The sequence below is a fragment of the Sphingomonas sp. TF3 genome, assembly GCF_003985085.1.
Lineage (GTDB): Bacteria > Pseudomonadota > Alphaproteobacteria > Sphingomonadales > Sphingomonadaceae > Sphingomonas.
Genome location: NZ_RWKS01000001.1, coordinates 1 through 114,057 on the forward strand (window position 1 = coordinate 1; position 114,057 = coordinate 114,057).

Consider the following 114,057-nt stretch of genomic DNA (forward strand, 5'->3'; position numbering starts at 1 on the left):
GTTCGATCAAATAAACTCTTCTATAATCTCACACGCAAACACTCGATCTTGGGTTATTTCAGATACAAAAACTTCGAGAAGCAGGCTCATGTAACCTAACGTGATATCCATGGGGCCGGCAGCACCTAAAGGCTATCGCGATCGCGGCAAAGAACCCACACGAATTCCATGGCATCTTTTCTGAAACAGGTTAGCCGCGATAACGCAGGGCTTCGACAAGCAAGCTGAATGCGGTCGATGGTTGTCGACGGCTAGGATAATAGAGGTGATGCCCGGCAAAAGGGACACACCAATCTTCCAGAACCCTAATGAGCCGTCCATCCGCCAGATGCTCTGCGACCAGATCCTCCATGACGAACCCGAGTCCAAGACCTGCCGTTGCAGCCTGGACTATCATCCTCGTGTTGTTGCACGTGAACTGACCGTCGACCCGCACCTTGAGCTCACGCCCGTCCCGTTCGAGTTCCCAGCTGTACAGTCCGCCTGAGCTGAGCATGCGCAGATTGATGCACCTGTGAGCGGGAAGATCTTGAGGGGTCTGGGGTGCCGGGTTACGGGCAAGGTAGTCTGGTGATCCTACCACCGCCATCCGCAGATCGGGACCGATGCGGGTTGCGATCATGTCCTTGGCAATGGCTTCACCCAGCCTGACGCCTGCATCAAATCGGTCGGAGACAATATCGGCAAGCCCTGAATCGATACTGAGCTCGACGTGGATATCCGGATAGGCTGGCAAAAAGCGCTCGAGGGCCGGCCACAGAAGCGTCGTGGCGGCATGTTCGGACGTCGTGATCCGGATCACGCCTGCTGGCGTGTCTCGCAAGTCGCTCAGCGACGCAAGCTCGGCGCCGATATTGTCGAGCGCCGGGACGAGCGTCGCGAGCAACCGCTCGCCAGCAACCGTCGGCGCGACGCTCCTTGTGGTGCGGGTCAGCAACCGTACAACCAGACGCGTCTCCAACCGCCGCACAGTGTGGCTGAACGCCGACTGGGATGTCCCGAGCCTGGCCGCCGCGCGGGTAAAGCTCTTCTCTTCGGCGACAGCCATGAAGGCATTCAGGCCGAGCAAATCATCGCGATGCATTCATGAACCGTAGAGATAAGTTAATGCCGTATCCAGCGTCCAAGGCCGGGCCGCTGCTTTGTGCGGGCATCACCACCTATTCGCCGCTGCGGGCGGCTCAAGTCGGACCAGGCAGCCGCGTCGGCGTAGTGGGCCTGGGCGGCCTGGGTCATATGGCGGTCAAGTTCGCGGCGGCACTGGGCGCGGACGTCACTGTGCTGAGCCGCACGACCGGCAAGAAGGCCAACGCCATCGCTCTGGGCGCTCACCGCGTCCTGATCTCGTCCGACGAAACGGCGATGGAGCAGGCAGCGAACGGGTTCGACTTCATCATCGACACCATTCCCATCGCACATGATCTGAACCTCTACACCCGCTGTTCGACATCGACGGCACGATGGTGCTGGTCGGCCAGGTCGGCCCGGTGCCGGAACTGAATACGGCACCGCTGGTACGCGGCAATCGCCGCATCGCCGGCTCGCTGATCGGCGGGATCGCCGAGACGCAGGAGATGCTCGCCTTCTGCGCGAGCAAGGACGTCCTGCCCGAAGTGGAGATGATCCGCATGGACGAGATCAACGAAGCCTATGATCGCATGGAGCGCTCAGACGTGCACTACCGGTTCTTCATCGACATGGCATCGCTCGGCACATCCGTGGCCGGGTAACCGGCGTTGCACCGCGGGACGCCATCAGCCCGCTATACGAGCCTAGAGGATAAGTTCATGCGGATCGATGCATGAGACTGCCAAACGCACCGATCGTGGTAGAAATGGACGTGACCCTGCCGGCAAGGCCAAGGCGACTATGGCGGGACCGGACGACGCCATGATCCGCGCCATCGCCGAACAGGTTCGGGCAGTGGCCGAGCGGCTGGACCTGTCCGGCGTGGTGACGATCGTCGTCTTAGGGCTGACCGCGGCACGGCGCAATTCGGGCGCATCGCGCACCGCGGTCCGCATCATGTCGTTCGCCACCTGGGAAACCGTGACGCTGGTGCTGAACGTACTGGCGTTCACGATGATCGGGCTGCAACTGCGCCCCGTTCTCGAAGGGCTCGATGCCGCGGAACGCGCGACCTATCCGCTGTACGGCGTCGCCATCCTGGCGGTGGTGATCGCGGTGCGGCTGGTCTGGGTGCTGTGCTATGGCGTGGCGCGCCGGCTGGGGCCGCCTACCGGAGACCCGATCCTCAACACCTGGCGCGGCACGCTCAAGAGCGGGCTGCTGGTCGGCTGGTCGGGGATGCGCGGCATCGTGACGGTCGCCGCCGCGCTCGCGATCCCGCAGGGTTTTCCGTACCGCGATTTTATCCTGCTGGTGGCCTTCATCGTCGTGCTGGGCACGCTGGTGCTCCACGGCCTTACGCTCAAGCCGCTGCTGCGGGCGCTGCGCTTCCCGCCCGATACGGCGATCGCCGACGAGATCGCCATGGCGCGCCAGGCCGCGATGCGCGCGGGGCTGGCGGTGCTGGAGGGCGATGCCAGCCCGGCCGCCGAGCGGGTGCGCGCGGCCTATCACGGAGAACTGGTGCTCGCCGCGCGCGGCGACGATCCGCACCTTTCGCCGGACAATGTGCTGCGGCTGCGCACGCTGCCCGAATCGCGCCGCGCGATCGACGAACTGCGTTCCCGGGATACCATCGGCGATGAAGCCTATCGCACGGTCGAAGCCGAACTGGACTGGCAGGAACTCAACGCCCGCCCCGCCGCCGACGGCTGAGCGCACCGGCGGACGCGGGCGTTATCGGCGGGGCGGATCGCCGCGAAGATCGGCGGTCATCTCGATCATCGTCGGGCGCAGCCCGGCCGCCGCGAACAGGCGCTGCGCCGGCGTGTTGGCGGTGGCGGTCATCAGCAGCATCTGCGGGGCGCCGCGTGCGACGAAATAGGCGCGAACCGCGTCGAGCAGCATCCGCCCCACCCCTTGCCGCCGATGAGCGGGATCGACCATGAGATCGTACAGCACGCCTGCCGGGCCGCGCAGCGCCATGAAGTCGGTGCCCTCTATCGCGCCATAGGCATAGCCCAGGACCACCGCCCCGCGCACCGCCACCAGCACCAGTACGTCGGGCCACTTGCGCTGGGAATCGAGATACGCGCCATAGCCCCGCGCCGTGCTGTCCTGGGCCGCGATGAAGCGCGCGGGATCGAACCCGTGGTGCAGCGCGACCAGCATCGCGCCTAGCCGGCCGAGCGCCGGCGCATCGGTGGCGATGGCGGGACGGACGACGACATCGCCGATCGCCGCCTGCACCGATGCTGCGCCGCAATCGGCCAGAACCGCACGTCGGTCAGGATGCTGTGGCATGTCCGTTCTTCTTGTTGCTCAGCGATAGGACATGGCGAGCACGGCGGCGGGAAGCCGGTCGCCCACGATCGTGATCGACGCCGCGGTGGTTTCGATGTCGTGCATCTCCTCGGCCGTCAGCGCCACGTCCGCCGCGCCCAGATTTTCGGTCACGCGCGCCAGATGGCGGGTGCCGAAGATCGGCACGATGAACGGCTTGCGCGCCAGCAGCCATGCCAGCGCGACCTGTGCCGGGGTGGCACCCTTGGTGGCGGCGATGCGCTGGACCAGATCGACGATCGCCTGGTTGGCCGTGATCGCTTCTGGGGTGAAGCGCGGCGAAGCGGCGCGGAAGTCGCCCTTGGCGAAGCTCGTGGTCGCGTCGATCTTGCCGGTCAGGAAGCCGGCGCCGAGCGGGCTCCACGGCACGAAGCCGATGCCCAGTTCCTCGCACAGCGGCAGCACCTCCGGTTCGGGATCGCGCGTCCACAGCGAATATTCGCTCTGGATCGCCGTCACCGGCTGCACCGCATGGGCACGGCGGATGGTGGCGGCCCCGGCTTCGGACAGGCCGAAATGGCCAACCTTGCCCGCCGCGATCAGGTCCTTCACCACGCCGGCGACGTCCTCGATCGGCACGTCGGGATCGACGCGGTGCTGGTACAGCAGGTCGATCTTTTCCATGTTCAGGCGCTTGAGCATCCCGTCCACCGCGCGGCGGATATGGTCGGGGCGGCTGTTCACCCCGGGCTTGCGCTCACCGCTTTCGGGATCGATGTTGAAGCCGAACTTGCTGGCCACGATCACCTGGTCGCGGATCGGGGCCAGGGCCTCGCCGACCAGCACTTCGTTGGTGAACGGGCCATAGGCTTCGGCGGTATCGAACAGCGTCACGCCCTGTTCGTGTGCGCCGCGGATGACGCGGATCGATTCGGCGGTATCGGCGGCGGCACCATAGGTGCCGGCGAAGCTCATCGTGCCGAAACCCAGGGCGGAGACGCTCAGGCCGCCCAATGTACGGAATTGCATGGGAATGCTCCTGTGCTGTCAAAATCGCCTGGGCCGATCCGAACGATCGCGGCGGCCCGGCAAGCGTTCCGCTCAGGCGGGGACGGGAAGCTTGCCCGCGCGCATCGCCGCGATCACGCCGCCGTCGATCAGCAGATCGCTGCCGGTGACGAAGCCGGCATCGGGGCCGAGCAGATAGGATGCCGCGATCGCGATCTCCTCGGGCGGGGCCATCCGCTGGGACGGCGAGGCGGCGATCATCGCGCGGTAGCCGTCGCCGATCGGCGAGTTGAGTTCGTGCTGCGCCAGCGGCGTGACGATGATGCCGGGGCTGATCGCGTTGACGCGCGCACCCTTCGCGCCCCAGGTGATGGCGGAGGCCTGCACGCGCAGGAAATTGGCGCGCTTGGCGACCATATAGCCGACCAGCGAGTTGGGAATTTCCTTCAGGAACGGCAAGGCGAGCAGTTCGTCGGCCGGCAGATAGGCCAGGGCGTGTTCCTGTTCCTCGGGCAGCTGGCGCATCATGTGGCCGGCCATGCTGGAGATGATCAGCCCCGCCCCGCCCGGCGCGATCACGCGCTCGAATTCCTCGAACACCACCGCCGAGCCGTAGAGATCGACTTCCAGCACCTTTTCGGGCGGCGCCATGTTGGGCGACAGGCCGGCGGTGTTGACCACCTGCAGCACGGGCCCGAGCGACGCCGCCTTGTCGGCCAGCGCCCGTACCGAAGCACGCGAGGCGACATCTACGACCTGCGTCTCGACGACATAGCTGGCCGCCCGCATCGCATCGGCCGCGGCGCCCAGCGTCGCTTCGTTGAAATCGGCGAGCAGGACGGTCTTGCCGAAGCCCTGCCGGCGCGCGATCGCCAGGCCGATCCCGCCCGCACCGATAATCACCACCACATCGTTCGCCATCGCGCATCTCCTTGCAGCTGCGGTCGTCGCGACCGCCTGTTCATCCTGTGACAGCATTTAGCATTTGGCGGTTTGAGCAATTAGCCGCTAAGTTTTGCATTCGGTTATATCTGGGATTTATGAATGCAGCGGGAGGAACTGGGCGATCTGGCGGTGTTCCTGGCGGTTGCCGAGGCGCGCAGCTTCACGCGTGCGGCGGCCACGCTCGGCACCTCGCAATCGGCGATCAGCCAGATCGTGCGCAGGCTGGAGACCCGGATGGGCGTCAAGTTGCTGACCCGCAACACGCGCAATGTCGCCCCGACCGAGGCCGGCGAGCAGCTGGTCCAGACACTGCGTCCGGCGTTCGACGATATCGACGCGCGCCTCTCAGCGCTGAGCGCGCTGCGCGAACGCCCCTCGGGCACCGTGCGTATCACCTCCAGCCGCCATGCCGCCGAAACGATCCTGTGGCCCGCCGTGCGCCGGCTGCTGCTCGACTATCCCGACGTAAAGGTGGAGATTTCGGTCGACAGCCACCTGACCGACATCATCGGCGACCGTTTCGACGCGGGCGTGCGGCTGGGCGAACAGATCGCCAAGGACATGATCGCCGTGCGGATCGGCGGGGACCTGCGCATGGCGGTAGTCGCCGCGCCCGCCTATTTCGCGGCGCAGGGCATCCCCAAGACGCCGCAGGCGCTGACCCAGCATCGCTGCATCAACATCCGCCTGCCGACCCAGGGCGGATTATACGCCTGGGAGTTCGGACGGGACGGACGAGACCTGAACGTGCGGGTGGACGGGCCGCTGATCCTCAACGATGTCGCGATGATCCTGGACGCCGCCGTCGATGGCGTGGGCCTGGCCTGCGTGATGGAGGACCAGGCGGAGGCCTATATGAAAAGCGGGCGGCTGGTGCGGATCCTCGAAGACTGGTGTCCGCCCTTTTCGGGCTACCACCTCTATTATCCCGATCGGCGCCAGCTGCCGCCCGCCTTCGCGATCCTGATCGCTGCGTTGCGGCATCGGGGGTGAGGCGCCGGCCCTTCCAGGGGAAGAAGGGCCGGCGCCGCGCAATCAGGCAGCGCCCGAGAAGGCCGCTACCATCTGCGCATTGAAGCCATTGACGAGGCCGTGCTCGTTGGGGCCCGGATTGTCGCGCAGCACCTTCGCGTCGCCGACGACGATCTCCTCGGCATCGGTGGCGAGCTGCTCCATCGTGCCTGCGATGAAATCGGCAAGCGGCATGCCGCCGCTGGCTTCGACCAGATCGGTATCGACCCAAGGCGGCGCGATTTCCTGGACGCCGACCGAGGTGTCACGCAGCATGAAGCGCTGCGACAGGGCGTAGGAGTGGATCGCCGCCTTGGTCGCCGAATAGACGGCGCTGGGGGCGAGCGGCGTGAACGCGAGCGCGGAGCTGTTGTAGACGATCGTCGCGCGCGGCTGCGCCTTCAGATGCTCAATCAGCGCGGAGGTCACGCGGATGGGACCGAGAAGGTTCGTGGTCACCACCGACTCGGCTTCTGCGTCGTTCACGGGACCGGCGACATTGTCGAACGGCATGATCCCGGCATTGTTGATCAGCACGTTGAGCGCGGGGAAATCGCGGATCAGCTGCGCGGCGGCAGCGGCGATGCTGGCCGGATCGGCGATATCGACGACGATCGAGGCCATGCCCGGATTGGCTGCCGTCACGGCCTCCAGCGCGGCAGCGCGCCGGCCCGAGATGATCACGGTGTTGCCCAGCTTGTGGAACGCCTCGGCGAGACCGCGGCCGATGCCGGAGCCGCCACCGGTGATGAAAATCGTGTTTCCGGTCAATTGCATAGGTCTATCCTTGTGGCTTTCAGAAGGGCGGGAACGGTAGCTTTTGTCGGAAAGCGCCGCCTGGCGGCGTGTCCGCCGGGCGAAGGGCGATCATTATCGGACAACGGGCAAGTCCGTATCCTCCGCAGACCGGCGCGCGCCCTGCCCTATTCCGCCAGGAAGGCGGTGATGTACCGGGCGGACTGCACCGGATATTGGTGGTGCGGTCCGTGTCCCGCCTCGGGCAGGACCAGAAACTGTCCGCGCGGGAAGCGGCCGACCAGCGGGAGCCAGTTGCGGGTATCGTTGCTCGAATCATTGTCGCCGGCGATGATCAGCAATGGAATTTCGCTCTTCGTCAGCGCTTCCAGGCGGCCTTCGGCATCGGCCTGATATTCGACGAACACGTTGACGAAGGTTTCCGTCTGGCGATGCGTCGCCTCGATCATGACGTCGATTTCCGCGTCGGAAATCGTGCGATTGCTGAAAATGCGGGCGTGCGATGCAGCGGCCGCGGCGCGGCTGCGCGGCTTGTCCGGATCGAAGAACAGCACGATCTCGTCGTCCAGATCGCTCAGCGGCTTGAACGCGCGTTCGAGGAAAACCTGACGGATCGGATATGCCGGCTTCTCCGGCGGGCTGGTGCCCGTCAAGAACGCATGGGTGATGCGATCGGGATGTTCGACGAGCGCCGTCTGGGTCGCCGCCCCGCCCCACGACCAACCGCCCAGCGCGAACGTGCCGATGCCCAGCGCATCGGCAAGCCCGACGATCAGATCGGCCGCGGCGCGCATCGAAGACGGCAGTTCGCCCTCCGAATAGCCGGTTCCGGGATAATCGAACGTGATGACTCGGTGCGACTCGGCGAGCGTGTCGAGAAACAGCGGATCCCACAGGTCAAGGGTCGCACGCATCCGGTTAGCGAGGATCAGGGGCGTTCCCGATCCGATGCTGCGATACGCGATCCGCGTGCCGCCGACACCCACATAGGCAGTTGGGCTCTGTGCGGCTTTGTGAACGGTCATGGCCTGCTCCTTCTGGGGAATCTTTGAACCCCGCTTGGCTGTACCCATCCGATCTACTGCACTTCCAACTCCCCGAATATTGGCATATATGACATTATCAGGTTCAAAAGTGACATAGGTCTATGACGGATCACCATCCCGCAGCTGCGGTGAGCGAGGTAGCATTGCTGCTCTATCCTGGGGCGCAGGCAGCGGTAGTTCACGGCCTCGCTGACCTACTTTGGATTGCCGGCAGCTTCGCTGGCGCCCGGGGTACGGTGCCACTCAGGATTACCCACTGGGCGCTCGACTCCTTCGGCGCGCTGGCGCGCGTCGGCGATGCCCATGCCGCACCTTTCGCGATCGAAGGCCCTCTCCAGCCCGATATGTTGATCGTGCCGGGCGTGCTTGGCGCGCCGGTGGGGGCCGATGCGGCAAGCCCCTATCGCGACCCGCTGCGCAAATTGCATGCACAAGGCGTGGTGATCGCCTCGAGTTGCAACGGCGCCTTTCTTCTCGGTCATGCAGGGTTGCTCGACGGTCGTCGCGCGACGACCCACTGGCATTTCGCGACGGCCTTCGAACAGGCGTTTCCGCACGCAACACTGACTGCAGGTGAGATCATCGTCGACGAAGGGAGTGTCGTGACGGCAGGCGGGTTCATGGCTTGGACCGATCTGGGCCTGCGGTTGGTCGCGCGTCTGTACGGGCCCGAAATCACATCGGAAACCGCGCGCTTCCTGTTGCTCGATCCCGCAGGCCGAGAACAACGCCATTATGGTGCGTTCGTGCCGAACACCGCGCACGGCGACGCCTCGGTGTACCGAGTTCAGGAATGGCTGGCAGCGCGCGACGGCCGCAGCGTGTCGATCCCGCAAATGGCTGAAGTGGCGGGGCTGGAGGAACGCACCTTCCTGCGCCGGTTCAAGGCGGCGACGGGCTTCAAGCCCACCGAATATGCCCAGAACCTGCGCGTCGCGAAGGCACGCGACCTGCTGGAGCACAGCAACCACTCGATCGACCAGATCGCCTGGATGGTAGGCTATGAGGACTCTGCAGCGTTCCGGCGCATTTTCCAGCGCAGCCTGGGCCTGTCGGCGGCGGAATATCGCAAGCGTTTCGGGGTCGGCGGGCATCCGGCGCCCGCCGACCGGCCGCCGCTTCTCGCGGCGGGCTGACTCGGCTCAGCGGATCGCGGCGAAGTCGTCGCGGACGCGCTGCGGCTCTTCCGAGAACGGCATGTTGTCGATATCGCGCACCGCGTCCAACGCCCCCGGCCGGTCCGCGTCCAGCGCCGCGAACAGCGGATCGAGCGACTCCTGCGCCGGGCCATGCTCGGCCACCAGCTCGAACGTCTTGCCGATCGCCGCATCGCTGGTGAGGCTTGCCACCAGCACCTCGGCGATCTGCTGACGCGCGATCACGCCGTCACTGGCATCGCCGGCATGGCGGGTATCGCCCTGCAGCAGGGTCAGGCGATGCTGGTCGGCATCATTGTAATCGAACCAGCCGGGCCGCACGATCGTATAGGCGCGGCCGCTCGCGCGGACGAGCCGTTCGCCGCGGCGCTTCCAGTCATGCGCCTCGGTGCGGCGGTTATACTCGCCGATCCGGTCGGTCACGCCGATCGCGGTCATCAGGGCGATGCGCGCGGGCTGATCGCCCAGCGCCTGCAGAATAGCGCGCACGCCGCCATAATCGACGCTCTCCGCCCCTGCCTTGCCGGCACCGTCCGACCCGAGGGTCAGCACGACCGCGTCGACCGACGCCACCGCATCGGCCAGCGTCTCCGGCCGGGTCACGTCGCCGACGATCGCGGTTGCACCGGCCGGGAGGCGGCGGCCCTTGTCGGCGCTGCGCACCAGCGCGCGAACCGCGTGCCCGCGGCGGAGCGCTTCCGCAACGACCAGCCGCCCGATGCTGCCGGTGGCGCCGACGACGAGAACGGTCAGCTTGTCATCCTTCATGGTACGATCCTCTTGTATGTCGCAAAGTATCAGGCGTTCGCCCGCGCACGGTTGGCCGGGATCAGCCGCAAGCAGGCGAGGCTGCCGATGCCGCAGGCCAGGATCACCGCGCCCATCGGCCAGGGCGTGCCATCGGCGAACCCGCCGACCAGCGCCGAACCGGCGATGCCGCTGCCATATTGGATCGCCCCGACCAGCGCCGAGACCGCACCGGCACGCTCCGGCGCCAGCGCGAGCGCGCCCGCGATCGAATTGGCGACGATGAAGCCGGTCGACCCGGCAAAGACGAACAGGGGCACGACCAGCCCGAGTAGTCCGCCGAACCCGGTCCGTGCGTCGATCGCCACGGCCAGCGCCGCGATCGCCGCGAGGACCGTACCCAAGCGCAACAGGCGATCCGAGCCATGCCGTCGCACAGCGCCCGCGTTGAGCAGGTTCGCGCCCATAATGCCGACCACGCCAACGGCGAACAGCAGGCCATAGAGCCGCGCGGGGACCTGATAATAGGTGATGTAGGCGAACGGGGTGCCCGCGATATAGGCGAACATCCCGGCATAGAAAAACCCGCCGACCCCGGCATAGCCGAGCACCCGCGGGTCCCGCAGCAGCGTACCGTAGCGGGCGAAGGCCTGGACCATCGGCTCGCGGTTGCGGCGATCCGCGGGCAGCGTCTCGGGCAGCGTGAACAGCGCGCCCAGCGTCGCGATGCCGACCAGGACCAGCGTCCAGAAGATCGCGCGCCACCCCGCCATCGCCATGACCTGTCCGCCGACCAGCGGGCCGATCAGCGGCGCAATTCCCATGACCGTCATCAGCGTCGACATCATCTGCGCCGCGCGGTCGCCCTGGTAAAGGTCGCGCACCATCGCGCGGGCCAGCACCACGCTGGCGCAGGCACCCAGCGCCTGCACCATCCGCCAGCCGATCATCGCCGTCACCGAACCGGCCAGCGCACAGCCGGCCGATCCGATCACGAACAGCACCAGGCCGAGCGCGACCGGCAGCCGCCGCCCATAGCGATCACCCACCGGCCCCCAGACGAGCTGGCCCAGGCTGAAGCCGATCAGATAACCCGAAACGGTGAATTCGACCGCGCCGGTATCGGCCCCCAGCGATGCGCCCATGGCAGGCATTGCCGGCAGATACAGGTCGGTGGAGATCGATGCGAACCCCATCAGCGCACTGAGGATGCCGAGCACCCGCCAGCCATGATCGGCTGCAGGTGGCTCGGCGGATCGCGCCACCGCGCCTGCCGGTACCGGCCTGTCGAAACGCGGTGGCATAGCGATCAAAGTTCCTGCGCGGTCGGACGGAAGAGGATTTCGTTGATGTCGACCTCTTCGGGCTGGCTGATCGCGAACGCTACGACTCGGGCGAAGCTGTCCGCGGGGATCGCGGTGCTTTCGTAGAATTGCTGAATGCCGGTGGCGACATCCGCCTGGGTGACGCTCTGCGGCAGCTCGGACTGTACCGCGCCCGGCGACACGATCGTCGTGCGGATGTTGTACGGCTTCACTTCCTGGCGCAGGCCTTCGGAAAGCATCCGCACCGCCGCCTTGGTGGCGGCATAGACGGCGCTGCCCGGACGCACCTTGTACGCGGCGACGGACGAAACGTTGATGATGTGCCCGCTCTTCTGCGCCTTCATGTGCGGCAGCGCCGCGGCGATGCCATACAGCACCCCGCGCAGGTTCACGTCGATCATCCGGTTCCAGTCGTCGATCAGCCCGCGTTCCAGCGGCGAATGCGGCATCAGGCCGGCATTGTTGAGCAACACGTCGACGCGGCCATGCTGCGCGACCGCCGCATCGACCAGCGCCTTGACCTGCGCGGCATCGGTCACGTCCGTCTGCACCACCGCGCCGTCGCCAAGGCCCAGTTCGCGCGCCAACGCCTGCAGCCGGTCAAGCCGCCGCGCGCCGAGCACCAGTTTGGCGCCCTGCGCCGCCAGATGGCGCGCGGTCGCTTCGCCCAGGCCGCTGCTCGCGCCGGTGATGACGACGACCTTGCCTTCGATATTCTGTGTCATGATCGATCGCTTTCTTTTTGGGTGTTAAGGATGGAAGTGCGACCCGCGCGTTCGGGGAGGGGGAACAACGCGCGGGTCGCGGCCGGGCGCCTCAGCGGCCGACGGTAGCCAGCAATTGCGCGGGATAGCGCTCGCCTTCGATATCGATCGCCTGCAGCGCGGTGCCGATCCGGGTGAGATCGTCCGCCGTCAGATCGAGTTCGGCCGCGGCGATATTCTCTTCGAAACGGCTGAGCTTGGTCGTGCCGGGGATGGGCACGATATAGGGGCGCTGGGCCAGCAGCCAGGCGAGCGCGACCTGCGCGGGGGTCGCCTGCTTGTCCGCCGCGATCTGCTGCAGCAGGTCGATCAGCGCCTGGTTCTTCTCCATCGCCTCGGGCGTGAAGCGCGGCAGGATCTTGCGAAAATCGCCCTCGCCAAGCTTGGTGTCCTTGCTCATCGCACCAGTCAGGAAGCCCTTGCCGAGCGGGCTGTAGGCGACCAGGCCGACGCCGAGTTCGTCGCATGCCGCGAGGATGCCGTTGGTTTCCGGCCCGCGCGTCCACAGCGAATATTCGTTCTGCAGCGTCGCCACCGGCTGCACCGCATGCGCGCGGCGCAGCGTCTCGGCGCTCGGCTCGGACATGCCGAAATGCTTGACCTTGCCTGCGGCGATCAGGTCCTTGACGGCGCCTGCAACGTCCTCGATCGGCACGTTGGGGTCGACACGGTGCTGGTAGAACAGGTCGATCTGCTCGATCCCCAGCCGCTTGAGCGATGCGTCGGCAACCTTGCGGATCTGATCGGGCGTGCTGTTGGTGCCCGCCATCTTGCCATCGACGATGTTGAAGCCGAACTTGGTCGCGATCACGACCTGATCGCGGAACGGCACCAGCGCCTCGCCGACGATTTCCTCGTTGGTATAAGGGCCATAGACTTCGGCGGTATCGAAGAAGGTCTCGCCGCGCTCCACCGTATGGCGGATCAGCGTTATGGCGGCTTCCTTGCTGAGCGCTTCGCCATAGCTGAAGTTCAGCCCCATGCAGCCGAAGCCGATCGCCGAGACTTCGAGCCCGCTATTGCCGAGAATGCGCGTCTTCATCATTCGATCTCCAGAAGCGGCGGGCTGGTGCCCGTCCTAACATGGGCTAGAGATAGGCTTGCCGCGCGCCGGAGATTAGATGGCACGGCGCGCATGGCGTTATGTCTCCCATTCATCAGTGAGGCCGCCCCCGTCTCACGGGATGACATTTGACAGTTAGTGACTAAATATCGGCGCTGGGTCGTGCCCCATATCCCGAGGAAAGCCGTTGAGCCTGAGAGAAAAGAAGAAGGACCGCACCCGGCTGCAATTGCTAGAGGCCGCGCTCGCCCTGATCGCGCGGCAGGGGTTCGCGGAGACCACAATCAACCAGATTGCGGCGGCGGTGGACGTTTCACCGCGCACGCTGCTGCGCTACTTCCCGACCAAGGAAGACGTGATCGTCAGCTGGGTTGAGGAAGGCCAGGCTGTCTTCCGGGCGGCGCTGGTAGAACAGGCCGCAACCCAGACGATTCACCTCGCCCTGCTGGCCAGCGCCCGCGCGATGCTGGCGCACTACCAAGCGCGAGAAGACTTCTACCTGGCGATCGAGCGCGTGATCGCAACGTCGCCCGGGATAAGCGCCCGCAAGCAGGAAATGACCGCAAGCCTCTCCGCCGACGTTACCGAAATCCTGGCCGGGCTATCCTGTTCGGACCTGCGCACCCTACTCTATCCGGCGGTGATCTTCGCCATGGTCAAGGTCGCGTTCCAGAGCTGGGTCGCGACCGACGGCGACACGCCGCTGCTCGTGGCGTTCGACGAAGCGGCCCGGCTGATCGACTTCCATGAACGCAGTGCTACCGCGGCTGAACCTCAGTCCCCTTGTAGCGTAGGGCATCGACCAGCAGCGTGAAGGCCGCGGACGGCTGGCGGCGGCTGGGATAATAGAGGTGGTAGCCCGCGAAAGGCGGGCACCAATCCTCCAGTACGCGAACGAGCGTACCGTCGGCCAGCATCGGGCGGACATTGTCTTCCAGCGTGCAGGCCAGGCCCATGCCAGCCCTTGCGGCCTCGAGCATCACTTGGGAGTCATTGAAGGTCAGTTGCCCGTCGACCCGCACCTTCAACTCGCGTCCGTCCTTTTCGAGCTCCCAGGCATACAGCCCCCCCGACGACAGCATTCGCAGGTTGATGCATTGATGGGCCGACAGGTCCTGCGGCATGACGGGCTTGGGGTGCGTCTCGAAATAGGCGGGCGCGCCGACCACGGCCATGCGAAGTTCGGGGCTGATCCGTACCGCAATCATGTCCTTGGCGACCTGCTCGCCCAGGCGGATGCCTGCATCGAAGCGCTCCGCGACGATATCGGTCAGACCGCTGCTGATGTTCACCTCCACCTGGATGTCGGGATATTCCGGCAGCAAGCGTTCCAGCACCGGCCATAGCACGGCAACCGCGGCATGTCGGGACGTCGTGATCCTGATCAGGCCAGCCGGCTTCTCCCGCAATTCGCTGAGTGACGAAAGTTCTGACGCGATGTCCTCCAGCGCAGGACGAAGTGTCCCGAGAAGGCGCTCGCCTGCGGCGGTAGGCGCCACGCTGCGGGTTGTGCGCGTGAGCAGTCGCACGCCGAGGCGTGTCTCCAATCTCCGGATGGTATGACTGAGCGCCGATTGCGACGTGTTCAGTCGGGCTGCAGCGCGGGTGAAGCTCCGCTCCTCGGCAACCGCCATGAACGAGTTCAAATCGACGAGGTCCTCGCGGTGCATTCATGAACTCTAAGCATGAGTTCATGCGTTTTCCAGCGTCTAATCGATCAGCGCGCAATTTGCTAAATTTCCATCAGACAAGGAGAGCGTCGATGGATATCAAACGCGCGGGATCCGCCCCCTCGGCGAAGGGACCGGACGCCTATTTCACCGGGACGGTACGGATCGACTGCCCCTTTTGCGGCAGCGGTAATCTGAGCGGCGCGACGGTGACGTTCGAGCCCGGTGCCCGCACCGCATGGCACACCCATCCGCTCGGCCAGACGCTGCTCGTCACCACCGGCCTGGGCTGGATCGGCCGCTGGGACGGCCCGGTCCAGGAACTGCGCCCCGGCGACACCGTCTGGATCGAGCCGGGGGAAAAGCACTGGCACGGTGCCTCGCCCGATTGCGCGATGACGCATGTCGCCATTTGCGAGATGCAGGACGGCAAGGCGGTCGACTGGCTGGAGAAGGTCTCCGACGACCAGTATCGCGCGACGGTGGAGAGCAAGGCATGACCGAGGAAAAATCCGTTCCGCAGAAGCTATACGGCGATGTCGCGCCGGGCCTCGCCGATCTTTCCGATCGCGTGCTGTTCGGTGAAGTGTGGAAACGCCCGGGCCTTCCCCCGCGCGATCGCAGCCTGATCACGGTGGCGAGCCTGGTCGCGCTGTACCGGCACAACGAACTGTCCGGCCATGTCGCACTGGCGCTGGCCAACGGCGTGACGCGCGAGGAACTGTCCGAGCTGGTCACGCACCTCGCCTTTTATGCGGGCTGGCCCGTCGCCAACACCGCTGTGCCGATCCTGCGCAAGGCCTTTGCCGACGCGGATGCCGCCTGACACAAAACTTAGGGAAGTAGTTGAATGAAAACCATCGGATACGCTGCACATAGTGCGACGTCGGAGCTAGTCCCCTTCATTTTCGAGCGTCGCGAATTGCGCGGGAACGACGTGGCGATGGAAATCCTCTATTGCGGCGTCTGCCACTCGGATCTGCACACCGTGCGCAACGACTGGGGCGGCACGATCTATCCGGCCGTGCCGGGCCATGAGATTGTGGGGCGTGTCACGGCCGTGGGCCCGGACGTAACGCGCTACAAGGTCGGCGATCCGGTAGCGGTGGGCTGTCTGGTCGACAGCTGCGGCCATTGCGACCAATGCCGGCACGAAGAAGAGCAGTTCTGCCGCAACGGGCGCACTGATACCTATAACGCCCCCGATCGCGTCACCGGCGCCAACAACTATGGCGGCTACTCCAAGCATCTGGTCGTCCGCGAAGAATTCGCGCTGCGAATGCCAGAGGGGCTGGACCTTGCCAAGGCAGCGCCGCTGCTCTGCGCCGGAATCACGACCTATTCACCGCTGCGCACGTGGAATGTCGGCCCCGGCAGCCGGGTCGGCATCGTCGGACTGGGTGGGCTAGGCCATATGGGGGTCAAGCTGGCCGCAGCGCTGGGCGCCCATGTCACGGTGCTGAGCCGCGATGCGGATAAGGCACAGGACGCACATGCCCTCGGCGCCAACGCATTCCTGCTTTCGACCGATGAAGATGCGATGGCCAAGGCCGCAAACGGCTTCGACCTGATCATCGACACGGTGCCGGTCGCGCATGACCTCAACCCCTATATCCCGCTGCTGGATATCGACGGAACGTTGTGCCTCGTCGGCCAGCTCGGCCCGGTACCGGAACCCAATACCGCCCCACTGGTGCTGGAACGCCGCCGCATCGCCGGTTCGCTGATCGGCGGAATAGCAGAAACGCAGGAAATGCTCGATTTCTGCGGCCGAAATAACATCCTGCCCGACGTCGAGATGATCCGCATGGACGAAATCGACGCGGCGTTCGAGCGGATGGAGCGGTCCGACGTACGATATCGCTTCGTGATCGACATGGCATCTCTTCCCGCACCGGCGACCACCTGACCATTGGCAGGCGCCGCACAACAAGGAACGCCGAATATGCGCAAGTTCGCAACGCTGGCCGGATTTCTATCCCTCGCCCCGCCGCTACCGGCCGAGGCCCAACAGAATGTCGCGACCGGGCAGGAACGGCGGACCTCAGTGGCGCCGGAGGACATGCGGGTCGTGGCGCCTGCGCTCGCCGGCTATACCGACCAGATCCTGTTCGGAGACAATTGGGAGCGCCCGGAACTCGCCAAGCGCGACCGCAGCCTGATCACGGTGGCGGCGCTGATCGCCGGCGGCAAGACCGCCCAGATGCCGGGGCATCTTGGCCGGGCGCTCGACAATGGCGTGACGCCCGCGGAAATTTCCGGGCTGATCACGCATCTGGCGTTCTACACCGGCTGGCCCAATGCGGTGTCCGCGACCAGCGTCGCGCGCGACGTGTTCACCAAACGCGGCATCGACCTCGCCGCCCTGCAAACGGGTTCGGCAACCCAGCCGCCGGCCGGCGCGGCGCGGCGAACCGCCACCGACATGCTCGGCAAGGGCGTCGCTGCCTTCGCGCCGGCCCTGGCGGGGTACACCGATGCGACGATTTTCGGCAGCCTCTGGCAGCGCGGCGATCTTCGCCCGCGCGACCGGAGCCTGGTAACGATCGCCGCGCTGATCGCCACCGGCGATACCGAACAGCTTCGGCCCTATCTTGCCTTTGGGCTCGATTGCGGCCTGACCCGAACCGAGCTGGCGGAACTCGCCACGCATCTCGCCTTCTATGTCGGCTGGCCGAGAGCCACGACGGCGGCAGCCATCGCCCGCGACGTGGTCGCGGATCGTGAGAAAGGCACCGCGCCGGCAGGGCTCGACATCGTGCGCGCCAGCACCACGGCATCGCGTGCGGGGCCTGCCGAGAATTTCACCGGCCCGGTCCAGGTCTCCGGGCCCTTCCGCGGAACGGCGCCTTCGCTGGTGGGCGGCGCCACCGTCCGCTTCCAGCCCGGCGCCCGCACCGCCTGGCACAGCCACCCGCTGGGACAGACGCTGGTCGTCACGTCCGGGACAGGCTGGGTGCAGGTGAAGGGCGGCCCTATCCGGGAAATCCGCGCGGGCGACGTCGTGGTCATCGCGCCCGGGGTTCTGCACTGGCACGGAGCGACGGCGACCACGCCGATGACGCATGTCGCGATCGCCGAAGCCAGCGGTGGCACGTCGGTCCATTGGGACCGGCACGTCGCCGACGAAGACTATGCCAAGGGCCCGCCAGCGAAGGGTGCGGAATAAGGCGCCTTCAGCTGGCCATATTCAATTCATGAACTGAAAATATAGGCTTATGCCGTCTTCGAAGGGTAAACCTTCGGAACGATTATGCGTTTGATGCCTGCATAAACACCCCGTCGGCCAGCGCTGTCGAGCCTGGCATGAGTGCTGGCGCATACCCCGCCCTCCAGGGACTGCTGAAAGGGAAAAGACCATGAGCAAGCGCGTGCCCGACCTCGAACTGTCCAGGCGCGGCCTGCTCGTCGCGGGTGCGGCGGGCGCTGCGGCTGCCGCCGTGCCGACCGCCGAAGCGCAGCCGCGGCCCGCTGCCGCCGCACCGCCCAGCGCGAAGGTCGCGCTGTCGGTAAACGGCACGACCCACACGCTGGAACTCGACACGCGCACGACGCTGCTCGATGCGCTGCGCGAGCATCTGCGGCTGACCGGCACCAAAAAGGGGTGCGATCACGGCCAGTGCGGCGCCTGCACGGTCATCGTCGACGGCCAGCGCATCAACAGCTGCCTCACGCTGGCAGTGATGCACCAGGGCGAATCAATCACCACGATCGAGGGCCTGGGCACGCCGGACAAGCTGCACCCGATGCAGGCGGCCTTCGTCCGCCACGACGGCTATCAGTGCGGCTATTGCACGCCGGGGCAGATCTGCTCGGCGGTGTCGGTGCTTGCCGAAATCCGCGCCGGCATTCCCAGCCATGTGACCGGCGACCTCACCGCCGCCCCCCGGATCAGCAACGCGGAGATGCGCGAGCGAATGAGCGGCAATATCTGCCGCTGCGGCGCCTATTCCAACATCCTCGAAGCGATGGCGGACGTCGCGGAGAACCACGCATGAAGCCGTTCACCTATGTCCGCGCGACATCGCCGGCCGAAGCCGCGGCCGCCGCGCGCCGCCCCGGGGCCCGGTTCATCGCCGGCGGCACCAATCTGCTCGACCTGATGAAGCTCGAGATCGAAGCGCCGAGCCACCTGATCGATGTCAACGGCCTCGGCTTCGACAAGATCGAACGGACGGCGCAGGGCGGGCTGCGCATCGGCGCGCTGGTCCGCAACACCGCGCTCGCGGCCGATCCGGTGGTGCGGCGCGACTATGGCGTCCTGTCCCGCGCGATCGTCGCCGGGGCGAGCGGGCAGCTTCGCAACAAGGCGACGACCGGCGGCAACCTGCTCCAGCGGACGCGGTGCCCCTATTTTTACGACACCAACCAGGCGTGCAACAAGCGCAAGCCCGGTTCGGGCTGCGCCGCGCTGGGCGGGTTCAGCCGTCAGCTCGGTATCATCGGGACGAGCGCGGCCTGCATCGCGACCAATCCCGGCGACATGGCGGTCGCGCTCCGGGTGCTCGACGCGGTGGTCGAAACCGTGGCGGCCGATGGGCGGACGCGGGCGATCCCGATCGCCGATTTCCACCGGCTGCCCGGCACGACGCCGCATCTGGAAAACGCGCTGGTGCCAGGCGAATTGATCACGGCGGTGACGCTGCCCAGGCCGCTGGGCGGGACGCATCTCTATCACAAAGTGCGCGACCGCGCGTCCTATGCCTTTGCGCTGGTGTCGGTCGCGGCCGTCGTCCAGCGCGACGGCACCGGCCGTGTCGCGGTGGGTGGCGTCGCGCCGAAGCCCTGGCGCGTCGAGGCGGCAGAAGCCGCGTTGCCGCAGGGCGCCAGATCGGTAGCGTCGCGCCTGCTCGCCGGGGCGAAACCCACGGCGGACAACACGTTCAAGCTGGCGCTGGTCGAGCGCACGCTCGCCGGCGTTATCGCGGAGGCCAAGGCATGAAGTTCACCACCCCCGCCGGCACCAACCCGATCGACCAGCTCAAGGTCATCGGCAAGCCCACCGACCGGATCGACGGACCGCGCAAGACCACGGGCACCGCGCCCTATGCCTATGAGCGCCACGATGTCGCGCCGAACCAGGCCTATGGCTTCATCGTCGGATCGGCGATCGCCAAGGGGCGTATCCGATCGATGACGCTCACCGACGCGCACGCCGCGCCGGGCGTGCTGGCGATCGTGTCGACGCTCGATCACGCACCGCTTCCGCTGGGGCCGCAGAACACCGCCAATTTGTTCGGCGGCGCGGAAATCCAGCATTATCACCAGGCAATCGCGCTGGTGGTCGCCGAAACATTCGAGCAGGCGCGCGCCGCCGCCGCGATGATCCGGGTCGATTATGAACGCGCGGCAGGCAAGTTCGATCTCGAAGCGCTGGCGCCGACGGCGCCTCTGGAAGGCCCGGGCGACAGCGACGCGGCCAAGATCCGCCGGGTCGGCGATTTCGAGGGGGCGTTCGCAGCCGCCCCGGTGACGCTCGACCAGACCTATACGACGCCCGGCCACAGCCATGCGATGATGGAGCCGTTCGCCACGATCGCGGCCTGGGACGGGCCCAAGCTGACCGTGTGGACCTCAAACCAGATGATCGCCTGGGCGAAGCGCGATCTGGGCAAGGCGCTGGGGCTCGCGCCCGAGAATGTCCGCGTCGATTCGCCCTATATCGGCGGCGGGTTCGGGGCGAAGCTGTTCGTCCGCGCGGACGTGCCGCTGGCGGCGCTGGGCGCGAAGGCGGCCGGGCGTCCGGTCAAGCTGGCGATGACGCGTCCGCAGATCGCCAACAACGCCACCCACCGCCCGGCCACGATCCAGCGCATCCGGATCGCCACCGATGCGCAGGGCAAGATTAGCGCGATCGCGCATGAAAGCACGTCGGGCAACCTTGCCGATGGCAAGCCCGAGGTCGCTGTCCAGCAGACGCGGCTGCTCTATGCCGGCGCCCATCGCATGACCGCGATGCGGCTCGCGGTGATGGACCTGCCGGAAGGCAACGCCATGCGCGCGCCGGGCGAGGCGCCGGGGCTGATGGCGCTTGAAATGGCGATGGACGAAATGGCCGAGAAGCTCGGCATGGACCCCGTCGCGTTCCGGATCCTCAACGACACCCAGGTCGATCCCGAAAAGCCCGAACGCCCCTTTTCGAAGCGCCAGCTCGTCCGCTGCCTGCGCGAAGGCGCGGAGCGCTTCGGCTGGAAGGCGCGCCAGGCGAAGCCGGGGTCCGTGCGCGACGGGCGCTGGCTGATCGGCATGGGCGTCGCCGCGGCGTTCCGCAACAACCAGCTGACCAAGTCGGGCGCCCGCGTCCGCCTCGACAGCCAGGGGATGGTGACGGTCGAAACCGACATGACCGACATCGGCACCGGCAGCTACACCATCATCGCGCAGACCGCCGCCGAAATGATGGGCCTGCCGCTCGACCGGATCGTGGTGAAGCTCGGCGATTCCGATTTCCCGGTCTCGGCGGGTTCGGGCGGCCAGTGGGGCGCCAACAACTCCACCGCCGGGGTCTATGCCGCGTGCGTCAAGCTGCGCGAACAGGTCGCGCAGAAGCTCGGGTTCGCGGACGCCGATGTCGCGTTCGTCGATGGCGAGGTGCGCGCCGGCAATCGCCATGCCAAGCTGGCCGATGCGGCACGCGACGGCGCAATCACCGCCGAAGACTTCATCGAATATGGCGATCTGGGCAAAAAATATCAGCAATCGACCTTTGCCGCCCATTTCGTCGAGGTCGCGGTGGACTCGTTCACCGGCGCGACGCGCATCCGGCGGATGCTCGCGGTCTGCGCCGCGGGTCGCATCCTCAACCCCAAATCGGCCCGCAGCCAGGTGATCGGCGGCATGACGATGGGGGCCGGCGCGGCGCTGATGGAGGAACTGGCCGTCGACAAGCGCTTCGGCTTCTTCGTCAACCACGATCTGGCCGGCTATGAAGTGCCGGTCCATGCCGACATCCCGCACCAGGAGGTGGTGTTCCTCGACGAAGTCGACCCGATGTCGTCGCCGATGAAGGCAAAGGGCGTGGGCGAACTCGGGATCTGCGGCGTCGCCGCAGCGGTCGCCAACGCGGTGTACAATGCAACCGGGGTGCGCGTGCGCGACTACCCGATCACGCTCGACAAATATCTCGACAAGCTGCCGGAGATCGCGTGACCTGGGCCGGGCGGGGGAGCGGATCGCCCCCCTGCCCGGCCCCGTGCATCACTTCGGCGCGAGCTCGCCGTAGAACCAGGATGCCGTCACGCCGCCATCCATCAGGAAATCGCTGCCGGTGATGAACGCGCCGTCCTCGCCCATCAGCAGCGCGCCGACCGTGCCCACTTCGTCGGGCGTGCCGGCGCGGCCGGCGGGCGAGAGTTCCAGCATCCGCCGATAGCCCTCGGCGCGCGGGCCGGTGAGTTCGTCGTTCGCCAGCGGCGTCATGATGATGCCGGGGCTGATCGTATTGACCCGCGCACCGCGCTTCGCCCAGCGCACCGCCTCCGCCATCACGCGCAGCGCATTGCCGCGCTTCGAAATCTGGTAGGCGTTGAGCGGATCGGTCACCTGGTCCGGCTGGAGCATCGGCAGCGACAGCAGTTCCTCGACCGGCGTCGTCGCCAGCGCGGCATCCTGTTCCGGCGTCAGCGCGTGCAGGCGATGGCCGGACTGCGACGCGATGACGACGCACGATCCGCCCTTGGCGATGACGTTGCCGAATTCCTCCAGCACCAGCGCGGTGCCATACAGGTCGACGTGCAGGATCAGCGCCGGCGGGGCCTGCGACGGCGAGACGCCGGCCGCGTGGATGACCCCGGTCACGTCACCGATCGCGGTTGCCGTCTCGACCAGTGCATGCACCGATTCGCGCGACGAAACATCGACGGTGGCGGTGCTGACAGCGAACCCGGCGTCGCTCAATACCTTAGCGGCGGCGTCGGCGGCTTCCTGACGCAGGTCGGCGAGCAGCACATGCTTGCCCGCACTGACCCGGCGCGCAATGGCCTGCCCGATCGATCCGGCACCGATAACGACTGTGACTTTTGTCATGCTGTTCTTCCTCGCTACATCCTCAAACGGGTTGCAGACGCGCGCGCGGCCATTGCCTGCAGCGATCGGCGCTTCCCGTTCTCTTCGAACAAGGATAAGTTGCCTTGCGGCCGCCCGGTAGCGGGAGAAATCCGCATGCGGTTATGCGTGCGCTTCATCAATACCGCCAAACACGAGAGGGCGACAACATCGTCGATGCTGCCGGCCCCGCTCGTTACCCGCGCAGGTTCGTCCTGCGTCTTTTGCTCAGCCGTAATTGGCGAACTTGGTCACCAGGTAGGCGTCGATGCCCTCGGTGCCGTTCTCGCTGCCATAGCCGCTCTGCTTGACGCCGCCGAACGGTGCCTCCGGCATACCCATCGCGAAGGTGTTAATGCCTACCATCCCGGCCTCTATGCTGTCCGCCAGCTTCGCGGCCCGTGCGGTCGAGCGCGTGAAGGCATATCCGCCCAGCCCGAATTCGAGCCGGTTGGCGCGCGCGATCGCCTCGTCGATGTCGGAGAAGCGGGCCATCACCGCGACCGGGCCGAACGGCTCGTCGTTCATAATCAGCGCGTCCTCGGGCACGTCGGCGAGCACCGTGGGCTGCCACAGGAAGCCCCGGTTGCCGATGCGATGACCACCCGTGGTCAGCGCGGCACCGCGCGCGACGGCGTCGTTGACATGGCGCTCCATCGCTTCAAGCCGACGCGCATTGGCGAGCGGACCCATCTGCGTCGCGGCATCGAACCCGCTGCCGACGACGATCGTGCTCGCAGCCGCGGTGAACTGCTCGACGAACTGGTCGTAGATTGCGTCCTGCAGGTAGAAGCGAGTTGGCGCGATGCAGCTCTGCCCGGCATTGAAATACTTGTTCGGCACCGAACCCGCCAGCGTCGCGGCGATGTCGGCATCGTCGCACACGATCACCGGTGCATGGCCGCCCAGCTCCATCGTCACCGGGATCACGCGCTGCGCCGCCAGCACGGCAAGATGCTTGCCGACCGGCGTCGGGCCGGTGAACGACACCTTGCGGATGATCTTCGATCCGATCAGCGTGCGCGAGATCAGGTCCGGATCGCCGATCACGACGTTGAGCACGCCGGCCGGCAGCCCGGCATCGGCAAAGGCCTCGGCGATCAGCAGGCACGAACCCGGCGTCTCTTCCGACGGCTTGAGGATCATCGAACAGCCCGCCGCCAGCGCCGCGGCGATCTTGCGGCCGGTCAGCAGTGCGGGGACGTTCCAGGGCGAGAAGGCGGCGACCGGGCCGACCGGCTCGCGCGAAATGATGGCGCGGCCATGCGGGCTGCGCGATTCCACGGTGCGGCCATAGATCCGCTTCGCTTCCTCGGCGCACCAGGTCATCGAATCGAGCGTCAGACCGATTTCCATATGCGCTTCGAACTGCGGCTTGCCGACTTCGAGCGTCAGCGCGTCGGCGAGCGCCTGGCTGCGCTCACGCAACAGGGCGACGGCCTTGAGGATGATCGCCGAACGCTCCCAGGCGGGCACTGCGCGCCACAGCTTGAATGCGCGATCCGAGGAATCGAGCGCGGCTTCGAGATCGGCTACCGTCGCATGCGGCATCTCGCCGATCACGCTGCCGTCGAAGGGGTTGAGCACGGGGCTGGTATCGCGCCCCTCGCCCGCCAGCTTCTGGCCGTCGATCCACTGATACAAGGGGGTGTAGGCTCGAGGGGTATGCGCTTGCGCCGTCACGATTACGTCTCCTGAAAATGGCGTCGTCCCAATGCGGGCGCTGGGAACAGCGGCGCGCATTGGGGGAAAGGGGCATTGGGGGAAGGGGCATCGGGGGAAGGGGCATCGGGGGAAGGCCCGATCTCCTGAACGTCATTTGTGTCACTTAGTGACATTTGTCAATAGACGACATAAAAGATCGATCGCTAACGCGCCCGGGTAAAGAGCGGCAGCACCAACGACCCCACGATGACGGCCCCAATCAGCAGGATCATCATTGCGGCCAGATGGTCCTCGAGGCAGCTGGCCAGCCACCGCTCGCCGACTACGGCAGTGCCGATGGCGGCGAAGAGCGTCGCGGCGTATCCCCCGTTCTTCGCCACCTCATGCCAGCGGCAACGCCGCCGGCCTGGCAGATCGCGCGGAGCCTGCATGCATGCCTCCTTCAATGTCAGGTCGCGGAAAGAGGAGAGGCAGCAGCGACATTCCCGCCGCTGCCGCATGTCCAGATCGCTTGCACGATCGCGTCCCGGCCGGGGCCCTCAGAAAATGTGCCGAACCCCGACCGTGCCGGCGAGCGTGCGCAGCGTCGGCGCGAAGCGGGTCGCGACGCCGCTGCTGGTCCCGTCGAACGCGAGCTTGCTGGTCTGCGAATAGCGGCCGCCGACTTCCAGTGTCGTCTTGGCCGCGACGTTGATGCCGATGCCGACATCACCGTGCCACGTCATGCCCCAGTCCTTGCCCGAATATTGGCTGACCAGCCCGCCTGCCCCGGTCCGCGACAGATTGGCATCGACCCGCGAGGCGCCGATGCCGCCGCCGACATACGGCACGAACACCGAATGGAGCGGGATATCGACATAGCCGGAGACGCTGACATTGTAGGAGCGCGTGCGGCCGGACGCCGGCAGATCGCGGCTGCCGATCCCCTTCAGGTCGAGGTTGTTGCTGTTGTAGCCGATCGTCTGCTCGATGCGGAAAATTCCGAAATCATAGCCGCCGCCGATTTCGCCGGTCAGCCCGGTCTTGTATTTGGTCTTGTCGTCGAACTGCGACGGAAGCTGTTCGACATCGAATTTCTGGTCGGAGTTGATCGACGCGCCGGCGCGCGCGACCGCATAGATGCCGCGGGGTGCTTCAGTCTGAGCGTGCGCCGCCGATGCCAGCATCGCCGTCGCCAGAAGGGCCGCGAAGGTGGTCGGAAGAATATGGGTCATGGAAAAGCCTTTCGTGAAATCGCCACCTCGTTGCGGCGGCTCCGATCGGCTGATGGTGGACGGCGATGAACGCTCGTCGTAGGTTTCGTGGAGGTTCCGTGGAGTTGCCTCCTCCATCGTTCGTCCATGCAATTCGGCGAAGGCGAGGCCGAAGGGAGAGCGTGTGAGCGACCGAATATTGATCGTCGAGGACGAGCGCGAGATCGCCGAGCTGCTTGCCGCCTATGTCGAAAAGGCGGGTTTCGAGGTCGTCCGGGCCGGGACGGTGCAGGATGCGATCCGCGCACATGGCCAGTGCAATCCTGCGCTCGTGCTGCTCGACATTGGCTTGCCGGGCGGGGACGGGCTGGATGTCCTCACGGCAATTCGGCGACGCGTCGAAACCCCCGTCATCATGATCACCGCGCATGACGACGAGGTGACCACGCTATCGTCGCTCCGCATCGGTGCCGATGATTATATCGTCAAGCCGTTCAACCCGTCGGAAGTGGTCGAGCGCATCCGCGCTGTGTTGCGGCGCACGAACGGATCGAGCAGCCGACGGACGCTGTCGGTCGGCCCGTTGCTGATCGAACTCGATGCACGGCTGGTGCAATGCCAGAATGGGGACGCGCTGGTCAGGCTTTCGCTCACCCCCAGCGAATTCGGGATCCTCGCCCATATGGCGCGCCACCCGCGGCGCGCCTTCTCGCGCGCCGAACTGCTCGAAGCCGCGTCGCCCGACAGCGAAGCCTATGACCGGGTGGTCGACAGCCACTTGTCCAAGCTGCGCCAGAAGCTGACGGCGGCAGGCTGCGCCGACATGATCGAACCGGTTCGCGGATTGGGGTACCGACTATGGTCCCAATCCTGAACCGCATCGTCACCCGGATGGTCGTGCTGGCCGCCGCGACCACGCTGATCACGATGCTGGTCGGCCTGTTCGCCTATCTGGCGGCGGTGCATTATCGGCTGGACGTCGCAACCAGCCACATGCCGCCCAAGGCGCGTGCGGAACTGGAACAGCTCGTGCGCACCCATCAGGAGGGCAGCGACCGCTATTTCGAACTGTTCAACCGCTATGGCGGCAGCACGCCGGGGATTACCGATATGGGCTTTATCGGTGCCATCGCCTGCGTCTCGCTGCTGGTCGGCGGCGGCGTGGCGATGGTGTTCGCCCGGCGCATCAGCCGACCGATCACCGCCGTCGCCAAGGCCGCCGCGCAGGTTTCCGCCGGCAAGCGCTCGGTGCGGGTGGATCGCGGCGGCACCTCGGGCGAGACCGGCGAGCTGATCGAGAGCTTCAACCGTATGGCATCCGACATCCAGGCATATGAGCGCGAACGAACGGTGCTGACCGCCGGAATCGCGCACGAACTGCGCACGCCGCTCACGATCCTGAAAGGTCGGCTGCATGGCCTCACCGACGGCGTGATCGATCCCGCCACGGGGGAAGCAGACCGGCTGCTGCGACAGGTCGAGCATCTCTCGCGGCTGGTCGACGATCTGCGCACGCTCGCCCATGCCGATGCCGGCGAGCTGGACCTCGATCGGCGCACCATCGATCTCGACGCGCTGCTGAAGGTTGCCGTCGCCGATCTGCGGGGCATGGCGGTCGAGCGCGCGGTGACACTGGCGGAGCGCTATGCGCAGGTTCGCGTGCAAGGAGATCCAGTCCGACTGACGCAAATCGTCACTAACCTGCTGACCAACGCGATCAAGCATGCGCCGGACGGCAGCCTGGTCGAGGTGGCTCTCAGCCTCGCCAAGGGGTGGGCGATCGTACGGGTCGCCGACGAAGGCGAAGGTTTTCTGCCCGAGGATGCCGAACGCCTGTTCATGCCGTTCTGGCGCGCCGGCGCCGACAAGCTTGCCGGGCGACAAGGCAGCGGCATCGGCCTGACGCTCGCCGCGAAGATTGCCGAAGCGCATGGCGGCCGGATCGTCGCCGAAAATCGCACCGATCGATCGGGTGCGAGCTTTTCTCTTTGGTTGCCGACCTGAAACTCGCTCTTCCGCGAATGTCCAAACGGTGCCTGACGAAGCGATCGGGCAAGGCGCCTTCATGCCTCGTCCCATGAATCTCCATCCAGCCTCCATGCTCCGCTGCTTAGCAGGGTGCAGGCGGGATCGGCCCGCCACGCAACATGACGCCATTGCCTGCCAATGGTGATCTGGAGAATGGACTAATGTACACCCGTAGCACCCTTGGCGCAGTTGCGCTCGCCGCCCTGTTCGTCAGCACGGCAGCCATCGCCGCGACACCCGTCACCGGCACCTGGATGACCGAAGGCGGCAAAGCCCTGGTACGGATCGAGTCGTGCGGCGACGCCATTTGCGGGCGCATCGTCAAGGTGCTCCGCCGCGAACCCGGCAAGCCTACCACCGACATCGCCAACCCCGATCCGGCGAAGCGCAACAACCCCATCGAGGGGACCTTCATCCTCACCGGTTTCAAGGATGCGGGCGCGCTGTGGAAGGGCAAGATCTACAACCCCGAATCGGGCAAGACCTATAACGCCAAGCTGACGCGCAACGCCGATGGCACGCTGAAGGTCGAAGGCTGCGTCGCCTTTCTCTGCCGCGGCCCGATCTGGACCCCCGCGACCTGACCCCGCCCGATCGTCGATCTGCGCCGACCAGCTGGTCGGCGCGTCTTCGAGGAACGTCACAACAGCAGTGCCGCAGCACGGCGGCGCAAAGGAGAGATCATGCAAAACGTCAAAACCATCGCACGACTGGCCAGCGAGCCGGTGAAGAAGCGGATCGCCAGCCGGGTGCTGAACGATAAGGCCGAACTGCTTAGCGGCGCGCTTGCCGGCGAGATCCTCGAACTGCTCGAGGCCCGCGGCGTCCTCATCTTTCCCGAAATCGGCTTTACCGAAGCCGAACAGATTGCGTTCACCCAGACGCTGGGCACGCCCGCCCCCGAGGGCAGCGACGGACGGGTCACCGCAAAGGTATCGCTCGACGCACGCGAAAACCCGGAAGCGGCGGAGTTCCTGAAGGGATCGCTGTATTGGCACATCGACGGCACGAACAGCGATGTTCCGATCCACGCATCGCTGCTGACCTGCAAGGTGCCGGCGCCCCAGGGCGGCAACACCGGCTTCTGCAACACCTACGCGGCGTGGGATGATCTGCCGCAGGAAGAAAAAGCGGCGTATGACGGCAGGCGCGTCGTCCATGCGCCCTGGGCTTCGCTGGCCTATTATGATCCGGAGCCGCGCCTGCAGACGCTGCGGGCGATGCAGGCACTGGGCGAAAAGGAGCTTCCGCTCGTCTGGAAGCATGAATCAGGCCGCAAGTCGCTGATCCTGGGCTGCACCGCGCGCAATGTGGTGGGGCTTGAGCATAAGGAGAGCGCGGCGCTGCTCGCGGGCCTTCGCGAATGGGCCACGAGCCCGGCGTTCAGCTACAGCCATGCCTGGCGCGCGGGCGACCTGGTGATGTGGGACAATACCGGCACCATGCACCGCGCCGAGGCCTATGATCCGATGTGCGGGCGGCTGATGATGCGCACCAAGCTGGAGGGGCAAGAGGCGTTCGCCTGACGCCCCTTCCCCCACGTTGTCAGACCGGCAGGCCGTTCTGCTTGCGCAAGCTTTTGTCGAAGGCCGATTCGGGTACGAATCGACGCAGCAGACGCACCTGCCGTGCCATCTTGCCCGCCGCATAGCGGTGCTTGGGCCGGGGCGCGGTCGCGGCCAGCACGACGGCGTCGGCAACCACTTCCGGCGCATCGCCGGATTCGAGCGCCGCCAGCATCACGCCGCTCATGGCGACGCGCGCGTCGTCATACACGGGCAGCATCTGGTCCGGCTGGATCACATTGGTCTCGAAGGAGGTGCGGGTATAGGCCGGCTCGACGAGCACGACCCGAATGCCCTGGGTGCGGACTTCGTGATCGAGCGACTCCGAATAGCCCTCGATGGCGTGCTTGGTCGCCGCATAGAGCGCGCTGAACGGCGCCGGGATGAGGCCGAGGACCGAGCTCAGATTGACGATGCGGCCGCGCGCCTGCTGCCGCATGATCGGCAGCACCGCCCTGGTCAGGCGCATCACGCCGAACACGTTGATATCGAACAGGTGCTGCGCCTGTTCGACGGACGACTCCTCGGCGGCGGCCATCAGGCCGATCCCGGCATTGTTGACGAGCAGATCGATCCGGCCGGTCTCGGCAACCACCTGCGCGACCGCCGCGGCGACGGAGGTGTCGTCGCGCACGTCGCATACCAGCATCGTCACGCTTGCCGGGCCAAGGGCCCCTGCCTTACGGCTGGTGCCGAACACGCGATAGCCGGCATCGGCCAGCGCGCTCGCGGTGGCATAGCCGATGCTGCTCGACGCGCCGGTCACCAGCGCCACGGACCTTGCGGTGGTTGTCATATCCTTACTCCTAATTTGGGTTGGCCTGGGCGGAGCGGTCCGCCCTGCTATGGGTGAGTGCCGGCAGCGTCCTATTGGCGCGCGGCGAGCGCGGGCGGCGCCTGCCACCCGCCGCCAAGTGCGCGGAACGAGGCGACGGCGGCGCGCGCCGTTTCGGTCTGCGCGATCGTCCGGGCATCGCGGGTCGCCAGCAGGCGGTTATCCGCGTCCAGCACTTCGATCAGGCTCACCACCCCGCCCTTATAGGCGGCGAGCGATGCCGATTGCGCGCGCGTCAGCGCGGTTTCGCCGCGCGACAGCACCGTTTCCTGTGCTTCGCGGTTGAGCAGCGCCGAAAACGCGTTCTCGACATCCTCGGAAGCGCGCAGAACCGCCAGCCGATAGGCCGCCAGCGCCTCGGCGTTGCTTCCCTTGGCGGCGGCGATTTCTGCGTCGACACGGCCAAAGTCGAACAGCCGCCAGCGCAGGCCGAGCGCACCCTGCGCCTGGGTGGCGCCGCCGGTGAAGACATTGCCCGCCGTCATCGTCGCGGTCCCGATCAGCCCGCTGAGCGAGAATTTGGGATAATATTCCGATATAGCCACACCGATGCGCGCATTCGAAGCCGCGAGCCTGCGCTCCGCCGCGATCAGATCCGGGCGACGTCGCAACAGATCGGCCGGCGATCCCATCTGCGCGATCCCCGGCGCAACGGGAATCGTCGCGTCGGAGGATGCCAGGGCCGCGCGCGATGTTCCCGGTTGCGACGCCAGCAGCACGTCCAGCGCGTTCATCGCCGCGTCCAGCCCCGTCTGCAGCACCGGCACCGTCGCCTCGACCTGGGAGAGCGCGCCTTCGGCCTGGCGCAGCTGGAGTTCGGCGGCGATGCCCTTTTCATATTGCAGGCGGACCGTGGCGACGAGCCGCTGCTGCGTCACGACCTGCTGCCTGGCGACCGCGATCCGGGTCTGGAGCCCGCGAATGACGATATACGTGTCCGCCGTCTGCGCCGCGACCGCGAGACGGGCCGCCGCGACCCCGGCCTGCGACGCCTGATACTGGGCGCGCGCAGCCTCCTGGCCCTTGCGCAGGCCGCCGAACAGATCGAGTTCCCACGAAGCACCGAGACTGGCGTCATAGAGTTCGCCGTTGCGGTCAAAGCCGGGCGCGGAACTCGCCACCCGGCCGAGCGGCGTCTCGAGCGATTGCCGCGCCGCGGCCGCAGAACCCGATATCGTTCCCGAAGGCAGCAACGCCGCATCGGCGGAACGCAGCCCGGCCCGCGCCTGCGTCACGCGCGCAGCCGCCTGGGCAATATCGAGATTGGCAGTCAGCGCCTTGCCGATCAGATCGGTCAGGATCGGGTCGCCGAACCCGGTCCACCACGTCGTCAGATCGGCGGTGACCACGGCGGGGCGCGCACCAATGGCTGCGCCGTTGGTATAGCCCTCGGGCCACGCGAGGGAAGGGCGTTGGTAATTCGGACCCACTGCACACCCGGTCAGCGCGGTCGCCGCCAAAAGGGTGAAGGGCACTGAAAGAAGCGTGCGCATGATCATATCCACCAGAAAGAATGTGACTAATATACAGTTTGGTCACCAGTTGTCAATTCCCCCTCAAGTCCTTACACAAGTCCGATGAATGACGTTTCCACCACCACCGCGGGACAGCGGGGCCCAGCCGATACGCACAAACGCGGCGCGATCGTCTCTGCGGCAAAAGCCCATTTCAGCCACTACGGCTATGACAAGACCACCGTCTCCGACCTTGCCAAGGCGATCGGATTCTCCAAGGCGTACATCTACAAATTCTTTGAATCCAAGCAGGCGATCGGTGAAGCAATATGCACAGAATGCCTGACGCATATCCTGTATGGCATCCACGAATCGCTCAAGGATGCTACGACAGCAACCGATAAATTGCGGATCTTATTCAAGAAGATCGTCGAGGAGAGCCTACTTCTATTCTTTGACGATAGAAAGTTATACGATATTGCAGCTGCATCTGCGCGCGAACGGTGGAAATCCTCACAGATATACGCAAGCCGGGTAACGGAGATTTTGCACGGGATCATCCTGGAAGGGCGCGATTCCGGCGAGTTCGAGCGCAAGACACCGCTCGATGAGGTCGGTCGCAGTATTCTTCAGGTGATGCAGCCGTTCATGAATCCGATGATGCTGGAGCATAATCTAGATGCGTTACCGGAAGCCCCCCGGGAGGTCGCGAACCTGGTCCTGCGAAGCCTGGCACCGTAGCGCCGTTGTGACTAGTTGACAGATTAGTCACTCGATGCGACTGAGCGACATCCTCTGCGGAGACCGCTCATGATTCGCGTTACCCTTTCAAGATCCCTGGCCCTTGCCGGCACCATGGCCCTCGCCTTGTCGGCGTGCGGCAAGCCCGAGGGCGATCCGCGCACCGGGCCGCAGCTCGTTCGCGTCGCCACCGCGGCGGCGGCGGACGAAGCCCGCCGGTCGTTCACCGGAATCGTCTCCGCCCGTGTGCAGAGCGACCTGGGCTTCCGGGTGCCCGGCAAGATCGTCGAGCGCCTGGTGGACACGGGACAGGCGGTGCATCGCGGCCAGCCGCTGATGCGCATCGACCGGACCGACCTGTCGCTGGCGACGGTCGCGCAAGCCGGTGCCGTCGCCGCCGCCCGGGCCCGGGCGCTGCAGACCGCAGCGGATGAAAAGCGGTTTCGTGATCTCGTGTCGGCAGGTGCCGTGTCGGCATCGGCATATGACCAGGCAAAGGCGGCCGCCGATGCCGCGCAGGCGCAACTGCGCGCCGCGCAGGCACAGGCCGGCGTCACACAGAACGAGGCCGATTATGCGATCCTGCGGGCCGATGCCGATGGGATCGTCGTGGAAACGCTCGGCGAGCCCGGCCAGGTCGTCGCGGCCGGACAGACGGTGGTGCGCCTCGCCCGATCCGGCGCGCGCGAAGCGGTCGTCCATCTTCCCGAAACGATCCGGCCGGCGATCGGCTCGATCGCCCGCGCCACGCCCTATAATGCCATCCAGGCCAGCAACGCGCAGTTGCGCCAGCTGTCTAACGCGGCCGATCCACTGACCCGGACCTACGAAGCGCGCTACGTCCTGTCGGGCGCGGCGGGCAGCGCGCCGCTCGGCTCGACCGTCACGGTCGACCTGGCGGAGCGCACGGCGGCAAAGGCCATGCAGGTTCCGCTGAGCGCGCTGTACGACAGCGGCCATGGCCCCGGCGTGTGGATCATCGTCGCCGGCAAGCAGCCGAGCGTACACTGGCGCGCGGTGCAGGTCGGCAGCATCGGTGAAGAAAGCGCCACCATCACCGGCGGCCTGAACCCCGGCGACCAGTTCGTCGCGCTCGGCGCGCATCTGCTGCACGAAGGCGCGGCCGTCCGGCTTGCCGCGGACGGTGCGAAATGAGCGGCTTCAACCTTTCCGCGCTGGCGGTCCGGGAACGCGCGGTAACGCTGTTCCTCATCCTCGCCGTCTCGCTCGCCGGCCTGTATGCCTTCATCAACCTTGGCCGCGCGGAAGACCCGAGCTTCACGGTGAAGACGATGACCGTCATCACCGCATGGCCCGGCGCTACCGCCCAGGAAATGCAGGACGAGGTGGCCGAGCCGCTGGAAAAGCGGCTGCAGGAACTGAAATGGTATGATCGCGCCGAGACGTTCACCCGCCCCGGCCTCGCCTTCACCACCGTCACGCTGAAGGACGCCACGCCGCCCGCAGCCGTTCCCGAGGAATTCTATCAGGCGCGCAAGAAGCTGGGCGACGAGGCCGCGCGGCTGCCGCGCGGGGTCCAGGGGCCGTTCGTCAACGACGAATATGGCGACGTGACCTTCGCGCTCTATGCGTTGAAGGCCAAGGGCGAGCCCCAGCGTCTGCTGGTACGCGAGGCGGAGAAGATCCGTCAGCGGCTGCTGCACGTGCCCGGCGTGAAGAAGGTCAACATCATCGGCGAACGGCCCGAGCGGATCTTCCTCGAGCTGTCCTATGAACGCCTCGCCACGCTGGGCGTCGCCCCGCGCGACATCTTCGCTGCGTTGACCAATCAGAACCTCCTGACCCCCGCCGGTTCGATCGATACCAAGGGTCCGCAGGTCGTCGTCCGCCTCGACGGCGCGCTCGACGATCTGGACAAGATCCGCAACACCCCCATCGTTGCGGGCGGTCGCACGCTCAAGCTGAGCGACATCGCCACCATCAAGCACGGGTATGAAGATCCCGCCACCTTCCTGATCCGCAACGGCGGCGAGCCGTCGCTGATCCTGGGCGTGGTGATGAAGGATCGCTACAACGGGCTGCAACTGGGTCGCGACCTCGAAAAGGAAGCCGCCGCGGTCACCGCCGCCATGCCGCTGGGCCTGTCGTTCGACAAGGTCACCGACCAGGCGGTCAATATCGACGAAGCCTATAACGAGTTCATGCTCAAATTCTTCGTCGCGCTGGTGGTCGTCATCGCGGTGAGCCTGATCAGCATGGGCTGGCGCGTGGGCATCGTGGTGGCGATGGCGGTTCCGCTGACGCTGGCGGGCGTGTTCGTCATCATGCTGGCCACGGGGCGCGATTTCGACCGGATCACGCTGGGCGCGCTGATCCTGTCGCTGGGCCTGCTGGTCGACGATGCCATCATCATCATCGAAACCATGGTGGTGAAGATGGAGGAAGGGCGCGACCGCATCTTCGCCTCCAGCTTTGCCTGGGGCCACACCGCCGCGCCGATGCTGGCGGGCACGCTGGTCACCACCATCGGCCTGATGCCGGTCGGCTTTGCCCAGTCGAGCGCCGGCGAGTATGCCGGCAACATCTTCTGGGTGGTGGCCTTCTCGCTGCTCACCTCGTGGGTGGTGGCGGTGGTGTTCACGCCGTATCTGGGCGTGAAGATGCTGCCCAACTTCAAGCCGATCGAGGGCGGGCATGACGCGATCTATGGCACCCCGCGCTATCGCAAGCTGCGCCGCTTCGTCGCCTGGTCGGTAACGCACCGCAACAAGGTCGCGCTGTCCGTGGTGGGCGCGCTGGTGGTGGCCGTGCTGATGATGGGCCTGGTCAAGCAGCAGTTCTTCCCCATTTCCGACCGGCCCGAAGTGCTCGTCGAGGTGCAGATGCCCGAGGGCACCAGCATCAACGCCACCAGCGCGGCGGCGGCCAAGGTGGAAGCCTGGCTGAAGAAGCAGCCCGAGGCCAAGATCGTGACGGCGTATATCGGCCAGGGTGCCCCGCGCTTCTTCCTGGCGATCTCGCCCGAACTGCCCGATCCCTCCTTCGCCAAGATCGTCGTGCTCACGGCCAATCCGGAAGCACGCGACGCCCTGAAGCTCCGCGTGCGTCAGGCCGCGGCCCAGGGCCTGGCGCCCGAGGCCCGTGTCCGCGCGACGCAGATCGTGTTCGGGCCCTATTCCCCCTTCCCGGTCGCCTTCCGCGTGAGCGGACCCGACGAAACCAGGACCCGCGCCATCGCCGAACAGGTGCGCGCCGTGATGATGCGCAACCCCGGCATGCGCCAGGTCAACACCGATTGGGGCGAGCGCATGCCCACCACGCACATCGTGCTCGATCAGGATCGCCTCAATGCGATCGGCCTGAGTTCGGCGGACGCCGCCCAGCAGTTACAATTCCTGCTGACCGGCACGCCCATCACCCAGGTCCGCGAGGATATCCGCGCGGTCGACGTGGTGGCGCGCAGCGCCGGCAACGATCGGCTCGATCCGGCCAAGCTGCACGGCTTCACCCTGGTGGGCAGCGCCGGACAGCATGTACCGCTCGACCAGATCGGCAAGATCGAGGTGCGCATGGAAGATCCCATCCTGCGCCGCCGCGATCGCAACGTGACGATCACCGTGCGCGGCGACATCGACGAATCGCTCCAGCCGCCCGACGTCTCCAACCAGATCATCAAGGAGATCGCCCCGATCGTCTCGGCGCTGCCCGCCGGCTATCATATCGACACCGCCGGGTCGCTGGAGGAAGCGGGCAAGGCTAATGTCGCGCTCGCCGCCGTCTTCCCGATCATGTTCGTGCTCATCATGATCGTCATCATGTTCCAGGTGCGCTCGTTTGCCGCCATGGCCATGGTGCTGCTCACCGCGCCGCTGGCGCTGGTGGGGGTGGTGCCGACGCTGCTGATCTTCCACCAGCCGTTCGGGTTCAACGCCATCCTGGGGCTGATCGGCCTTGCCGGCATCATCATGCGCAACACGCTGATCCTGGTCGGGCAGATCCACACCAACCAGGAGGAAGGCCTCGATCCCTATCACGCCGTGGTGGAAGCCACCGTGCAGCGCGCCCGGCCGGTGATCCTCACCGCCATGGCCGCGGTGCTGGCCTTCGTGCCGCTGACCCACTCGGTGTTCTGGGGATCGATGGCCTATACGCTGATCGGCGGCACGATCGGCGGCACCGCGCTGACGCTAGTGTTCCTGCCCGCGCTCTATGCGATCTGGTTCCGGATCAAACCCACCCATGACGGGGATCCGGGAGCGCCGCCGGCGCATCGTCTGCCCACTCCCGCCCACGCCTGAGCCGAAGAGAAGGAACGACCATGTCCGACAGCAACGACCCCGTCGTCATCTGCAGCGCGGTGCGAACCCCGCTCGGCCGGTTTCAGGGGGCATTGGCAACCCTGCCCTCGCCCCGGCTGGGCGGGATCGCGATCGAGGCCGCGGTCGCCCGTGCGGGGCTTGCCCCCGATCGGGTCGACGAAGTGCTGATGGGCTGCGTGCTGCCCGCCGGCCTCGGCCAGGCGCCCGCGCGCCAGGCGCTGCGTTCAGCCGGCCTGCCGGATGCGACCGGCGCCACCACCGTCAACAAGGTCTGCGGATCGGGCATGAAGGCGACGATGCTCGGCCATGACCTGCTCCGCGCGGGATCGGCGGACATCGTCGTCACCGGCGGCATGGAGTCGATGTCCGGCGCGCCCTATCTGCTGGCGAAGGCGCGCGCGGGCTATCGCGTCGGGCACGACCGCATCTTCGATCACATGATGCTCGATGGGCTGGAGGATGCCTATGAACAGGGCCGCGCGATGGGCGATTTCGGCGAAGCCGCGGTCAGCGCCTATGGCTTCACCCGCGCGGACCAGGACCGCTATGCGATCCGCACGCTGGAACGCGCCCGCGCGGCGGTGTCGGAGGGGCGCTTCGCCGCCGAAATCGTGCCGGTGACGATCGAGGCCAAGGACGGCGCCGTCCTGGTCGAAAACGACGAACATCCGCTCAAGGTTTCGCCGGAGAAGATCCCCCAGCTCCGCCCGGCGTTCCGCGCGGACGGCACCATCACGGCGGCAAGCGCCTCGGCCAATGCGGACGGCGCGGCGGCGCTCGTGCTGACCCGCCGCTCGGTCGCCGAACGCGAAGGCCTGCCGATCCTCGCGACCATCGTCGGCCACGCCACCCATAGCCAGGATCCGGCCTGGTACACCACGGCACCGGTCCCGGCGATCCGCAAGCTGCTCTCCAAGATCGGCTGGAGCGTAGACGATGTCGACGTGTTCGAGGTGAACGAGGCCTTTGCGGTGGTCGCGATGGTCGCCGCCGCCGATCTGGGCATCCCCGACGAGAAACTGAACGTCAACGGCGGCGCCTGCGCGCTGGGCCACCCCATCGGCGCGACCGGTGCGCGCCTGATCGTCACCCTGCTTCACGCGCTGGCGGCGCGAGGCGAGACGCGGGGTATCGCAGCCCTGTGCATCGGCGGTGGCGAAGCGACGGCGATCGCGATCGAACGCGACGCTGACAACCGGTAACGAACCCGGAGAGGAAGAAGCCGCCCGTCGGGGTGCCGGATCGGCCCGCTTACAGGCAAGGGCCGTCCTTCTTCTCCGGCGGATCGAGAAGCCAGCGAACCGCCTCCAGCGCGCCCAGCCGAGGGACCTATCGGATGGTCATGGCGAGGCCGGCCCGTTTGATCGGCAGATCGATCGCCCGGTCGACATCGCTACAGGCCGGGCTCCACTCGCCGTCGCCGGTGGCGGGCGCGGGATCGGATGCGCGCTCGGTGATCGACAAGCTGAGGGTCCTACGTTTGGCAGGCGGCAGCTCCGCCCCGCAGGCGAGAGAGCTGGGCCCAGCCAGAAAGGAAGCTACTCTGCCGCGTTGGTGCCCCATTTGAACAAAGGAAAATTTCCGCACACCGTTCGTTACGAGTCCGGCATGCCGAACAAGCCGGAATTGGCGCACGACGGTGCGATGATCGATCGGATCACCGCACCACGGGGCCAGATGCCTAGAACGGCGCGTCGATGTCGACGACGTTGATCAGCTTGTGGTTGACGAACTCCTTGATACCCAGCCCGAGCAGTTCGCGACCATAGCCGGAGCGACGGACACCGCCGAAGGGCAGGTCTGCCTTGACCATCGTCGGGTGGTTGACGAACACCATGCCCGTCGAGATCTTCCCGGCCACTTCGGCACCGTGCTTGGTATCCGACGTGAACACCGAGCCGCCGAGGCCGAACGGCGAGTCGTTGGCGATGCGCACCGCATCCGCTTCGTCCTTTGCGCGGAACAGCATCGAGACGGGGCCGAAAAACTCCCAATAGCGCGCAGGATTGTCCTCGCCGATATCGGTCAGGATCGTCGGACGCACAAACGCGCCCTGGTTGGGCGCCTCGGGCCCGACTTCCGTGGCGGTCGCGCCGTGCTCGACGGCCTTGGCGATCATCGCCCTGAGATCGTCGGCCGCCTTTTGCGACGAGAGCGGCGCCAGCGTCGTTTCCGGATCGAACGGGTCGCCCATGCGCAGCGCGGCGACGCCCTGCGTGTACTGCGCGACGAACTGATCGTAGATTTCGTCGGCGACGATCATCCGCTTGGACGAGACGCAGACCTGCCCACCATTCCAGTGGCGCCCAAAGACCGCCCATTTGACCGTCTTGGCGAGATCGGCATCCTTCAGGACGACGAACGCATCGGCACCGCCCAGTTCCATGGTGGACTTCTTCAGCGCCTGGCCCGCAGCCGCTGCCACCGAAGCGCCTGCGGCTTCCGATCCCGTCAGCGCCACGCCATGCACGCGCGGATCGCCAAGGATCAGTTCAATCTGATTATGCCCGGCGAACAGATTGATGAACGCGCCTTCGGGCAGGCCCGCCTCGATCATCAGCGTTTCGAAGGCCAGCGCGCTCTGCGGAACGTTGGAGGCGTGCTTGAGCAGCATCGTGTTCCCCGCCGAAAGCTGCGGCGCGATGATCCGGGCGATCTGGTAGTAGGGGAAATTCCACGGTTCGATCGCCAGCAGCACGCCCAGCGGATCACACACCAGCGTCGCCACCCCCTCGGCCGGGTCGGCGACCGGCAGCGTCTCGGGCTGGAGCAGGCGCTCGGCATTGTCTGCGTAATAGTCGAAGATCGCCGCCGAGAGCTCGACCTCGGCCCTGGCTTCCGCGATCAACTTGCCCATCTCCAGCGTCAGCAGCGGGGCATAGGTTTCGATATCGCGCCGCAGGATTTCGGCTGCCGACCGCATCACCGTGGCACGCTCGGCGAACGAGGTTTCGCGCCATGCGGTGAAGGCCGTGTCGGCACGCCCGATCGCCGCGACGATCTCCTCGTCGGTTGCGTTGGGAAAGGTCTTCAGTGTCTCACCGGTATAGGGATTGGTGGTCGCGAATGGCATGGGGTTTGTACTTTCGGGTTTCATCGCCGGTCGCCTGACGGCTGGCCGCACTTTAGAGTGGAAACGATAGCATTCGATCAGGAACATCCCGGTGTATCAGGGTGTTCCGAAAGGAATTCACCGGCCCTGGGCACCGGCATGTCCAGATCGACGAACCGCACATCCTGCTTCCCGTAGAGGCGTACTGCTTGCATCGGTCCGCTTATCGATCTTAAGCCGCAGATCTGCGGGCGATCCGATCCGAAGGGATGTCCTCGGTCGGATCGCCCAGCCTTCTGGCGCGCTTATCGGGCGACCCGGCGAAGCACGAAGAAATAGGTGCCGGGGTCACCGCGGCGGTCCATGGCGCCGAGCAGCGTGTCGTCATCGACCTTCCGGAAATAGTCGATGATCGGCGCCTGATCATAGATCATGCCCACCGTAACCTTGCCGCGATATTCGGCCTTGCGCAGCCGGGCGGTCGGCGCGCTGGTCTCGATCTCCTCGCGCACCGAGGCGATATCGGTCACGCCGCGCGCGGAGGCAGCGAATTTCTTCAGCGGATCGGCGGCGAAAAAGCTCTCGCGATCGGCTGTGTAGAACAGCAGGGGATCGACAGTATCGGCATCCTTGAACCGCTTGCCGAACCAGCCGCTGGCGGCGAGGGAGCCGTCGACCGGGTGGCCGCTCGGGAATTCGGACCCCTGCCATGTCCCGATCAGGTCCTCGACCTCGGTGGGTTCGAGGCTGTCGAAGATCGCATAGGCCTCGTCGGCGGTGACTTTGCCGGCCTTGATGGCGTCATCGAATGTCATCTTACTTGTCCTTGTTTACGGAATCGAGAATGAGAACTGGCTTGACCGTGGTGCCCGCCTTCATGTCGGCTACGGCATCATTGATCCGGTCAAACGGATAGCTTCGGATCAGCGTCTCGAACGGGAACAGCCCTTGCCGGTTGAGGTCGACGAGATGCGGGATCAGCTTTTGCGGATCGCTGTCGCCCTCGATGATGCCCTTGACGGTCCGGCCGTGCAGCAACTGATCCATCGTGATCGGCGCGATCACGCTGGTGTCGGGATTGAGGCCGAGCAGGCCGCAGACCCCGGTCGGGCGCAGGCTGACAACCGCCTGTGCGAGCAGCCTTGGATGGCCGACGCATTCAAGCGTGAAGTCGACGCCGCCCGGCGCGATCGTCTGGATTTCCGCGACGGCATCGACGTCGTCTCCCTTGATGGCGTGCGTCGCGCCCAGGGTGCGCGCGCGTTCCAGGCGCTCGGGCACGATGTCGACGATGATGATCGGGTTCGCCCCTACGGCCTTGGCCGCCATCACCGCGGCGAGCCCCACCGCCCCGGCGCCGAAGATCGCGATGCCTTGCCCAGCGCCCACCTCCAGCGCGTTGATGACCGCACCGGCCCCCGTCAGGAAGCCGCAGCCGAGCGGACCCAGCAGTTCGGTCGGCAGATCGCTTTCCACCCGGACTGCGTTGTTCTCGTGCGCGATCGCATAGGTCGCGAACGAGGATTGCGAGAAGAAGCTGCTCGCGATCGGCGTTCCGTCGAGCCGGATCGGCCGGCTGCCGTCCGCCCGCGTACCCGCATAATTCTGGACGCGACCGTTCTCGCAATAGGCCTCGTGCCCTGCGTCGCAGTTGCGGCAATGGTGGCAGGCGAAGAAGCTCAGCACCACGGTGTCGCCGGGCTTCAGGCTGGTAACGGCGGATCCGACCCGCTCTACCGTACCCGCACCTTCATGTCCCAGGACGCCAGGGTTGAACTCTGCGGCTTTTTTCTTGGTCAGATCGGTGTGGCAGATGCCCACGCCCGCGATCCTGACGAGCACTTCATGGTCGCGCGGCTCGTCCAGATCGGCCGTGCGCAACACGAAAGGCCCGTCCGGGCCGTCTGCAATGGCGGCGGTGATCGTAACCATGTCCATCCTTCAATTCTGCGGCATCGCCGCGCCAGGCAACAATGTATGTACGCACATACATATAGAAAGTTCCGTCAAATATTGACAGCCGCCGCCGCTCCCGTGATGCGGTAGGGCGCTATCGGAATGACAGGATACCGACCGTGACCCGCCAGACCGCCCCCGCCGCTCCCCGCAAACGCGATCGCGACACGAGCACCCGCGCCTTGCTGAATGCGGGGATCGAGGCATTCGCCGACTATGGCTATGATGCTGCCACGACGCGGGACATCGCCGCGCGGGCGGGCTTGAACGAACAGCTCATCACCCGCTATTTCGGCGGCAAGGCGGGACTGCTGGTCGCAATCTACGAGGATTTTCTTGTCCGCCAGCACGACGTGCAAGTCTATGCCGCAGCAGCACCTGCGAGCGGCGTCCAGGCCGAGATCGAGGCGTTCCTCCTCGCCAAACACGCGCATTTCCGCGAGACGCACAAGCTTGTGCTGGTGCTGGTGCCGCGCCTGCTGATCGACGCCGAGACGCGCGAGCAGATCGACATGGCCCTGCTGGAACGGGCCACGACGATCCTGACTGAACGCCTGATTGCGCTTCAGCGGCAGGGATTGATCCGCGCCGATGTTGATGTCGTCGCCATGGGCGATTCGATCGCGTTCCAGTCGTTCGGCGCCTCGTTCATCGCGCCTGCCGTCCGTGGCACGCCGGAAAGCTATATTATTGCGCAGCTCAAGGGGTTCGCGCGGGTTGTCGCCCGGGGCGTCGCGCCCGATCAGCCTGCTTGCCACAACCCCTCCTGATGATGAAAGCGACGCGCGCTTCGTCGCGCCACCCCATTTTGCGAACGTGATCAGCGTTTGCCTGCCCGGTCCGGCGCGATCATCGCGGCACCGCCATCCTGGGTGAAATCGAGCATCGCATCATGCGTACCGGTGCGGGCGCCCCATACCGGCAGACCCGCGCCATTGGGATTGCCGGTCTTCACGAAATTGACGAGATAGCCGCTCGCGATCCGGCTCGCTTGCCAATCCGCCGCGGTGGCCGCGCTCTTGTACCGGATATCCACCGTGCGGAAGAAGAACGCGAGTTCGCCGGCGTGTGGCGCGCCCTTCGGGTTCGACGCGCGCGCGGAATCCGCGACGTAAGAATAGCGGTAATGCCAGGTTGGCGTGCCCGTCTGCGCGACCAGGCGCGAGGTTTCGCGTGCGCCATCGGCCATATGCAGCAGCGGCCCATCAAGATCCGCGCTGGTGGCACCGATCATCACGGGTATGCGGGGAAATGCCCCGGCACGCAGCGCGACAAGCGGATCCATTGCCAGATCACCATCGATCACCGGGTTGCTCAGCGTCTCCAGGGGAATCGCCCCGGCAACGGCAAGTGTCACCAGATCAACCCCCTGGGCGACCACGTGCGCGGGAAGCGCGCGCAGCTTGTCCAGCGCCTGCGCGTCGGTGGCGGCGATCCCCTGGGCGCGGGCGAACGCGACGCCGGCGGCTTCCGCAACCTCTGGTGTGGCACGGCGCATCATGCCCGTATCCGCCGATTGAACGACGGCCTTGCCGAACAGTCCGCGCGCAGCGGGAGACGTAAGCAGGGTCAGGACCGACATGCCGCCCGCGCTCTCCCCCGCGATCGTGACGTCGCCGGGATCGCCGCCGAACGCCGCGACATTGCGTTGGACCCAGCGCAGCGCGGCGATCTGGTCCATGAAGCCGAAATTGGGGTAGCCGGACCGTGGGCCGCCTTCGGTCTGGCCCAGTTGCGGGTGGCCGAACGTGCCGAAACGACCAAGCCGATAGTTGAAACTGACGACGACGATGCCGTCCTTCGCCAGCCTGTCGCCGCTGTAGAGCAACGCCGATGCGCCGCCATTGACGAAGCCGCCGCCATAGATCCACACCATGACCGGCAACCGCCGTGCCGCGCCTGCGGGTCGCCAGACATTGACGTACAGGCAATCTTCGGCGGGCTCCGTGCCCAAGGGCGCGATATCGAGGTCCAGCGGCATCTGCATGCAGTCATGACCGAAATCGCTGGCGGATCGCACGCCCGACCATGGTGCCAGCGGCTGCGGTGCGCGCCACCGGTTGGCGCCAACCGGCGGCGCGGCGAACGGTATGCCCTTGAAGGCCACGACATCTCCGGTCGCGACGCCGCGGACACGACCACCATCGACCGCCACTTCGACGCCCGCAGCGCTCGCGTCAGATGGTTGGGCAATGGCGCTGGGCACAGCGATGCCACCACTGGAGAGCGCAGCCGTCAGCAGCAGGGTACGAAAAGTGGGCATGGGCAACACCTTCGAGGAATGGTCATAAAGGGGGCCAGCCCCTGGAAGTTGACGATCGCGTTGCCGTCCGCAGGGGCTACCAGGCGCAACGCTGCCATCTTTTTGACCAGGGGCTGAAACGTCGAATCACGGTCGGGCATGGGTGGATGCCAGCCAGTTGGAACCCTCAGGCCGGCGCTTTCGATGCTCCGATGTTGATGACGAAACGATAGCGCACGTCCTTGGCGACGACGCGATCATAGGCGCGATTGATATCCTTGGGATCGATCAGTTCGATATCGGCCGTGATGCCCCGCGCGGCGCAAAAGTCGAGCACCTCCTGCGTTTCGGCAATGCCGCCGATCTGCGACCCCGCCAGGCTCTTGCGCCCCATGATCATGCTCGTGCCGTTCGCACCCTTGAGATCCGCCAGCGCGCCCACGCTGACAAGCGTGCCGTCGAGCTTCAGCGCGTCCAGAAACGGCTTCACATCGAAGGCTTCGGGCACGGTCGCGATGATGAAGTCGAACTGGTTTTCCACCGCCTTCATCGCGGCGGCATCCGTCGAAAGGACCGCGGCCTTTGCCCCCAGCCGCTTGGCATCGGCCAGCTTGCCGGGGGACGTCGTGAAGATGGTGACATCGGCGCCGCGCGCAACCGCCAGCTTGACCGCCATGTGGCCAAGACCGCCAAGCCCGACAACGCCGACACGCTGCCCACGCTCGACCTTCCAGTGCTGGATCGGCGAAAAGGTGGTGATCCCCGCGCACAGCAAAGGCGTGGTAGCGGCCAGATCGGCACCGGGCGAAATCCGGATCACGAAATGCTCGGCGACGACCACGGCTTCGGAATAGCCGCCGAAGGTCTGGCCTCCCGATATCTTGTCCGGCGAATTATACGTCAGGGTCAGGCCGTTGAGGCAATTCTGTTCGCGATCGGCGACGCAATTCTCACAGGTGCCGCACGAGGCGACCATGCAGCCGACGCCGCCGATATCGCCGACCTTGAATTTCGTCACCTCGTGACCAACGGCCGCCACCCGGCCGATGATCTCATGACCCGGCACCATCGGATAGGTTTCCTTGCGCCATTCCTGACGGACATGATGGATATCGGAGTGACAGATGCCGGCATACAGGATGTCGAGCAGCACGTCCTTCGGCCCTACCGCGCGTCGCTCAATCTGCATCGGCGCCAGACCACTGGTCGGTGAAACGGCCCCATAGGCACGCACCTTGAACGGAGCTTGCCCTCGCGATTCGGTGCCCGTCGCTGCGCCCGCCGCAGAGCCGACGACGAAAGGCACTGCCGCCAATCCCGTTGCGGCTGCAAGCACCGACCGCCGATCCGACAAAAAGCCCACCGGCGATGATTTCGAGTGTTCAGGGTTGTCGCACATAAGTCGCTCCGAGACGCGGCAATCGCGCCCGGCAAACTTCTACGCCCCGCATTTTATCTATACTATGCGACAATAGCGGCATGTCGTTATGATTCCGCTTCATGAATGATGCAGCTCAGGAGCATCTATGCCCCGCATGTCCAATCTCGCGGCTCTTACGGCTAGGCGTGCATGGAGCGTCCACCCATCACGTCAAGATGACCGGCGCGGTCACGGTCGCGCCGAAGCTCGACTGCGCGTGAAGGTGAGAAACGCTAATTCGCAATGTGCGGTGATGCGTTGCTTGAACCCGATGAGGCCAGCCTAAGGATTAATGCCAAGCACCTTTTGGCGGGCGTCTATTTCCAATCCAGTCTGGCTCCCTCGGGCCGCGGACGAAATGGATCGAAAACATCAAGGGTAGTTAAAACCCGACTCGAACCTCCGCGTCCCCGCACGTCCAACCTCTTCAACAGGACGTGGATCTCTTCCTTCATCAGTCCGGCACCGAATGTTGACGAGTGTGGGGCCAAGTGTGGGGCCGAAATCGAAGAAATTTATTTTCCTAATATTATCAAATAGCTATGTGACATTTACGAATCCCTCCCGCTCCGCCATTTGCCTGTTCCCAGCGGTCCGCATCGGACCACCGAAATCGACTTTTCTCTCCTGAAATCCAATACTGAGCAGACCGGTCCGACCTCGGCCGTTCGTAGCCGTTCGCGCCCATCCGGCGAATCGGAGGGGCAAAAACGAGGTACGCGCGGTCGAAAAACGAGGTATTTTTGGAGACCGAACCATGCGTACCGATGCGAAGGTGCGCAACGCCAAGCCACGCCCCAAAACTATAAACTCGCAGACACCAATCGCCTCTGCCTGATGGTCACCCCCAGCGGCGGAAAGCTGTGGCGCTGGAACTACGAATATGATGGCAAGAACAAGACGATGGCCTTTGGTGCCTATCCCCGCGTCTCGCTGGCGGATGCTCGCGAAAAGCGCGATGAAGCCTGGTCCATGCTGTGCGAAGGACAGGATCCCAATGTCGCGAAGCGCCTGAAGATCGAGGCGAACCTCGAAGCCGGGCGACAGACGTTCGAGCGTGTGGCTCGCGAATGGCACGAGAACGCCAAGGCCCAGTGGGCCACCGTACGCGCCACGATGGCGGGACGGCAGCAATGGCTCGTCGAGCAGCAATTGGCGGACGTCGATGGCGATCGCGTGCGCCTGCGTGCCAACGCGATCATGATGCTTCAACGACGGGAGCTCCTGCGCACCGGCCGCGCGCCGGCGACATCATCGAAGGGCGATTGGCGCGCTAGGTGGATCTCGCCAGCGGACGGTTCGCTCTCCTTGAGAAAGATCGGGAATTCACGCTCTTTCGGTGGCGACCAGTACTCGAGAACCAGCTTGGCAAGACCGTGCACGGGATTGCGCGCGGCGACGGTGTCACCTGGCAATTCGGGTGCAGCCGTGGGCCGGAAATTTCATGAGCCTTGCTACCTCAGCACGACGTCGCGCGCTCGGGAGCGGGCCCCATCCTTGCGGTCGCGCAAGGCCCGTTACATCGTGCTCACGGTCGAGTAATGTCCGCAGCAGCAGGCAGCGTCGGCTCATCAATCGGCGGCCTGGTCCTCCTCCAGGGGATCGGCAATCCTGAGCATGATCTCGGCGGCAGCGCGCAGGCTTGCGCGCTCCGTCTCGTTTAGCCGCTCGGCCATCACGCTACCCAGCCATTCGCGGCGCTGGGTCATCGCCGAACGCAGCGCGTTGCGTCCCCGGGAGGTCAGCGTGATGACATGGCGTCTCCGGTCCTCGGGATCGATCCCCCGCTCGATCAGCATCCCGGCCTCCATTCGCACAAGCAGGCGACTGAGCGATTGCGGTTGCAGCCCCTCAGCTCGGGCGAGCGCCACTGCACTCAGCGGGCCCTTGCGATAAAGCGTCGCAATCAGCGCGAGCGCACCGCCCGTCAGTTCGCCTGCCCGCGCTGACCGGCGCATGGCCCTCGCAAGGCGCAGCACCGCCCGCACGATCTGCGCCTCGTCACTTTCCCGATCGTTCGCGCTCGACATAATAATACGCATAGCGTATTAATAGTTGGTCCACAACAAGGAGCGTGTGCGTGCCGGTTGCTCGTCCGCGTCGGCTGGCCAAGCGGCCTGGTTACCCCCGCGACGATGGAAGCCGATCGATTACGGACGCACCGGAAATCGACTGACGGGTTGGGACGCTCGCGTGCTGGGCAGCGCCGCCCGCACTCTTCCGGGCATGGGCATGGACGGTGCAGCAGGAACCAGATCGTGAAATCCCTTCACCTCCCCTCCCGGCTTTGGCGCGATGTCGTGGCGATCGATCCGGGGGAACCCGTGAGCCTACGCATGCTCGCGATCGCGGCGCTCGGCATGGGCGTCCCCGTCGTTGCCGGCCTTATGCTTGGACAGGCGGAGGCAGGCTTCACGATCGGTCTCGGTGCCATCCTGCTTGCTGGCGCACCGACCGGGGCCAGCGGCAGCGCGGCAACGCAGCCCCCTCCCCTCAGCCAGTCAATTGCGCCTGCGCTGATCGCCGTTGCTGTGGCGACCGGGGTCTCCGCACTGCCGCAACCCGACCTGGCGTTGATCTCACTCACCGCGGTGGCGGCCCTTCTGTCGGGCTACAGTCGACCAATCGCAGGGGGTGCCATCCGTTTCATCATCTATTTCGTGCTCAGCGTCGGCTTTCTCGACGGTGCCCCAGCGCATCGTGGCGCTGCAGCGCTGATATTTGGATTGGGTGCGTTGTGGAACATCGCCCTGCGCGGCATCTTGGCCGGCGGCCGCAGGAGCCAAAAAGGCGTTGCACACAAGACGCGGCAAACGCCCACCCACGCGCAACGTCGCGCCTATTTTCGCCGCACGCTATACAAGCTCGAGGGATGGCAATTCCCGCTTCGGCTTGCCCTCGGTCTCGGCATCGCCAGCGTTCTGCGCCATCTCTGGCCGACGCATCATTTCTACTGGATCCTGCTCACGGTCGCGCTGCTGACGCAGCGCCCTATCGAACATGTACCGGTGAAGACCGTGCAGCGATTGGCGGGCACCCTCGGCGGCGTTGCCCTGACGGGTGCGATCCTGTGCTACGTGTCGTCGCCAGTGGCCCTCGGCATCGTCGCGTGCCTGCTTGCCACGGTCGTGCCCTTGGCACGCGCGCGAAATTATCTCCTCTACGCAGTCGTCAGCACCCCGCTGATCCTGCTGGTGCTCGACATCGGCAAGCCGATCGCGTCTGCACTGCTAACCGACCGACTGATCGCAACCCTGGCAGGAGGTCTAACGGTGATGACACTCAACGTGCTCTTCGATCGTTTGCTTGCCGCCAGGGCCGGGGACGGGTCAGACCGCCAGCTTGGCCATCAAGTTACGGTGCAATCCAAAGATCGATAGGAATTTGTTTCACTGAATCCTCTATTCGTCTCAAGGACTTCTGGGCAATGCTTTGAGACCCATCCCCGGTCACTCGCGACCCGTTTTCGGCTCCTCAACATCGGACGTGGGTTCGTGTTCAGATGACGCGTCGGATTGGCCGAAGTAAGCCCCGCTGCGCCGAAAGCGGACTCCGGCGCGACCGAGCGGAGATCATGTAGTGAGTTCATAATCCCGCCGACGGGCCTGATCACAGATTCGGGCTGCCAGCTACGGTGCGTCCGGTGCCCCGCCGACTACCGCAGCTAAGATTGCTGCTGACTATACTCACCGTAATGGTTCGCCAGATAGCCGACGAACAGCCGCGTGCGCGCAGGCATATTCGCACCGCCCACGAAAACCGCGTGAAGGACCTCCCGATCGCCGGGATTGAACGGTTCAAGCAACGGCATCGGTCGCCGTTCCGCCCTGTACGATGCTCGAGGTGCGGGTCGAAAGCGATGGTGCATTTCGGCACGGGTTTGCGGCGACCGACAACACCTTTGTCTACGTCATCGAAGGCGCGGTCGAGATCGGGCCCGCCGGTAATCTTTTGAGCGCTGGCCCGCTTGGCTGGTTAACGCGATCGGAGGAGCCCGGAACGTCAGACCTTACCATAAGGGCGCGGGGCACTCCCGGCCGATTTCTGCTTTTCGCCGGCCAGCCTTTGCGTGAGCCGATCGCCTTTGGCGGCCTTTTCGTCATGAACACGCAGACGGAAATCCAGCAAGCCCTCGCCGATTACCGGGCCGGCCGCTTCTAAACGTTCAAATCGATTTGGCGGATGCGTGGCGGCTGTGGTGACCGCCTTTTGAACGCGCTCGGCGGCAAGGTGGTCCTGGGCCTCGCCGACCCCGCCGCCCCCAAAGGAGTGCCGGCGCTCCCGGGCTGTCCTATGTCGCGGTATATGGCGCTTTTCAGCGGCCTATGGACGCCGGAACTGTTGGGTTGTTCCGGAGCCGGTTCGTGATGGCCTCTGCCCTCGATCCTTTTGAGTGTCGAAAGCAGGTCGTGGGTCGACTGTCAGCGCCCTCTGGGGCCTCCAATCCTTCCAAAATCACGAGGCCCTCACATCGGCCCCCGAATCGGTCGGATTAGGGCGAACGGATACGGAACGCCGCAAACCGACTCTGATTGATTTACCAGGATTTTCAGGATTTTGCGAGGGTTTAGAGCCGTCTCGGGCCTATAATGGTGCCCCATGCCCCACCCAAACGGGCACTCAGATCATTGGGAAATTTCAATCCAGCTGGAACGCTAACGATGGAGCGGACGAAGGGATTCGTTCGTTGCCGTCATTTTTGAGAGCGAAGGTGTAATGATCCTTCAGCCACAGCGTCGAGCGCAGGTGCCTTTTGCTGCTCGGGAGTGGCGCGGCAGGCCTGGCCCCGCAAATCACCACGGCGGAGCAACTCGAGCATGCGCGTATCATCGGTTACATCCCGGATATCCTGTACGCTCCCGAACTGTCGCATCTCGACGAGTTGCCGATCCGGGCGAAGCCGCAACTCCGATCGTCGAGCATCAACGCCCAGCACCGCATGATCGCGTCAGGCGCCGGTGCCGGCATCCTTCCGTGCTTCATCGGCGATATCGACCCGCAATTACCGCGCGTGCTGTGCGACCTGAGCATTACGCGAAGCTTCTGGCTGACGACCCATCGCGAAACCCATCCATTCCCTCAGGTGCGCCTCTTCATCAACTGGCTGGTCGATTTGACGTCGCGCCACCGCACATTGCTGATGGCCGATCTCGCCGCCTTGTCGGCGCACGGATCGCATTCCGGGCGTCGCGATCGGCATGCGGCAATCGACTAGCGTCCTGCCTGAATTACCGATAAAGCGACACGCAGTGATAATGTTTAATCGGTGAAGCGGACTCTTGCTCGTGCACGGTCCAACTCTCGGCTTCATGACGGAGGCTAAAGTGACGAGTAAGCAGGATATCCCGGTCGCCGGGCCGCCACGGATGCTGCACCACACGGCCTATGTCACGCACGACGTAACCGCCACCGTGGACTTCTATACGCGGGTGTTGCGCATGAAGTTGGTCAGCTCGGTGATCGACGATGCGGTTCCATCGACGGGCGACCCCTTCCCCTATATCCATCTGTTCTTCGAAATGGCCGACGGGTCGACGATCGCGTTTTTCGAATCGCTCGACCTGCCGCCCGCTCCGGCTCCGTCCCATCCCGCTTATGATATCTTCAATCATCTCGCGCTGGATGCCGGATCGGTGGCGGCCGTCGACGGCTGGGCCGAGCATCTGAGCTCACAGGGCATCGACTATATCGGCCCGGTGAAGCACGGGATCATCTATAGCATCTACTTCCGCGATCCCAACGGCTTCCGCCTGGAGCTGACCGCGGATGTGATCCCCGAATGGAAGCTGCACGGGGCGCAGGCGGCCGAGGATGTCGCCAAATGGCAGGAACTGAAACAGCGAAGCGCGCACGAGGGCAGCAGCGACAGTGCAATTGCGTGGATCAAGGAACGGCGCCTGTCGCGGCCCGGGGCGCACGACTGAGCCGCCGCCGGGCAGAGCCCTTCTCCGGACGGGCTTGGCTTTAGCCGGAGCCTTGCCCTAGCATCGGGTCTTCACAACGAGGTCAGCGCGTTTGCCCCCAGTTCCAGGACCCTTTCCCGGCGTTCCCGAGCCGGAGCTGCAATCCGCCGCATCGGGGGACGGGAAGCTCGGCATCCAGTCTCTCGAGATCGGCATGCGGCTAATGGCGGCCTTGATGGACCGCGCCTTCGACAGTCCGCCGCCGATGCTGAAGACGCTTGCCGCCAGCGCCGGGATGCCGCCCGCAAAGGCCCACCGCTACATGGTCAGCCTGATCCGATCGCAACTCGTCGAGCGCGATGAAGCGAGCGGCCGGTATAAATTGGGTCCGATGGCGCGGCTGATGGGGTTGCGCGCGATCCAGTCGATCGATGTCGTCCGCCTGGCGGGCTCGCGCCTGCCGCTGATTTGCGCCGATCTCGGATTTTCGGTGGCGGTGGCGATCTGGGCGCAGGACGGGCCGACGATCATCGCCGTCGAAGAGGCGCGCCGGCCGATCACGATCGGCACGCGCATCGGCGAAGTCATGCCGATCCTTAGCTCCGCCACCGGGCTTGTCTTCGGCGCCTGGTTGCCCAGGGCGCTCACGCGCAAGCTGATCGATCGCGATGCCGGCGCGGTGGCCGGCAAGGAAGCGGGCCACGCATCCTTCGAACGCGAAATCGACCAGCGCTTCGGCGATGTCGTCAGGGCCGGACTTGGCACGACCGAGGGCGGCCTCAATCCCACCGTCAATGCGCTTTCCGCGCCGATCTTCGACCATCGCGGCGTGCTGGTGGCGGCGCTTTCCACGCTCGGCCCCGCGGGCGAACTTGATGTCTCTCCCGACGGCGCCGTCGCGGTATCGCTGCGAAAATTCGCCGCGGAACTCTCCGCCGAGCTGGGCTTCACCGCGAAAATGAACAGCGCACCGCGCGGCGATTGAATTACGGATATTGCTATTCGAATGCGCTATTCGTAATTGAAGGCTTCAATACCAATTGAAGTCGAGGACCCGATGCCAACGTTCCGCGCGGTGATGATCGAAGAAGTGGATGGCAAGCAGGCGGCGCGGGAACGCGACCTGACGCTGGCCGATCTTCACGACCACGACGTTCTGGTCGAAGTCGGTTTTTCGAGCCTGAACTACAAGGACGGGCTGGCGGTACTCGGCAAGAAGATCGCCCGGCGCCTGCCGATGATCGCCGGGATCGACATCGCCGGCACCGTCGTCGAATCGCGATCGCCGCAATGGTCCGCGGGCGATAAGGTGGTCGTGAACGGCTGGGGCATGTCGGAAACCGAGCAGGGCGGATATACCCGCTACCAGCGCGTCAAGCCGGAATGGCTGGTCCGGCTGCCCGAAGCGCTTTCGCTGGAACAGGCCGCAGCGATCGGCACAGCCGGCTACACCGCTGCATTGTGCGTCGATGCGCTGGAGGATTGGGGCGTCGAAAAGGGCGGACGCGAAGTCCTGGTCACCGGCGCGGCGGGCGGCGTCGGATCGGTGGCGATCGCGCTGCTGGCCAAGGCCGGTTACCGCGTGACGGCGTCGACCGGGCGCGCCGAGACGCATGCCTATCTCTCCTCGCTGGGCGCCACCGCGTTCGTGACGCGCGCGGAATTGCAGGAGAAGGGGCCGCCGCTGGCGAAGGAACGCTGGGCGGGCGCAGTGGATTCGGTCGGCAGCACCACCCTCGCGACGGTCCTGTCGCAGACCGCTTATGGCGGCGCGGTCGCCGCGTGCGGGCTTGCCGGCGGCGTCGATCTTCCCGCCACCGTGCTTCCGCATATCCTGCGCGGTATAGCGTTGCTCGGCGTCGATTCGGTAATGGCCCCGCTCGCCAGGCGGAATCGCGCATGGCAGCGGCTGGCGCGCGATCTCGACCCCGCGCTTCTTGCCAGCATCACCACCGTCGAACCGATGAGCAGGCTCCCCGAACTCGCGCCGCAGATCCTGGCCGGCCAGACGCGGGGACGGATCGTGATCGACGTGACGCGCTGACATGGTGTCGCTGGTTGCCGCCGACCGGTCCGGAATTTCGGCGGGACGGCGATTCCGCGCGTTGCTGGAGCGGCCCGGCATCCTGCGCATGCCCGGCGTCTATAACGGGCTGTCGGCACTCCAGGGGAAGCGTGCCGGTTTCGAGGCTGCGTATCTGTCGGGCGCCGCGGTGTCGGCGGCAATGGGGCTCCCGGATCTCGGCATCACCACCATCGACGATCTGTGCTTCCACATCCGCCAGTGCTTCCACGCCGCCGATCTGCCGATGCTGGTCGATGGTGACACCGGCTTTGGCGGGGCGCTGAACGCCATGCACATGGTCCGCCGGTTCGAGGAGGCGGGCGCCGGGGCGGTGCAGATCGAGGATCAGGTGCTGCCCAAGAAGTGCGGGCATCTGAGCGACAAGAGGCTGGTCGACGCGCACGAGATGGCGGCGAAGATCGCCGCCGCCGCCCGCGCCCGCCGCGACATGGTGATCGTCGCGCGCACCGACGCGGTCGAAGAGGAGGGCGTTGATGCGGCGGTGGATCGCGCCAATCTCTATCTCGCGGCGGGGGCCGATGCGATCTTCCCCGAGGCGCTGCATGACGCCGGGATGTTCGCCGCCTTTGCGGCACGGGTGCAGGCACCGTTGCTGGCCAACATGACCGAGTTCGGCAAGACACCGTACTTCACTGCCGACGAGTTTGCCGAAATGGGCTTCCGGATGGTGATCTGGCCGGTCAGCGCGCTGCGCGTCGCCGCGCGCGCGCAGGAGGCGCTTTATGCGGCGCTGGCGCGGGACGGCAGCGCCGCGGCACAGCTGGATGCGATGCAGACGCGCGCCGAACTCTACGAAACGCTGGGCTATGGCCAATATGAGGAACTGGACGCGTCGATCGAGCGCTCGACGCTGCCTTCCTGATTAATACTCACGCGTCCGATGCCGGCAGCCACGGCGTGGAATATTGCCCGGCGCGGGCGGCCTTCAGTCCCGCCACCCCCTCCGCGCGGAGGATATCCTCGAAATATCTCCCATCCGGCGCCTTGGCGACCGAGCTCATCGTCTTTGTGATCGCATCTTGCGCGCGCCCGGCGACCCTGCCCGCCGCGCGGCCGCTGCTTTCGAGCACCGCTTCGATGCAGGCCTTGTTGAGGTGAAGCGCCTCGCGCGGCATCCGCGCCAGGCGTTCGGCAAGATCGACCGTGCGCGCCAGCAGCAACGCCTCGGTTTCGACCGCAAGCACCAGGCCGATGCGTTCGGCGCGCCAGGCATCGATCATCTCGCCGGTGAAGATAAGATATTTCGTCCACGCCGCGCCGATCACAGGAACGAGATCGGACGCGCCGGGATGGCCGATTCGCCCCTCGATCAATCCGAACCGCGCGGTATCGGCGGCGATGACGAAATCGCACTGCGCGACGAAGCCCATCGCAGTGCCCAGGCACAGGCCGTGGACTGCGGCGATCACCGGCTTGCGCACGCGCCGCACCACTTCGTTGAAGCGGACCACATTCTCGTTGAAGATCTGATTGTCGCGCGCGGTGTCGGGCATGCTCTTGCCACCGATCCGGCTGAGATCGCCGCCCGCGCAGAACGCGCTGCCGGCCGCGCGGATCAGCACGCAGCCGATCGCTTCGTCTTCGCTGGCAATAGTCAGCGCGCGCGCAATTTCGTCGCGGCTCGATCCCGGTCCCATGCCCAGCGCGTTCAATTTTTCCGGCCGATTCAGGATGATGTGGGCGACCTGGTTTTCCACCTCGTAGAGAATGTGCTCGTAACGCTCCGACATCAGTCGCTCCTTCGGCCGAGCCACGAGCTTGACACTCATGCCCTCGTCGCGCAATCTCCCATAGTTGCATTTGATTCAACAATACATAATCTAGGGAGAGAGCGTGCTCGAAGAATTGCTTCAGGCGATCCCGATCGAGGCCGGCACGACGCAATCGGGTCTCGAACTGCACTCGGGGATCGCGCGCCTCTATCCACGCGTGTACGGCAACCTCGTCCGCATCGCCGGATCGCGGGCGACGACGGGGATCATCATGGTCCATCCGATGTCGAACTTTCACGGGCACCATTTGCTGCAGCCGATTGCGACGTCGGGCATTCCGATCATCGGCCTGAACACGCGCTATGCGGGCAACGATGCCGTGGTCATCCTCGAGAATTGCCTGCTCGACATCGATGCTGCGATCCGCTGGGTGCGAGAGCGTCACGGCTGGCAGAAAGTGATCTTGTGCGGCTTTTCGGGCGGCGGGCCGCTGGTCTCGCTCTACCAGCGCCAGGCCGAGAACCCGACGATCACCGCCACTCCCGCAGGCGATCCGCCGGACTTTACCAAGACGCCGCTGGCCCCCGCCGACGCATTGCTGCTGATCGCGGCCAGCCCCTCGCGCAGCCAGCTCTATCAGGAATTCATCGATCCGTCGGTGATCGACGAGCAGGATCCGGATCGGCGAGACCCGGAATTCGATCTGTACGCCGCGTGCCGCGAACCGCCTTACGACCGCGCCTGGCTCGCCGAATACCGGCTGCGGCAAAAGGCCCGCCTCCAGCGCATCGAAGACTTCGTCGTCGCCGAACTGAAGCGCCTCACCGCAATGGGGATTCGCGACCGCGCCTTCATCACGCACCGCACGGTTGCCGACCCGCGCTTCCTCGATTTGACCATCGATCCGGACGATCGCGCCGTCGGCACGATCTGGGGCGATCCCCGGGCGGCGAACGAAGCCCCCGGCCCGATGGGGCGTTTTTCGACGCTGCGCAGCTGGCTCAGCACGTGGAGCCCGACCTATTCGAATGGCGACAGCCTGAAGAACCTGCCGCACGTATCGGTGCCGATCGGGATGATGCCGATGACGGCGGACCAGGGCACGATGATGGTGCACGGCCGTGCGATCCGCGATGCGGCTCCGGCGCATCTCGTCGATTTCTTCCCGCTCAAGGGCATGACGCATTATTTCCATGGCCAGCCCGAGGCTTTTGCGATGGCCGTCGAAGCGATCCAGTCGTGGATGGAGCGCTGGGGTCTCGAGCCCCGCGCACCGGAAGGCGGCCAGCCGTGAACGTGCCGAACCCGGTCCAGTCGCTCCACCATTTCGCCTATCGGTGCCGCAATGCCGAGGAGACGCGGCACTTCTACGAAGACATTCTCGGCATGCCGCTGGTCCACACCGTCTATCACGATCATGTCCCCTCGACGGGCGAGTATCACCCCTATTTCCACATCTTCTTCCAGATGCGCGATGGTGGCTGCCTGGCCTTTTTCGACCTGCTCGACGACACCGGATACGTGCCGGACCCGGAGACGCCGCTTTGGGTCAATCACCTGGCGATGAAGGTCTCTTCCCGCGAAGAGCTCTCGGCGGCGAAAGCGCGGCTGGAGGTGCACGAAATCGAAGTGCTCGGCATCGTCGATCACAAGATCTTCGATTCGATCTATTTCTTCGATCCGAACGGTATCCGCCTCGAATTGACCTATGACACGGCGAGCGCCGAGACGATCGCGCGGCTTGCCGCCGATGCCCATGCCGGGCTGGCGCAGCGCGATGCGAAGTTCGCCGAGCGTCAGGCGAAGCTCGCAGGCGAGGCGCGGCCTTGAGACGGGAATGACCGCGGGCATACTCTCGATACCCGCCGTGTTCATGCGCGGCGGCACCAGCAAGGGGCTGTTCTTCCACGCCCGCGATCTGCCGGAGAACCGGGAAGCGCGGGATGCCATCTTCCTGCGCGCGCTCGGCAGCCCGGACAGCTACGGCCGCCAGCTCGATGGCATGGGCGGCGGCCTGTCATCGCTTTCCAAAGCGGTGATCATCGGCCCGCCGACCCGCGAGGACGCCGATCTCGATTATATATTCGCGCAGGTCGCGGTCGATCGCCCGATGGTCGATTATGGCGGCACCTGCGGCAACCTCGCCTCCGCGGTCGCGCAATTCGCAGTGGACGAGGGGCTGATCGCCGCCGCCGGCGAAATGGCGGTCGTCCGCATCCACGCCGTCAACACCGGCAAGATCATCCGCGCCCACGTGCCCGTCCGCGGCGGCAGGGCACAGGTCGACGGCGCACTGGTGATACCGGGGATCAGCTTCGGCGGCGCGCCGATCCGGCTCGAATTCATCGATCCCGACGGAAGCCGCACCGGACGATTGCTGCCCGGAGGCGGGCCGGCGGAGTTCATCGACATCCCGGGCATCGGCGCGATCCGGGCCTCGCTCGTCGATGCCGCCAATCCCTGCGTCTTCGTTCGCGCCGCGGATCTGGGGCTGACCGGGGCGGAGCTGCCGGAAGAGCTGGACGCCGATCTCGCCGGCCGGGCCCTCCTCGAAGCGATCCGTGCGGCGGCAGGCGTTCGCATAGGCTTCGGCGTGACGCCGGAGGCGGTCAGCGAAGCGTCGCAATCGAGTCCCAAGATCGCGCTGGTCGCGCCTCCCCGTTCCATGCGCACGCTCGACGGCGCATCGCTGGATGCCGGGTCGCATGATCTTTGCGTGCGGATGATCTCGATGGGGCAGGCGCATCGCGCGGTCCCCCTCACCGGGGCATTGTGCGTCGCGGTCGCGGCCCGCATCCCCGGCACGGTCGTGTACGACATGCTCGCGGACAGTGCCCGCGGCCAGGGCGACCTTCGTCTCGGCACGGCTTCCGGCGTCGTGTCGGTGGCCGCCGAAATCGTTGCCGACGCCGGCGGTTTTCGGACGAACAGCGCAGTCGCCTATCGGACCGCACGCCGCCTGATGGAGGGCAATGTGCTGGTGCCAACCACAGCTTGAGGAGACAAGGATGACTTCGCCGCCGCCACTCGATGGCCTTCGCATCATCGACATGAGCTCGGTCGTGATGGGGCCGTTCGCCACCCAGATCCTCGGCGACCTCGGCGCCGACGTCATCAAAGTCGAGCCGCATCAGGGAGACACGACCCGGCATGTCACGCCGATGCGCGGCGAAAATATGGGCTGGGTGTTCCTCCATGCCAATCGCAACAAGCGCAGCATCGTGCTCGACTTGAAGGATCCGGCGGGCAAGGAAGCGCTGCTCAAGCTCGCCGAGGGGGTCGACGCGATCGTCACCAACGTGCGCACGCGCGCGCTCGACCGGCTCGGGCTCGGCTGGGAGACGCTGCAGGCACGCAACCCGCGGCTGATCCTGGTCAATCTGGTCGGTTACGGCGCCGGCGGCCCCTATGACGGGCGCCCGACCTATGAGGATCTGATCCAGGGCGTCACCGCGCTGCCGTCGATGCTGGTCCAGGCGGGCTCGGAAGAGCCGCATTATGTGCCGATGGCGATGAACGATCGCGCCGTCGGCGTATCGAGCGCGGTCGCCCTGCTAGCCGCGGTGATCCATCGCGAAAAGTCGGGCCGCGGACAGCAGATCGAAGTGCCGATGTTCGAGACGATGGCGCAATGGGTGCTGGGCGATCATATGGGCGGCAAGACGTTCGAGCCGCCGCTGGGACCCGCGGGCTACAAGCGCACGCTCACCAAGGAGCGCCGTCCCTACAAGACCAGAGACGGCCGCATCTGTTCGATCATCTATACCGACAAGCACTGGCGCACCTTCATGGAGCTGATTGGCCAGAGCGAGGTGTTTCGCACCGATCCGCGCTTCGCCAATATCGGCACCAGGACGGATCATGCGCATGACCTTTATGCTTATGTCTCGCAGGCGATGCAGGAGCGGACCAGCGCGGAATGGCTGGAGGTGCTGCTGGCGGCGGACATTCCGGTGACGCCGCTGCACGATCTCGACTCGCTGATCGAGGACGAGCATTTGATGGCGGTCGGCTATCTACCGGTCGTCGATCACCCGACCGAGGGCAAGGTGCGCCAAGTGCGGATACCGTCCACCTGGAGCGATTCCCAGCCGACGATCCGCCGCCAGCCGCCCGGCCTCGGCGAGCATAGCGTCGAGGTGCTGCGCGAAGCCGGGCTGAGCGAGCAGCAGATCGCGACATTGATCGAGCGCGGCGTGACGGTGCAGCCCGGCTACGCGCCCGACGAGGAGGCCGTGTGACCACGGCCCCGGCCCGTTTCGCGTGACCGAACGTCGTCACGTCGCATTGCCGATCCGGATCGGCGCGACGTTCGAGACCCAATCCGGGCTCCAGCTCAACGCCCCCCGCATCTACGGCATGCTCGCGGCGCCGGCCGGCGCGCGCGTCGCCGCCATCCTGATCCATCCCTCCAGCAGCATGATGAGCCACTATCTCATCGAGCCGCTCAGCGCCCGCGGACTGGCCGTGTTCGCGCTCAACACGCGCTATGCGGGCGGCGACCAGGTTTTGATCATGGAGAATGCGATCCAGGATCTCGGGGCCGGCGTTCGCTACCTTCGCGAACAGGGGTTCGAACGTGTCGTGCTGCTCGGCAATTCCGGCGGCGCGTCACTGACCGCTTTCTACCAGGCACAGGCCGAGCGGATCACCATCACCCATACGCCCGCCGGCGATCCGGTGGATCTGGTCGCGGAGGAGATGCCGCCCGCCGACGCGCTGGTCCTGCTGGCCGGGCATCCCGGCCGTTCGACGCTGATGACGACCTATATCGACGCCGCGGTGATCGACGAGGCAAATCCCGATGCAGGCGATCCCTCGCTGGACATTTACGCGCCGGGAAATCCGGCGCCGTTCTCCCGCGATTTCGTCGCGCGCGTCCGCGCCGCGCAGCGCGCCCGCAGCGAACGCATCACCGCCTGGGCCGCCGAGCGCCTGCGGACATTGCGCGCGCGGCCGGAGGGCGCCCGCGACGAAGCCTTTGTCGTGCACCGCACCTATGCCGATCCGCGCTTCGTCGATCTCGGACTCGATCCGAACGACCGTGCGCCCGGCGGCAATCGCGGCGACACGCCGCAACAGGCCAATCTCTCGGCGAACAATCTGGCGCGCTTCACCACCCTCACTTCGTGGCTCAGCCAATGGTCGCAGCTGTCGAGCGCGGACGGGCCCGACAATCTGGCGAGGACCAGCATTCCCGTCCTGCAACTCGAATATAGCGCCGACGCCGGCATCTTTCCCAGCGACGTGGCGCGCTGGAGCGCGGCGGGCGGCGCGCGAATTGAGAACCATCGCATCGTCGGCGCTTCGCACTATCTACACCGCCTTCCCCGGCAATTGGCGGAAGTGGCCAATCTCGTTGCGGAGTGGAGCAAGCCCGGCTGATGGCCGCGTCGCGCGGGTGGCTCGATCATCGGCAATTCCTATCGCCGAGAGCGCCGCAACCGACTTGCCCCTGCGCGCCATCGGGTTGCAGCATGCGTTCATAACATAAGGATGAGTGGATGACGGCGGCAGCAACCGAAGCGGGAGTGGAAAGCGCTCCCCCTGCAAAAGTCTCGGCGTTCCGCAGCGCCGCGTTGATCGCCGTTCTACTAACTTTTTGCATTTTCGCCGTGGTCGATCGCACCGTGATCGCGATGCTGGTCGATCCGATCAAGGATTCGCTCGGGCTCAGCGACACCCAGATCGGGTTGCTGATGGGGCTCGCTTACGCGCTGGCTTACGGTCTTGGCGGACTGCCGATGGGCTATCTCGTCGATCGCTATCCGCGAAAGTGGATCCTGTTCCTCGCAGTCATCCTGTGGGGCATGGCGGAAGCCGCATGCGGCTTCGCCACTGGCTTCGTCTGGCTGTTTCTGGCGCGCGCCGCGGTCGGCCTGTTCGAATCGCCGCTGCATCCCAGCGCCCATTCGATCATCGCCGACACGGTGCCGCGGCGGCGGCTGGCGACGGTGCTGTCGATCTATTCGATGGGAAACCTCATCGGCACCGGGCTCGCGCTGATGATCGGCGGCTGGATCGTCAATTCGCTGCTCCACCTCGATCACATTCGCGTGCCCCTGATCGGCGACATGGCGCCGTGGCAATTCGCTTTCCTGATCACCGGCGTGCCCGGGCTGTTTCTGGCATTGCTGATCCTCCCGTTCGCGGAGCCGTCGCGGCACATGTCGCACGGCCACGGCAAGGTCAGCTGGGCGGAGCTTTTCGGCTTCATTCGATCGCATTGGCAAGTCGTGCTCACGCTCAGCGTCGTGTTCGGCGGCATGAACATCGTCGTCGGCGGCATCATCAAATGGGCGCCCGCTTACATGTCGCGCCATTTCAAGATGAACCCGGCCGAATATGGCGTGGCGCTGGGCCTGTCGCAAAGCCTTCCCGCCATCGCCGGGCTCCTCGCCGCGGGCTGGATCATCGACCGCTGGTACGCCAGGGGCCGCAGGGATGCGCACCTCACTTATTATCTGTGGGTATTGATCGTCACGTCGCCCATCGTGTTCTTCGGATTGATGTCGAACAACATCGCGTTGTTTCTGGCGGCGATCGCGCTCGCCAAGGGCCTGACGGTCAATTTCCTCGGCATCGCCGCCGCCCAGGTGCAGATGATCTCACCGCCGCAGATGCGCGGGCGGCTGTCGGGCCTGTTCTTCCTGATGGTCGTGGCATTGCTGGGCACGACGTTCGGCGCATTGTTGCCGGCGGTCATCTCGGAGCAAATCTTGCACGATACCACGCGCATCGGTCACGGCATTGCGTTCACCCTGGCGATCTTCGCGCCGCTCGCGATCATCGCGATTCTGTGGGGCCGCAAATATGTCCGCGCCGCAGTCGAAGAGGCCGAACTGGCCACCGTCGCTTGATCGGCGGCGGCACTCTCACTCGGGGGCGATGGTAACCCTGATCCCGTCCAGTTCAGGCGTGAATGCCACCTGGCACGACAATCGCGAGGTCTCCTCGCGTTCGGCCGCGCCGTCGAGAAGGTCGATCTCGGCATCGGAGATGGCCGGAAGCCGCGGCATCCAGACGGGGTCGACGAGAACGTGGCAGGTGGCGCACGAACAGCAGCCGCCGCAAGTCGCCTCCAGCTCGTCGAAGCCGTTATCCCGGATGATTTCCATAAGCGAATAGCCCGAGGCGGCATCGGCCACCACTTTATGCTCGGATCCGTCTCGCGTAACGACCGTCAACTTCGCCATCAAACCTGCTTTCATGAATCGCCCGTCAAGGCATGCACGGAGGCTGGGTCCCATCCGCCGATTTCAAGTGCGATCGGATGGTTCGTAGGCAAATGGCAGAGAAAGTCTGTCCCCGTGGGGTGGTACGCGGTCGCGCCCGGCAGCGAACCCATCCTGCGGTCATAGACAAAACAGTTGACGGTTAGCGCGAGTGCCGTGTTGCCCGTTAGAGCGTACGAGCGGAATTTAGGCATTGCGCCCTGCATGCGCGTCCAACGGACGTCGGATTGACAAGGGCGCCAAAACAAAGCGCCCAGCGCATAAAAATTGGGGAGGATTCAAATGTCGAATCGTATTTTCACCAGCAGGATCGCACTCGCGGCGGCGCTGATCGCGCCGGGCGCCGCATGGGCTCAGGATGCCGCGCAGCCGGCGCCTCCCGCGCAGGCCCAAACCCAGGAGGACGACCAGACCGGCGTCGCGGATATCATCGTCACCGCGCAGCGCCGCGAAGAGCGCCTGCAGGACGTGCCGATCGCCGTCACCGCGGTCACCGGCGACAGCCTGGCCCGCTCGGGCGTGACCGACACCCGCCAATTGACTCAGTCGATGCCGTCGGTGGTGTTCAGCCGCGTCAATTCCAGCTTCCAGCCCTATATCCGCGGCGTCGGCACCCGAAACGCCAATATCGGCGATGAATCGAACGTGTCGCTCTATATCGACGGCGTCTATCAGCCGGTAATGTCGTCGCTCGGCTTCGACATCGTCAATGTCGAGCGTATCGAAGTGCTGCGCGGGCCGCAGGGCACGCTTTTCGGACGCAACTCGACCGGCGGTCTGATCAACATCATCACGCCCGATCCCACCGAACAGCTTTCGGGCCGCGTTGTCGGGCGCGTCGGCAGTTATGGCGAAAAGTCGCTGCAAGGCTATATCTCGACCGGCATCGTGCCCGGCGTCAGCATCGACCTGACCGGCAGCATCGCCGCCGATACCGGCTATATCAAGGATCTGGTCAACGGCGGCTATCGCGGCGATCGTTCCTCGGAAGTGGTCCGCGCCAAGATATTGATCGAACCGGCCACCAATTTCCGCGCGGTGCTGACCGGCAATTATACGCGCTACGCCGATTCCTCGTCGGTCAGCGAGCAACCCTTTCGCGGCAATTCGACCGGCGTTCGCGCACCCGCGCCGATCGTCCCGACTGGCCCCTGGGAGACGGCGATCGATACGCCGACGAATTCGAAGTCGAAGACCTATTCGGCATCGCTGCAGACGCGGCTGACCCTCGGCGGGGTCAATATCGAGACCATGTCCGCCTATATCGACAGCAAGGCGGTATCGATCACCGACAGCGACGCCACGACTAAGCCGATCGGTTCGGTGATCGCGCCGCAAAGCTCTTATTATATCGAGAACGAGATTCGCGCGCTTTCCACCGGCGAGGGCCCGTTCTCCTGGATCGTCGGCGCATTCCAGCTCTCGGGCAAGGGCTCGTTCGACGGGCTGGAGAGCTATGCCAACGGCGCGCTCTCGAGCCGCACGTTCACGCGGCAGGAAGTCGTCTCGTATGCGGCCTTCAGCGAAGGCACGCTGCGGTTCGGCCCGGTCTCGCTGATCGCCGGCGCCCGGTACAGCACCGAAAAGCGCAATTACGAAGCGCACACCGCGACGGTCACCTCGGTGCCCTTCCGCGAATCGAGCAACAACAAGGTGACGTACCGCTTCTCGGCCCAATACAAGTTCAGCCCGAGCGCGAACATCTACGCAAGCTACAGCCGCGGCTTCAAGAGCGGCGTCTATAACGGCTTCGCGACCACCGTTGCCGCCGCGTCGCCCACCCGTCCCGAGACGATCGACTCCTACGAAGTCGGCTTCAAGACGGATCCGCTCAACTGGCTGCGGATCAACGGCTCGCTGTTCCACTATGACTATACCGACATTCAGCAGTCGGCACGCGACCCGCTGACGACGCTGGTGCTGCTGTTCAACGCCGCGTCCGCCAAGGTCGACGGTGCCGAGCTCGAAGCCACCGTCCGCGTCAGCCGCGACTTCAACCTTCGCGGCTATGCCACTTATCTCCGCGCCAAATATGACAGCTTCCCGACTGCCCAGATCTTCCGTCCGCTCGGCAATGGCGGCAACAGCTCGATCGCGCCCTTTGATGCCTCGGGCAAGGACATGATCCGCGCACCGCGTGCGACCGTGGGCGTCAATTTCGACTGGTCGCACGATACCGACATCGGCACGTTCGGCCTGGCGGGAAACCTCTTCCACTCGGCCAAATATTATTGGGATTTCGAAAACCGGCTCACCCAGCCCGCTTACACCATGATCAACGGCGACATCTCGTTCTCGCCCGCCGGCATGGACAATTTGCGCCTCAGCATATTCGTGCGCAATCTCGCCAACGAAGTGGTGTATTCGCAAATGACGTCCACCGCGACGGCCGACAAGGCCGGGTTCGAACGCCCCCGGACCTTCGGTGCCTCGGCTTCCTTCAAGTTCTGAACCGGCAGTAAGATTAGGAATGACGACGATGCTCGCCGACCAACTCGTAGAAGGCAGGTCGGACGAGCTCGTCGTCACCGATCTTGAAGGCACCAGGCTGGTCGTCTTCAATCGTCCGGCGGCGCGCAACGCGCTGTCGAACGCAATGAAACAGGACCTTGTGGCGACACTGAGCGAGGCCGAGAAGGACGATAACGTCCGTGTCGTCATCGTCACCGGAGCCGGGGCATGTTTCTCGGCGGGCGCCGATATCAAGGAACTGCGCGCCGGCGCCCAGCCCATCCGGCCGCATCCCGGCGAAGCGCTGCGCGCCTTCGGCAAGCCGGTGATCGCCGCGGTGGATGGCCCATGCGCCACCGGCGCGCTGGAAGTGGCCCTGTCCTGCAGCTTCATCCTCGCTTCGTCGAACGCGCGCTTCGCCGATACCCATGCCAAGGTCGGACTGATCGCGGGCTGGGGGATGAGTGCGCTCCTCCCCCGCGCGATAGGACGACGCCGCGCCAACCAGATCATGTCGACCGGCGAGTTCATCGACGCCGGCCGCGCTTATGATTGGGGCCTCGTCAACGAAGTGGTCGAGGGCGACGTCACCGAACGCGCCGTGGAAGTCGCACGGCTGATCGGGAGCAATCCGCGCGGCTCGGTGGAAGCGCAGATCCGCGCGATGCGCGACGGCGACGGCGCCTCGCTTTCCGAGGCGCTGGAGATCGAGGAGGGCATGAAGCAATCCTGGCGCGCGCAGCGGACCGGCATCTTAGCGAACGTCCCCGACCCGGCCCCGAATCCATGACCTCGCCAAGCGCCGCGACGGCCGCGCGGCATCATCAAGGCAATAGTCCGATGCAAGACGACGCTCCGCCCCTCCTCGATGCGGAGCTGCCGACCTTCGCCGACCTGCTTCTCGCCGCCGAGCGGGCGTTTCCGGGCCAGGAAGCTTTTGTCGAGGGCTCGAACCGGATCACTTATGGCGAATGGGTCGATCAGTCGCTGCGCGTGGCCAGCGCCTTTGCCGAGCGCGGCGTCGAGCCCGGCGCCATCGTCCTGATCGCGCTCGAGAATGGCGTCGATTACGCGGTCTGCTTCGCCGCGGCGCAGCTGCTCGGCGGAATCGCCAGCGGCGTCAATCTGCGCCTCGGGCGGCGCGAGTTCGACGGGATCATCGAACGCTCCGGCGCCGCGCTCATCATCGTCGAGGATGATGCTCCGGAGCCCAAGGCCGGCCCCCGGGTCGTGCGCCGCTCCGAGCTGGCCAAGCTTCGCCAGGCACCGACGCGCGCTGCCCCGCACGCCGGCCGTCCAGACGATGCCGCGGTCATCATCTGGACGAGCGGCACCACCGGAATGCCCAAGGGGGCCTGCTTCACCCACGATAATCTTCGCAATGCGGTGCGCACCGCCGGGCCGGTGGCGGCGCCGCTGGCCCGCAAGCTCAGCTCGGTCCCCTTCGCCCATGCCGGCTTCATGTCCAAGGGGTGGGAGCAGGTCGCCTTCGGCATGACGCTGGTCGTCGCGCCGACGCCGTGGAGTGCCGACGCGATGCTGCGGATCCTCGTCGACGAGCGCATCAACATCGCCGGCGCGGTGCCGACGCAATGGACCAAATTGCTCGCGCATCCGGGGCTTGGCTCCGCCGACCTGTCGCACATCACGGTCGGCATCACTGCGACGGCGCCGGCACCGCCCGAGCTTGTCGAACAGGTCTCGCGCGCGATCGGTGCGCCGTTGATCGTTCGCTATTCGATGACCGAATGCCCATCGATGACCGGCACGCGGATCGGCGACAGCGCCGATGTCCAGTACCGGACGGTCGGCAGACCGCAGGTAGGTGTCGAGCTGAAGTTCCTGGACGATGATCGCAGCGAAGTGCCGGCCGGAGCTGTCGGGCGCATCGCGGTGCGATCCAAAGCCCTCACCGTCGGCTATTGGAACGACCCCGAAAAGACCGCCGAGGCGCTGATCGGCGATGGCTGGATGCTCACCGGGGATTTCGGCAGGCTCGACGACAGCGGCAACGTCATTCTCGCCGGGCGCGCCAACGAGATGTACATCCGCGGCGGCTACAACATCTATCCGATCGAAGTGGAACGCATCATCGGCGAGATGCCCGATGTGGCCAGCGTCGCGGTGGTCGGCACGCCGGCCCCGACGATCGGCGAGATCGGAGTGGCCTTCGTGGTGCCGATGGACCCTGCCAATCCGCCTTCGCTCGAGGCGGTGCGGAGCAAGGTCCGGTCCGAGCTGGCCGATTACAAGGCGCCCGACCAGATCGTGCTGATCGACGCCCTCCCGGTCACCCCCATGATGAAGGTCGACAAGCAGGCGCTCAAGGTCCGCGCCGCGGCGCTTGAGACCACGCGTGGTTGAGCCCGCGTCGCACCGCATTCTGGATGCCGGCCCCGAACGCGTTTCGATCGAGGCGTGGTGGATGCTGGCGGTGCTGCTGCTGCTCTACACGCTCTCCTTCGTCGATCGCATCGTCATCTCGATGCTGGTCGATCCGATCAAGGCGACGCTCGGACTGTCCGACGTGCAGATGGGGCTGATCATCGGCCCGGCCTTCGGCGTCGCTTATTGTATCTTCGGCTATGTTTTCGGCCTCGCCGCCGATCGCACGTCCCGGCGAAAGGTGATCTTCGGCGGGGTGACCCTGTGGTCGCTGTCCGCCGGTCTTAGCGGGCTCGCCGGCAGCTTCGCCGGGCTGCTGCTGTTCCGGGTCGGCGTCGGCGCTGGGGAGGCGGCACTGACGCCGGCCGCCTATTCGATGCTGACCGATCGCTTTCCGCGGCGCCGGCTGACCACGGCGATGGCGATCTATCAGATGGGCGCCAAGCTCGGCGCCGCGCTCGCATTCGCCATCGGCGGCGTGAGCATCGCCTTCGCCGCCACGATCCAGCACAGCCATTGGCCCATCGTCGGGAATATGGAGCCATGGCAGATCGCGCTGGCACTGACCGGGCTGCCCGGCGTGCTTCTCGCGCTGCTCATCTTCACTTTCCGCGAGCCACTGCGCGGTGCATCGACAAACGCGGCGGCCGATCGTCCGCCGCTGATCCCGTTCCTGCGCAGCGAGGCGCGCGCATTGGTGCCGATGGCGATCGGCTTCGCATCGATCTCGATCACCATGTACAGCCTGACGTCCTGGGCGCCGACCTATATGAGCCGCCAGTTCGGCTGGCATCCCGCGCAATACGGGCCCGCGCTCAGCGTCATCAGCCTGGTCGGAGCGGGCTCGATGATCGTCAAGGGCATGTTCGTCGACTGGCTGTACGGCCGCGGCATGCGCGACGCGCATCTGCGCTTCTTCACCTGGCTGCTCGCCGCCACGATCCCGGTCGGAGCCGTGGCATTCTTCCTGACCGACCCATGGTGGTTCCTCATCGCTTACGGGGTCATGCAAGTGGTGGCGCTGCAGTTCGTCGTGTTCATGGGCGCCACGCTGCAGTTGTTCGTCCCGCCGACGCTGCGCGGGCAGGTGACCGGGCTGTTCCTCGGCGTGTTCACCTTTCTCGGGCTGGGCGCGGGCCCGACCTTCACTGCGTTCCTCACCGATTATGTTTTCCAGGACGAAGCCAAGCTGGGCATGTCGCTGGCAACCACGACTTGCCTGACGATCCCGCTCGCCTGGATCAGCCTGCGATACGCTTTGACTCCGGTCCGCGCTGTCCTGGCGCGGCAAAACGGCCCTGAAAACCTGCGCGCGGAGCCTGAAAACAATGTTGGCCGCGTTGCCCAGCCGTAAGATGACCGCCTCAGTCGAGCCGTCGAGGCCTTCGCCGGCGGTCGCCTGGCTGACGATCGCGGTCCTGTTCGTCTATTCGGTGTTCGCAATGGTCGATCGGCAGATCATGACGATGCTGGTCGATCCGATCCGCCGCGACTTGGGCATCAGCGACGTGCAGGCGAGCCTGTTGCTCGGCTTTTCCTTCGCGATCTTCTACACCACGATCGGCCTCGCAATGGGGTGGATCGCCGACCGCACCTCGCGCCGGGCGCTGATCGCGGTCAGTGTCGCGCTGTGGGGTATCGCTTCCGCGGCATGCGGGCTTGCCTCCAACTTCTCCGAACTGTTCGTCGCGCGGATGCTGGTGGGCGTGGGCGAAGCCGCGCTCGGGCCGGCGGCCTATTCGATGATCTCGGACTCGTTTCCGCGCCATCGCCTGTCGCTGGCCATGTCGGTGTTCATCATGGGCGGGCTGGTCGGCGGGGCGATCGCCATCCTTGCCGGCGGCTTCGTCGTCGCGTGGAGCACCACCCACGCCAGCGTCGCGGTGCCGATCATCGGCGAACTGCACAGCTGGCGGCTGGTCTTCTTCGTCACCGGCCTGCCCGGCCCGTTCCTCGCGCTGCTCGCTTTCCTGTTCCCCGAGCCGGCCCGCCTCGGCCGCACCTCGGCTCCCGAGGCCGGCAGCACGGCGCATCTCGTCCGGTTCCTGAAAACCAATGCCGCATTGCTGGCGCTGCTGTGCATCGCCTTCGGTGCGCTGAGCATGATCGTCAATTCGACATTCGCCTGGTCGCCGACGCTGCTCGGGCGCACGTTGCACGTCGCGCCCGTGCACATCGGTATGACGATCGCCGCGCTGCTGATCTTCGCGGGGCTGCCCGGGCAGATCGCCACGGGATGGTGGGTGGACCGTCAGTCGGCGCGGGGCGATACCACCATCAATCTGCGGATCTTCCTGTTCACTCTGCCCTTCGCGGTTCCGGCGGCGATCATCGGCTTGCTGTGGGGCAATGCCGCGGCGTTCGCCGTGGGCATGATCCCGCATTACTTCTTCGCGATGACCTTCCTCGGCGTGGCCGCCGCCGCGCTTCAGCTGATCACGCCGAACGAACTGCGCGGCCGCGTTTCAGCGCTATTCACGATGGTCATCACTTTGATCGGGTTCGGCGTCGGGCCAACGCTCGTGGCGGTATTGTCCACCGCGATCGATGCTTCGGGAATGGCGATCGGCAAGGCACTGGCGATCGTGCTTGGCGGCGCCGCCGCGACCGCTATTGTCGCGCTGGCGGCCGCACTCCCGCGCTTTCGCGATGCGCTGCAGGTCGATCGCCTGTCGAGACAGCAATGAGCGCCGCCGCGCCTTTAGGCTGGCCGATCAGAGAGTAGGTTGATGCGTCAATAGGTTCCGGTCGGGAGCGGCACGCTGTGTCCCCGCCCGAATTCGGCGGCCAATGCGTCGGTCGCCCGCGCCAGCAAGCCCATGTCGGTGCCGACCGCCACGAACAGGCAGCCCAGCTCGAGATAGCGACGCGCGGCGGCGACATCGGCGCTCAATATGCCGGGCGCCTTGCCGGCGGCGCGGATGGCCCCGATTGCCCGCTCGATCTGCTCGACGACATCAGGGCACGAAGGCTGGCCGCGATAGCCAAGCGACGCGGACAGATCGGCCGGGCCAATGAAAATTCCATCCACCCCGTCGACGGCGCTGATTTCCTCGACTGCGGCGATGCCCGCACGGGTTTCCACCTGGACAAGGAGACAAACTTCATTATCCGCGCGCGCCAGATAATCGCGGTCGCGCCCCCAGCGCGACGCCCGGCTCATCGCGACGCCCCGAACTCCCGCGGGTGGATAACGGCACGCCGCGACCAGCTCGGCCGCCTGCGCCGCGCTGTTCACCATCGGGATCAGCAGAGTGCGGAAGCCGAGATCGAGATATTGCTTGATCAGCCAGGGCTCGCCCACCGGCGGGCGGGCGACAGCTTCCGCCGAGGTCTCCCCGATCGCCTGGAGCTGCGACAACAGCATCGGGACGTCCGTCGGACTATGCTCCCCGTCGAACATCAGCCAGTCGAAACCCGCCCCGGCGCAGATTTCCGCCGTATAGGCGCTCGCCAGGCCTTGCCACAGTCCTATCTGCGCCCGCTTGTCGAGGAGCGCCTGTTTGAAACGGTTCTTCATGCGAAAGAGATTCGGCGCAAAGCCCGAGCCTCGCCAGCAGAGTTTGCGTTATCGCGCGATAGCGAAAACCCATCGCCGTCATGCGTCAATGCCTTGGGCCGGCGACATACCTGCCCGGCAGACGAAAAACCCATTGATAAATCCAATGCCTTGCAAAGCATCTGCGAGCTAACACTCGGGTGTCGATACGCTTAGGCCAGCGGAAATTATCGATACAAAGACTGCAAGAGAGGGCCGGGAATGTTCCTACGCGACTTCGTGCGACGCTGCGCCGAAAAATTTCCCGATGAAATCGCCTATATCGACGCGGATCGACGCAGCAGCTGGGCGGAGATGCACGAGCGCTCGAGCCGACTGGCGCGCGTGTTTCAGGATCTTGGCATCGCCAAGGGGACGCGGACGGCGATCCTGTCGCACAACCGGATCGAGATCGCCGAGCATTGGTTCGCGTGCATGAAGACCGGCGCGGTTCGGGCGGGCCTGAACTGGCGCTATTCGACGCGCGAGATGATGCACGTCATCCGCGACTGCGATGCCCGCGCGATTTTCGTCGAGGCCAAATGCGCCGCCAGCCTTGCCGAACATTACGAGGAGCTTGCCGCCGAGGGGCGGATCATCATCGGGTTCGGCGGGGCGCATGATCTGCCGCTCGACTATGACAGGCTGGTCGCAAGCACGGACGCCAATCCGGACCTGCCGCCGCTCGAAGAAGAGGCGCTGGGCGCGATCGGCTACACTTCGGGGACCACCGGAAATCCGAAGGGCGTGCTGCTGAGCAACCGCAATTTGCTGACGTCGCTCGTCTTCAACAACATGGTCAACGGCTATACCAGGCAGGACGTGCGCGTTTACGTGACGAACCCGGCCGGCATCAACATCAACACGATGTGCATGAACATCATCACCGGAATGACGACGGTGCTGGAGAATTTCCAGGCCGAGCGTTTCCTAGATCTGATCGAGGAGCACCGCGTCACCACCGTCACCGTAGTCCCGACGATGCTGCGCCGCATCGTCGATGACGTGAAGACCGGCCATTGGGACACGTCGTCGCTGCGCCAGATCTGCTATGGCACGATGCCGGCGACGCCCGCGCTGATCCGCGACGCCTATGCGACGCTCGGCTGCGAGTTTCTCAACCGTTACGGCGTGTCGGAATCGACGGGCGCAGTCGCCCTGCTCGACAATCCCGGGCACCAGCAGGCGCTGGCGGGGGACGTCGCGCTGCTGCGCTCGGTCGGCAAGGCCATGCCGCACGCCGACATCCAGATCCGCGACGAGGAGGGCAATGAAGTCCCGCGCGGCGAGCTGGGCCTGGTGTGGATCGGCGGCGACACCGTCATGCAGGGCTATCTGAACCTGCCCGAACTCAATGCGAACACCGTCTTCGGTAAATGGCTGAAGACCGGCGACTTCGGCCGGATGGACGAGCGCGGCTATATCTTTCTCGGCGATCGCCAGCACAACATGATCGTGAGCGGCGGCTTCAACGTCTATCCGACGGCGATCGAGAACGCGCTGGCCGAGTATAAGGGCGTTGCCGAAGTCGCGGTGTTCGGCATGCCGCATCCGCAATGGGGCGAGGCGGTGGTGGCGGCCGTGACCGTTCGCGGCGACGCCAGCGTCACGCCGGAAGCGCTCGATCGGCATTGCCGCGAGAACGTCTCCAAGTTCGAAGTGCCGAAGCACATTGCGATCCTGCCCGCGCTCCCGCGTGGGAATACCGACAAGGTCGATAAGCGCGCGATTCAGGCAATGTTCACGCAGCCGGGCAAGCTGCCCTGGGCGATCGAGAAGGAGACGGCGTGATGGCCACCGCACCCGACATTCGGCCGACGGTCGACTATCGCCATCTGGTTCAGGACGGCCGGCTCCATGGCTCGCTCTACACCAGCCCGCAGATCTTTGCCGAGGAGATGGAGCAGATCTTCCATCGCGGCTGGAGCTTCGTCGCGCACGACAGCGAAATCCCCAACTCGGGCGACTTCGTCGTCCGGCGCGTCGGCACCCAGTCGCTGATCGCGTTGCGCGGCAAGGACGGCGAGGTCCGCGTCTTCTACAATCGCTGCCCGCATCGCGGCGCGACGCTGTGCCAGACCGCTTCCGGGCATCGCTCGCGGATCACCTGCCCCTACCACGCCTGGACCTTCGCGCTGGATGGCCGGCTGATCGGGCTTCCCGACGAAGGCGCCTATCCGCCCGATTTCTCCAAGGCGGATGCCGGCCTGACGCCCGTCGCCCGGATGGACAGCTATGGCGGTTTCATCTTCGTCAATTTGATCCCGAACCAATTGACGCTGCGCGAGCATCTCGGCCACGCCACGGAACTGATCGACGCCCTGCTCGGGCTTTCGCCCACCGGCCGCATCCAGCTCACCGCCGGGTGGATGAAGCACAAGATGCGCTCCAACTGGAAGATGATCGTCGAAAATCAGGTCGACGGCTATCATGCGCCGATGGTGCACGGTTCGCTGATCACCGCCAACCGCACCTTTGCGACCGTGCGCGACCGCAAGCCGACCTCGCCGACGCGGGTGCGCGATTTCGGCATGGGGCATTCCGATATCGACCATGCCAGCGACTATCGCGCCGCGGGGGACCGGCTGTTCCGCTGGACCGGCGGCATCGATCCCGAGCGGTTGCCGGTCTATGTCAAGGCAATGGACGACGCTTACGGCCCCGAGGACGCCCGCCGCCGGCTGATCGAGGGACCGCCGCACTCGATGCTGTTTCCCAACCTGTCGCTCGCCGAAATGAACATCATGGTGATCGAGCCGGTGAGCCCGCAACATTCGATCCAGTACACCATCCCGGTCTTCCTCGAAGGTGCCGACGATCTCAATGCGCGGACGCTGCGCCGCTGCGAAGGCGCGATGGGGCCCGCCGGGATGCTGATCGCCGACGATGCCGAAATCGGCGAGCTGACCCAGATGGGCGTCGCCAATCTGGAGCCCGAATGGATCATCCTGTCGCGCGGGCTGGGCAAGGAGGAAGTGCTCGCCAATGGCGTCAAGCTTGCCGGGCTGATGGACGAGACCAGCCAGCGCGGTTTCTGGAGCCATTATCGTGAAGTGATGGCCGCATCGCAGGAGGCAAGCCAGTGACGACCGCGACTCTCGAGCGGACGGCGCTAAGCGCCGCCGCCGTCGAACAGTTCCTCTATCTCGAGGCGCGGCTTCAGGACGAGCACCGCTATGACGAGTGGGAAGCCCTTTGGGCCGACGAAGATACGCTCTATTGGGTGCCGAGGCGCCAGGGCGCCGACCCGGCTCGCGAGGTTTCCTATGTCTATGACAATCGCGCCCGGCTCTCGAGCCGTATCCGGCAGCTCAATACCGGGGTCCGCCATTCGCAGGCGCCCCAATCCGGTCTGCGCCGCCTGATCTCCAATATCGAGATCGGCGAAAATGACGGCGAAGTCGAAGTGCAGTCCAACTTCATCCTGATCGAATCGCGGCGCGCCAATCTGACCACATGGGCCGGGCGCACGACGCACGTGCTGGTGCCGGCCGGCGACAGCTTCCGGATCAGGCGCAAGACGGTGGTCCTCGTCAATTGCGATGAGGCGATCGACAATCTGGCGTTCCTGGTCTGACCGGGCGCGGCGGACTCGACGCATCGATCATCGGTCTGGGCCGTGCCGGCCTGAACCGGGAGGACGGGCGAAGTGCGGCGGAGATGGCGCGCGAGGCCGTGATCGCCGCGGTGGCGGATGCCGGGCTGGCCACGGCTGCCATCGACGGCCTCGTCATATCCCGCACCAGCGGCGCGAGCGACGCTGTGCTGGGGCTGGACCTGCAACGCGCGCTCGGCCTGCGCGACCTCAAGCTCAACCGCATCGCGCTCTGCGAGGGCGCCAGCGCGCTTGCCGCGATCCAGACGGCGGCGCTGGCTTTATCCGCCGGCCTCGCGGACGTGGTCGCATGCGTGTTTGCCGACGCTCCCGTCACACCCGGCAAGCGGATGGGCGAGGCCTTTGGCCGGCTCAAGACCGGCGCCGGCATGGAAGGGCTGCGCTACAGCGCCGGGCTGTTCGGCGGCGCATCGGTCTATGCGCTCAGCGCCCAACGCTATCTGGCGCGACATGGCCTGAGTGAAGAGGTTCTCGCCGATGTCGCGATCACGACGCGGGCCTGGGCCGCGCTCAATCCCGACGCATCGTTTCGCAAGCCGCTGACCCGCGAAGCCTATTTCGCCGCGCGCTATATCGCCGAACCTCTGCGCCTGTTCGATTGCGCTGCCCCGGTCAACGGCGCGGTCGCGGTGATTGTCAGCCGGCGCGATCGCGCCGCCGACGGCGCACAGCCGGCGGTGCACATCCTTGCCAGCGCCGAAGGACATCCCGGCACACCGGACCGGCGCGGATTCGACCGTTCGCTCGACCATGGCGGCACCATCGCCGCGCGCGCGCTGTTCGCGGCGACTGGCCTGTCCCCTGCCGAAATCGACATCTGCCAATTCTATGATGCGTTCAGCATCGCGCCGCTGCTGGCGCTCGAAGCCTATGGCTTTTACGGCCCCGGCGAGGCGCGCCGGGCGTATGCGAACGGGGCCGCGGGCCCCGGCGGCAGCAGGATGCCGATCAACACCGGCGGGGGCCACCTGTCCGGCTATTATCTCCAGGGCATGACCCCGGTCGTCGAGGCGGTGCTGCAGGCGCGCGGCGCCGCGGGCGAGCGCCAATGCGCGCGGGCCGGAACGATACTGGTCACCAATGACGGTGGCCGGTTCGATTACCATGCCGGCATGATTCTCGGTGCTGCGGAGCATGGCCGATGACCCTCCCGATCCCCGCACCCGATGCTGCCTCCGCGCACTTCTTCGCAGCGCTCGACGAGGGGAGGCTGGAAGTGCTTCGCTGCGACAAATGCGCGACGGTCCATCTCGCGGTCCTGACCTGCGACGTTTGCGGTGGCGGCGCTTTCACTGCCGAGCAAGCCAGCGGCGGAGGTACGGTATACAGCTTCACCCGGCTCCACATCGCGCATCATCCGGCATTTGTTGACCGGCTGCCGGTCTGCGGCGGCATCGTCGAACTCGACGAAGGGCCGCGCCTGTTCGCGCCGCTGCTCGGCGACGAGCGCGCCGCGATTGGCACCAGGGTGCGATTCGAATTGCTGCCGGTCGGGGATCGCGCGGTCGCCGCGTTTCGCCTGATCGCGCCCGGAGAATGATCGATCGCATCGACCATCTCGTTCTGACCGTGGCATCGATCGACACGACATGCGCATTCTACTGCCGCGTCCTGGGCTTCGAGCGGCACGCAGCCGAGGGCAAGCCGACCGCGCTGGCGTTCGGCCATCAGAAAATCAACGTGCATCAGGCCGACCGGACCTTCGATCCGAAAGCGCGCCATCCAACGCCCGGCGCCGCGGATTTTTGCCTGATCACCTCCATGCCGATCGACGCCTTCGCGCTGCATCTGGAGCATTGCGGCGTCGAAATCGAAAAGGGGCCGATTGCGCGCGGCGGCGCCATCGGCGCGATGATGTCGATCTATTTCCGCGACCCCGACGGCAATCTGGTCGAGGTCGGCCAGTATCTCTAGCCGCTCGCGCCGGGCGCCGGCGCCAGGCCGCGATGCGCGCTGAATTCCGGAGATAGCGGCGGCACCGCGATGCCGAGCCGTTCGGCGACGATCTGGGTCGCGGTGTTGGCGTGCGCCATCTGCGTATCCGCCGGAAGCCGGCCGGCCTCGATTCCGATATCGGTCGCCCGGATCAACGTGGTGGCAATGAAGAACGCGCCAAGGAGAATGAAATAGTCGAGGTCGTGCACCTCCGCCCGCGCGGCATCGCAATAATGGCGGATCACTTCGGCCTCGCTCGGCCACCCCGGCAATCGTTCCATGCCGATACTCTCGGCATGGAAGCGGTCCATCATGATCCAATAGCCGATATCGAGGCTGCGCGGCCCGACAAGCGCCCCCTCCCAGTCCAGCACCGCCGCGATCGACCGGTCCGGCCTGAACAGGATGTTGCCCGGCCGCGCGTCTCCCCAGAGCAGCACATCGTCTTCGTCGTGGAGGCCCGGGCGATGCCGCAGCAGATAGTCGAGCGCCTGATCGGTGATCGGAAAGGCCCGGCCGGCGGCCGCCCAGCGATACCAGACGGCAAGCTGCCGCAGATGCCGGTCGATGCCGCGGCCATCCTCTTCCCCTGCAACAAGGAAAGGATGAGAATGCCGCCAGTCGATGGCATGGATACCGGCGACGGCATCGAGACCGTTGAATGCAAGCATGGTCCGTTGCTCCGAATCGAGCTCGGTCAGCAGGCCCTGGACGTGCATCGACGGACGGCCAAGCGGCGCGCGGCCTTCGATATGGCGCATGACGAGGAACGGGGCGCCGAGCACTTCGCCGGTTCCCTCGACACCCATCATCGCAGCGACCGGCACCGCGCTGTGCCGCGCGACTCCATCGATCATGCGATATTCCCGGACGATATCGGGGGTCAGGAACAGCTGGTTCCCGCGCTGTTCAAAGCGGACGACGAATCGTTCTTCGAGGAGATCGGGCGCGCGGCGGCAGTGGAAGCTCAGGAGCTCGCTCGACTGGCCGCCCGCCAATGGCTGCAACGAGGCGATCTCGCAGCGTTCGCCGAACGCAGGCTGGGTGCGCAGCCAGTCAGTCAGCCGCTGCTCGCGGTCAAGCGTCATGGGCGACCTGGATGAGAATTTTCGCATGCGGGCTGCCGTTTTGCGCCGCCCATGCCGCCTCGATATCGTCCAGCGCATAGGTCACGGTATCGATCGACCATTTGCCCGCCTCGGCATAGCCGAGCAGGCGCATGAATGCGGCCTGGCGCTCCGCGGCGGAGCGGATGAGTTCGCCGGTATCGACGCCATGATGATGCCGCCGCCGCAATTCGGTCAGCGTCAGGGTCATCGTCCGTCCGGCGCGGGTGCCGATGCTCATCAGCCGCCCGCCCTCGGCAACCGATCGCATCGCGGCTTCGGCCGGCGCCCCGAACAGGGGATCGAGCACGACATCATAGCCGCGATCGCCCTTTTCGGCCGCCAGCGCCGCATCGTCGTCGCCCTGCCCGAGCTGGACGAAGGCATCGACGATCCCGCGCTCCTTCAGACGCTGCAGCGCCTCCAGCGAGCGTGCCGCGCCAATGATCGCGCCTGCTCCCAGCTGACGTGCCACGAGCGCGCCGATCTGCCCGACCGGGCCCGTCACTCCGAGGATCAGCACGCGATCGCCCGATTGGATCCGCGCCTCTTCAAGCGGAATGATCGCCCCGATTCCGGCAAGGGCGAGCGCGATCACCTGGCGCGCGTCGGCATCCTCGGGGATCGGCCAGACCTCGGCCTCGGGAACCATTGTTATCTCCGACATCGCACCCTGTTGCGGGAGCGAATGGCCGAAATAGACGCGCGTGCCGTCGGCGAGCCGGCCAATGCCCTCACCGCCGACGATGTAGGGAAATACCGGGCTCTTATAGGTCCCGCGCACGCGCAGGACGTCCGTGGGCTGGAGCCCGGCCCATTCGACGCGGATGCGCAGCGCGCCCGGCGTTTCCGATGGTTCGGGAACGTCGCTCAGATAGGGGATCGTATTCAGGGCATCGACGACAGCGGCGCGCATTTCATTCTCCGTCTTGCAGCGGCCGCAGGACCGCTATTCGCCCCGGTAAGCGGCGTGTGCCACGTCGGACAGCATATCGAGATGGCGCGGCGTCCAGCCCAGCTCGGCGCGCGCACGGGGCGAGCTCGTGCGGCTGCACGTGCTCATGATGATGAGCGCGAGGAACTTGCCCCAGATTTTGGCGGCCTCGTCGAAACCGATGCTGCGTGTCGCGCAACCGAGCTGCGCGGCAACACGCTCGGCCAGCGTCCGATGCGCCACCTCCCCGGCGACACAGTGATAGAGCGCGGCCGGCGTGCCCCGCTCAATGGCCAGCGCATAGACTTCCGCCAGATCATCGACATGGACGTTCGAATAGAGGTTCAGTCCGCGCCCCAGATAGCAGACCTCGCCGGTTCGCGCGGCCGAAGCGTAGAAGGCCTCGATAAGCCCGCAACCGCCATGCCCCCAGATCATCGGCGGCCGCACCACCATTGCGCGCACGCCGCGATCCCCTGCGCTTCGCACCAGTGTTTCGGTCTCGACACGCCGGACGAGCCACTTGGACGGGACGAAATCGTCGGCTTCGGCGAAGCTGTCTTCGGACCAGTCGCCATCGGTCTTCTGGCTGAGCACGCCGGAGCCCGAGGTGAAGATCAGTGTCTTGCCGCCCCCCGCCAGCCGCTCGACCAATGCGGCGAGCGTATCGTGCTCGGGCTCGAGAAGCAGCTGCGCCGCATAAACCACCGCGTCGGCGTCCGCGATTGCCCGATCGAGCGTGTCGAGTTCGGTCAGATCGCCGATCACCGGAAGCGCGCCCAGCCCGGCCACGCGTTCGGCCGCGCCGGCCGAGCGCGCCGTTCCCGACACCGCGTGCCCCGCGCGCACCAGCCTTTGCGCGATATGCGATCCGATATAGCCGGTCGCGCCGATCACAAGGACCTTCATGGGCCAACCCTGTCGGTCCGCGCGGCAACTTCAAAGACCCTGCGAAGGGACTGTTGCGCCGGCCACAGCCGGGCGAGATACGGGGTGTTCAGCTAAGCCAAAAGGAAGGCAGGTGATGTCCGATCGCGTTGACGCCGATACCTTGCCGCGCCATCCGACCCTGCCAAGCCCAGCCTATTCGAGATACGCCATCGGCCTGTTGATGGTCGTGTACATGCTGAGCTTCCTCGACCGCCAGGTGCTTTCGATCCTCGCCGAGCCGATCAAGCGCGACCTCGGGCTGGCGGACTGGCAGGTCGGCGCCTTCAGCGGCCTGGCGTTCGCATTATTCTATACGCTGGTGGGCATCCCGGTAGCGCGGCTGTCCGAGCGCGGGCATCGGCCTTACATCATCGCGGCGGCAATCAGCGTCTGGAGCCTGTTCACGATCCTGTGCGGCTTCGCGCGGAGCTTCTCGCACCTCGCGCTGGCGCGAGTCGGCGTCGGCACCGGCGAGGCGGGATGCACGCCTCCGGCACTGTCGCTGATCGCGGACTATGTGGCACGCGAGCGGCGATCGTCGGCGGTTGCGATCTATATGGCCGGCGCGCCCGCCGGCGCACTGCTCGGCATGGTTATCGGCGGCCTCGTCGCGAGCCACTGGGGATGGCGGACCGCATTCTTCGTCGCCGGCGCGCCGGGCATCCTGGTTGCGATCCTCGTCGCGCTCACCTTGTTCGAGCCGCGCCTCACCGCGCCGGCGCGGCCTGCCCCGGCTGCGGGGGAAAGCAAGGAAACGTTCACATCGACGTTGAAGGTCCTGCTGGCCAAGCGCACCTATCGCTTCATCGTCGCCGCGGTGACGATGAAGGCATTCCTCCAATACAGCGTGCACGCCTTTCTCGGATCCTTCTTCTTCCGGAATCACGCGGCCGAGCTCGCCTCGATGGCAAGCGGTTTCGGGCTCAAGCCGGTCGGCTTTCTGGGGATCATGCTGGGGCTCGTCCTCGGCCTGTCCGGCGTGGTCGGATCGGTCCTTGGCGGCAGATTCGCCGATCATTTCGCCCGCCGCGACATTCGCGCCCATATGACGATCCCGGCCATCGCGGTGCTCATCGGCACGCCCTTCTACGTCGCCGCCTTCCGGGTCGATTCGCTGGCGCTGGCGTTCGCCTTGCTGCTCGTGCCGGGCACGCTCAACGCGATGTATTACGGCCCGGCTTATGCGATCGTCCAAGGGCTGGTTCAGCCGTCGATGCGCGCCACCGCCACTGCCGTTTTGCTATTCGTGATCAGCCTGGTGGGTCTGGGGTTCGGCCCGCTCGCAGTCGGCGTGCTGAGCGACGTGCTGGCGGCGCGGGGTCTCGGCGAAGCCGGCGGCATCCGCTGGGCGCTTACGCTCTCGGTTCTGGTCGCGATACCTGCGGCGCTCTGTTTCCTGGCGGCTCGCAAGAGTTTGAAAGCCGATCTCGTGAGCTGACACCACCGACCATGCCACCAAGAGCCGTCATTCAACAAAGCTCGGCCTTAAGACGACCTGCATTCGGCAGGAGAGGATAGCGATGAATTTCAAGCAAGCCCTGGCCGCTCTCGACAGTGCACCGCATTGGCGGAAACGCGCGCCCTATCTGGAGGCCTGGCGCCAGGCCGGCCTTCACAGCGCGAAGCTTACCGGCGAGCGGATCGCCGAGCGTGTGGCGGAAAATCCCGACATCCCCATCGTCTTCGGATCGCGCGAGCGCCCGTCGCAGGCAACCGCCGCGGAGCTGCTTCGCGAGAGCTACGAAGTCGCCGCCGCATTCCACCGTCTCGGGCTGCGCGAAGGCGACGTGCTGGTGTCGCAGATGCCGAATTGGCGCGAAGGCACGCTGACCCTGCTCGCCTCGCTTCACCTCGGGCTGATCTTCGTGCCGATGGTCCACATCTACGGATCGGCCGAAATGACCTTCATCATCAATACCGTCGGCGCCAAGGCCGTGGTGGTTCCCGATCGCTGGAAGAAGATCGATTACGGCGCCCGCATCGCCGGGTTCGGCGACGTGCCGACGCTGGAGCTGGTGATCGTCGTCGGCGACGAGCCGATGCCGGGCGTGGTCACCAGATGGCGCGATCTCGAGCGCGATGCCATTCAGCTTCCCGCGCTGACGGCGACGTCCGACGACCCGTGGCTGATCATGTTCACGTCGGGCACGACCTCGGCGCCCAAGGGCGTGGTCCACACCCACAACAGCTTCGGCGCCGAGGTGCCGCTGTTTCCGACCGTCCCGTCGCCGGCGGGGCGCGCCAAATTGCTGCCGCTGCCGGCCGGGCATAGCGCCGGAGTGATCGCGGCGCTGCGCCCGTTCCTCGCCAGCGACGCGTGCCTGATGATGGACGCGTGGGACGAGGAGCTGGCCGTCGAGCTGATCAAACGCCATCGCCCGGATCGGGCCGGCGGCGTGCCGTTCATGATTTCGTTTCTGCTGGACCGGGCGGCCGAACTCTTCCCCAATGGCCTCGTCCAGCTGTCCGTCGGCGCGGCCAGCGTGCCCTCGACGCTCATGCAGCGCTGCGAGGAGCATGGCTGGCCCGGCACGCGCACTTATGGCTCGACCGAGCACCCGACGATTTCCGGCGCGATTCCTTCCGATCCGTTCCAGAAACGCGCCACCACCGATGGCCGCCTGCTGGCGGGGGTGGAGGTCCGGCTCGTCGACGACGACGGCGCGACGGTGGGCGAGGATGTGCCCGGCGAGATCGTCAGCATGGGCCCCGAGCTGTTCAAGGGCTACCTCGACCCTGCGCACAACGCGGGCGGCTTTGCCGAGGATGGCTGGTTCCACACGGGGGACATCGGCCAGCTCGATGCCGACGGCTATCTGCGGATCGTCGATCGCAAGAAGGACATCATCATCCGCGGCGGCGAGAATATCTCGTCGAAGGAAGTCGAGGACGTCCTGACGCTTCACCCGGCTGTCGCCGAGGTCGCGGTGGTCGCATGGCCCGACGAGCGGCTTGGCGAGAAGGTCGGCGTCTTCGTCCGGCTCAAACCCGCCGCCGCACTTTCCATCGACGACATCGCGGCGCACTTCGCGGCTGCCGACATCGCCCGCCAGAAGACGCCCGAGCGCCTTGTCATCGTCGATGATTTCCCGCGCACGCCGGCCGGAAAAATCTTGAAGACGGAGCTGCGCGAGCGTGTCCGATCGCTCGCCCAGGAAGGGACCCCCGCATGAATCTCGAACTGTCCGAAGATCAGGAGATGCTGAAGGACGCGCTCACCCGCGCGTTCGCGAAAGCCTCTCCCCCGGCACGAATTCGCGAAGCCGAGGGTTCCGGCCACGACGCGGTCACCTGGCAGGCGTTTGTCGAAATGGGCCTGCCATTGCTGCGGGTTGCGGAAGCGCATGGCGGCGCCGGCGCCAGCCTGATGGACGCCGTGGTCGTCGCCGAGGTGTTCGGTGAGTTCGCGCCGGTGATCCCGGCGCTCGACGTCATTGTCGCCGCGCGCCTGCTGGCGCGTCTCGGCGGCAATGTGGCCGGCATCGCCGAAGGCAAGATCGCCGCACTCGCCCTGCGCCCCGGAGACGGTGCCGCGCAGCTGATCGCCGCGGCAGGCGTTTGCGACAGCGTCCTGTTCGTGAGCGGCGCGGAAGTGCGGGTCGCCGCCGGGCCCTTCGGGGAGCCGGAAGCCAATATCGGCTCGAGCGCGGCACGCCGGATAGTGCTGGGTCCCGATATCGGCACGGCGCTGGCATCGGGGCCGGACGCGGTTGCCGCGTATGAGGCGGCGATCGACGAATGGAAGCTGCTTAATGCCGCCGCCACGGCGTCCGCCGCGCGCAAGGCGATCCTGCTCGCGGCCGACTATGCCAAGGAGCGCCATGCCTTTGGCCGGCCGATCGGCGGCTATCAGGGCCTCGCGCACCCGCTGGCCGAAGCGCATTGCGAAGTCGAGGGCGCGGCGCTCCTCGTATGGCGGACCGTCGAGGCGCTGAGCAACGGCACCGCCGAAGCCGGCGCGATGGTGCGGATGAGCGCGTGGTGGGCGGCCGAAGCCTGCCGTCCCGCCGTGATCAAGGCGATGCGCGTGTTCGGCGGCTATGGCATGACCATGGAATATGACGCGCAGATCTATTTTCGGCGCGTCACGCAATGGTCGTTGCTCGCGGGCAATCCCGACGACGACCTGCCGGTGATCGCCGATCGCTTGTGGTCCGGAGCGGCGGCCGCGCTGCCGGACGCCGGCGCCACGGCGATCAGCTTCGAATATCCGGAAAGCGCGCTGCAGATCGCGGCCACGGTACGCGCGATATTCGCCGACCATGCCACGTTCGAGCGGCGCGAGCAGCAATTCGTCTCCGACGATTTCTTCGATCCCGAACTGTACCGCAAGCTCGCGGCGATCAATTTGCTCTATCCGGACTGGCCGGTCGAACATGGCGGGAGCGCCTGCGATCGCTTCTCGGTTTCGGCGATCAAGAAGGTGTTCACCGAATTCGACTGGGGCCATGTCGTCATTTCGGTATCGGACATGCTGGGCAAGATGGTGCTCCATTTCGGCTCGGAGGAAGCGAAGGCGGAAATCCTGCCCAGGCTGGCCGCCGCCGAAGCCTATGCCGCATTGGGCTATTCGGAGCCGTCCTGCGGCTCGGACATCTTCGCCGCCCGCACCAAGGCGGTCCGCGATGGCGACGATTGGGTGATCGACGGACAAAAGATGTTCACGTCGCAGGGGCATCTCGCGCAATATGCGCTGATGCTGACGCGAACCGGCGAGGACAAGCATGGCGGCGTGACGCTGTTCGCGCTGCCGCTCGATGCCGCGGGCTATCGCTGCGACGAGATCAAGACGATCGGCAACGAGCGGACCAACACCACATTCTACGAAGGCGTGCGCGTTTCCGATGTGTACCGGCTGGGCGAAGTCAATGGCGGGGTGAAGGTGCTGGCCGCGGCGCTGACGATGGAGCAGGGTTCGGGCGACCATTATGTCGGGGCGATCAAGAACATGCTGGAGGGCGCCGTGGAATGGGCGCGCGGCGCGCAGCGCGGCGGCGGGCCCGCGATCGAGAATCCGGGCATCCGCGCCGGGCTGGCGCGCTCGGCGGTGCGCCTCGAAGTGGTCGACGTGCTGAGCCGCCGGACCGCCTGGGGGGCCGGCGTAGACAAGCCCCGCAAGCATTACGGCCCGACCGCAAAGCTGTTCGGCAGCGAAAGCTGGGTGAAGTGCGGATCGGAACTCATGGCCCTCGCCGCGCCCGATACGCTGCTGCAAGGCTTTACGGCGACGGGACGGATCGAGCAGGACTATCGGCGCTCGGTGCCGAGCACGATCTACGCCGGCACCAGCGAGGTGCAGCGCAGCATCGTGGCGGAGGCGGGCCTTGGCCTGCCGCGAACAAGGACCTGACGATGGCCGACACGCACACCATTTTGGAGCGCCAGGGAGCGATCCTGACCTTCGCCTTCGATCGGCCGGACAAGTACAACGCCTTCACCCGGCCGATGCTGGCGGCGTTGCGGGATGCGTTCGAGACGTTCGCCAACGATGCCGATCTGCGCGTGCTGCTGATCCGCGCCACCGGCCGCTATTTCTCCTCGGGCATGGACGTGACCGCGCTTGGCGCCGGGCCGGCGGACGAAGGGCCTTCGGGGTTTCGCCGGCGCTATCGCGAAAGCGCCTGGCATCAGCTCTATGACGAGTTCGAAGCGATCGAGAAGCCGATCGTCGTGGCCCATCAGGGCCCGTGCCTCGGCGCCGCGCTGGAGATGTCGCTGTCGTGCGACTTTCGCCTCGCGAGCGACGCCGCGCATTATGCGCTTCCCGAACTCAACATGGGCATGATCCCCGGATCCGGCGGCACCAGCCGGCTGGTGCGGATGATCGGTGGGCATTGGGCGCGTTATATGATCATGGCCAATCGCCCGATCGGCGCCGATCAGGCGCTGACGGTGGGCCTGGTCCACGAGATTTATCCCGCGGCCGAGTTCGACCGCCGCGTCGACGAGTTCTGCCTCTCGCTGGCCGGGCAGCCCCCCGAAGCGCTGGCGGCCGCCAAGCTGGCGATCGAGCTCGCCGCCGACCTCGACCGCACCCAGGCGCGCAACGTCGAACGACTGGCGAACAGCAGCCTGTTCGGGCGCGAGGAGCAGGCGCGCGTCTTCGCAGCGCTCCGCGCACGCTTTTCCAAATCCAGCTGAAATACTTCGAACAGGCGCCGGCAAAATACCTCACGATCTCGGTCGTCTTACGACGATTTATCCGTCTATATGTAAAATAGTCCGTGCCCGTGTATTTGCAGCTAATAGCGCTGCACGATGTTGACGAAGCCGAACCGATGCATGATTTTCGATTTTGTCGCCTATGACAATTATAGATATTCTATATCAACTTGGGAAGCGCGGCATGAATCGCGAATTCATTCGTAAGGCCGTTGAAGAGGCCGACCTCAACGCATTGCGCCTGGCGCTCCTGCAAGCCACTGGCGATCCGGAGTTCGCGTCGATCCCGGTCACGCGGATCGACGTGCGCGCCGGCGCGGGCACGACCTACGTCGTCGCCGAGGATCATCGCCAGCGACTGATCGAGCGGGCGGTCGAGTTCCTCAGCGACGATCTCGGCAAGCATGCGATCGGCGTGCCCAGCGACGAACATCTCCGCGCGATGATGGAGCTCGTCGCCGGCGGCAAACCGATCGGCGACAGGGATTTCGATATCCGCAAGCCGGTCCCGGCGTTCGATGCCTATCCGCGCTGCGCCAATTGGCGCGACGGGCCGGTGAAGCTTCCGGAGGGCTTCCAAGTGGTCATCGTCGGCGCGGGGTTTAGCGGCCTGGGCATGGCGGTCCAGCTCGAGCGCCTCGGCATTCCCTACACGATCTACGAACGCCGTTCGGAGATCGGCGGCACGTGGAGCATCAACACCTATCCCGATGCCCGCGTCGATACGCCCAGCGCGATGTACGAGTTCAGCTTCGAGAAGCTGTACCCCTGGACCGAGCATTTCGCCCGTCAGGCCGAGGTTCGCGCCTATCTCGAGCATATCGCCCGCAAGTTCGCCATCTTCGACAAGATCCGCTTCAATCAGGAGATCAAGGGCGGGCGCTTCGACGAAACCGACTCGCTGTGGCGGCTCGACATCGTCGATGAGGCCGGCGCGCAGAAATCGGTGGCCGCCAATCACGTCGTCAGCGCATCGGGCCTGTTCTCGACGCCCCGAGCGCTGGCAGTCGAAGGCGTGGACCGGTTCGAGGGCGAGATCGTCCACAGCACCGAATGGGACGAGCGGCACAGCGCCGCGGGCAAGACGGTGGCGGTGATCGGCAACGGCTCGACCGGCGTGCAGCTTCTCGACCGGATCTCGGACGATGCGAAGCGGACCTATGTGTTCCAGCGCACGCCGCAGTGGATTACCCCGCGCGAACGCTATGGCGAAGCGATGAGCGCCGGTGACAGCTGGCTGCGCCGGAACATGCCCTATTACTGGAACTGGACGCGCTACACCGGCACGCTGCCGGTCCTCAATCTATACCAGTTCCTCGTGCCCGACCCCGAATGGCAGGCGGCGGGCGGCCTGATCAACCAGCCGAACGACGCGCTGCGCGAGGCGATGACTCAATATATCGTCCAGCAGGTCGATGGCCGGCCGGACCTGGTCGAGAAGCTCGTCCCGCGCCACGCGCCTTTCTCGCGGCGCTTGATCGTCGACAATGGCTGGTACCGCTCGCTGCTCAAGGAGGATGTCGAGCTGGTCACGGCGCCGATCAGCCGCCTGACTCGCACGGGCATCGTCACTACCGACGGCGAAGCCCGCGATGTCGATATGATCGTTACTGCGATCGGCTTCAGCGTCGAGAAATATGTGTGGCCATCGGATTATGTCGGCAGAGGCGGGGTGCATCTTCAGGAGCGGTGGAGCCGGGACGGCGCCCGCGCCTATCTGGGCATGATGATCGACGGTTTCCCCAATTTCTTCGTGCTCTATGGCCCCAATTCGCAAAGCGTCAGCGGCGGCGGCGGCACGATCCCGACCCAGATCGAAATGTGGACCAAATATGTCGCGCAGGTGATCGTCGACACGATCGAGCACGGCCAAGCCGCAGTGGAAGTGACCCACGCCGCCTTCGAATCCTATAACGAACGCATGGACGAGGCCGCCACCGGGCTGATCTGGCTGACCGACACGGCATCCACCGACCGGAATTATTACGTCAAGGACGGGCGCCTGCAGGTCAATATTCCATGGCATTATCAAGTCTGGCACGAGATGCTGGCCAGGCCCGATCTTTCCGATATGGCATTGACCGGCGGGGAGCCTCAGGGGATCGCGGAATTCGCCTCGCCCGTCAGGCTATCGGCATAGCGGCGCAGTTGTGCGCCGAGCTCCGCGGTTCGCGGCTCCATATGTTCGGGTTGGCCGGCCAGGCCGAGCACCAGCTGGATGCCGGCGGCCGGACGCGGCAGCGCCAGCGCGATCGAGAACAGCCTGTCGCCAAGCCCGCAGGCGAAACCCCTAGCCCGTGTCGCATGGACGGACGCGCGAAGCTCTTCACGGAATGCGTCGTCGATGTGCCGGGCCTCGGGCGTGCGGTCGATCCATCGCTCGATCTCGCGGTCATCGTGCGCGGCGAGAAAGGCCGCGCCCAGCGTCGAGCTCGTGATCGATACGCGGCTGCCCTTGCGCACCAGCCCGCTCAGCCCCGGCGGCGTGGCCACGTCCACCAATTGCAGCCACCCGCCCTGCGGCGCGGCGAGCGTGACGATCTGGCCGGTTCGCACCGCGACCGACGCGACCAGCTTGCTCAGCGCGTCCCCGCCGAAATAATTCTCGGCCAGCCAGTTGGCGAAGCCCATCAGCCGGGGCGAGGGGCGATAGACCTTTCCCTCGGCATCAATGAGAAGATAGGCGGCATCGACCATCGACTTGAGCAGCTGATCGGCGCTGGACGGATGCAGATCGAGCGCGTGCGCGATATCGGTCGCGCGCAGCGGGCGGCGCACCGCCGCGAAATGCTCGAGCACATCGAGCGCGCGCACCGCCGATTTCGAGATGTTCCGGCGCTCGCCGGGGTGCCGGATATCGCTGCTGGTGTGCCGGACGCTGCTGTCATGGGGATCGTGATCCATCGCGCCCTCTCCTACCTGCGAAACGCGCGCTTGTCCCCTGTGACGGGTGTTGAGCGCGGGCGATCGGGGCGCCTATTCCAGCCTTCGGAATCTCTAATGCCGCAGAGGCGGGGATGTCGCGACCAATGAACGATCCGGGACCCCACACGCCGACCGCACCCTCCTTCGAGCTGTCTCCGCCGAGACCCGGATCGCCCGCGCCCGACGCCCTGCGCGAACGGCGCACCATGTCCCTGCCCGGCGGATACCCGGTCGATGCGCGCATCGTCACGCGCGAGATCCAGCTCGGGCCCTTGTCGGGAATCTCCTGTACGCCGCCCGATGCGCACGGGGTGCTTTTCCACATGCATGGCGGCGGCTTCCGGCTGGGCTCTCCGGCCCGGAGCCAGCCCTTTGCCGCGACGCTGGCCGCGCGGCTGGGCTGCACCGTCATCCTGCCGGCTTATCCGCTCGCCCCCGAAAACCCGTTCCCGGCGGCGCTGGCCGGGTTGCGCAAAGCGCTGGCGTCGGTGCAGGCGGACGGCCCGCTGGTGATCGGAGGCGATTCAGCGGGCGGCAATCTCGCCGTCGGCCTGTGCCTGCTCGGTGCGGCGGCCGATGCGTTGTTCCTGATCTCGCCCTGGCTAGACCTTCGCGTGGTTTCCGATGGCTATGATCGCAGCGCTGCGACCGACCGGCTGTTTTCCCGCGCCATGGCGATAGAGGCGCGCGACATGTACCTTCAGGGGCATCCGGCCGACGATCTCCTCGCCTCCCCGCTCCTCGCCCCGCTCGATGCCTTGCCGGACAGTTTCGTGCTGGCCGGGGGCGTCGAGGTGCTGCTCGACGATAGCCTGGCCTTCGCGGCGCGGCTCGCCGCTGCCGGCGTCGACGTCGAGTGCCGCATCGTTCCCGACATGCAGCATGTCGCGCCGACCTTTGGCCCCGACTGGCCCGGCGCGGCGGCGGGGCTCGAGGCGGGCATCCAGTTTCTGAAGCGCCAGTTCGCGCGGCGATAAACCCCGCCGCCGTCATCAAGGCGGCGGCAAGAAGGATGAAGAGAATGACTGGAACCACCGACATGTTTGGCCTGTCCGGCAAGACGGCGATCATCTGGGGCGGAGGCCAGGGCATGGGCGAGAGCTCCGCAATCTATCTCGGCCGTGCCGGCTGCCGCCTGGCGATCGTCGATGTGAACGAGTCCCGCGCCGGGGAAGCCGCCGCGCGGCTGGCCGCGCAGGGCCTCGACGCGATCGGGCTGGTCGCCGACATCACCAACGAAAGCGACGTCGAGCGCGCCACCGACCAAGCCGAAGCGGCGCTGGGGCCCATCGATATCATGGTGACGATCGTCGGCGCATCGAGCTGGAAGCCCTTGCTCGATGTCACCGACGCCGATTGGTCGCGCGAACTCGATCTCAACCTCAAATCGGTGCTGTACAGCGCGCGGGCGGCGGCGCGGCGGATGTTGGCGTCGGGGCGCAAGGGCACGATCATCGCCGTCAACTCGGTCAGCGGCCTGACCTCGGCGCCCTTCCATGCCCCTTATGGTGCGGCAAAGGCCGGCCTGATGAACCTCGTCCGGTCGATGGCGGTGGAATGGGGTCCGGACATCCGGGTGAATGCCGTCGCGCCGGGAACGATCGTCACCCAGCGGCTTCCCAAACAGGCGTCCGAAGACGATCCCGCCAGCCCCTTCCGCCGCCGCATCCCGCTGCAACGCCGCGGCACGACCGACGAGATCGGCAAGGGCGTCCTGTTCCTCGCCTCCGATCTCGCCAGCTATGTCACCGGGCAGACCTTGCCGGTGGATGGCGGCTGGATGGCGGCCTGGCTGTTCGACGTGCCGACCGAGGCGTCGCGGCCGACCAAGCTGGCGGAATAAAAAAGGGGCGTTCAACCGAACGCCCCCCCCTTTGCCTGTACGGATACCTAGAAGGACACCCGCAATTCGACGCCGCCCATCCGCGGCGGCCCCGGCCACGCGCTGAGCAGGCCGATCACGTTCACCAGCGCAAACTTGCCGGCATAATATTTCTCGTTGGTGAGGTTGGTGACGAACGCCCCGAGATCGAACGGCGCACCGAACGGCCGGCGCCAATCGGCGCGCGCGCTGACAAGGCCGTAAGCGTCGGTCACGCCGACCGTATTGAGGCACCAGCGCTCGATATTGCCCGGGCCGCAATTCAACGAATTCGAATCCGTGGTCTGGACGCTGCTCTGGTAGCTATAGGTCATCGACACCGATGCCTCGCCCTTGTCCGGCGACATCGGAACGTTCAGCTTGGCCGTCCCGGTGAACATGTGTTCCGGCGCATAGGAGAAGCGCGCGCTCGAATTGTCGACGGTAACCGGCCCGCCGGTGGTGTTGAACACGTTGCTGTAGCTGTCGTAGCGCGATCGGGTGAGCGCATAGGATGCCGACAGCGTCACGATCCGGTTGATGTTGATGTTGAGGTCGGTCTCCACGCCGTAGACATGCGCTTCGGCGGCGTTGCGATCCTGCGCGGCGGTGACGCCGTTCAGCACCAGCGTGATGTTGCGCTGGAGATCCTTATACGCACCGTAATAGCCGGCGACGTTGAAGCGGACCGAGGTGTCGCCGAAATGGAACTGGTTCTTCGAGCCGATTTCAACGTCGTTGACCAATTCGGGGCGGACGTCCGGCGAGGTCGCGGATCGGGCGGAACCGGCACGGTATCCGCGGCGATGCGCCACATAGACCAGATTGTCCGGCGTGAACTGATAGTTCAGGCTGATATCCCAGGTCGGCTGGGTGAACTGCGCCTCGGTCTTGAACGAGCATAGCGAACGATCGGTCAGGTTGGCGATCACCACGGGCACGCCGCTCGCCAGGCACACATAAGGCTGGGTGACCGTTGCCGACAGCGCCCGCTGCTGGCGGACGTGCGAGTCGATCGTTCGCGTATCCTTGGTGATCCGCCCGCCGAACGAGAGGCTCAGGCCCTGGGCGATGCCCGGCAACTTGATATTGGCATGCGCGAACGCCGAAATGCTGTCGTTCTTGCCTGTCAGGTCGGTGAAGTTCAGCGGAAGCGCGTTGAAGGTCTGCGCGTTGGTGAAATCGTCGCCCTTCTCGGTCGAGTAAAAGGCGCCGAGGACGTAGTCGACATTGCCGTTCTCGCCCTGGAGCTGCAATTCCTCGCTGAACTGGGTGCCGTTGTAGCTGCCGAAGGTGTTGAAGATTCCCAGGCCGGAACCGTCGGCAAAGGTGCTGAAATTATTCTCGATATCGCGATAGGCGATGATGTTTTTCAGGCGCGCCGAACCAAGCAGGCCGAGGTCCGAGCCGAGCTCGATCGTCGTATTGTTCTGGATCGACAGCACCTTGTCCTTGTTCCGCGCCTTGAACAGCTCGCGATACTCGTAGAAGCCGAGTGCATTGCTGGCGGTGAGCTCGGCCTGGACGGCCGGGGCGAGCGCGGCCACGGGGAAGGTGCTGGAATTGAAGCCGATCAGCTTCGGCTGGAAACCGATGACGTCGCTATGGAAATAAGTGCCGATGAAATCGGAGGTGATGCCCCCGCCGGGGGTCAGCCGCAGCGTTGCGCGCAGCGAGGTGTTGTCCTCGTCCCAGCTGCGCTCGCCTGGCCGGAGCACGTTGCTGAAATAGCCGTCCATCTTGTGATATTTGCCGGCGACGCGAAGCTGGGCGACGTCGCTGATCGGGATGTTTACCATGCCTTCGAGGTCGCGCATGCCGAAATTGCCGGCCGAGACCTGGCCATAGCCCTCAAAGTCGCGTGAGGGAGCGTTGGGCGTCAACAGGATCGCGCCGCCAGTGGTATTGCGGCCGAACAGGGTTCCCTGGGGGCCCTTGAGGACCTGGACCGATTGCAGATCGAACACTGCCTGCGCCGAACCGGCCGAGCGCGCCGTGCCGACTTCGGCGAAATAGACGACGATCGCGGGATCGGCGGTGATGCGCGTCGCGTTCGCGCGCTGACCGCGGATCTGGTAGGCCGGCCGGGTGGTGCCCAGCGAAGTCGGAGTGACCGTCAGGCCCGGCGCAAGGCGCGGCAGATCGACGAGCGACTGGACATTCTGCGTCCGCAGCGTCTCGGTCGAAAGCGCCACCACGGAGACGGGGACGGCCTGAAGGCTTTCCTCCTTGCGGCGGGCGGTGACGAGGATTTCGCCGTCCTGTTCCGCGCGGGCAGCTTCCGCCTCGTCGCCCTGCGGCGCGGCTGTGACGGCGGGGCTCGTTTGCGCCAGCGCCATCGACGGCCAGGCGATCGCGCCAAGGGCTACGGAAGCACTCAGTGCAACCGCACGCGTCCTGGAAATCTTGGTCATGTTTCAGTCCTCTCCCGAGATGGCGGTTGGCGTCGCCGGTCCAGGCTTGGCGTGATTGTGAGCGGATTCCCCGCCGCCGAGCCCGTTGATCGAGCCCGCCACCAGGAAGCACCGCACTATTTCACGCGTACCTTTGTTCTGACCGAGACGTAGATCGACGGCCTTTGGGAACAATCCCCCCCGCAGGGGACAGACAGCGCCGGCACGGCGCGTAGGATCAGGACGAAGCGGATCGCCTGGGAGAGGGTAAATGCTGAGTCGCGAACAAAATGACGATCTCACGCGGGTCGAGGGCGAGGCGCCGATGGGCGCGCTGCTGCGAAGCTGGGCATGGTTTCCCTTCGCCATTTCCGCGCAGCTGGTAGCAGGCGAGGCGCCGCTGCGCGTCCGGCTCCTCGGCGTGGACTATGTCGCGTTCCGCGCGCCCGATGGGCGCATCGGCTTCATCGACGAGGCATGCCCGCATCGCGGCGTGTCCATGGCGCTGGCGCGAAACGAGGGCTGCGTGCTGCGCTGCATCTTCCACGGCTGGGCAGTCGACGTGACCGGCCGCGTCGTCGAGGCGCCGACGCACCAGGGCGACACCACTGCGTTCCTGAAAGGGATTCGCTCGCGCCAATATCCCGTGCGCGAACAGAGCGGCCTGGTCTGGGTGTGGCTGGGCGAGGCTCCGGCGGCCGACTTCCCGGACCTCCCCTTCTTCACGCTTCCCGACGACCATGTCTGGATGACCGTCACCAAGGTCGATTGCAACTGGCTGCAGGGCGTCGAAGGCTCGCTCGATTCGGCGCATGTCGGCACGCTGCACCAAAGCTGGGTGCCGCGTCTTGCCGCCAGCGTCTCGGGCGGCGCCACGATCGGGCTGGCACTCAAGGCGGTCGCTCCGCGATACGAAATCGCGCGCACCCCGTTCGGGCTCAGTGCCTCCGCGGTCAGGCCGCTGGAGGACGATTCCACTTATGTGCGGACCACGCAATTCGTCGCCCCCTTCATCAATCTGGTGCCCGGCACCGGCCGCAACGAAGGCTCGATCTTCATCGGCGTGCCGGTGGACGACACGCACCATTTGCTGTTCTTCGGATATTTCTCGGAATCGCTCGTGCTCGACGACGATTCTCCCCGCGTCCGCGCATTGATCGGCAACGACCGGCTCGATCCCCGCAACTTCGCGCCCTTCAAGGGATCGCGCGAGGACAATTGGGGACAGGACCGGGCCGCCATGGCGGCGGGCCATTTCACCGGCTTTACCGATAATCTGCTCGAGGAGGACATCGTCGTCCAGGTGAGCATGGGCCCGATCGTCGATCGCACCCGCGAGCATCCCTCGTCGAGCGACGTCGCGATCGTCCAGGCGCGGATGCTGCTGCTGCGCGCATTGCGCAACCACCGCGCCGGCTTGCCGCCGCTGGCACCCAATCATGGCGAATGGACTGCCGACGACGCGTTTCCGGTCGATCGCCTGGTCGCCGCGGGCGAGGATTGGCGCGCGGTTCCCGAACCGGCGGCCTGAACGCAGCAAGGCCGCCGATCGCCTGGTGATGGCGATCGGCGGCCTCGCTGGTATTCAGGGTACGTGGCGGAAGATCATCTGCGCGACGCAGGCCGGCTTATCCGCGCCCTCGCGCTCGACGGTGTATTCGACGATCGTCTGGAACATCTGGCCTACCGGCTCGAAGCTCAGGACCTTGGCCGTTACCCGCAGCCGCGATCCCACCGGCACCGTGCTCGGGAAGCGCACCTTTTCGTATCCATAGTTCAGGCCCATCTTGAAGCCGTCGAACTTGAACATGCCCTTGTTGAGGTCGGCGATCATCGACAGCGTCAGCAGGCCATGCGCGATGGTGGTGCCGAACGGGCCGGTCCTGGCGCGCTCGACATCGACATGGATCCACTGGCGATCGCCGCTCGCGCTGGCGAACTCGTCGATGCGCTCCTGGGTCACTTCCACCCACTCGCCCGGCCCAAGCGTCTTGCCGACCAGCCCGGGCAGCGACTCGCGGCTGAATAAGGTCGTCATCGCGCTCAGCCTCCCATCCGCAGGCCGGGCGCGCGCGTTCCGAACAGGTCGGTCGCGAGGATCTTGCCGATTTCCTCGGTCTTCCAGCGCTTGCCGCCGCTGGTGATGCCGGCCGCCTCATGCCATCCCTTGAGCACGGAGAGCCGATCGCGAACCGCGCGGATGCACTGGCCGCTGACCATCTGCGCCTCGTCGCTGGCAAGCCAGGCGACGGCGGGCGAGCCGAGCGACGGATCGAGCGGATCGAACTCGTCGGGACCGAAATCGTCGGGCTCCTTGGGTGCGCCCATGCCCAAGGTCGAGGAAATCCGCGTCAGCCCGCCCGGTGAGATAAGGTTGGCGGTGACGCCGATCGCGGCGAGCTCGACGGCGAGCGTCAGCGTCAGGCCGGCGATGCCCGCCTTGGCCGCGGCGTAATTCGTCTGGCCGAAATTGCCGAGAAGGCCGGCACCGGAGGTGGTGTTGATGATCCGGCCCGGATAGCGGCCGCTGCCGGCCTTGGCGACGGCGCGCCAATGCTGCGCCGCGGCCCGGCAGGTCAGCCACGTTCCGCGCAGATGCACGTTCATCACCAGATCGAAATCGTCCACCGACATGTTCCAGATCGCCTTGTCGCGGACGATCCCGGCATTGTTGACGACGATGTCGAGGCGGCCCCATTGGTCGATGCCGCGCTTGACCATCGCTTCGGCGGCAGCCTCGTCGCCGACATTGCCATAATCGGCGACGGCATCGCCGCCGCGCGCCTTGATGATGTCGACCACGACATCGGCGTCGCGCCCTTCGCCCTCGCCTTTGGCATTGCCGCCGAGATCGTTGATCACGACCCTCGCGCCCTGCCGCGCCAGCTCGAGCGCGTGACCGCGCCCGATGCCATGGCCCGCGCCGGTGACCAGCGCGACCTTGCCGTCCAGAATTCCTGCCATTGCTTCTAACTCCCTGCCGGACTGAACACCGGTATTGTCACGTCGTCTGAAATCGCTTCGAACCCGACCTCGACCGGCATGCCGATGCTGAGATCCTCGGGCGCGGCGCCGGTGATGATGGTGGTGACCCGCACGCCCTCGTCCAGATCGACCTGCGCCGCGATGTACGGCAGCTTGGCGTTGAACGGGGGCAGGTCGTTCACGAACACCGTCGACCAGGTATAGAGCGTGCCGCGCCCGCCCGCCGGCACGAGCGTCACTGCCTCGCTCCAGCAATGCGGGCACATCGGCCGCGGATAATAATGGATGCGCGCGCAGGAATCGCAGCGCCCGAGCATCAATACGCCTTGGCGCAATGCATCCCAGAACGGCCTGGTTTCAGCTTCGATCGTCGGCAGATCGAAACGCGGCGCGGTGCTTGCCATCAATACCCCCTGAACTGGACGGGACGCTTCTCGACGAACGCCGCCACGCCTTCCCTGACGTCCTCGGTCTTCCCGTTGATTTCCTGGGCCATGGCCTCGGCAAGGAACGCGCCCGCGCGATCGCTGTCGAGCGATGCGTTGAGCAGCCGCTTGGACAGGCCGATCGCAGTCGTCGCTCCCTCGGCCAGCCGGCGAGCCAGCGCATTCGCCTCGGCCTCAAGCTCGGCAGCGGCGCAAACCCGGTTGACCATGCCGAGACCCAGCGCGTCCCGCGCGGTCAGCCGATCGCCGAGAAAGGCGAGTTCCTTGGCCTTTTGCAGGCCGACCCGACGCGGCAGCAGATAGGCGCCGGCGGCGTCGAGCGCGAGACCCCGCAGCACGAAGGGCTGCGAGAACCAGGCCTCCTCGGCGGCGACGACCAGATCGCATGCAAGCGCGAGATGCGCGCCCATTCCCGCCGCCGGACCCTGCACTGCGGCGACCACCGGCTTGCCGCAATCCAGGATCGCCGCGATCAGCTTCTGCGCGCCGCCGAGCATGGTGCGCATCGTCGTGCCGACCGGCCGCGGCGTCGCCAGCGCTCCGGACATCCGGCTGACATCGGCGCCCGAGCAGAAATGCTTGCCCGTCGACTGGAGCAGAACGGCGCGCACCGCGATGTCCGCATCCGCCTGCGCGAAAAGCTCGACCAGCCGGTCGCGCGATTCGGGCGGGATCGCGTTCGCGCGTTCGGGGCGATTGAGCGTAATCCGCATGACGCCATCGGCGACATCGCTCAGCACCATATCAGCGGCGGCCTCGGCCAATGTGCAACCTCCCGTTCAACAGGCAGATTTCGGCTGCCCTGTACCGCAATCGGGGTTAGCGGGCACGCCGAGTTCCGGGCCAGTCCCCGTTACGGTGACAGTCAGCCGGCGAGAAACGCAGTATCGCGGGTCAATCTTGGAACAGGGGATCGTAGATGGGTAGGCGAGTGGCGATTGCGGGCGTTGGGTTGTCGGGACTGCCGGGATCGCCCGAGGCGACGCCCTTTGCACTCCATGCCCAGGCCGCGCGCGCGGCCTTGACCGAGGCCGGGCTACGTCCTTCGGACATCGATGGCTTCGCATCGGCCGGGCTCGGCGCGCTGCAGCCGCTTGAAGTCGCCGAATATATGGGGCTGAAACCGCGCTGGATCGATTCGACCGGAGTCGGCGGCGCCACCTGGGAAGTGATGGCGGCGCACGCCGCCGACGCGATCGCCGAGGGGCGCGCGGACGTGATCCTGCTCGCTTATGGTTCGACCGCGCGCACCGATCTGAAGCGCAAGCTGCGCACCGCGAGCCTCGCCTGGGGCACCCGCGGGCCGAGCCAGTTCGAAGCGCCGTTCGGACACACGCTGATTTCGAAATATGCGATGGCCGCCCGCCGCCATATGCATGAATATGGCACCACGCTCGAGCAGATGGCCGAGATCGCGGTCTCGGCCCGCTACAATGCCGGCCTGACGCCCTTCGCCGCGTATCGCGATCCGATCGATATCGCCGACGTGCTGGACGGCCCGATGATCGCCGATCCCTTCACCAAGCTGCAATGCTGCATCCGTTCGGACGGCGGCGCGGCAGTCATCATGGTCGCCGAGGACCGGGTTCCCGATCTCGCGGTCAAGCCGGTCTGGGTGCTGGGCAGCGCGGAGGCGGGCTCGCACGTGTCGATGAGCCAGTGGGAAGATTTCACCACTTCCCCCGCCGCGATGACCGGGCCGACCGCCTTTGCGCGCGCGGGCATTCGCCCCGACGAGATCGACGTGGCGCAGATCTATGACGCCTTCACCTATATGGCGCTGATCACGCTCGAGGATCTCGGCTTCTGCGCCAAGGGCGAAGGCGGCGCTTTCGTCGAGAACGGGCGGCTGCGCGTCGGCGGCGCGCTGCCGACCAACACCGATGGCGGCGGTCTCTCCGCCTGCCATCCGGGCATGCGCGGGCTGTTCCTCCTCGTCGAGGCGGCGCGGCAGTTGCGCGGCAGCTGTGGCGATCGCCAAGTCCAGGATGCCAAGCTCGCCTGCGTCAGCGGCACGGGCGGCTGGTTCTGCTCGAGCGGGACGATGATCCTCGGCGCCGACTGAGAAACCGTCCTCAATATAGGCGGTTAGGCGGGGCTGCTGGCGGATCGCCAGACCGGCTTCGCGCGCCATAGGAAATCGCAATGGCAGACAGCTCGCCAAGAGGCGAGCGCGCCGCGCTTTGTCGCGCCATTATCCCTCCCCAAGGATCAGATGTCGGGCGCCGGTCCGCATCGAATGGGTAAGGCGTGTGCGGATTGGCAAGAGGCTACCGCGATGACCAGACCCGGCGACAAGGCTGGCTCCGATAATACTGACCGTCGAGCCTCAGCTCGTGAGGCGGTAGGAGAGTAGAGCCATGCAAGCAATCACCCTCGAAGCGGCACCGCGCCCGCAATCGCTCGCCGCCGTCGTGAACGCGCTCGGGACCGAGGACTTCGAGAAGGAAACGCTTCGCTTCCTCAATTCCACGTCGGGCGCCGAGCATTATTGTGTCTACCGGGTCCGCGACGGCCTTCCCAAATTCCTCGGCGGCGCCAGCATCCGCGGGCAGCACGCGATGCGCCACCACACATCAGAGAAGCGCTGGCCGGCGCGCTCGTTCGTCGAGCTCCACGCGGCCGACGAAGCGGCGCGCGGATCGCGCAACGCAGTGATGCTCCACGACGACCTCGATCATGTCGCCGACCCCACGCTCCATTCCGCGCTCGAGCATTTCGACATCGTCGATCGGGTGATGGTGTGCGGGCGCGCGGTCGACGATCTCTATGCGCTGTCGGTAATGCGTTCGCGCGACGCCGGCCAGTTCAACGAGAGCGAGCTTACCGGCCTTGCCGAAAACGCCGACGTGCTCGTCGCCGCCTGCGCCAAGCATGCCGCGCTCCATTGGGACCGCGAAAAGGCGATCGCGCATTTCGCATCGGTGGCGGTGATCGAGGGCAATCTGCGCGAAAGCGATTGGGGCCTTTCCGAACGCGAGCTCCAGGTCAGTTCGCGTATTCTTTACGGCATCTCGGCTTACGGCATCTCGATCGACCTCGGGCTGGGCGAAGAGACGATCGCGACCTACCGCAAGCGCCTTTACGCGCGGTTGCGCATCGGTGGGCGGCATGAGCTGCTGCAGCGCTATTTGTCGCTGCTGTGATCGGCACGCGACACTGCCTGCAAGCAATAACAAGTCACAACCTCGGGAGTGCGATTCATGGATGAGGGGCAATTGCGGGCCTTCCTCAAGATCGGAGATTTCCATTCGATCACCAAGGCGGCGGACGAACTGGGCATCGCCCAGCCGTCGCTCAGCCAGCAATTGCTGCGCCTGGAAGACGAGCTCGGCGCAAAGCTTTTCGACCGCACCTCGCGCGGCGTGTCGATGACCACCGCCGGCCAGGCCTTCAAGGCGCATGCCGAGTCGATCCTTCTCTCGACGCGCCAGGCGCGCGAGGAAGTCCGCCGCTCGGTGCGCGGCCCGATCGGCGAGGTTTCGATCGGCCTGCCGGTATCGATCGGCGAGCTGATCGGCCCCGAGATATTCCGCACCCTGCATAGCGACTTGCCGGGCGTGAAGCTGCGCCTTCGCCTGGGCTTCGCCAGCGACCTCGTGACGCTGATCGAGGACGGATCGCTCAACGCCGCCCTGACCTATTATTCCGACGAGCTTTCCTATCTCCACGCCGAGCATGTCGCGGACGAAGTGCTGTTGCTGATCGGGCCGCCCAATGCGTTCGGCTCGGTCGATGAGCGCGGCATCGCGCTGGAGCCGATCGATGCCGAAAGCCTGCGACAACTCGATCTTCTGCTGCCGCCGATGGGCAAGGGGCTGAAGCGGCGCATCAACCAGCAGCCGCATGGTGAGGCGATCCATTTGTCGGTTCGCAGCGAGATCGACTCGCTGCGCGTCCTCAAGACCCTGCTGGTCGGCGGCGAAGGCTATTCGCTGCTGCCCTATATCGGGGTGCGCGACGAACTGCGCACGGGACAGCTCTCGGCAGCCCGGGTCAGGGGAATGAACCTCACGCTGCCATTGTCGCTGGTGCGCGCCGGGATAAGGCCGCCCGAGGCACTTCCCGCCGTGGAGAGCGTGATCCGCAAATGCCTCGACGAATTGCTGTCCGCCGGCGGCTGGCTGGTCGAATAGCGGCGCTCGCGGCTCACCCGAGCAAGGACTGGAGCTGCGCGCTGACGCTATCCAGATCGTCATCCCCGGCAATTGCGACGACATAGCGGTCGGGGCGGAGCACGATGAAGCGTATCGTCGGCCGTGCCCGGCGCCAGTCCCGGAACGCGCCCATCAGGTCCTCGATCACGGCTACGCCGTCGCTGGCAGAGGCAGCCTCGGACCGTGAGGAGCGCACCGTCACCAGATTGGCGCCGAGATCCGCCCAGAATTTCCGCGACGCCGCCGACATTGCGGCGGCCGGATCGGCGCCGATGCCGATCACCGTGAACCAGGCACCAAGCGCCTCATCCAGTTTCACTTGCCGACCATCGGCCGTCTCGACGAGTGGCTGCATGAACATCCGGCCGACAACGCCTTCTCGCGTGGCGTCGGTTGCCGGCAGCACCAGCCCATCGGTATAGCGCGGCATCGGCTTGAATTTCATCTGGAGCACATAGTCGCGAAGCCGCGGCATGCGCTGGACGAGGCGGAAGAAGAGATCCCTGGCGATTTCCAGTGCGCGGGAGCCGGGGGCGTAGAGCCTGCCGAACATTGTCGCGACATTGACCATCTTGCGGGCATGATCGTGCCGCTCGGCCTCGTAGCTCTCGAGCAGCCGTGGAGCGGCGACACCGCGCAGCACCGCGGCGAGCTTCCAACCCAGATTGGTGGCGTCGCGCAGGCCCGAATTCATTCCCTGGCCGAAAAAAGGCGGCTGGAGATGCGCGGCATCCCCGGCAAGGAAAACGCGGCCCGACCGGAAGCGCTCGGCAATGCGCGAATGGTGGCGGTAGACGCGGGCGCGCAGCACATTCGCGCGGCGCGGGCCGGCTCCGTAAAAGAGGCTCAGCCGCTCCTCCAGCCGAACCGGGTCGACCGCCGCTTCGTCGCTTTCCCCGGCCGGCAACCGGAACTCGAAACGGCGGTGTCCATAAGGCAGCGCGATCGAGATGCGCGGGCGATGGCGGTGGGTGTATACGCTCGAATACGGCGAATCGAGATCGTCATTCTGCATATCGACGACCAGCCAGCGCGCGGCGTCGGTCTTGCCTTCCAGTTTCACCCCGATCAGCCCGCGCACGGTGCTGCGTCCGCCATCGGCGCCGACGAGATAGGCGCAGCGGACGCCACGGATCGACCCGTCATCGCGTTCGAAAGTCGCCGTCACCGCATTCCCGTCATCGACAAGCGTCTGGAGCGATGTTCCCAGCGCAAGGCGAACGGACTCATAGCGAGCGAGGCCGCGCCGCAGCGTCCGCTCCACCAGCGGCTGGATGAACAGATTGCGGCGGCTCCAGCCGAACGGCTGCTCCTGCGGGTGGATATGCGCAAAGCACCAGCCGCTGGCAGTGTAATAGCGCGCCGGTACGTTGCGGATCATGTCGGCGAGCAGCGGCTCGGCCAGCCCGACCGCCTGGAACGAGCGCAGCGCCTCGTCATCCATCCCCACCGCGCGCGGATATTCGAGAATGTCGGCGGACCGATCGACGATCAGGGTGCGCACGCCGTACAGACCGAGATGATTGGCCAGCGTGACGCCGCACGGGCCCGCCCCGACGATGACAATATCGAAATGCTCAACGGGCTCCGTCACCCGGGCGCTCAATTCCACCGCGCCTCAGCCATGGCGGTGGATGATCGTCTTGACGGTGGACAGTTCCTCCATCGCCGCCAGCCCCTTCTCGCGGCCATGTCCCGAGCGCTTGACGCCGCCGAACGGCAATTCGATCCCGCCGCCCGCGGCAAAGCCGTTGATATACACTTGTCCGGCGCGGATCTTCCGGGCGAGGCGGAACGCGCGGCCGCCATCCCGGGTCCAGACGCCGGCGAGCAAGCCGAACTCGCTGTCGTTCGCCAGGCGCAGCGCGTCGGCTTCATCTTCGAACGGCATCACGCACAGCACTGGCCCAAACACTTCCTCGCGCGCCAATATGTTGTTCGGATCGACCGGTCCGTAGAGCCGCGGCGCGACGAAGAAGCCATCGGATGGCGTGCCGTCCGCGATTCGCCCCTCCGCCAGCAGTGGAATCCCGTCGGCCTTGGCACGATCGCAATAGCGCTCGATACGCTCGCGCTGGCGCTGGTTGATCACCGGGCCGAGATCGAGGTTCATCTCCGGCGTGCCGGCGCGAAGCTTGCCGAACGCGTCGGCGATCGCGCCGACGAGGCGGTCGAAATGCGCCCGCTCGACCAATACGCGCGAGCCCGCCGAGCAGGTCTGGCCGGCATTGTTGACGATGCCGTTGACGATTGCCGGCACCGCCAGCGACAGATCGGCATCGCCGAACAGCAGATGCGGCGACTTGCCGCCAAGTTCGAGCGTGCAGCCGATCGCGCGGCGTGCGGCCACCACCTGGATCATCTCGCCGACGCCGGGACTGCCGGTGAAAGCGATATAGTCGATATCGTCATGCGCGCTGAGAGCGGCGCCGGTCACCGAGCCCCGCCCCGGCAGCACCGCCAGCGCACCCGCCGGGAACCCGATTTCGGCGGCGAGCTGGGCCATGCGCAGAACCGAAAGGCAGGCATCCTCCGCCGGCTTGACCACCGCCGCATTGCCGACCGCAAGCGATGGCGCAACGTTGCGGCCAAACATCTGCGCCGGATAATTCCAGGGGATGATGTGCGCGACGACGCCGTGCGGTTCGCGCTCGGTCGCCACGAAGAACTCGCGGAAATACGGGATCGTCTCGCCGTGCATCTTGTCCGCGGCGCCGGCGTAGAATTCGAAATAGCGCGCGGTGGCGGCAATGTCGGCCTTGGCCTGGCCCAAAGGCTTGCCGGTATCGCGCGATTCCAGCGCCACCAGCTCTTCGGCATTGTCGAGAATCGCGCGCGACAGCCTGGACAGCAACCGGCCGCGCTCGAACCCGGCGAGCTTGCCCCACTCGCCCTGCTCGAGCGCGCGGCGGCCCGCGGCGACCGCGGCATCGACCTCTTCCGTGCCGGCCTCGTGGAGCTCGGTGAACACCGCGCCCGTCGTCGGATCGACGACCGGCACCCGGACGTCGATCGCGACCGGCACCAGCTCGTTGTCGATAAAGGCGCCCTTGACGATGCTTTCGACGTTGTTCGACATTGCCGCTCCCTGGCGTACCGCCTCCGGCGGAAATCAGCCGGTGTGAAGAATGAAAATCGCTGTGCCGGCGCTCAGCCCGGTATGGTTTCGCCGAGCAGGAATGCGAGGTTGGCGGGATTAAAGATCTCGGGCGCTTCGTAATGCGCCCAATGCTTGACCTTCTCGATCGTCAGCGTGCGCACGTCGGCCGCCAGTTCGGCGATTCGCTCCCCGGTTGTCGTGTAATCCGGGTTGTCGTCGGGCGCGAGGATGATGAAGATCGGCACCTCGACCCCGCGCCACTCTTCCTCGGTGACGAGATTGCGGCGGCGCACGTCTTCATTCTGCAGCACCAGGATATTGCCCATCGCCATCTTCATGTCCGGCTCGCGATAGATCGCCTGGCGAAGCTGGATCAGGTCCGGGATCCGGTCCTCTTCCTTGTAGAGGATCGAATTGAACACCGGCTTGATGTTCTCCCAGCTCGGATCGTCGACCGCGGCGTTGCGCACGGACTTGGTGCGCGACATCGTGGCGTTGTTGATGATCAGGCCCGAGGCGGCGAGCAAGGTCAGCTTCTCGACGCGCTCGGGATGATCGACCACGAGCCGGCTCGTCACCCACGCGCCCAGCGAAACGCCGATGAACGACGCCTTTTCGATTCCCAGCGCATCCATGAACGCCAGCACGTGATCCACGTAGAAGGGGATTTCATAGGGCACGTCGGGCCGGTCGCTGAAGCCGCTGCCGGCGAGGTCGATCGCCAGGCAGCGGAAGTGCCGGGCATGGCTCTCCAGCGTCGCGCAGAAGCATTCCCAGCTGCTGCCGGTGCCGTGGATCATGATCAGCACCGGGGCGTCCTTGGGCCCCGCCTCGACATAGCGCGTGCGAATGCCGCCGGCGTCGACATAGTTCTGGGAAAACGCCAGCTTCATCAGGTGGCCCCAGATGCTGCGGTGGCGATGGTCTTCGGTCATGCGGAGTCCCTCTCGAAGGCGGTGGCGCAGCCCATGCCGGTGATCCAGGTCGGCACCGGCGCATAGTCGGTGGTGGCGACGGGCTTGCCCCAGGCGCCAAGCGCGGCAATCCAGGCGCGGATCTCCTGCCCGCCGGTGCCGCCCTGCGCGAGCAACGCGGTGTTATCGAGGGCAAGCACCGGGGCGAGATCGCCCGAGCGCATGCACTCCAGCAGCCAGCGGTCCCATTCCTCGTTAATTGGCCCGGTCCCGCCCGCGGCGCGGCGCTTGAGCGACGATTCCTCGCGCTGGCGGTTGAATTCCGCAACGCGCGGCCGCCCGTTGATCAGATAGTCGCGAGTCTCGGCACTGACCGCCGGATCGGCGGGGGAGACCGAAGGCGGCGAATGCGACAGCCCGCCCGACCCGACGACCAGCGCCCGGCCTTCTCCGGGAAAGGCGCGGATGGCGTCGCCGACCGCGCGGCCGAACGCGTGGCAGCGGGCAAGCGTCGGCAGGGGCGCACCGCCGGAACTGATCATGATCGGAATGACCGGCGTACGCAGATCGGGCACCAGCGCCGCGAACGGCTGGCTGATCCCGTGATCCACGCCCATATTGTGCGACAATGCCGGGTCGAAACCCGCGGCGAGCACTTGATCGGCAATGAAGGCGGCGAGGTCGGGACGGGTCGGGAACGGCCCCTTGGGGGAGCTATAGTCGCCGAAGCCGGTCACGTTCTCGATGCCGATGCAGAAAGCGGGCATCAGATCGAAGAAGAAGTTGCGGACGTGATCGGGGCCGAAAACCACCAGCACGTCGGGCGCGATGCGCGCGACTGCGTCGCGGGCGCGGAACACGGCCTCGACATAGGGCTTGGCCGGCCCTTCGAGCGGGGAAAGATCCCAGGAGGGCGAGTGGGACATTCCCACCATGCCAACCAATTCCATGCCTTCCCCTCCTTCTGCCCGCATCGTCCCGACCTGCAGGGAAGCGGCGCGGCGCGAATTTCGATTAGGCCGGCGCGGTGTGGCCCGTTAGCGCCGACTCCTGTTGCGCATCATTGCGATCGCCTATGGCTGCACGCGCCAGCAGCGCGCGGGCGCGGGCGCGGACCGGCGCGTCGATCATCGCCTGCCCGACCCGCGCCGCGCCTTCTCCGCTGGCCAATACGCTTCGTGCCCATTCGATTTCGCGCGGGGTCGGCCGGAAGCCCGCCTGGATCGCCGCGATCTGGCGCGGATGGATCGCCATCTTGCCACCGAAACCGAGCACCATCGCGCCGCGCGCATCGGCTTCCGCCATCGCCGCATCCGACAGGTCGGTCGTCACGCCGTCCAGCGGCGCCGGCAAGCCCCCCAGCCGCGACGCGAAGACGATCTCGGCGCGCGCGGCGGCGAGGGCCTCGCGAACATGGTCGCAGCCAAGATCCGCGGCATAATCGACCGATCCGAAAGCGAGGCGCGCCACCTGCCCCGATCGCGCGATCGCCCGCGCCTCCGCCAGGCCGCCGACGGTCTCGATCAGCGCCAGCACCGGCAGGATCGCGGCCACCCGCGCAATATCGCCGAGATCGAGCGCCTTGGGGAGCATCACCGCCGCGATCCCCAATCGCGCCACGGCCGCAAGATCGGCATCGTGCCAGGCCGTGCCCGCGGCGTTGATCCGGACAATGACCGGCAGATCGGTGAATCCGGCCGAAAGCGCGGCGCGGGCACCGTCCTTGTCCGACGGCGCGACTGCGTCCTCTAGATCGAGGATGATAGCATCGGCGCCGCTGGCGGCAGCCTTGGCGAACCGCTCCGGCCGGTTCGCGGGAACGAACAGCGGGGCGACGAAGGTCAGGCCGCTCACCGCCACCGCGCGGTCGCCTGCATGTTGAGCGGCCCGCCCGGCTGTGCAGTGAAGAGGTCCATGCTCCCGTCCGTCAACGCGCCGGCGTTGAGGAGAAGCGGCCTGCCGCCGATCGCCGGATGGACGCCGCGAAAAGTGAAATGGTCGGGCGGCCGCCCGTCATTGCGGCGCGCGGCGAGATCGATCAGCAACGTCGCCTGCAATGGGCCATGCACGACCAGCCCGGGATAATGCTCCTCGTTCGTGGCATAAGGCAGGTCGTAATGGATGCGATGCGCGTTGAAGGTCAGCGCCGAATAGCGAAACAGCAGCGGGGCTGAAGCCTCGACGGTCTCAACTTTCGCTTCAAGTGATGCCGGCTCGGGCACGGCCGGCGCGCCAGCCTCGGCCGCTTCCCGGTAGACGAGGGTCTGGCGCTCGCTGATTGCCACTGCGTTCCCCACGCCGATCTCGTGATCGACCGTCACGAAGCACAGATTGCCGCTTCGTCCGGATTTTGCAGTGACCTCGGCTATCCGCGATCGCTTGACGACGGCATCGCCGACGCGAAGCGGGGCATGGAAGTCGATCGCGCTGCCGGCCCACATCCGGCGCGGCAGCGGCACCGGCGGCAGGAAGCCGCCGCGCGCCGGATGCCCGTCGCCGCCCAGTTCCGCCATCGCCGCGGCTGGCTGGCAAAGGCAGAAGTGGATCAGCGCGGGCGCCGCTTCCCCCGCCAAGGCGGGAGCGCCGGGCAGCTGCAGCGTCGCATGAAAGCGCGCGGCGAGCGCGGCGGTGATCACGTCTTCGGAGCGATCCTCGCGGCCGATCCATTGCCGCAGGCGATCAAGATCCAGCGCTTCCGTCACAGCGCCGCGCCCAAAGCGGGGACGGCGCCGTAATCGCGGTCTTCGCCGTCCACGATCGGTGCCGGCGCCGGGTAGGAGATCGGCCCCGCCGGCGTATCGACCGTGATCCGGCGCAGATGCGGGTGCGCCGCGAGCGCCGCCATATCGTTGACGCTGGCAAAGGCGACGTCGGCGGCCGCAAGCCGATCGCGCGCCTCGGCCTCGGTCAGGACGGCAAAGGCATCGGCAACCAGCCGGTCGGTCGCCGCGCGGTTGGCCACGCGCTCGACATTGGTGGCGAAACGCGGGTCCTTTGCCAGCGCAGGGTCGCCGAGAAAGCGTGACGCCAGAACGACCCATTCCCGGTCGCTCTGGATCGACAGCAACACCGACTTGCCGTCGCTCGTCTCGAAGACGCCGTACGGCGCGATCGAGGGATGAGCGAGGCCGATCCGCCTGGGCGAGTTGCCGCCTTCGTGGTGCAACAACGGCACCGTCAGCCAGTCCGCCATCACGTCGAACATCGAAATCCTGATGTCGGCGCCCTCACCGCTCGATGCGCGCCCGATCAGCGCTTCGAGGATCGCGGCATGCGCGGTCGCGCCCGTCGCGATATCGACGATGGAGGTGCCGACCCGCGCCGGCGCGTCCGGCCCGCCGGTAACCGAAGCGAGCCCGGATTCGGCCTGGATCAGGAGGTCGTATGCCTTCCGCTCCGCCATCGGCCCGGTATCGCCATAGCCGCTGATCGAGCACACGATCAGGCGCGGGTGGCGCTGGCGCAGCGCTTCGGGACCGAAGCCCAGCCGGGCGAGCGCGCCGGGCTTGAGGTTCTGGACGACGATGTCGGCATCGCCGACCAACGCGGCGAAGGCGGCGCTGCCATCGGCACTCGCCAGGTCGAGCACTACCGATTCCTTGCCGCGGTTGAGCCAGACGAAATAGCTGCTCTGCCCGGCCGCGACGGCATCGTAACCGCGCGCGAAATCGCCCTCCGGGCGCTCGATCTTGATCACCCGCGCGCCGGCATCGGCCAGCCGCGAGGTGCAGAACGGCGCCGCCACCGCCTGCTCCACCGCAACGACCGTGATGCCTTCGAGGGGCAGCCGCCTGGCCATCAATAGGACCTCGGCATGCCGAGGACATGTTCGGACAAATAGCTGAGGATCATGTTCGTCGAGATCGGCGCGACCTGATAGAGGCGCGTCTCGCGGAATTTGCGCTCCACGTCATATTCCTCGGCGAATCCGAAGCCGCCATGCGTCTGCACAGCCGCTTCCGCCGCCGCCCAGGAGGCGTCGGCCGCGAGCATCTTGGCCATATTGGCCTGCTCTCCGCATTGCTCGCCCGCTTCGAATATCTCGGCTGCGTGCGTCACCATCAGCTCGGCGGCGCGCATCTGGGCATAGGCCTTGGCGATCGGGAACTGCACGCCCTGATTCTGCCCGATCGGGCGCCCGAAAAGGTGGCGTTCGTTGGCATATCGGCGCGAGCGTTCGATGAACCACTTGGCATCGCCGATGCATTCGGCACCGATCAGGATGCGCTCGGCATTCATGCCGGAGAGAATGTAGCGGAACCCCTTGCCTTCCTCGCCGACGAGATTTTCCGCCGGTATCGCGACATTGTCGAAGAAGACCTCGGTCGTGGAATGGTTCATCATCGTGCGGATCGGCCGTATCGTCAGCCCGCCCGCCGCGCGCGCCGCGTTCATGTCGAGGATGAAGATCGACAGCCCGTCAATGCCGCGCGCCACCTGGTCGCGCGGCGTGGTGCGGGCAAGCAGCAGCATCAGGTCCGAATATTCGGCGCGCGACGTCCAGATCTTCTGGCCGTTGACGATATAGCGATCGCCGTCGCGCACCGCGGTGGTCTTGAGCGCACCGGTGTCGGTGCCGCTGCTGGGCTCCGTCACGCCGAACGCCTGGAGCCGCAACTCGCCGCTGGCGATGCGCGGCAGATAGCTGCGCTTCTGCTCTTCGCTCCCATGCCGCAGCAGCGCGCCCATGATGTACATCTGGGCGTGGCAGGCCGAGCCGTTGCAGCCGGCGCGCTGGACCTCCTCGAGGATCGCGGCGGCGGCGGAAAGCGGCAGGCCCGAGCCGCCATATTCTTCGGGGATCAGCGCGGCGAGGAAGCCCGCATCCCCCAGCGCCTTCACGAACTCGGCCGGATACGCCATCTCGCGGTCGAGCCGGCGCCAATATTCGTCCGGAAAGGATTCGCACAGCTTGGCGACGGCATCGCGAATTTCGGGAAAATTCGTTCCTTGCAAACTGTCCAGGGCCATCCGCCATCCTCTAATTCGCGCGCAGACTGGAGCCCGGCGATCGCCCGGCTCGATTACCGCTGCCGCATTACCAATACGAATATAGTTTCGGCCATTGAGCTATACACGATTTGTATCGCTTGCTAGATCGCGGCCATGGACATCGCGCAGCTCAAGACGCTCATTCACGTCGCCGAGCTGGGCAGCGTCAGCAAGGCGGCGGTACGGCTCGGCATCGCCCAACCCGCGCTCAGCCGGCAAATCCGCCTGATGGAGGCCGAGCTAAATGCGCCGCTGTTCACGCGCCACGGGCGGGGAATGATGCTGACCGAATTGGGTCAGCGGCTGCTCGATCCGGCGAACGAAATCCTGTCGCGCCTCGATGAAATCCGGCAGCTCGCAGTCGAGGGCGGCACGTCGTATCTGGGCCGCGTGCGGGTGGGCGTGACGCCCACCGTCGCCGAAATCGCTACGCTCCCGCTCGTCCACGCGATCCGCGATGCGCATCCCCGGCTGTCGCTGAGCTTCACTTCCGGCTTTTCGGGATATCTGGTCGAATGGCTCAAGCGCGACGAGCTCGATTGCTGCGTCGCGTATGAAGCGCAGGCCAGAGGGCTGGTGCGTACGCGTGCCATTCTCGATGAGACGCTGCTGCTCGTCGGCGGCAGCGGTCATGCTCTGGCGATGGAGTCGCCGGTGGCATTCAAGTCGCTGGCGGGCGAGCAGCTGATACTGCCCAGCCAGGCACATGGCTTGCGCACGATTCTTGACGGCTGCGCCAGCCGCGCGGGGATCACGCTCACTTCATCGCTCGAAGTCGATTCGCTGACGGCGATGATCGAACTGGTCCGTGGCGGATTCGGCATGACGATCCTGCCGCTCGCGCCCATTCATGGCCAGGTGCTGCGCGGTGCCCTGACAGCGGCGCCGCTGACCGATCCGGTCCCGAGCAGGCGCGTGCTGATCGCCTATCCCGCCGATCGCCCGGTCATGCCGGCGGCGCGCTTCGTCGGCGATGCCTTTGCCCAGGTCGCCACCGATCTGGTGCGCAGCGGGCGCTGGGCGGGGCGGCTGATCGGCGATTGACCGGCTGAGGCGCCATTACGACGTGATCTCGAAGCCCGGATAGCCGGAGGCCGCGACGGCGTTGCACTTCGCTTCATAGGCGGGAAAGCCGAACAGCGGCATGAACACGCGCGCCTTGCCCGGGACGTTGGCGCCGAGATACCAGGAATCGCAGCTCATATAGAGCGTGCCCGCCGCCACTGCGTTGACATGATCGACCCAGTCTTGCTGCGCCTGTAGCTGCGGCTCGATCGCGCGGCAGCGCCGCGCGTCGAGATATGCGATCGTGCCGGCCACCCAATCCACCTGCTGTTCGGCGGCGATCGGAACGTTGGCCAGCACCGACGGGCTGCCCGGACCGACGAGGATGAACATGTTGGGAAAGCCCGCCGTGGCGATGCCGAGATAGGTTCCGGGACCGTCCGCCCAAGCGTCGCCCAGCCGCACGCCGCCGCGCCCGCGAATGTCCATTGCCAGCAGCGAGCCGGTCATCGCGTCGAAGCCGGTCGCGAAGATCGCCACATCCAGCGGATATTCCGTCCCGCCCGCCACCAGCCCGTTTTCGGTAAAGCGGCTGATCGGGTTCGCCTTGACGTCGATCAGGCGGACGTGCGGCAAGTTGAACGTCGCATAATAATCGGTGTCGATGCACATGCGCTTGCAGCCCAAGGTCTGCTTCGGGCACAGCAGTTCGGCGGTGCCCGGGTCCGTCACCGTCGCGCGGATCTGATCGCGGACGAAATCGGCCACGATCGCATTGGCGTCGAGATCGGAGCGCAGATCGCTATAGGTCGCCTGGATTCCCATTCCGCCTTCCGCCCACCGCGCCAGGAACGCGTCGCGGCGCTCCTCCGGCGAAGCGTCGAACACCGATTTGGCATCGGGATTGAGCCGGTCGGCGCCGCGCGCACCGATCATCTTGCGATTTCGGCGCCGGAAATCGGCATAATCGGATTTTACCCGGTGCACTTCCGCCTGATCGAGCGGCGCGTTGCGCGCCGGAACGGTGTAGGTGGCGGTGCGCTGGAACACGGTCAGCTCGGCGGCCTGCTTTGCAATCATCGGGATCGCCTGCACGCCCGAAGACCCCGTCCCGACAATGCCGACGCGCTTGCCCGCAAGATCGACACCCTCGTGCGGCCAGTGCCCGGTATGCAGGATTTGCCCGGCGAATCGCTCCGTGCCTTCGATTTGCGGCCGCATCGCAGTGGAAAGGCATCCGACGGCGAGCACGAGGTAGCGCGACACGGCGGTCGAACCGTCGCCAAAAGCAAGGGTCCACACGGCCTGTTCCTCGTCATAATGCGCGGACCGGACTTCGGTGTCGAACCGGAAGCTGCGGCGCAGATCGAAGCGATCGGCGACATGGTTCAGATAGGCGAGGATTTCCGGCTGGCTCGCGAACTTCTCCTTCCACTCCCATTCCTGCTGGAGCTCCTCCGAAAAGCTGTACGAATACTCCATGCTCTCGATGTCGCAGCGTGCGCCCGGGTAGCGGTTCCAGTACCAGACGCCGCCCACGCCGACGCCGCGCTCATAGCCCTGGACCGAAAGCCCCTGCTCGCGCAGCTTGTGAACCGCATACAGTCCGGCAAATCCGGCGCCGACCACGATCACGTCAAGTCTGGAATTGTCAGCCATTTTACCCATTCCACGCTGTGGGCCGCGACGACCGCAAGCAGGCCGGGAGAGCCTGCACCGTCCGCCATCTCGCGCGCTCGCGCGCGATCGGCATGTCCCTTCCGCGGGGATTGTTCGACGTCGGGCAAGCAAACATGGCAGGAGAGATACGCGACGACCACATAAACGCCGTCGGGCGGGCTTGGCGGACGTGCTGGAGAGCGGCAGTGACTAGTGGATACGATATCGTCATCGTCGGCGCTGGCCATGGCGGGGCCCAGGCGGCCATCGCGCTCCGGCAACAGAAATTCGAAGGGTCGATCGCGATCATCGGCGAGGAGCCGGAACTTCCCTATGAGCGCCCGCCGCTCAGCAAGGAATATCTGGCCAAGGAAAAGAGCTTCGAGCGGATATTGATCCGCCCCGCCGATTTCTGGCGCGACCGGGCAGTGACGATGCGGCTCGGCGAGCGCGTCGTCGCCGTCGATCCGCAAGCGCACGAGTTGCAATGCGCCGACGGGCAAAGCGTGCGCTACGGAACGCTGATCTGGGCAGCGGGCGGGCATCCCCGCCGGATGCCGGGGGTCGGTCCACTGGCCGGGCTTCACCACGTGCGCACCCGCGCCGATGTCGATCAGCTCGAGGCCGAGCTCGGCGCGACCGACCGCATCGTCGTCATCGGCGGCGGCTATATCGGCCTCGAGGCGGCGGCCGTGCTCACCAAGTTCGGCAAATCGATCACCGTGCTCGAGGCGCAGGACCGGGTGCTGGCACGCGTCGCCGGCGAGCCGCTTTCACGCTTCTTCGAGGCCGAGCATCGCCGCCACGGCGTCGATGTCCGGCTGGGCGTGTCGATCGAGCGGATCGAGGCACGCGACGGCCGCGTCACCGGCGTGCGGCTGGCGAGCGGAGAGATGCTGGCGGCGGAGATGATCATCGTCGGCATCGGCATCGTCCCCGCCGTCGAGCCGCTGCTTGCCGCCGGCGCGGCGGGCGGCAATGGCGTCACTGTCGATGCGCAATGCCGCACCAGCCTGCCCGACATCTTCGCGATCGGCGATTGCGCCGCGCACGCCAACGGCTTTGCCGATGGCGCGGTGATGCGCGTCGAATCCGTGCAGAACGCGACCGACCAGGCAGCGCTGGTGGCCAAGACGATCATGGGCCAGGCCCTCAGCTACGATGCGGTGCCGTGGTTCTGGTCGAACCAGTATGACATCAAGCTGCAGACGGTCGGCCTTTCGGTCGGCCATGACGAAACAGTCGTGCGCGGCGATCCGGCGACGGGCCATTTCTCGGTCGTCTATCTGAAGCAGGGCCGCGTCGTCGCGCTCGACTGCGTCAACATGACCAAGGATTATGTCCAGGGCCGCGCGCTGATTACGTTGCGCATCGCTCTGGACCCGGAGGCACTCGCGCGTTCCGACATTCCGCTCATGGAGCTGGCCGCTGCCGCAGCGCCTTAACTCCAGGCACATGTTCGCCGGGCCTTGCGGATGAGCGACGGACCGCCCGCCCCGGCCGACAGCCCCTCCCCTCTTGCCTCGCCGACCTTCAGGGAGATCTGGGCGGCGAACACGATTTCCAATCTGGGCAGCCTGGTCCAGCTGGTCGGCGCGTCGTGGCTGATGATTTCGCTCACGACCTCCGAACAGATGATCGCGCTCGTCCAGGCAAGCACGGCACTGCCGCTGATGCTGCTGGCGCTGTGGGGCGGCACCATCGCCGACCGCTTCGATCGCCGCGACGTGATGGTGATCGCCCAGGCCTTCACGATGATCGCCTCGGCGGCGCTGGCCGTAGCTGCCTGGGCGGGATGGCTGAGCCCGTGGTCGCTGCTGACCTTCACGTTCCTGATCGGCTGCGGCGGGGCGATGAAGACGCCGGCCTGGCAGGCCGCGGTCGGCGAAATGGTCCCGCGAGCCTCGCTGCCCAGCGCGATCGCGCTGAACAGCGTCGGCTTCAACCTTGCCCGCAGCGTCGGCCCCGCGATCGGCGGCCTCATCGTCGCCGCCGCCGGGCCGGCCGCCGCCTTCGTCGTCAATGCGCTCAGCAATATCGGCATGCTCGTCGCGCTCCGCCGCTGGCGGCGCCCGCGCGCGGCGCGCACGCTGCCCCGCGAAAGCTTTGTCGCCGCCATCGGCGCCGGCATCCGCTATGTCGCGATGGCCCCGGCAATCCTGACCGTGCTGCCGCGCGCCGCATTGTTCGGCCTGACCGCGAGCAGCGTGCAGGCGCTGCTGCCGCTGATCGTGCGCGACCGCATGCATGGCGGCGCCTTGACCTATGGACTGTTGCTCGGCGCCTTCGGCCTGGGCGCGGTGGCGGGCG

Annotated in this window: 107 protein-coding genes (1 of these 107 only partly in view); 61 read left to right on the top strand and 46 right to left on the bottom strand. The window is 65.9% G+C overall.

Going from position 1 to position 114,057, the window contains the following annotated elements; translation table 11 throughout:
* Positions 1-190 precede the first annotated feature (190 nt).
* Positions 191-1,084: a LysR family transcriptional regulator gene (locus tag EJC47_RS00005; RefSeq protein WP_126844951.1), complete on the bottom strand. Its 894-nt coding sequence runs from the start codon at positions 1,082-1,084 to the stop codon at positions 191-193.
* Positions 1,085-1,107: 23 nt separating this feature from the next.
* Between EJC47_RS00005 and EJC47_RS21175 the strand changes: the two genes are divergently transcribed.
* The 3 genes from EJC47_RS21175 to EJC47_RS00015 all read left to right on the top strand — a co-directional run bounded on the left by EJC47_RS21175 (position 1,108) and on the right by EJC47_RS00015 (position 2,784).
* Positions 1,108-1,500: a zinc-binding dehydrogenase gene (locus tag EJC47_RS21175; RefSeq protein ID WP_221885141.1), complete on the top strand. Its 393-nt coding sequence runs from the start codon at positions 1,108-1,110 to the stop codon at positions 1,498-1,500.
* Positions 1,461-1,730, top strand: a complete 270-nt coding sequence (locus EJC47_RS21180) for a hypothetical protein (protein WP_221885142.1) — start codon at positions 1,461-1,463, stop codon at positions 1,728-1,730. Before EJC47_RS21175 ends, EJC47_RS21180 begins: the two co-directional genes overlap by 40 nt.
* A gap of 160 nt (positions 1,731-1,890) precedes the next feature.
* A complete protein-coding gene (locus EJC47_RS00015) occupies positions 1,891-2,784 on the top strand; it encodes a cation:proton antiporter domain-containing protein (protein ID WP_260591416.1) in 894 nt (297 codons plus the stop codon).
* 21 nt (positions 2,785-2,805) lie between these two features.
* Here EJC47_RS00015 and EJC47_RS00020 read toward each other — a convergent pair whose 3' ends face one another.
* From EJC47_RS00020 to EJC47_RS00030, 3 genes are all read right to left on the bottom strand, one after another.
* Positions 2,806-3,372 carry a GNAT family N-acetyltransferase gene (locus EJC47_RS00020; RefSeq protein ID WP_126844953.1) on the bottom strand — a complete coding sequence of 189 codons (567 nt, stop codon included), beginning with the start codon at positions 3,370-3,372 and terminating at the stop codon, positions 2,806-2,808.
* 18 nt (positions 3,373-3,390) lie between these two features.
* On the bottom strand, positions 3,391-4,380 hold the full coding sequence (locus EJC47_RS00025) for an aldo/keto reductase (protein ID WP_126844954.1): 990 nt from the start codon (positions 4,378-4,380) through the stop codon (positions 3,391-3,393).
* Positions 4,381-4,452: 72 nt separating this feature from the next.
* On the bottom strand, positions 4,453-5,280 hold the full coding sequence (locus EJC47_RS00030) for an SDR family oxidoreductase (protein ID WP_126844955.1): 828 nt from the start codon (positions 5,278-5,280) through the stop codon (positions 4,453-4,455).
* 123 nt (positions 5,281-5,403) lie between these two features.
* On the opposite strand from EJC47_RS00030, the gene EJC47_RS00035 reads away from it, so the two are divergent.
* A complete protein-coding gene (locus EJC47_RS00035) occupies positions 5,404-6,297 on the top strand; it encodes a LysR family transcriptional regulator (protein WP_126844956.1) in 894 nt (297 codons plus the stop codon).
* A 42-nt stretch (positions 6,298-6,339) separates the two neighbouring features.
* Here the strand turns inward: EJC47_RS00035 and EJC47_RS00040 are convergent, their stop codons facing one another.
* Together EJC47_RS00040 and EJC47_RS00045 are read right to left on the bottom strand one after the other, a co-directional pair.
* On the bottom strand, positions 6,340-7,092 hold the full coding sequence (locus EJC47_RS00040; protein ID WP_126844957.1) for an SDR family oxidoreductase: 753 nt from the start codon (positions 7,090-7,092) through the stop codon (positions 6,340-6,342).
* Between the two features lie 146 nt (positions 7,093-7,238).
* Entirely contained in the window at positions 7,239-8,096 is an 858-nt protein-coding gene (locus EJC47_RS00045; protein ID WP_126844958.1) for an alpha/beta fold hydrolase, read from the bottom strand.
* A 122-nt stretch (positions 8,097-8,218) separates the two neighbouring features.
* On the opposite strand from EJC47_RS00045, the gene EJC47_RS00050 reads away from it, so the two are divergent.
* Complete coding sequence (locus EJC47_RS00050; RefSeq protein WP_126844959.1) at positions 8,219-9,253, top strand: GlxA family transcriptional regulator; 1,035 nt, start codon at positions 8,219-8,221, stop codon at positions 9,251-9,253.
* A gap of 6 nt (positions 9,254-9,259) precedes the next feature.
* Here the strand turns inward: EJC47_RS00050 and EJC47_RS00055 are convergent, their stop codons facing one another.
* From EJC47_RS00055 to EJC47_RS00070, 4 genes are all read right to left on the bottom strand, one after another.
* Positions 9,260-10,042, bottom strand: a complete 783-nt coding sequence (locus tag EJC47_RS00055; RefSeq protein WP_126844960.1) for an SDR family oxidoreductase — start codon at positions 10,040-10,042, stop codon at positions 9,260-9,262.
* Between the two features lie 29 nt (positions 10,043-10,071).
* Positions 10,072-11,325, bottom strand: a complete 1,254-nt coding sequence (locus EJC47_RS00060) for a multidrug effflux MFS transporter (protein WP_126844961.1) — start codon at positions 11,323-11,325, stop codon at positions 10,072-10,074.
* 5 nt (positions 11,326-11,330) lie between these two features.
* On the bottom strand, positions 11,331-12,071 hold the full coding sequence (locus tag EJC47_RS00065; protein WP_126844962.1) for an SDR family oxidoreductase: 741 nt from the start codon (positions 12,069-12,071) through the stop codon (positions 11,331-11,333).
* A 91-nt stretch (positions 12,072-12,162) separates the two neighbouring features.
* Positions 12,163-13,152, bottom strand: coding sequence for an aldo/keto reductase (locus tag EJC47_RS00070; RefSeq protein ID WP_126844963.1), 990 nt, complete (start codon positions 13,150-13,152; stop codon positions 12,163-12,165).
* A 208-nt stretch (positions 13,153-13,360) separates the two neighbouring features.
* Between EJC47_RS00070 and EJC47_RS00075 the strand changes: the two genes are divergently transcribed.
* Positions 13,361-13,987, top strand: a complete 627-nt coding sequence (locus EJC47_RS00075; RefSeq protein ID WP_126844964.1) for a TetR/AcrR family transcriptional regulator — start codon at positions 13,361-13,363, stop codon at positions 13,985-13,987.
* On the opposite strand, the gene EJC47_RS00080 is transcribed toward EJC47_RS00075, so the two are convergent.
* Positions 13,932-14,843, bottom strand: coding sequence for a LysR family transcriptional regulator (locus EJC47_RS00080; protein ID WP_126844965.1), 912 nt, complete (start codon positions 14,841-14,843; stop codon positions 13,932-13,934). The two genes, EJC47_RS00075 and EJC47_RS00080, sit on opposite strands and share 56 nt — an antisense overlap.
* Positions 14,844-14,935: 92 nt before the next feature.
* Between EJC47_RS00080 and EJC47_RS00085 the strand changes: the two genes are divergently transcribed.
* The 7 genes from EJC47_RS00085 to paoC all read left to right on the top strand — a co-directional run bounded on the left by EJC47_RS00085 (position 14,936) and on the right by paoC (position 21,992).
* Positions 14,936-15,343 (top strand): (R)-mandelonitrile lyase, encoded by a 408-nt coding sequence (locus EJC47_RS00085; protein WP_126844966.1) that lies wholly within the window; start codon positions 14,936-14,938, stop codon positions 15,341-15,343.
* Positions 15,340-15,669, top strand: coding sequence for a carboxymuconolactone decarboxylase family protein (locus tag EJC47_RS00090; protein WP_126844967.1), 330 nt, complete (start codon positions 15,340-15,342; stop codon positions 15,667-15,669). The genes EJC47_RS00085 and EJC47_RS00090 overlap by 4 nt, the downstream gene beginning before the upstream one ends.
* A gap of 24 nt (positions 15,670-15,693) precedes the next feature.
* On the top strand, positions 15,694-16,752 hold the full coding sequence (locus EJC47_RS00095; protein ID WP_126844968.1) for an NAD(P)-dependent alcohol dehydrogenase: 1,059 nt from the start codon (positions 15,694-15,696) through the stop codon (positions 16,750-16,752).
* A gap of 36 nt (positions 16,753-16,788) precedes the next feature.
* Positions 16,789-18,012 carry a (R)-mandelonitrile lyase gene (locus EJC47_RS00100; protein WP_126844969.1) on the top strand — a complete coding sequence of 408 codons (1,224 nt, stop codon included), beginning with the start codon at positions 16,789-16,791 and terminating at the stop codon, positions 18,010-18,012.
* Positions 18,013-18,202: 190 nt separating this feature from the next.
* A complete protein-coding gene (gene paoA / locus EJC47_RS00105) occupies positions 18,203-18,841 on the top strand; it encodes an aldehyde dehydrogenase iron-sulfur subunit PaoA (RefSeq protein WP_126844970.1) in 639 nt (212 codons plus the stop codon).
* Positions 18,838-19,785, top strand: a complete 948-nt coding sequence (locus tag EJC47_RS00110; protein WP_126844971.1) for an FAD binding domain-containing protein — start codon at positions 18,838-18,840, stop codon at positions 19,783-19,785. Before paoA ends, EJC47_RS00110 begins: the two co-directional genes overlap by 4 nt.
* Entirely contained in the window at positions 19,782-21,992 is a 2,211-nt protein-coding gene (paoC, locus tag EJC47_RS00115) for an aldehyde oxidoreductase molybdenum-binding subunit PaoC (protein WP_126844972.1), read from the top strand. The genes EJC47_RS00110 and paoC overlap by 4 nt, the downstream gene beginning before the upstream one ends.
* Positions 21,993-22,040: 48 nt before the next feature.
* Here the strand turns inward: paoC and EJC47_RS00120 are convergent, their stop codons facing one another.
* The 4 genes from EJC47_RS00120 to EJC47_RS00135 all read right to left on the bottom strand — a co-directional run bounded on the left by EJC47_RS00120 (position 22,041) and on the right by EJC47_RS00135 (position 25,765).
* Entirely contained in the window at positions 22,041-22,868 is an 828-nt protein-coding gene (locus EJC47_RS00120) for an SDR family oxidoreductase (RefSeq protein WP_126844973.1), read from the bottom strand.
* 246 nt (positions 22,869-23,114) lie between these two features.
* Positions 23,115-24,569, bottom strand: coding sequence for an NAD-dependent succinate-semialdehyde dehydrogenase (locus EJC47_RS00125; RefSeq protein WP_260591417.1), 1,455 nt, complete (start codon positions 24,567-24,569; stop codon positions 23,115-23,117).
* 185 nt (positions 24,570-24,754) lie between these two features.
* Positions 24,755-24,982 carry a hypothetical protein gene (locus tag EJC47_RS00130; protein ID WP_126844975.1) on the bottom strand — a complete coding sequence of 76 codons (228 nt, stop codon included), beginning with the start codon at positions 24,980-24,982 and terminating at the stop codon, positions 24,755-24,757.
* A gap of 108 nt (positions 24,983-25,090) precedes the next feature.
* Positions 25,091-25,765: an outer membrane protein gene (locus tag EJC47_RS00135; RefSeq protein ID WP_185867499.1), complete on the bottom strand. Its 675-nt coding sequence runs from the start codon at positions 25,763-25,765 to the stop codon at positions 25,091-25,093.
* Positions 25,766-25,928: 163 nt separating this feature from the next.
* Between EJC47_RS00135 and EJC47_RS00140 the strand changes: the two genes are divergently transcribed.
* The 4 genes from EJC47_RS00140 to EJC47_RS00155 all read left to right on the top strand — a co-directional run bounded on the left by EJC47_RS00140 (position 25,929) and on the right by EJC47_RS00155 (position 29,298).
* Complete coding sequence (locus EJC47_RS00140) at positions 25,929-26,618, top strand: response regulator (protein WP_126844977.1); 690 nt, start codon at positions 25,929-25,931, stop codon at positions 26,616-26,618.
* Positions 26,603-27,748 (top strand): sensor histidine kinase, encoded by a 1,146-nt coding sequence (locus EJC47_RS00145; RefSeq protein WP_126844978.1) that lies wholly within the window; start codon positions 26,603-26,605, stop codon positions 27,746-27,748. Before EJC47_RS00140 ends, EJC47_RS00145 begins: the two co-directional genes overlap by 16 nt.
* 185 nt (positions 27,749-27,933) lie before the next feature.
* Positions 27,934-28,356 (top strand): DUF2147 domain-containing protein, encoded by a 423-nt coding sequence (locus EJC47_RS00150; RefSeq protein ID WP_126844979.1) that lies wholly within the window; start codon positions 27,934-27,936, stop codon positions 28,354-28,356.
* Between the two features lie 99 nt (positions 28,357-28,455).
* The gene (locus EJC47_RS00155; protein WP_126844980.1) at positions 28,456-29,298 is read left to right on the top strand and encodes a TauD/TfdA dioxygenase family protein; all 843 of its coding nucleotides are present in this window, start codon (positions 28,456-28,458) and stop codon (positions 29,296-29,298) included.
* A 19-nt stretch (positions 29,299-29,317) separates the two neighbouring features.
* Here the strand turns inward: EJC47_RS00155 and EJC47_RS00160 are convergent, their stop codons facing one another.
* Positions 29,318-30,133: an oxidoreductase gene (locus tag EJC47_RS00160; RefSeq protein WP_126844981.1), complete on the bottom strand. Its 816-nt coding sequence runs from the start codon at positions 30,131-30,133 to the stop codon at positions 29,318-29,320.
* Positions 30,134-30,204: 71 nt separating this feature from the next.
* The gene (locus EJC47_RS00165; RefSeq protein WP_221885143.1) at positions 30,205-31,665 is read right to left on the bottom strand and encodes an efflux transporter outer membrane subunit; all 1,461 of its coding nucleotides are present in this window, start codon (positions 31,663-31,665) and stop codon (positions 30,205-30,207) included.
* Between the two features lie 84 nt (positions 31,666-31,749).
* On the opposite strand from EJC47_RS00165, the gene EJC47_RS00170 reads away from it, so the two are divergent.
* From EJC47_RS00170 to EJC47_RS00185, 4 genes are all read left to right on the top strand, one after another.
* Entirely contained in the window at positions 31,750-32,367 is a 618-nt protein-coding gene (locus EJC47_RS00170) for a TetR/AcrR family transcriptional regulator (RefSeq protein WP_126844982.1), read from the top strand.
* Between the two features lie 69 nt (positions 32,368-32,436).
* Positions 32,437-33,522, top strand: coding sequence for an efflux RND transporter periplasmic adaptor subunit (locus EJC47_RS00175; RefSeq protein WP_126844983.1), 1,086 nt, complete (start codon positions 32,437-32,439; stop codon positions 33,520-33,522).
* A complete protein-coding gene (locus EJC47_RS00180) occupies positions 33,519-36,626 on the top strand; it encodes an efflux RND transporter permease subunit (RefSeq protein ID WP_126844984.1) in 3,108 nt (1,035 codons plus the stop codon). The genes EJC47_RS00175 and EJC47_RS00180 overlap by 4 nt, the downstream gene beginning before the upstream one ends.
* A 20-nt stretch (positions 36,627-36,646) precedes the next feature.
* Positions 36,647-37,849, top strand: coding sequence for an acetyl-CoA C-acyltransferase (locus EJC47_RS00185; protein WP_126844985.1), 1,203 nt, complete (start codon positions 36,647-36,649; stop codon positions 37,847-37,849).
* A gap of 127 nt (positions 37,850-37,976) precedes the next feature.
* Here the strand turns inward: EJC47_RS00185 and EJC47_RS21260 are convergent, their stop codons facing one another.
* From EJC47_RS21260 to EJC47_RS00200, 4 genes are all read right to left on the bottom strand, one after another.
* The gene (locus tag EJC47_RS21260; RefSeq protein WP_260591418.1) at positions 37,977-38,111 is read right to left on the bottom strand and encodes a hypothetical protein; all 135 of its coding nucleotides are present in this window, start codon (positions 38,109-38,111) and stop codon (positions 37,977-37,979) included.
* 217 nt (positions 38,112-38,328) lie between these two features.
* A complete protein-coding gene (locus tag EJC47_RS00190; RefSeq protein WP_126844986.1) occupies positions 38,329-39,720 on the bottom strand; it encodes an NAD-dependent succinate-semialdehyde dehydrogenase in 1,392 nt (463 codons plus the stop codon).
* Between the two features lie 284 nt (positions 39,721-40,004).
* Entirely contained in the window at positions 40,005-40,514 is a 510-nt protein-coding gene (locus EJC47_RS00195) for a DUF4334 domain-containing protein (RefSeq protein WP_126844987.1), read from the bottom strand.
* Between the two features lies 1 nt (position 40,515).
* Positions 40,516-41,631: an NAD(P)-dependent alcohol dehydrogenase gene (locus tag EJC47_RS00200; RefSeq protein ID WP_126844988.1), complete on the bottom strand. Its 1,116-nt coding sequence runs from the start codon at positions 41,629-41,631 to the stop codon at positions 40,516-40,518.
* Between the two features lie 143 nt (positions 41,632-41,774).
* On the opposite strand from EJC47_RS00200, the gene EJC47_RS00205 reads away from it, so the two are divergent.
* Entirely contained in the window at positions 41,775-42,425 is a 651-nt protein-coding gene (locus tag EJC47_RS00205) for a TetR/AcrR family transcriptional regulator (RefSeq protein ID WP_221885144.1), read from the top strand.
* Positions 42,426-42,475: 50 nt separating this feature from the next.
* Here the strand turns inward: EJC47_RS00205 and EJC47_RS00210 are convergent, their stop codons facing one another.
* Both EJC47_RS00210 and EJC47_RS00215 read right to left on the bottom strand, forming a co-directional pair.
* A complete protein-coding gene (locus EJC47_RS00210) occupies positions 42,476-43,918 on the bottom strand; it encodes a carboxylesterase/lipase family protein (protein ID WP_126844990.1) in 1,443 nt (480 codons plus the stop codon).
* Positions 43,919-44,084: 166 nt separating this feature from the next.
* Positions 44,085-45,203, bottom strand: a complete 1,119-nt coding sequence (locus EJC47_RS00215; protein WP_312845328.1) for an NAD(P)-dependent alcohol dehydrogenase — start codon at positions 45,201-45,203, stop codon at positions 44,085-44,087.
* Between the two features lie 690 nt (positions 45,204-45,893).
* Between EJC47_RS00215 and EJC47_RS21625 the strand changes: the two genes are divergently transcribed.
* A complete protein-coding gene (locus EJC47_RS21625; protein WP_441004740.1) occupies positions 45,894-46,859 on the top strand; it encodes an integrase arm-type DNA-binding domain-containing protein in 966 nt (321 codons plus the stop codon).
* A 29-nt stretch (positions 46,860-46,888) separates the two neighbouring features.
* Here EJC47_RS21625 and EJC47_RS00225 read toward each other — a convergent pair whose 3' ends face one another.
* On the bottom strand, positions 46,889-47,347 hold the full coding sequence (locus tag EJC47_RS00225) for a MarR family winged helix-turn-helix transcriptional regulator (protein ID WP_126844992.1): 459 nt from the start codon (positions 47,345-47,347) through the stop codon (positions 46,889-46,891).
* A 228-nt stretch (positions 47,348-47,575) separates the two neighbouring features.
* On the opposite strand from EJC47_RS00225, the gene EJC47_RS00230 reads away from it, so the two are divergent.
* Complete coding sequence (locus EJC47_RS00230; RefSeq protein ID WP_260591419.1) at positions 47,576-48,697, top strand: FUSC family protein; 1,122 nt, start codon at positions 47,576-47,578, stop codon at positions 48,695-48,697.
* A gap of 284 nt (positions 48,698-48,981) precedes the next feature.
* Here the strand turns inward: EJC47_RS00230 and EJC47_RS00235 are convergent, their stop codons facing one another.
* Positions 48,982-49,128 (bottom strand): hypothetical protein, encoded by a 147-nt coding sequence (locus EJC47_RS00235; protein WP_409574459.1) that lies wholly within the window; start codon positions 49,126-49,128, stop codon positions 48,982-48,984.
* A 32-nt stretch (positions 49,129-49,160) separates the two neighbouring features.
* Between EJC47_RS00235 and EJC47_RS00240 the strand changes: the two genes are divergently transcribed.
* The 6 genes from EJC47_RS00240 (at position 49,161) to prpB (ending at position 54,168) form a co-directional block, all read left to right on the top strand.
* On the top strand, positions 49,161-49,478 hold the full coding sequence (locus EJC47_RS00240) for a pirin-like C-terminal cupin domain-containing protein (protein WP_185867500.1): 318 nt from the start codon (positions 49,161-49,163) through the stop codon (positions 49,476-49,478).
* Positions 49,479-50,070: 592 nt separating this feature from the next.
* Positions 50,071-50,532, top strand: coding sequence for a LysR substrate-binding domain-containing protein (locus EJC47_RS00245; protein WP_126844994.1), 462 nt, complete (start codon positions 50,071-50,073; stop codon positions 50,530-50,532).
* 109 nt (positions 50,533-50,641) lie between these two features.
* On the top strand, positions 50,642-51,241 hold the full coding sequence (locus tag EJC47_RS00250; RefSeq protein WP_260591420.1) for a VOC family protein: 600 nt from the start codon (positions 50,642-50,644) through the stop codon (positions 51,239-51,241).
* Positions 51,242-51,332: 91 nt separating this feature from the next.
* Positions 51,333-52,205, top strand: coding sequence for an IclR family transcriptional regulator (locus EJC47_RS00255; protein WP_260591421.1), 873 nt, complete (start codon positions 51,333-51,335; stop codon positions 52,203-52,205).
* A gap of 72 nt (positions 52,206-52,277) precedes the next feature.
* Positions 52,278-53,264 (top strand): MDR family oxidoreductase, encoded by a 987-nt coding sequence (locus EJC47_RS00260; RefSeq protein ID WP_126844996.1) that lies wholly within the window; start codon positions 52,278-52,280, stop codon positions 53,262-53,264.
* 1 nt (position 53,265) lies between these two features.
* Positions 53,266-54,168, top strand: a complete 903-nt coding sequence (gene prpB, locus EJC47_RS00265) for a methylisocitrate lyase (protein WP_126844997.1) — start codon at positions 53,266-53,268, stop codon at positions 54,166-54,168.
* Between the two features lie 7 nt (positions 54,169-54,175).
* Here prpB and EJC47_RS00270 read toward each other — a convergent pair whose 3' ends face one another.
* The gene (locus tag EJC47_RS00270) at positions 54,176-55,036 is read right to left on the bottom strand and encodes an enoyl-CoA hydratase/isomerase family protein (RefSeq protein WP_126844998.1); all 861 of its coding nucleotides are present in this window, start codon (positions 55,034-55,036) and stop codon (positions 54,176-54,178) included.
* Between the two features lie 103 nt (positions 55,037-55,139).
* Between EJC47_RS00270 and EJC47_RS00275 the strand changes: the two genes are divergently transcribed.
* From EJC47_RS00275 to EJC47_RS00300, 6 genes are all read left to right on the top strand, one after another.
* Positions 55,140-56,312: an alpha/beta hydrolase gene (locus EJC47_RS00275; protein WP_126844999.1), complete on the top strand. Its 1,173-nt coding sequence runs from the start codon at positions 55,140-55,142 to the stop codon at positions 56,310-56,312.
* A complete protein-coding gene (locus tag EJC47_RS00280) occupies positions 56,309-56,848 on the top strand; it encodes a VOC family protein (RefSeq protein ID WP_185867502.1) in 540 nt (179 codons plus the stop codon). The genes EJC47_RS00275 and EJC47_RS00280 overlap by 4 nt, the downstream gene beginning before the upstream one ends.
* A 7-nt stretch (positions 56,849-56,855) precedes the next feature.
* Positions 56,856-58,016: a 2-methylaconitate cis-trans isomerase PrpF family protein gene (locus EJC47_RS00285; protein ID WP_126845000.1), complete on the top strand. Its 1,161-nt coding sequence runs from the start codon at positions 56,856-56,858 to the stop codon at positions 58,014-58,016.
* A 10-nt stretch (positions 58,017-58,026) separates the two neighbouring features.
* Positions 58,027-59,259, top strand: a complete 1,233-nt coding sequence (locus EJC47_RS00290; RefSeq protein ID WP_126845001.1) for a CaiB/BaiF CoA transferase family protein — start codon at positions 58,027-58,029, stop codon at positions 59,257-59,259.
* A gap of 22 nt (positions 59,260-59,281) precedes the next feature.
* Positions 59,282-60,403 (top strand): alpha/beta hydrolase family protein, encoded by a 1,122-nt coding sequence (locus EJC47_RS00295; RefSeq protein ID WP_126845002.1) that lies wholly within the window; start codon positions 59,282-59,284, stop codon positions 60,401-60,403.
* 119 nt (positions 60,404-60,522) lie between these two features.
* Positions 60,523-61,878: an MFS transporter gene (locus EJC47_RS00300; protein WP_126845003.1), complete on the top strand. Its 1,356-nt coding sequence runs from the start codon at positions 60,523-60,525 to the stop codon at positions 61,876-61,878.
* Positions 61,879-61,893: 15 nt separating this feature from the next.
* Here EJC47_RS00300 and EJC47_RS00305 read toward each other — a convergent pair whose 3' ends face one another.
* Positions 61,894-62,214: a 2Fe-2S iron-sulfur cluster-binding protein gene (locus EJC47_RS00305; RefSeq protein ID WP_126845004.1), complete on the bottom strand. Its 321-nt coding sequence runs from the start codon at positions 62,212-62,214 to the stop codon at positions 61,894-61,896.
* Between the two features lie 321 nt (positions 62,215-62,535).
* Between EJC47_RS00305 and EJC47_RS00310 the strand changes: the two genes are divergently transcribed.
* Genes EJC47_RS00310 through EJC47_RS00330 form a run of 5 tightly spaced genes read left to right on the top strand, consistent with a single transcriptional unit; the run spans position 62,536 to position 69,776 of the window.
* A complete protein-coding gene (locus EJC47_RS00310; RefSeq protein WP_126845005.1) occupies positions 62,536-64,704 on the top strand; it encodes a TonB-dependent receptor in 2,169 nt (722 codons plus the stop codon).
* A gap of 19 nt (positions 64,705-64,723) precedes the next feature.
* On the top strand, positions 64,724-65,494 hold the full coding sequence (locus tag EJC47_RS00315) for an enoyl-CoA hydratase-related protein (protein ID WP_126845006.1): 771 nt from the start codon (positions 64,724-64,726) through the stop codon (positions 65,492-65,494).
* Positions 65,495-65,544: 50 nt separating this feature from the next.
* A complete protein-coding gene (locus EJC47_RS00320; RefSeq protein WP_126845007.1) occupies positions 65,545-67,068 on the top strand; it encodes a class I adenylate-forming enzyme family protein in 1,524 nt (507 codons plus the stop codon).
* A complete protein-coding gene (locus EJC47_RS00325; protein WP_126845008.1) occupies positions 67,061-68,443 on the top strand; it encodes an MFS transporter in 1,383 nt (460 codons plus the stop codon). Before EJC47_RS00320 ends, EJC47_RS00325 begins: the two co-directional genes overlap by 8 nt.
* A 1-nt stretch (position 68,444) precedes the next feature.
* Positions 68,445-69,776, top strand: coding sequence for an MFS transporter (locus tag EJC47_RS00330; protein ID WP_185867503.1), 1,332 nt, complete (start codon positions 68,445-68,447; stop codon positions 69,774-69,776).
* 47 nt (positions 69,777-69,823) lie between these two features.
* Here EJC47_RS00330 and EJC47_RS00335 read toward each other — a convergent pair whose 3' ends face one another.
* Positions 69,824-70,609, bottom strand: a complete 786-nt coding sequence (locus tag EJC47_RS00335; protein ID WP_126845010.1) for an aldolase/citrate lyase family protein — start codon at positions 70,607-70,609, stop codon at positions 69,824-69,826.
* A 240-nt stretch (positions 70,610-70,849) separates the two neighbouring features.
* On the opposite strand from EJC47_RS00335, the gene EJC47_RS00340 reads away from it, so the two are divergent.
* The 6 genes from EJC47_RS00340 to EJC47_RS00365 all read left to right on the top strand — a co-directional run bounded on the left by EJC47_RS00340 (position 70,850) and on the right by EJC47_RS00365 (position 76,157).
* Entirely contained in the window at positions 70,850-72,418 is a 1,569-nt protein-coding gene (locus EJC47_RS00340; protein WP_126845011.1) for a class I adenylate-forming enzyme family protein, read from the top strand.
* Positions 72,418-73,713, top strand: a complete 1,296-nt coding sequence (locus tag EJC47_RS00345; RefSeq protein WP_126845012.1) for an aromatic ring-hydroxylating oxygenase subunit alpha — start codon at positions 72,418-72,420, stop codon at positions 73,711-73,713. The genes EJC47_RS00340 and EJC47_RS00345 overlap by 1 nt, the downstream gene beginning before the upstream one ends.
* On the top strand, positions 73,710-74,204 hold the full coding sequence (locus EJC47_RS00350; RefSeq protein WP_126845013.1) for an aromatic-ring-hydroxylating dioxygenase subunit beta: 495 nt from the start codon (positions 73,710-73,712) through the stop codon (positions 74,202-74,204). Before EJC47_RS00345 ends, EJC47_RS00350 begins: the two co-directional genes overlap by 4 nt.
* Before the next feature lie 83 nt (positions 74,205-74,287).
* Complete coding sequence (locus EJC47_RS00355; RefSeq protein WP_126845014.1) at positions 74,288-75,388, top strand: thiolase family protein; 1,101 nt, start codon at positions 74,288-74,290, stop codon at positions 75,386-75,388.
* On the top strand, positions 75,385-75,783 hold the full coding sequence (locus EJC47_RS00360; RefSeq protein WP_126845015.1) for a Zn-ribbon domain-containing OB-fold protein: 399 nt from the start codon (positions 75,385-75,387) through the stop codon (positions 75,781-75,783). The genes EJC47_RS00355 and EJC47_RS00360 overlap by 4 nt, the downstream gene beginning before the upstream one ends.
* Positions 75,780-76,157, top strand: coding sequence for a VOC family protein (locus EJC47_RS00365; RefSeq protein ID WP_126845016.1), 378 nt, complete (start codon positions 75,780-75,782; stop codon positions 76,155-76,157). Before EJC47_RS00360 ends, EJC47_RS00365 begins: the two co-directional genes overlap by 4 nt.
* Here the strand turns inward: EJC47_RS00365 and EJC47_RS00370 are convergent.
* From EJC47_RS00370 to EJC47_RS00380, 3 genes are read right to left on the bottom strand one after another with little or no spacing between them, the layout of a single operon-like run.
* Complete coding sequence (locus EJC47_RS00370) at positions 76,154-77,266, bottom strand: phosphotransferase family protein (protein ID WP_185867504.1); 1,113 nt, start codon at positions 77,264-77,266, stop codon at positions 76,154-76,156. The two genes, EJC47_RS00365 and EJC47_RS00370, sit on opposite strands and share 4 nt — an antisense overlap.
* Positions 77,256-78,200, bottom strand: a complete 945-nt coding sequence (locus tag EJC47_RS00375) for a quinone oxidoreductase family protein (RefSeq protein ID WP_126845018.1) — start codon at positions 78,198-78,200, stop codon at positions 77,256-77,258. The genes EJC47_RS00370 and EJC47_RS00375 overlap by 11 nt, the downstream gene beginning before the upstream one ends.
* A 33-nt stretch (positions 78,201-78,233) precedes the next feature.
* On the bottom strand, positions 78,234-79,127 hold the full coding sequence (locus EJC47_RS00380; RefSeq protein ID WP_126845019.1) for an NAD-dependent epimerase/dehydratase family protein: 894 nt from the start codon (positions 79,125-79,127) through the stop codon (positions 78,234-78,236).
* Between the two features lie 115 nt (positions 79,128-79,242).
* Here EJC47_RS00380 and EJC47_RS00385 point away from each other — a divergent pair, with 115 nt between their 5' ends.
* The 5 genes from EJC47_RS00385 (at position 79,243) to EJC47_RS00405 (ending at position 87,450) form a co-directional block, all read left to right on the top strand.
* Positions 79,243-80,586, top strand: coding sequence for a spinster family MFS transporter (locus EJC47_RS00385; protein ID WP_126845020.1), 1,344 nt, complete (start codon positions 79,243-79,245; stop codon positions 80,584-80,586).
* 214 nt (positions 80,587-80,800) lie between these two features.
* Positions 80,801-82,321, top strand: coding sequence for an AMP-binding protein (locus EJC47_RS00390; protein ID WP_185867505.1), 1,521 nt, complete (start codon positions 80,801-80,803; stop codon positions 82,319-82,321).
* On the top strand, positions 82,318-84,498 hold the full coding sequence (locus tag EJC47_RS00395) for an acyl-CoA dehydrogenase (RefSeq protein WP_126845022.1): 2,181 nt from the start codon (positions 82,318-82,320) through the stop codon (positions 84,496-84,498). Before EJC47_RS00390 ends, EJC47_RS00395 begins: the two co-directional genes overlap by 4 nt.
* Before the next feature lie 2 nt (positions 84,499-84,500).
* Positions 84,501-85,289 carry an enoyl-CoA hydratase/isomerase family protein gene (locus EJC47_RS00400; protein WP_126845023.1) on the top strand — a complete coding sequence of 263 codons (789 nt, stop codon included), beginning with the start codon at positions 84,501-84,503 and terminating at the stop codon, positions 85,287-85,289.
* A gap of 205 nt (positions 85,290-85,494) precedes the next feature.
* Positions 85,495-87,450, top strand: coding sequence for a flavin-containing monooxygenase (locus tag EJC47_RS00405; protein ID WP_185867506.1), 1,956 nt, complete (start codon positions 85,495-85,497; stop codon positions 87,448-87,450).
* Here EJC47_RS00405 and EJC47_RS00410 read toward each other — a convergent pair.
* Positions 87,405-88,214, bottom strand: coding sequence for an IclR family transcriptional regulator (locus EJC47_RS00410; RefSeq protein ID WP_126845025.1), 810 nt, complete (start codon positions 88,212-88,214; stop codon positions 87,405-87,407). The two genes, EJC47_RS00405 and EJC47_RS00410, sit on opposite strands and share 46 nt — an antisense overlap.
* A 227-nt stretch (positions 88,215-88,441) precedes the next feature.
* On the opposite strand from EJC47_RS00410, the gene EJC47_RS00415 reads away from it, so the two are divergent.
* Together EJC47_RS00415 and EJC47_RS00420 are read left to right on the top strand one after the other, a co-directional pair.
* Positions 88,442-89,212 (top strand): alpha/beta hydrolase fold domain-containing protein, encoded by a 771-nt coding sequence (locus tag EJC47_RS00415; protein ID WP_185867507.1) that lies wholly within the window; start codon positions 88,442-88,444, stop codon positions 89,210-89,212.
* 44 nt (positions 89,213-89,256) lie between these two features.
* Complete coding sequence (locus EJC47_RS00420; RefSeq protein ID WP_185867508.1) at positions 89,257-90,078, top strand: SDR family NAD(P)-dependent oxidoreductase; 822 nt, start codon at positions 89,257-89,259, stop codon at positions 90,076-90,078.
* Positions 90,079-90,125: 47 nt separating this feature from the next.
* Here the strand turns inward: EJC47_RS00420 and EJC47_RS00425 are convergent, their stop codons facing one another.
* Positions 90,126-92,510, bottom strand: coding sequence for a TonB-dependent receptor (locus tag EJC47_RS00425; RefSeq protein WP_126845028.1), 2,385 nt, complete (start codon positions 92,508-92,510; stop codon positions 90,126-90,128).
* A gap of 250 nt (positions 92,511-92,760) precedes the next feature.
* On the opposite strand from EJC47_RS00425, the gene EJC47_RS00430 reads away from it, so the two are divergent.
* Positions 92,761-94,020 carry a Rieske 2Fe-2S domain-containing protein gene (locus EJC47_RS00430; protein WP_126845029.1) on the top strand — a complete coding sequence of 420 codons (1,260 nt, stop codon included), beginning with the start codon at positions 92,761-92,763 and terminating at the stop codon, positions 94,018-94,020.
* Between the two features lie 54 nt (positions 94,021-94,074).
* Here the strand turns inward: EJC47_RS00430 and EJC47_RS00435 are convergent, their stop codons facing one another.
* The 4 genes from EJC47_RS00435 to EJC47_RS00450 are packed head-to-tail and all read right to left on the bottom strand — an operon-like array spanning position 94,075 to position 96,684.
* The gene (locus tag EJC47_RS00435; protein ID WP_126845030.1) at positions 94,075-94,527 is read right to left on the bottom strand and encodes a MaoC family dehydratase; all 453 of its coding nucleotides are present in this window, start codon (positions 94,525-94,527) and stop codon (positions 94,075-94,077) included.
* Positions 94,528-94,532: 5 nt separating this feature from the next.
* Positions 94,533-95,453, bottom strand: coding sequence for an SDR family NAD(P)-dependent oxidoreductase (locus EJC47_RS00440; protein ID WP_126845031.1), 921 nt, complete (start codon positions 95,451-95,453; stop codon positions 94,533-94,535).
* A gap of 5 nt (positions 95,454-95,458) precedes the next feature.
* Positions 95,459-95,878 carry a Zn-ribbon domain-containing OB-fold protein gene (locus tag EJC47_RS00445; protein WP_126845032.1) on the bottom strand — a complete coding sequence of 140 codons (420 nt, stop codon included), beginning with the start codon at positions 95,876-95,878 and terminating at the stop codon, positions 95,459-95,461.
* Positions 95,878-96,684, bottom strand: a complete 807-nt coding sequence (locus tag EJC47_RS00450) for an enoyl-CoA hydratase/isomerase family protein (RefSeq protein ID WP_221885146.1) — start codon at positions 96,682-96,684, stop codon at positions 95,878-95,880. The genes EJC47_RS00445 and EJC47_RS00450 overlap by 1 nt, the downstream gene beginning before the upstream one ends.
* A gap of 155 nt (positions 96,685-96,839) precedes the next feature.
* Between EJC47_RS00450 and EJC47_RS00455 the strand changes: the two genes are divergently transcribed.
* From EJC47_RS00455 to EJC47_RS00465, 3 genes are all read left to right on the top strand, one after another.
* Positions 96,840-97,985 (top strand): thiolase C-terminal domain-containing protein, encoded by a 1,146-nt coding sequence (locus EJC47_RS00455; protein ID WP_126845033.1) that lies wholly within the window; start codon positions 96,840-96,842, stop codon positions 97,983-97,985.
* Positions 97,986-98,280: 295 nt separating this feature from the next.
* Positions 98,281-99,066: a helix-turn-helix transcriptional regulator gene (locus EJC47_RS00460; protein WP_126845034.1), complete on the top strand. Its 786-nt coding sequence runs from the start codon at positions 98,281-98,283 to the stop codon at positions 99,064-99,066.
* A 57-nt stretch (positions 99,067-99,123) separates the two neighbouring features.
* Positions 99,124-100,056, top strand: coding sequence for a LysR family transcriptional regulator (locus EJC47_RS00465; protein WP_126845035.1), 933 nt, complete (start codon positions 99,124-99,126; stop codon positions 100,054-100,056).
* Between the two features lie 13 nt (positions 100,057-100,069).
* Here EJC47_RS00465 and EJC47_RS00470 read toward each other — a convergent pair whose 3' ends face one another.
* The 8 genes from EJC47_RS00470 to EJC47_RS00505 all read right to left on the bottom strand — a co-directional run bounded on the left by EJC47_RS00470 (position 100,070) and on the right by EJC47_RS00505 (position 109,062).
* Positions 100,070-101,671 (bottom strand): bifunctional 3-(3-hydroxy-phenyl)propionate/3-hydroxycinnamic acid hydroxylase, encoded by a 1,602-nt coding sequence (locus EJC47_RS00470; protein ID WP_126845036.1) that lies wholly within the window; start codon positions 101,669-101,671, stop codon positions 100,070-100,072.
* Positions 101,672-101,695: 24 nt separating this feature from the next.
* Entirely contained in the window at positions 101,696-103,156 is a 1,461-nt protein-coding gene (locus tag EJC47_RS00475; RefSeq protein ID WP_126845037.1) for an aldehyde dehydrogenase family protein, read from the bottom strand.
* Between the two features lie 71 nt (positions 103,157-103,227).
* Complete coding sequence (locus EJC47_RS00480; RefSeq protein WP_126845038.1) at positions 103,228-104,112, bottom strand: alpha/beta fold hydrolase; 885 nt, start codon at positions 104,110-104,112, stop codon at positions 103,228-103,230.
* Positions 104,109-105,041: a 2,3-dihydroxyphenylpropionate 1,2-dioxygenase gene (locus EJC47_RS00485; protein ID WP_185867509.1), complete on the bottom strand. Its 933-nt coding sequence runs from the start codon at positions 105,039-105,041 to the stop codon at positions 104,109-104,111. Before EJC47_RS00485 ends, EJC47_RS00480 begins: the two co-directional genes overlap by 4 nt.
* A gap of 64 nt (positions 105,042-105,105) precedes the next feature.
* Positions 105,106-105,951 (bottom strand): HpcH/HpaI aldolase/citrate lyase family protein, encoded by an 846-nt coding sequence (locus EJC47_RS00490; RefSeq protein ID WP_260591422.1) that lies wholly within the window; start codon positions 105,949-105,951, stop codon positions 105,106-105,108.
* The gene (locus EJC47_RS00495) at positions 105,942-106,727 is read right to left on the bottom strand and encodes an FAS1-like dehydratase domain-containing protein (protein WP_260591423.1); all 786 of its coding nucleotides are present in this window, start codon (positions 106,725-106,727) and stop codon (positions 105,942-105,944) included. The genes EJC47_RS00490 and EJC47_RS00495 overlap by 10 nt, the downstream gene beginning before the upstream one ends.
* 62 nt (positions 106,728-106,789) lie before the next feature.
* The gene (locus tag EJC47_RS21275) at positions 106,790-107,890 is read right to left on the bottom strand and encodes a CaiB/BaiF CoA transferase family protein (RefSeq protein ID WP_126845041.1); all 1,101 of its coding nucleotides are present in this window, start codon (positions 107,888-107,890) and stop codon (positions 106,790-106,792) included.
* The gene (locus EJC47_RS00505) at positions 107,890-109,062 is read right to left on the bottom strand and encodes an acyl-CoA dehydrogenase family protein (protein ID WP_126845042.1); all 1,173 of its coding nucleotides are present in this window, start codon (positions 109,060-109,062) and stop codon (positions 107,890-107,892) included. The genes EJC47_RS21275 and EJC47_RS00505 overlap by 1 nt, the downstream gene beginning before the upstream one ends.
* Before the next feature lie 135 nt (positions 109,063-109,197).
* On the opposite strand from EJC47_RS00505, the gene EJC47_RS00510 reads away from it, so the two are divergent.
* Positions 109,198-110,127, top strand: a complete 930-nt coding sequence (locus tag EJC47_RS00510) for a LysR family transcriptional regulator (RefSeq protein ID WP_126845043.1) — start codon at positions 109,198-109,200, stop codon at positions 110,125-110,127.
* Positions 110,128-110,142: 15 nt separating this feature from the next.
* Here EJC47_RS00510 and EJC47_RS00515 read toward each other — a convergent pair whose 3' ends face one another.
* Positions 110,143-111,747, bottom strand: coding sequence for a flavin-containing monooxygenase (locus EJC47_RS00515; RefSeq protein ID WP_126845044.1), 1,605 nt, complete (start codon positions 111,745-111,747; stop codon positions 110,143-110,145).
* 206 nt (positions 111,748-111,953) lie between these two features.
* Between EJC47_RS00515 and EJC47_RS00520 the strand changes: the two genes are divergently transcribed.
* A complete protein-coding gene (locus tag EJC47_RS00520; RefSeq protein WP_260591424.1) occupies positions 111,954-113,192 on the top strand; it encodes an NAD(P)/FAD-dependent oxidoreductase in 1,239 nt (412 codons plus the stop codon).
* A gap of 30 nt (positions 113,193-113,222) precedes the next feature.
* Positions 113,223-114,057, top strand: partial view of an MFS transporter gene (locus EJC47_RS00525; protein ID WP_126845046.1) — the 5' portion only. The gene runs 800 nt beyond the window's last position; only the first 835 of its 1,635 coding nucleotides appear in the window; its start codon is at positions 113,223-113,225; its stop codon lies beyond the right edge, outside the window.

Excerpts from the sequence above, each read along its gene's own strand:
- EJC47_RS00400 (WP_126845023.1), top strand. The coding sequence starts at position 84,501 with ATGGCCGACACGCACACCATTTTGGAGCGCCAGGGAGCGATCCTGACC.
- EJC47_RS00150 (WP_126844979.1), top strand. The coding sequence starts at position 27,934 with ATGTACACCCGTAGCACCCTTGGCGCAGTTGCGCTCGCCGCCCTGTTC.
- EJC47_RS00385 (WP_126845020.1), top strand. The coding sequence starts at position 79,243 with ATGTCCGATCGCGTTGACGCCGATACCTTGCCGCGCCATCCGACCCTG.
- EJC47_RS00505 (WP_126845042.1), bottom strand. The coding sequence starts at position 109,062 with ATGGCCCTGGACAGTTTGCAAGGAACGAATTTTCCCGAAATTCGCGAT.
- EJC47_RS00190 (WP_126844986.1), bottom strand. The coding sequence starts at position 39,720 with ATGCCATTCGCGACCACCAATCCCTATACCGGTGAGACACTGAAGACC.
- EJC47_RS00330 (WP_185867503.1), top strand. The coding sequence starts at position 68,445 with ATGACCGCCTCAGTCGAGCCGTCGAGGCCTTCGCCGGCGGTCGCCTGG.
- EJC47_RS00515 (WP_126845044.1), bottom strand. The coding sequence starts at position 111,747 with ATGGCTGACAATTCCAGACTTGACGTGATCGTGGTCGGCGCCGGATTT.
- EJC47_RS00260 (WP_126844996.1), top strand. The coding sequence starts at position 52,278 with ATGCCAACGTTCCGCGCGGTGATGATCGAAGAAGTGGATGGCAAGCAG.
- EJC47_RS00420 (WP_185867508.1), top strand. The coding sequence starts at position 89,257 with ATGACTGGAACCACCGACATGTTTGGCCTGTCCGGCAAGACGGCGATC.
- EJC47_RS00475 (WP_126845037.1), bottom strand. The coding sequence starts at position 103,156 with ATGTCGAACAACGTCGAAAGCATCGTCAAGGGCGCCTTTATCGACAAC.
- EJC47_RS00195 (WP_126844987.1), bottom strand. The coding sequence starts at position 40,514 with ATGACATTCGATGACGCCATCAAGGCCGGCAAAGTCACCGCCGACGAG.
- EJC47_RS00015 (WP_260591416.1), top strand. The coding sequence starts at position 1,891 with ATGATCCGCGCCATCGCCGAACAGGTTCGGGCAGTGGCCGAGCGGCTG.
- EJC47_RS00310 (WP_126845005.1), top strand. The coding sequence starts at position 62,536 with ATGTCGAATCGTATTTTCACCAGCAGGATCGCACTCGCGGCGGCGCTG.
- EJC47_RS00375 (WP_126845018.1), bottom strand. The coding sequence starts at position 78,200 with ATGCGCGCCGCTGTCGTCGATGCCCTGAATACGATCCCCTATCTGAGC.
- EJC47_RS00095 (WP_126844968.1), top strand. The coding sequence starts at position 15,694 with ATGAAAACCATCGGATACGCTGCACATAGTGCGACGTCGGAGCTAGTC.
- prpB (WP_126844997.1), top strand. The coding sequence starts at position 53,266 with ATGGTGTCGCTGGTTGCCGCCGACCGGTCCGGAATTTCGGCGGGACGG.
- EJC47_RS00440 (WP_126845031.1), bottom strand. The coding sequence starts at position 95,453 with ATGGCAGGAATTCTGGACGGCAAGGTCGCGCTGGTCACCGGCGCGGGC.
- EJC47_RS00380 (WP_126845019.1), bottom strand. The coding sequence starts at position 79,127 with ATGAAGGTCCTTGTGATCGGCGCGACCGGCTATATCGGATCGCATATC.
- EJC47_RS00145 (WP_126844978.1), top strand. The coding sequence starts at position 26,603 with ATGGTCCCAATCCTGAACCGCATCGTCACCCGGATGGTCGTGCTGGCC.
- EJC47_RS00200 (WP_126844988.1), bottom strand. The coding sequence starts at position 41,631 with ATGGTTACGATCACCGCCGCCATTGCAGACGGCCCGGACGGGCCTTTC.
- EJC47_RS00335 (WP_126845010.1), bottom strand. The coding sequence starts at position 70,609 with ATGAAGAACCGTTTCAAACAGGCGCTCCTCGACAAGCGGGCGCAGATA.
- EJC47_RS00455 (WP_126845033.1), top strand. The coding sequence starts at position 96,840 with ATGGGTAGGCGAGTGGCGATTGCGGGCGTTGGGTTGTCGGGACTGCCG.
- EJC47_RS00485 (WP_185867509.1), bottom strand. The coding sequence starts at position 105,041 with ATGGAATTGGTTGGCATGGTGGGAATGTCCCACTCGCCCTCCTGGGAT.
- EJC47_RS00395 (WP_126845022.1), top strand. The coding sequence starts at position 82,318 with ATGAATCTCGAACTGTCCGAAGATCAGGAGATGCTGAAGGACGCGCTC.
- EJC47_RS00225 (WP_126844992.1), bottom strand. The coding sequence starts at position 47,347 with ATGTCGAGCGCGAACGATCGGGAAAGTGACGAGGCGCAGATCGTGCGG.
- EJC47_RS00130 (WP_126844975.1), bottom strand. The coding sequence starts at position 24,982 with ATGCAGGCTCCGCGCGATCTGCCAGGCCGGCGGCGTTGCCGCTGGCAT.
- EJC47_RS00360 (WP_126845015.1), top strand. The coding sequence starts at position 75,385 with ATGACCCTCCCGATCCCCGCACCCGATGCTGCCTCCGCGCACTTCTTC.
- EJC47_RS00045 (WP_126844958.1), bottom strand. The coding sequence starts at position 8,096 with ATGACCGTTCACAAAGCCGCACAGAGCCCAACTGCCTATGTGGGTGTC.
- EJC47_RS21275 (WP_126845041.1), bottom strand. The coding sequence starts at position 107,890 with ATGGCCAGGCGGCTGCCCCTCGAAGGCATCACGGTCGTTGCGGTGGAG.
- EJC47_RS00345 (WP_126845012.1), top strand. The coding sequence starts at position 72,418 with ATGGCCACCGCACCCGACATTCGGCCGACGGTCGACTATCGCCATCTG.
- EJC47_RS21180 (WP_221885142.1), top strand. The coding sequence starts at position 1,461 with ATGGTGCTGGTCGGCCAGGTCGGCCCGGTGCCGGAACTGAATACGGCA.
- EJC47_RS00120 (WP_126844973.1), bottom strand. The coding sequence starts at position 22,868 with ATGACAAAAGTCACAGTCGTTATCGGTGCCGGATCGATCGGGCAGGCC.
- EJC47_RS00430 (WP_126845029.1), top strand. The coding sequence starts at position 92,761 with ATGCTGAGTCGCGAACAAAATGACGATCTCACGCGGGTCGAGGGCGAG.
- EJC47_RS00065 (WP_126844962.1), bottom strand. The coding sequence starts at position 12,071 with ATGACACAGAATATCGAAGGCAAGGTCGTCGTCATCACCGGCGCGAGC.
- EJC47_RS00465 (WP_126845035.1), top strand. The coding sequence starts at position 99,124 with ATGGATGAGGGGCAATTGCGGGCCTTCCTCAAGATCGGAGATTTCCAT.
- EJC47_RS00110 (WP_126844971.1), top strand. The coding sequence starts at position 18,838 with ATGAAGCCGTTCACCTATGTCCGCGCGACATCGCCGGCCGAAGCCGCG.
- EJC47_RS00305 (WP_126845004.1), bottom strand. The coding sequence starts at position 62,214 with ATGGCGAAGTTGACGGTCGTTACGCGAGACGGATCCGAGCATAAAGTG.
- paoC (WP_126844972.1), top strand. The coding sequence starts at position 19,782 with ATGAAGTTCACCACCCCCGCCGGCACCAACCCGATCGACCAGCTCAAG.
- EJC47_RS00370 (WP_185867504.1), bottom strand. The coding sequence starts at position 77,266 with ATGACGCTTGACCGCGAGCAGCGGCTGACTGACTGGCTGCGCACCCAG.
- EJC47_RS00410 (WP_126845025.1), bottom strand. The coding sequence starts at position 88,214 with ATGGATCACGATCCCCATGACAGCAGCGTCCGGCACACCAGCAGCGAT.
- EJC47_RS00365 (WP_126845016.1), top strand. The coding sequence starts at position 75,780 with ATGATCGATCGCATCGACCATCTCGTTCTGACCGTGGCATCGATCGAC.
- EJC47_RS00005 (WP_126844951.1), bottom strand. The coding sequence starts at position 1,084 with ATGCATCGCGATGATTTGCTCGGCCTGAATGCCTTCATGGCTGTCGCC.
- EJC47_RS00170 (WP_126844982.1), top strand. The coding sequence starts at position 31,750 with ATGAATGACGTTTCCACCACCACCGCGGGACAGCGGGGCCCAGCCGAT.
- EJC47_RS00405 (WP_185867506.1), top strand. The coding sequence starts at position 85,495 with ATGAATCGCGAATTCATTCGTAAGGCCGTTGAAGAGGCCGACCTCAAC.
- EJC47_RS00165 (WP_221885143.1), bottom strand. The coding sequence starts at position 31,665 with ATGCGCACGCTTCTTTCAGTGCCCTTCACCCTTTTGGCGGCGACCGCG.
- EJC47_RS00340 (WP_126845011.1), top strand. The coding sequence starts at position 70,850 with ATGTTCCTACGCGACTTCGTGCGACGCTGCGCCGAAAAATTTCCCGAT.
- EJC47_RS00175 (WP_126844983.1), top strand. The coding sequence starts at position 32,437 with ATGATTCGCGTTACCCTTTCAAGATCCCTGGCCCTTGCCGGCACCATG.
- EJC47_RS00025 (WP_126844954.1), bottom strand. The coding sequence starts at position 4,380 with ATGCAATTCCGTACATTGGGCGGCCTGAGCGTCTCCGCCCTGGGTTTC.
- EJC47_RS00460 (WP_126845034.1), top strand. The coding sequence starts at position 98,281 with ATGCAAGCAATCACCCTCGAAGCGGCACCGCGCCCGCAATCGCTCGCC.
- EJC47_RS00300 (WP_126845003.1), top strand. The coding sequence starts at position 60,523 with ATGACGGCGGCAGCAACCGAAGCGGGAGTGGAAAGCGCTCCCCCTGCA.
- EJC47_RS00055 (WP_126844960.1), bottom strand. The coding sequence starts at position 10,042 with ATGAAGGATGACAAGCTGACCGTTCTCGTCGTCGGCGCCACCGGCAGC.
- EJC47_RS00040 (WP_126844957.1), bottom strand. The coding sequence starts at position 7,092 with ATGCAATTGACCGGAAACACGATTTTCATCACCGGTGGCGGCTCCGGC.
- EJC47_RS00160 (WP_126844981.1), bottom strand. The coding sequence starts at position 30,133 with ATGACAACCACCGCAAGGTCCGTGGCGCTGGTGACCGGCGCGTCGAGC.
- EJC47_RS00100 (WP_126844969.1), top strand. The coding sequence starts at position 16,789 with ATGCGCAAGTTCGCAACGCTGGCCGGATTTCTATCCCTCGCCCCGCCG.
- EJC47_RS00135 (WP_185867499.1), bottom strand. The coding sequence starts at position 25,765 with ATGACCCATATTCTTCCGACCACCTTCGCGGCCCTTCTGGCGACGGCG.
- EJC47_RS00080 (WP_126844965.1), bottom strand. The coding sequence starts at position 14,843 with ATGCACCGCGAGGACCTCGTCGATTTGAACTCGTTCATGGCGGTTGCC.
- paoA (WP_126844970.1), top strand. The coding sequence starts at position 18,203 with ATGAGCAAGCGCGTGCCCGACCTCGAACTGTCCAGGCGCGGCCTGCTC.
- EJC47_RS00270 (WP_126844998.1), bottom strand. The coding sequence starts at position 55,036 with ATGTCGGAGCGTTACGAGCACATTCTCTACGAGGTGGAAAACCAGGTC.
- EJC47_RS00415 (WP_185867507.1), top strand. The coding sequence starts at position 88,442 with ATGTCCCTGCCCGGCGGATACCCGGTCGATGCGCGCATCGTCACGCGC.
- EJC47_RS00020 (WP_126844953.1), bottom strand. The coding sequence starts at position 3,372 with ATGCCACAGCATCCTGACCGACGTGCGGTTCTGGCCGATTGCGGCGCA.
- EJC47_RS00035 (WP_126844956.1), top strand. The coding sequence starts at position 5,404 with ATGCAGCGGGAGGAACTGGGCGATCTGGCGGTGTTCCTGGCGGTTGCC.
- EJC47_RS00235 (WP_409574459.1), bottom strand. The coding sequence starts at position 49,128 with ATGCCGTTGCTTGAACCGTTCAATCCCGGCGATCGGGAGGTCCTTCAC.
- EJC47_RS00355 (WP_126845014.1), top strand. The coding sequence starts at position 74,288 with ATGGCGCGCGAGGCCGTGATCGCCGCGGTGGCGGATGCCGGGCTGGCC.
- EJC47_RS00435 (WP_126845030.1), bottom strand. The coding sequence starts at position 94,527 with ATGACGACCTTATTCAGCCGCGAGTCGCTGCCCGGGCTGGTCGGCAAG.
- EJC47_RS00510 (WP_126845043.1), top strand. The coding sequence starts at position 109,198 with ATGGACATCGCGCAGCTCAAGACGCTCATTCACGTCGCCGAGCTGGGC.
- EJC47_RS00050 (WP_126844959.1), top strand. The coding sequence starts at position 8,219 with ATGACGGATCACCATCCCGCAGCTGCGGTGAGCGAGGTAGCATTGCTG.
- EJC47_RS00155 (WP_126844980.1), top strand. The coding sequence starts at position 28,456 with ATGCAAAACGTCAAAACCATCGCACGACTGGCCAGCGAGCCGGTGAAG.
- EJC47_RS00210 (WP_126844990.1), bottom strand. The coding sequence starts at position 43,918 with ATGCCCACTTTTCGTACCCTGCTGCTGACGGCTGCGCTCTCCAGTGGT.
- EJC47_RS00185 (WP_126844985.1), top strand. The coding sequence starts at position 36,647 with ATGTCCGACAGCAACGACCCCGTCGTCATCTGCAGCGCGGTGCGAACC.
- EJC47_RS21175 (WP_221885141.1), top strand. The coding sequence starts at position 1,108 with ATGCCGTATCCAGCGTCCAAGGCCGGGCCGCTGCTTTGTGCGGGCATC.
- EJC47_RS00290 (WP_126845001.1), top strand. The coding sequence starts at position 58,027 with ATGACTTCGCCGCCGCCACTCGATGGCCTTCGCATCATCGACATGAGC.
- EJC47_RS00090 (WP_126844967.1), top strand. The coding sequence starts at position 15,340 with ATGACCGAGGAAAAATCCGTTCCGCAGAAGCTATACGGCGATGTCGCG.
- EJC47_RS00480 (WP_126845038.1), bottom strand. The coding sequence starts at position 104,112 with ATGACCGAAGACCATCGCCACCGCAGCATCTGGGGCCACCTGATGAAG.
- EJC47_RS00060 (WP_126844961.1), bottom strand. The coding sequence starts at position 11,325 with ATGCCACCGCGTTTCGACAGGCCGGTACCGGCAGGCGCGGTGGCGCGA.
- EJC47_RS00320 (WP_126845007.1), top strand. The coding sequence starts at position 65,545 with ATGCAAGACGACGCTCCGCCCCTCCTCGATGCGGAGCTGCCGACCTTC.
- EJC47_RS00315 (WP_126845006.1), top strand. The coding sequence starts at position 64,724 with ATGACGACGATGCTCGCCGACCAACTCGTAGAAGGCAGGTCGGACGAG.
- EJC47_RS00030 (WP_126844955.1), bottom strand. The coding sequence starts at position 5,280 with ATGGCGAACGATGTGGTGGTGATTATCGGTGCGGGCGGGATCGGCCTG.
- EJC47_RS00070 (WP_126844963.1), bottom strand. The coding sequence starts at position 13,152 with ATGAAGACGCGCATTCTCGGCAATAGCGGGCTCGAAGTCTCGGCGATC.
- EJC47_RS00085 (WP_126844966.1), top strand. The coding sequence starts at position 14,936 with ATGGATATCAAACGCGCGGGATCCGCCCCCTCGGCGAAGGGACCGGAC.
- EJC47_RS00180 (WP_126844984.1), top strand. The coding sequence starts at position 33,519 with ATGAGCGGCTTCAACCTTTCCGCGCTGGCGGTCCGGGAACGCGCGGTA.
- EJC47_RS00285 (WP_126845000.1), top strand. The coding sequence starts at position 56,856 with ATGACCGCGGGCATACTCTCGATACCCGCCGTGTTCATGCGCGGCGGC.
- EJC47_RS00445 (WP_126845032.1), bottom strand. The coding sequence starts at position 95,878 with ATGGCAAGCACCGCGCCGCGTTTCGATCTGCCGACGATCGAAGCTGAA.
- EJC47_RS00425 (WP_126845028.1), bottom strand. The coding sequence starts at position 92,510 with ATGACCAAGATTTCCAGGACGCGTGCGGTTGCACTGAGTGCTTCCGTA.